We start from the raw sequence: 113,585 nt of genomic DNA, 5'->3' as shown, positions 1-113,585 counted from the left end.
CGGGCCTGCCGAACGGCGTCTTCAACGTCGTGCAAGGCGGCAAGAACGCGGTCGACGCGCTCATCGATCATCCCGACGTGCAGGCGGTCAGCTTCGTTGGCTCGACGCCGATCGCGCACTACGTACACCAGCGCGCATCGCAAAACGGCAAGCGCGCACAGGCACTCGGCGGTGCGAAGAACCATATGGTCGTGATGCCCGACGCGAACCTCGAGCAAGCGGTCGACGGACTGATCGGCGCCGCCTATGGCTCGGCCGGCGAGCGCTGCATGGCGATCAGCGTCGCCGTGCTGGTCGGCGACATCGGCGATCGCATCGTCGCGAAGCTCGCGGAGCGCGCGAAAACGCTCGTCATCGGCGACGGCATGTCGCCGGAAGTCGAAATGGGCCCGATCGTCACGGGCGACGCGCTGAAGCGGATCGAAAGCTACATCGACATCGGCGTGCAGGAAGGCGCGAAGCTCGTCGTCGACGGTCGCGGCCTGAAAGTCCCTGGCCGAGAGGAAGGCTTCTTCACCGGCGGCACGCTGTTCGACAACGTGACGACCGATATGCGCATCTACAAGGAAGAAATCTTCGGGCCGGTACTCGCGTGCGTGCGCGTGAAGGATTTTGCCGAAGCCGTGAATCTGATCAATGCGCATGAGTTCGGCAACGGCGTCGCGTGCTACACGAGCGACGGCGGCATCGCGCGCGAATTTGCACGCCGCATCCAGGTCGGCATGGTCGGCATCAACGTGCCGATCCCCGTGCCGATGGCATGGCACGGGTTCGGCGGCTGGAAGAAGAGCCTGTTCGGCGACATGCACGCATACGGCGAAGAAGGCGTGCGCTTCTATACGAAGCAAAAGTCGATCATGCAGCGCTGGTCGTCGAGCATCGGCAAGGGGGCAGAATTCGCGATGCCGACCGCGAAGTAAGCGTAGTGGATGGGCTGGTTTCTCGGGTTGGCAATGTGAGCATCCATGAGAGCCGGCCCTGGTCGTCGTCGTAAGTAGCGCCCAGTCGCGAGAGTTTGGGTTGGGTGCGGGGTCCGGAAGGGTGTCGTGCTTTTTTGTGTGTGGCCCGTCGCGGTAGATCGCGGCGGACTGCTGCAAACGAGCGTCGAGCAGACAGCGGCGCGACGGGTAGCACGACGCCGAGCGCCTTCAGGCGCCCTTCGATATCTCTTTGCACATTCGCGTCGAACGGACGCCGCGCGGGCCTTCGCACGCGCGCCGCCCCGCCGATGCCGGCTCGTCTTACAGCGCCCGCACGATCCCACCGTCGACGCGAATGTTCTGCCCGGTGATATAGCCCGCGCCTTCGGATAGCAGGAACGTCACGGTCTGCGCGATCTCCTGCGTCTTGCCGAACCGGCCGACCGGAATGCGCGCAACGATTTCGGGCGTCTCCGGCCAGCTGTCGATGAAGCCCGGCAGCACCGAGTTGATCCGGATGTTGTCCTTCGCATAGCGATCCGCGTACAGGCGCGTGAAGGAGCTGAGCGCCGCGCGCAGCGCGGACGACACCGGCATTGCCTGCTCGGGCGCATCGGCCGCGAAGCTCGAAATATTGACCACCGCACCGCCGCCCTGCTTCAGGAAAACCGGCGTCACACGCCGCAGCACGCGCACGACGTTGAGCACGATCAGATCGAGCCCTTCGTGCCACTTGTCGTCCTTCACGGAAAGCAAGTCGCCCTTCGGCGGATGCCCGGTGTTGTTGACGACGGCGTCGATGCGGCCGTACTTTGCGAGTGTCTCGTTCACGAAGCGCTCGATGTCGGCGTCTTCGGTGACGGACCCTGCGATGCCGAAACCACCGAGTTCCTTCGCCAGTTCGACGGCACTGCCGGACGGCGACATCAGCGCGACGCGGTAGCCGTTGCCGGCAAGATCCCGCGCGATTGCAGCGCCCATGCCCTTGCCCGCCGCCGTCACTAAAGCCACTTTCTCTACAGTCATGCTGTTCTCCTGGATAGGTCGGCGGTACGCCGTGTTCGGTCTCGACATCGAGCTATTGCAGCACTCTAGGTCTCTATAATGCAAATGTCGAACGATGATTTCTCCAGTCACCCTGTAGAATTTCTACTGCATGAAGGCTCTTTTGCGTACCCGCCGGTTCCCGCCGCTCAATGCGCTTCGCGCGTTCGAAGCGTCGGCGCGCCACCTCAATTTCCGGCTGGCCGCCGATGAACTCGGCGTAACGCAGGGCGCGGTCGCGCAACAGGTCAGGCATCTGGAAGTCGCCGTGGACGTCCAGCTCTTTCGGCGCTTGCCGCGCGGGCTCGCGCTGACGCGCGACGGGCTCGAGTATTTCTCGTCGGTCCAGCGCGCGCTGCAGATCATCTCCGACGCAACGGAAGCGCTGGGCGAGCGCGCGACGATTCTCACGGTGAGCACGACGCCGTCGTTCGCGTCGAAGTGGCTGATTCCGCGGCTGTCGGACTTCAGCCGGCTGCATCCCGACATCGAGGTGCGCGTGATCGCCGACGAACGGCTCGCGACGTTCAAGGCCGATGGCGTCGACATCGCGATTCGACTGTGCAAGCCGCCGTTCCCGCCTGGTTTGACCGGCGAATTGCTGTTTCCGCTCGATATCTTCGCCGTCGGCAGTCCCAAGCTGCTCGATGGCAATCCGCCGATCCGCAAGCCTGCCGACTTGTCGAAGCACGTGCTGCTGCACGACGCCCACGATCTGTGGCCCGAATTCATCCGCAAACTCGGCGGAAAAGTGAAAGCCGACCCGACCAAAGGGCCGCGATTCAGTCAGACCCTGCTCGCCATCGACGCGGCAGTCGCGGGGCAAGGCATCGCGCTGACCAGCGAGCCGCTCGTCGAGCGCGATATCGCGGATGGCCGGCTGCGGCGTGTTTTCGACTTTTCCTTTCCGATGACGCTCGGGTTCCATGTCGTCTTTCCGCAAGCGAACGCGCATTCGGAAGCGCTCGAGGCCATGCGCGACTGGTTGTTTACGCAGTACGGAAACGCGCACTGATACGGCGTTTCAACACGTGGCGCTCGAGATCGCCCACCGCGAAGCCGACGTGAATCGCTGAGCGTACTCCCCCGGAACGAAAGCACGCCGCCGTGCGCGCACCGCAGCACCACGCGCCGATTCCGCGCGATTCTGCAGAGGACCTTTCCTGTGCAGCGCCTTAATCGCCCGTCGCACGATCTCCAATAATGGCCGCTCGATCCGTCAGCGAAGCGTGCCGACGCGGCCCGTCGGCGCTCGACGCCTGAGCCACGATAAAAAATCCTATGCATTCCTATAAAACGAACCGACACGCCGGCGCTGCCGCGACGCACGCCGTCCGCCGCGGCCGCCTCGCATCGGGCAAGACTGCGGGGACGGTCATCGCCGCCTGCATCGCCCCGTTCATGCCCGGCATCGCACATGCACAAAGCAGCGTCACGCTATACGGCCTGATCGACACGTCGATCACTTATTCGACCGACCAGCGCACGCAAGGCGCCGGCTCGCCGGGCAGCGGCAGCGTCGCGATGACGAGCGGCGCATTGAACGCATCGCGCTGGGGGTTGCGCGGCCGTGAGGATCTCGGCGGCGGCACGGCCGCCGTCTTCGCGCTCGAAAGCGGCTTCTCGGGGACGACCGGCAAGCTGTCGCAGAAAGGCGTCGACCTGTTCGGCCGTCAGGCGTGGATCGGCGTCAGCTCGCGCACGGCCGGCACGCTGACGTTCGGCCGCCAGTACGACGAGATCCTCGAGTTCGTGACGCCGCTCGGCGCGGCGGGCCCCGGCTGGGGCGGCAATCTCGCGGTGCACCCGTACGACAACGACGACTCGAACCGCAACCTGCGCATCAACAACGCGGTGAAGTACACGAGCCCGACCTATCGCGGGCTGACGTTCGGCGCGATGTTCGGGTTGTCGAACAAGGCCGGAGAGTTTTCGAACAACGCCGTCTGGAGCGCCGGGCTCGGCTATGCCAACGGGCCGGTGAAATTCGGCGCCGGCTACCTGAAGATCAGCCGCGATCGCAACGCGCCGAACCCGGACGGCGCGCTCAGCACGGTCGACGGATCCGCGACGATCACGGGCGGCAACCAGCAGATCTGGTCGGTGGCCGGACGCTATGCGTTCGGCCCGCACTCGGTCGGTGCCGCATGGTCGCACTCGACGACCGACGGCGTGACCGGCGTGCTGCAGGGCGGCGGCATCACGGCGCTGAAGGGCGAATCGCTCGTGTTCGACAACTTCACGGTCGACGGCCGCTTCATCGTCACACGGGCGTTCAGCGTGGCCGCCGCGTACACGTACACGATGGGCCGTTTCGACAGCCGCACGGGCCAGACGCGCCCGAAATGGAACCATGTCGTCGCGCAGGCCGACTACGCGTTCTCGAAACGCACGGATGCGTATCTGGAAGGCGTCTATCAAAGCGTGAGCGGCGGCGACGGCAATCCGGCGTTCAACGCGACCGTCTGGACGATGACGCCGTCCGCCAACAGCAACCAGCTCGTCGTCGCGCTGGGGTTGCGGCACAAGTTCTGACGGCAGCGCCGCTTCGTGTGCAGGGCCGCGTTTCAAGCGTCGCTTCCTGCGCGAATCAGCAGGAGAAGCTGGTCACGTTGTGACATTTTTCCTAATCTGATTGCAGCGGCGCCGTCGTTCGGCGTTCCGGCCACGACAATCTTTCATATGGCGCATCGCCGGCTTACGAAAGCGCTCGCATCGCTGACGAAACGCCGGCACTTTCGCGCCGGTCGCGACCGGATACATGACGTGGCCGCTTGCACCCACGACGCTTTCCACGCAGTCAACCGCAGGAGATACACAATGCGCACAACAAACCGAGTTGCGGTCCTGGCAATCCTCGCGCTGCTGGCGGGTTGCCACCACGCGGCGAAAACGCCCGAGAACGCCGGGATGACACCCGCACCGGCGAGCGAGGCGGTCGCTACGGTGTCGGCCGACGATCTCGACAATCCGAACAGCCCCCTCGCGAAGCGCAGCGTCTATTTCGATTTCGACAACTACTCGGTGAAGCCGGAATACGAGTCGCTGCTCCACGCGCATGCGGACTACCTGCGCAGCCATCCGGCGCGCCATGTACTGATCCAGGGCAACACCGACGAACGCGGCACGTCCGAATACAACCTCGCGCTCGGCCAACGCCGTTCGCAAGCGGTGATGAGCGCGCTCGAAACGCTGGGCGTGCCGGGCTCGCAGCTCGAGGCCGTGAGCCTCGGCAAGGAAAAGCCGGTCGCGCTCGGTCACGACGAGGCATCGTGGGCGCAGAACCGCCGCGCCGATCTCGTCTATCGTTGATCGGATGCCGCCGCCACGGCGGCGTCGTCGCAACGCATCACCCGCAACGCGGTCACATAGATCACGCGATCGCTGCACACGAATGCGAGCAGCGCGAGCAGACCGGCGCCGCACATCCGCCACGCCGCTCCATGCGGATCGCTATGCGCGGCCGTCGCACGCCGGCGCCCCGCTGTCCGCCCGCGGCGCGCGCTCGAGCCGCCGGTGCAGCCAGTGCGACATCACCGCCGACGTGACGAACGCATCGAGTATGGCGACGCCGTCGATGCCGCCGATCTCGTCGAGGCCCAGCAAGAAGGCCTTCAGCAGCGTATAGCCGGTCATCGCGCTCGTGCCGACGATCACCCCGAGCAGCACGAACCAGCGTCGCCGGATGCGCGTGCCGATCGCCGCCATGATGCCGCCCGCAACGATCGCCGGCAGCACATAGCCGAACAGGAACGACGCGAAGAAGATCATCGGCACCATGCCTGCGCAGAGCTTCAGCGTGTCCCATCGCGGGCCGTTGATCACCGACCACGCAACCAGCATCACGAGCGGCCATACGAGCGCGGCGACCAGCGGCGCACCGACGCCGAACGACACGCAGCCGAACACGACACGCGTGGATGGACGCGACGACTTGCGCGGCGGGCGCTCGAGGGTGGCACTCATGGTTGTTGTAGTCGGAATCGGAATGGCGGCGTGCTGGAGTGTACCAAGCCGGCGCGACACGCTTCCAATCCGGCCCCGCGCGGGCCGCACGCGACGATAGGCAAAAAGCATGGAATAAACCGGCCGCCCGGAACGTCTCGTCATCGCGCAATCGCACGGCTCGATCGACCCCGCTCGTCATGCGGCGCGCGCACTGCAAGGAGATTGAAATGAAATCGGCGAGATTGGCCGCGGTGGTGATCGCGGCGCTGGCGCTGCTGCTGTCGGCGGGATGTACGTCGTCGGACGGTGGCGCTTCGCAGGGGTCCGGCATGAGCCGGTACGGCGGCGGCGGATCGGGCGGCGGCGGCGGCGGCGGCGGTGGCGGAGGGGGCGGCGGCTACTGAAGCGCCGCCCCAGCCCGAACGGAGCGCTGCGCGCCGGCACGGCCGGAAACCGGCCGCATCGCGCGCGACGCCCCGCCCTTCGTTACGGCTTAACGCATTGCCTTCACGTCGGCCGGCGTGACGTTCGCGGGCTGGCCGCCCCACGTCGCGCGCAGGTAGTTCGCGAGCTGCGCGAGTTCGTCGTCGCTCAGCGTGTGCGCGAAACCCGGCATCGGCTGCAGGTTCTCGAAGCCGGCGAACTTCTGCTCGTCGATGCCGTCGAGCATCGCGACCAGCAGGTTGCGCGAGTCGGCCTGACGCAGCGTCGAATTGCCGTTCATCGGCACCGCGACGTGCGGCTTGCCTTCGCCGTTGAAGCCATGACAGCCCGCGCACACCGCCAGATACACCGAGCGGCCGGCCGCGAGCTGCTGCGCGTCGGCCGACACGGGCTTCACCGGCTGCGGCGCCGGCGGCGTATCGCCGAGCAGGTACACGGACAGCGCGCGCAGGTCGCGCTGCGTCAGGTATTGCGTGCTCAGGTGCACGACCGGATACATCTCGCCGAACGCCGAGCCTTGCGGCGCGATGCCGACACCGAAGAACGTCTGCAGGTCGGTGCCCGTCCAGCCGCGCGCGGCGAGGCCGGCCGGCGTGATGTCGGGCGCGGCCACGCGGCCGAGCGCGGCGCCCGCGAACGGCTTCGCGCCGTCGAGCTGGCCCGTGAACGCGCGCGGCGTATGGCATTCGGCGCAGTGGCCGAGCGCACCCGCGAGATAGCGGCCGCGCTGCCAGTCGGCGGATTGGCCGCTCGACGCGTCGGGCAGGCTGTCCTTCAGGAACACCATGTCCCAGAACACCATGCCGAAGCGCAGGTTGTACGGGAACTTCAGCTCGTGCTTGCGGTTTTCCTGCGCGACCGGCTTCACCGTCTGCAGGTACGCGTACATCGCGTCGGCGTCGGCGCGCGTGAGCTGCCGGTACGACGTGTACGGCATCGACGGATACAGCCGCTTGCCCGGCGCCTTGCCGTCGTGCAGCGCGGCGTAGAACTCGTCCGCGCTCCAGTTGCCGATCCCGCGATCCTTGTCGGGCGTGATGTTCGAGCCGTAGAACGTGCCGAACGGCGATTCGAGCGGTGCGCCGCCGGCGAACGGCGCGCCGTCCTTCGCGGTGTGGCACGCCGCGCAGTCGGCGGCCTTCACGAGATAGCGGCCGCGCGCGACCTGGTCGGCTCCGGGCGCGCCGGACGCCGCGCTGGAGACCGGCGCGTCATGGCCGCCGCACGCGGCGAGCAGCAGCGCGCAGGCGGCCGCGATCGCGGGCAGGCCCGCGGCCCGCGCGACACGATGGACGAATGTGCGTTTCATGCGGCGTCCTTCACGAGTCCCGGCGTCGTCAAAATCACGTCCTTCACGGCTTCGTAATAGCGGACGTAGCCCGTGCAGCGGCAGATGTGCGCGTTCAGCGCGTCGGTGATCGTGTGCTCGACGTCGGCCTTCGCGATCGGCGCGCGCTTCAGGCGTTCGATCAGCACGGTCGCCGCATTGACGAAGCCCGGCGTGCAATAGCCGCACTGGAAGCTGAAATGCTCGAGGAACTTCTGCTGGATCGGCGACAGCTCGACCACTTCGCCCGCTTCGTTGCGCTTCGCGTGGCCTTCGATCGTGCGGATCGAGCGGCCGTGGAAGAAGTGCGCGCCGGTGATGCACGTGCGCATTTCCTCGCTGGTGCCGTCCGGCTTGTCGACGATCACGACGCACGCGTGGCAGATGCCCTGCCCGCAGCCGAGCCGCGAACCGGTGAGGCCCGCGTATTCGTGCAGGAACTCGATCATCATCAGCCCCTCGGGCACCTGCATCGGTCCGACGGCCTTGCCGTTGATGTTCACCGACAGCGGCTTCTGCTGGAACCGCACGAGCGGACGCTCGACGGGCGCCGAAGCCGCAGTGGCTGCTGCGGGTGCGGCTCCGGCGGGCGCCGAAGCCGGGGCGGCCGAAGCGGCGTTCGGCCCGGAAGCGCCGGTCGCAGCCGCGCCGGCGCTCGCGGCCGAAGCCGCGGTTTGGGCGGTCGTCATGCGAGCACCTCCTGAATCTTTTGCGGGGTCACCGGCAAATCGGTGAAACGATGGCCGATCGCGTGCGCGATGCCGTTTACGATCGCGCCGACGACGGGAATCATCACCACTTCGGCGACGCCCTTCGGCGGATCGGTCTCGGACAGCGGCGGCAGGATGTCGCCCGTCTGCGACCACACGGCGACGTCGGTCGCGCGCGGCAGCTGGTAACGGTTGAAGTTCCACGTGCCGTTGCCGGGGCCGTCTTCGTAAAGCGGCAGATACTCGTGCAGCGCATGGCCGATGCCCATCGCGAGGCCGCCCTGCAACTGGCCCGACACGAGCTGCGGCGAGATCTGGTTGCCGCACTCCATGATCGAGTGATGCGTGAGCAGCTCGACCTTGCCGGTCGATTCGTGCACGGCCAGCTCGACGAGCGTGCCGACCGCCGTGTAGTACGTGACGGCCGCGTTGTTGCGGCTCGTCGGCGGAATGAACACGCGCTTGCGGTCCAGCACGCGGTAGCCGTTCGCGGTCGGCGCGAGCGTGCCGCGCAGCGCGGTCGCGCCGGCCGGCGCGGCGGTGCCCGGGATCGGGCCGTCGTCGCCGGTCTTCGGCGCGCCGACGCGCAGCGACAGCCCGTCGATCGGCAGACGATCGACCGCGCCGCCCACTTCGAACTCGGCGTCGGTCCACTGCCAGCGGTTGAACACGTGCACGACGGCACCGGTCGGCAGGCCGAGCGCGTGCGCCTGCTTCGCGAGCTGCTCGAACGTCAGCGGCTCCAGACCGTCGGCCGTCAGCTTGCCGTCGACCCAGCGCGCGTCCTCGATGCGGATCGCGTACGGCGCGGCCTGGCCGCCGCCGAGGCCGCGGCTCCAGATCGACATCGCAGCCGGCCACAGGCCGTAGCGGAACACCGCCCGTGCGGCTTCGCGCGTGCTGTGCGTGAAGTAGTACGCGGAGTTCGTCGCGCTCGACGGCGACGCATAGCCCGGCGACCAGCGCGGATTCGCGCTGAGGCGATCCTGGTCGGCCTGCGACATCAGGTACGGATCGCCGCTCGTCTCGACCGGCAGGTCCGGCCATTCGGTCACGGCCACGCGTACTTCGCTTGCCGGACGGCCGAGCCACTTCGCGACCGCGACGGCCTGCGACGTCGACATCCCGGTGCCGATTTCGGCAGCCGTGTGATGCAGCGACACGTTGCCGTTCGCGTCGAATTCGACCTTCGCGAACGACGCTTCCGCGCCCGTGCCGAAGTCCTTCTGCACGCACGCGAAACCGACGCCGTAGCGCTTGCCGGGGTTCGATGCTTCGAACTCGGTCTTGCGCGCAACACGGTGCGTCCACAACGGATGCTGCTTCGCGCGCTCCAGCACTTCCGCGACGCGCAGCGCGCCGGCGGGAATCGCACCCTGCGTGTTCTTCATCCCCGAACGCAGCGCGTTGCGCAGCCGGAAATCGATCGGATCGATGTTCAGTTGCGCGGCGATTTCGTCGACCGCCATTTCGGTCGCGGCCATGCTCTGCAGCGTGCCGTAGCCGCGCGCGGAGCCGGCGTCGATCGCACGCGACGCGATCGCGACGGCCGCGAGGTCGCTCTTCGGGAAGTAGTAGATCGATTGCGCGGCCGTCGCGCCGACCATCGCCACCGACGGCGAGAAATTCGAGCGCCCGCCGCCGTTCGCCTCGAAGTCGCCCTTGAACGACTGCAGCAGGCCCGTGTTGCGGTCGACCGCGATCCGGTAGTGCATCTTGAACGCGTGACGCTTAAGGGACGTCTGGAACTGCTCGTAGCGGTCGTTCGCGAAACGCACCGGGCGGCCATCCGCGTACAGCGCGCACACGAGGCCGTAGAACGGCACGTTGCAGTGATCCTTCGAGCCGTAGCCGACCGTGTAGCACGGATGCACGAACAGCTGCTTCACCGGGAAGCGGCACTTCGCGACCATCGCGGCCGCGTTCTCCGCCACTTCGAGCGGCGACTGGGTCGGCACGACGAGGTGCAGCGACTGCGTCGCGGCGTCGTACCAGCAGTTCGCGTTGTCGGGTTCGAGCGCGGCCGTATCGACCGACTGCGTGTTGTACTCGCGGTCGAACACGAGCCAGTCGGCCGACGGATGATCGAGTTCCGCGGCGATCTGGCCGGCGAGGAACATCCCCTGCTCGTCGAGCTTGCCGTGCTCCTTGCCGTCCGGCCAGACCGGCAGGTGCTTGCGCATCATGCTAGGGAAGATCGGCGCGTCCTTCAGGCTCGAATACACATCGTCGTCGTAGGCCGTCTTGCCGCCCACCCGTACGTAACGGAACGTGCCCCATGGATCGCGCTCGAGCGGGCCCGTGACCGCGCCGTAGCGGATCACGTCGTCGCGGAACTTGAGCGTGTTCTTCGCGAAACGGAAGCGCGCGAAGTCGTGGTAGATGAGGATCGCGACCGCGTGGCCGAGATACGCGGGCGTCTTGCCGGCGGGCAACAGCATGTCGTCGCCGTAGAACGTCGGGAACGCGACGCCGTCGCGCGCGAGATCGTCGGCCGTGACCACGCGGTCCGGCTTGAGCTCGTCGCCGAGCAGCGACAGGTCGAAGCCTTCGTACGTGCGGTCGGCCTGCGTGACGCGCAGGATCAGCGCATGCGACTGCTGCTGCGGCCAGTGCGGCATGTCGGCGGCGCGCACGTCACGGGCGAACACTTTCGAGCCCGTGACCTTCGCGATGCCGTCGATGCGGAATTGAGGGATGCCGGTGACGCTATCCCATTTGACAGGGGTGAGGAGTTTTTCTTCGAAGAGCGCCGCGAACGCGCGGCTGCCGATGGGCGCGACGTACACCGCGACGCCCGCCAGCACGCTGGCTTTCAGAAAACCCCGCCGTGACAGGCCGTGGTTTTTCATTGGGGGGAACCTCCTGATACGGCTCGGACGGCGATCGGGTGTCGCGACGTTCGGAGCGGCGCGCATTCTGGCATTCTTTTGGATATATCGCCTATAGTATTTTTCGCATGAAATACTTATTGAATTTCTTATAACCGGATCAGGACAGGGCTGCGGCGCCCGGCCACAGAGTGAAATTCGTTGCGCGATTGCGTCGTGCCGGATGGGTCGCATCGACGTCGGGGGCATTGCGGACCATCGGCGCTCACGCGCCGCGACGCACGGGCAAGCCCGTCTGCGGCCGGCGACCCGATATCGTCCCGTCCGCAACGATCGTGCCTTCGCGTCGGCGAATGCGCAAGCGTCCCGCGGGCGTGGTTTACGACTACTCGGCCATGCTTGACCCATGTTTCATGATAATGTCGTGCGCATCCGCTGCGCCGGTCATCCCGCCACGTGCGGTGCGGGGCCGCCGGCCGTGAGTCGACATCGTGTCGAGGTCAAAAAGCCATGGCAGTCAGGGCACGCATCCTGAACTCCGTTCTCGCAACACCTCCCTGCGGCAACCACCGCGTGACGGCCGCGCTGCGCCCGTCGATGCTCGTGACGCTGTTCGAAGACATCCGGCCAATGGCGCTGTCCGGCCTCGCCAGCGGGTTCGTCGCGGCCATCGCACTGATCCGTCTGCAGCAGCTCTGGTGTCTCGTGTGGCTCGTCGTCGACATCGGCCTGCTCACCACGCGGCTTGCGATCGCGCGCGCGTACGTGGTGCGCCGCGATGCCGGTGACGATCGCGCCGAGTACTGGGCGCAGCGCTATGCGCCCGTGTCGCTCGCCGCCTGTTTCGTGCTCGGTCTCGGCGTGATGGGGTGCGTGGCGGCGCCCGACGCAGAAATCGGCACGCTGTCGGTGATGGTCGCCGGCGGCGTGTTCGGCGGGATCGCGTCGCGCAATGCGGCGCTGCCGCGGCTCGCGATGACGCAGGTGACGCTCGGCGTGGTGCCGATCGGCATCGGCGCGCTGCTGGTCACGCGGCCCGGCGCGTGGCTGCTGCTGCCGCCGCTCGTGATCTATCTCGCGGCGATGCGCACGGTCGTCCAGCGCCATTACCGCGTGCTCGTTGCGCTGATCGCCGCGCGCCAGCGCAACGCCGAACTCGTCGCCCGCTTCGACGCCGCGCTCACCTACATGCCGCACGGACTGTGCATGATCGACGGCGATAGCCGCGTGATCGTCGCCAACCGGCGCACCGCGCAGCTGTTCGGCTCGCCGCGCGACATCATGCTCGACATGCCGCTGCCCGACGTCGTCGTGGCGCTCGGCACGCATGCCGTGACCGATCCGCGCGATCCCGGCCTCCGCGCGCAGTGCGCGCGCTGGCTGGCGCGCGACGAGCCCGTGCCGTTCGACATCGCGCTGGCCGACGGCCGCCAGCTCGAACTGACGCGCCACCGCGTGCCGGACGGCAACACGGTGATCATCGTCGAGGACGTCACCACGCGCCGCCAGACCGAGCAGCACATCCGGCACCTCGCGCGGCACGATGCGCTGACGGGGCTGCCGAACCGCCACGAGCTGCACGCCGAGCTCAAGCGGATGCTCACGCATCGGCCGCGCGGGCCGAGCTCCGTGCTGGCCGTCATGTATCTCGACCTCGACGGCTTCAAGGCGATCAACGACCGCTTCGGCCACCACGCCGGCGACGACGTGCTCACGCAGGTCGCCGAGCGGCTCGGCAAGATGCTGCCGCCGGGCGACCTGGCGGCGCGCGTCGGCGGCGACGAATTCATCATCGCGCTCGGCGACACGTCGACCCACGCGTGTTCGCTGCTCGCCGCGCGGATCATCCGGCAGATCTCGGCGCCGTACGCGCTGGCGAGCGGCGACACGGTGAGCCTCGGAATCAGCATCGGCATCGCGCTCGACGACGGGCACGGATCGCCCGACGACCTGATCCGCCAGGCCGACAGCGCGCTGTACGACGCGAAGTCGGCCGGCAAGGGGATCTACCGGTTCTATTCGGCCGGCAGCCGGCGCGTCGCGCCTGCAGAGGCGAGCTGAGCGCGCGCGTCGGCGCCGCTGCATCGCCGGGCCTTTCCCCGATTCAATTCCGAAACGCGTTGCGCTTTGCGCGGCTAGACGGTTGCGCGCACCTGTGTCGCTGCGGCCTCCCATGTCACGTAACGTGTTCCGTAACATCGTCGCGCGCCGCACGTCACGTTCGCCGCGGAAGCCCGCACGATCGACGCGGCAGACGGTATTTCATGGTTGGCATTTTTATTGCTCCTTGCCCTCCAGACAGGATGTCGGGGAGCCCGCACATGAATACCGTCGAAGTCCTCAGCGGCACCGAGCGCATCGATCAACCGGACGCGATCGACGGCGCATCGCTGATCCGTCGGCTCGTTTCCCGCCGCCCGGCCGCCGCCTGCGAGACCGTTCGCGAAGCCGCGTGCGTCGACAACCCGCCGCTGACGCTGTACGGTGCGTATCGTCAGGGCGTCGCCGACTACGCCGCGCATCGCGCGAATCCGTATCGCGGCGGCAGCCGCTTCTGGGTGCTGTGGGAAGAAGGCCGTATCGAAGCTGAAACGTCGGGCCGCTGAAGCGGCAACACGCGTCGGCCCCGTGCCGGCAACCGGTTGACGCGAACCCGCGCGTAACTCACGCGCAGCGCGTGCGCCGGCAGGCGTTTCAGCGCTGCAACATCGCACGTGGCTGCCCGTGCCGCATGCCGCGCGCTCACACGCGGGCCGGCCGGCATCCGGTGCGCGCCGGGCGCCGCGCGATGCGCTTTTCCCGATAAGATGGCGGCTTCCGTTCTTCGAACGACGCTGCCATGACTGCTTCCTCGCCACACCGAAATCCCATCCACTGCGAAATCGACCTCGATGCACCGGGCAAGCATGCGGGCTATCTGCGCCTGCCGCATTCCGTGCATCGTTCCGCCTACGGCTGGCTGCCGATCCCGATCGCGTCGATCCGCAACGGCGACGGCCCGGTCGCGCTCGTGATGGCCGGCAATCACGGCGACGAATACGAAGGCCAGATCATCGTGTCGCAGCTGATGCGCGAGATCGACCCGCAGATGGTCAGCGGGCAACTGATCCTGCTGCCGATGGCCAACTTCCCCGCGGCCGACGCGGGCTTGCGCGTGTCGCCGCTCGACGAAGGCAACCTGAACCGCAGCTTCCCCGGCGACCCGACCGGCACGCCGACGCAGATGATCGCGCATTACATCGAACATGCGCTGCTGTCGCGCGCGCAGTATCTGGTCGACCTGCATTCCGGCGGCAGCTCGCTGCTGTACCAGGGCGGCAACATGCTCGCGATCGACCCGCTCGACAATGGAGAAGCGGAGAAGCTCAACGGGCTGCTCGTCGCGTTCGGGCTGCCGAATGCGCTGCTGCATGCGCCGAATCCGGTGCATTCGGCGTCGGCTGCGCGCCGGCAAGGCGCGATCTCGATCGTGACCGAACTGGGCGGCGCAGGCATGGCCGATCCGTCGCTGATCCGGCTCGGGCGTCACGGGCTGCTGCACTACCTCGGGTATATCGGCCTGCTGCACGGTACGCTCGTACCCGACGCGCCGCCGACCGTCACGCGCTTCCTGCGCGTCGACGGCGATCGACACTTCGTCTACGCGTACGAACGCGGGCTGTATGAACCGCTCGTCGAACTCGGCGATCAGGTGAAGGCCGGACAGCCTGCCGCGTGGGTGCACTTTCCCGATACGCCGCTGCGGGAGCCGATGCTGCATCGCTTCAAGGGCGACGGCGAAGTGGTGTGCAAGCGGGTGCCCGCGCAGGTGCGGCGTGGGGATTGTCTGTTTCAACTGGCGGAGGCGTCGACGCCGCCGCGTGTGATCGAGTGAGGAACGCAGCGGACTCGTTCAGGCACCCGCGCCGTCGCCCGGCGAAGGATAGCGACAACGCTGCGCAACCATCGTACGCCGGCGGCAGTGGGTATTGCCGACACGCCGACCGTCAGTCGGATGACGCCGGCAACTCATTGCCCTGCACAGCACCGCATTGATGGCAATGCGGAAAGAGCCACATCGCAGCAGCGATATCCCCCTTGCTCCGGACAGTGATCGCGAACGACCAGTTCTGGCGGCCAACCGTCCCCGTCGGCTAGAATGACGCGCTTTGCCCATCCTCCCATGTGGTTCAAGAACCTTCAGCTTCACCGTCTTCCGGCACCTTGGGCCGTCACCCCTGACCAGATGGAAAAATGGCTGGCGCCTCACGCGTTCCAGCCGGGCAGCAGCGTCGAGATGCAGCGCGCCGGATGGGCGTCGCCGCGTGACGACGGCGCGCTGGTGTATTCGAACAACCGGCAGATGCTGCTGCTGTTTCGTGCCGAAAAGAAGCTGCTCCCGGCGTCGGTCGTCAATCAGGTCACCAAGGCGCGTGCGCTTGAAATCGAGGAGCAGCAAGGCTTCAAGGCAGGCCGGAAACAACTGCGCGAACTCAAGGAACAGGTTACCGACGAACTGCTGCCGCGCGCGTTCAGCATCCGCCGCGATACCCGCGTGTGGATCGATACGGCGAACGGCTGGCTCGTCATCGATGCGGCGGCACAAGCGCTTGCCGACGACGTTCGCAGCCTGCTCGTCAAATCGATCGACCCATTGCCGCTCGCCGGCGTTCATGTCGCGCGTTCGCCGGTCGCCGCGATGACGGACTGGCTGCTGTCCGGCGACGCGCCGGGCGGATTCACGGTCGACCAGGACGCCGAGTTGCGCTCGAGCGGCGAAGGCGGCGCCACGGTGCGATACGTCGGCCACGCGCTCGAAGCCAACGACATGCGCCGCCACATCGAAGCCGGCAAACAATGCATGCGCCTCGCGATGACCTGGGATGACCGGATCTCGTTCGTGCTGACACCGTCGCTCACGATCAAGCGTGTCACGCCGCTCGACGTGATCAAGGAGGCGGCGGATCCCACCGCGCAGAATGACGATGAACGATTCGACTCGGACTTCACGTTGATGACGGGCGAATTGGCGCGGATGCTGACCAGTCTCGTCGATATTCTGGGTGGCGATCAGCACGACTCGATTCAGCAAGCCGCAGCGGCCTGAACGCCGTCGTCGATCATCGCCACGCGACGGCCGGGCTTCGCGCCGACGCGACAATGCGAAGGCGACCGTCGCCGCTGTGGCGGCGGTTCGCGCGGGCGCACGCCCCCTGCCAACCCGCGACGTTCAAACGCGTATCCGCGCAGGTGCGGCGTGGGGATCGCCTGTTTCAGCTGCGGAGGCGTCGACGCCGGCAACGGTCATCGGGTAACGGGTCTGCACATCGGCCGCTCGTGCGACTACTCCGGGTCGCCACACCACCAGTCGGCGCTCTTCGTAGACTTTCGATGAAATCGCGATCGTTTTCCGACTCGTTGCCGTCCTTCCGCCAATCGCGTGCACGGCCCGGTCTCGGCTCGCAACGTCCATCCGTTAGTCAGCAACCGTTCTGCGCCCCGGATTCCGACGTCTATCATGTATGCAGCATGTTCGCGCTTGACGGCTCGGCAAGCGTGATGGACAGGAGATGCATCGATGATCGAATCGGCCGATGTGATCGTCATTGGCTCCGGCGGGTTGGGAGCGGCGACAGCCTTCCACCTGGCGAAGAAAGGCGCGCTGCGGGTCGCGTTGCTCGAGCGGCTCGAAATCGGCTCACAGACCTCGCCGCGCGCTGCCGGCATGGTGAGTTGCCTGCGCAAGAGCGACTTGATGATCGAACTGATCAAGCAGGCGGCTGACAGGATCAGGGAATTCTCCGCGGACACCGGCCAGCCGCTGGACTGGGTGCACTCGGGCAGCCTCAAAGTCGCGCGGCGACCGGTGGACGTCGACGTCATTCAGGAAGACCTGCTGCGCGGGCGGCGCCATGGCCTCGACGTAGAGGAAATCTCCGTTGACGATGCACATCGGCTCAACCCGTTTCTTCAAACAACGGGAGTCGCTGCGGTGCTGCGCATCGGCGACGACATGTATTTCAACCCCGCTCAACTGGCCGTCGGCTTCGCTCGCGCAGCGCAGGAAAACGGCGCCGTGCTACTGCCGAATACTGCGGTGACGCGCGTGCTGATCGAGGACGGCGCGGTGGCCGGGGTCGACAGCACGCGCGGCCGCATACGAGCCCCGGTCGTCGTCGATGCAGCCGGCGCCTGGTCGCGACAAGTGGCCGAAGCCGGCGGAATTCGGGTGCCTCTCGTGACCACTGCGCAGCAATTGTTCGTCACCGAGCCCGTGCCCGATGCGCGGGCCGCATTACCGATGGTCCGAATCATGGATGCTGCGGTGTATATGCGACCTTGCGACGGAGGATTTCTCTGGGGCGTCTACGAGGAGAATCCGCGATTCTTCGACATGAATGGCTTCGACGCCAACTTCGACGTCAAGGATCTGTCGCTCGACGCCGAGATTCTCTGGCACTACGCTCGGGACGTCGAGGCCCAACTTCCGATCCTTTTGCAGGCGGGAGTGCGCGAGCATCGCGGCGGGCTGCCGACCATGACGGCCGATGGTCAGCACATTGTCGGCCCCGCGCCCGCCGTTCGCGGGTTTTACTTCGCGAGCGGCTGCAATGTTGCGGGGCTTTCCATCGCCCCGGCGCTGGGAGAGATGCTCGCCGCGTGGATCGTCGACGGTGCCCCGCCGATCGATCTGACGCCGCTATCGATCGCCAGATTCGGCGCCGGCCCATGGCCGGACGACGAGTTGATCAGGCAAGCCGCGTGGCAGTATCGTCATTTCTACGGTGCACGGTGACCGATACGCCGTTCCGGCAACCGATGCTGCATCGCTCCAAGGGCGACGGCGAAGTGGTGTGCAAGCGTGTACCCGCGCAGGTGCGGCGCGGGGATTGTCTGTTTCAACTGGCGGAGGCGTCGACGCCGCCGCGCGTCATCGGCCAATAGGCCAAATCCGGATCCATCTCTGTCTTGTGCTGTCTGCCGTTAAAGGCGGACGGCACGCGCGCGCCATTAACCAACTTGACAAATTAACCCTTTTGGTTATGATCGCAGATGGAAAAGAATACGCCTCACTGCAAGCTGTCCCGGGTCAAGGCGCTCATCGAAACCGGCAACGTCCGGTTGACGACGAGTGCGGTGTTCGGGGCCCGGCAACTGGGTTTCACGGAAGCGGAGGCGATCGGCGTCGTGATGTCGCTGGATACCGCGGATTTCCACAAGAGCATGACGACCTACGCCGACCACACGATCTGGCAGGACGTCTATTGGCGTCGCACCGTGAATGGCGACGTGTATCTGAAACTGACCGTGATCGACGATGTGCTGATCGTGTCGTTCAAGGAGCGATGACAATGAAGTGTCCTGCGTGCGGTGCCGCGAAACTGGTCCGTGATACACGAGACATCCCTTACACGTACAAGGGTCGCTCGACCGTCGTTCCCGATATAACCGGCGACTTCTGTCCGGCCTGCGGCGAGTCGGTGCTTGATATCGACGAAGCAACCCGGCTCGGTGAAGCGACAAGCGAGTTCAACAAGCAAGTGAACTCGACCATTGTCGACCCCAGGTTCATCGCAAAGGTGCGCAAGAAGTTGATGCTGGATCAACGCGAGGCGGCCGAGATATTCGGCGGCGGCGTCAATGCGTTCTCACGCTACGAAACCGGCAAGACGAATCCTCCCGTTGCCCTTGTGAAGCTGCTCAAGATTCTGGATCGTCATCCGGATCTACTCGACGAGGTGCGCGCAGCCTAGGGCCTGTTCACGCTAATAACGGGCTTGCGCCGGCCCCACGAATGAATTTTCCAAACAGGGGAACGTGCCTTTCGGCATCACGCATGCGTGGAACAGGACATTCGACGCATGCGCACGTTCATCATCCCCACCGCACTCCCCCTGCAAGCCTTCTGACGCCGCTCACGAAATCCTTATCGAAATTGCTTCGTTCGCCTTTGCCGGCCGCGCCGCTAACGTGTTCGAAACGGCGGCGGCACGCCCGATGTCTCGCAGGATGTCCAGCGGCCGCCGTCATCACGACAACCGCGTCGCGATAACGGAACAGACCGGCCGGGCCGTGTGCTCGGCCCCCGACAGGAACGTCCGCATCGCGCGCCCTTCGCGATGCCCATGGCCACGAACGACCGCATCATCGACACGACGCCGCTCGACGTCCGCGCGCAGCCGCTGATCGACGCGCTGATCGACGAATACGCGACCCGCTATCACGCATACCGCCCGGACAGCCGCGCGTCCGCGCGCGACGAGCTGGCCCGCTATCCGGCCGAGCTGTTCGCGCCGCCCGAAGGCGCGTTCGTGCTGTTGCTGCGCGACGGCGAGACGATCGGCGGCGGTGCGTTCAAGCGCTACGACGCGCAGACCGCCGAACTCAAACGCATCTGGACCCGCACGGACCTGCGCCGCCAGGGGCTCGCACGCGTGATCGTCGATGCGCTCGAGTTGCGCGCCGCGCAGCAGGGCTATCGGCGCGTGTACCTGACCACCGGCTTTCGCCAGCCCGAAGCGTGGGCGCTGTACGACCGCACCGGCTATACGCGGCTGTTCGATTCGTCGATCGACCCGGAAGCGTATCTCCACCTGCGCTTCGGCAAGGATCTCGCCGATCCGTCCCGCACGTCGACGCTGGCCGACCTGTGGGCGCCGCTGCCCGAAGCAGCGCTGCCACGCTGAACGCACCCGCGTCATCCCGCTTCCCGCCCTACAACAGACAACAACAGACAACAACAGGACGCATTCATGCCACGAACCGTACCTTTCACGCCGCGCGCAGCCCGCACGCTGGCCGCCGCGCTGATCGGCCTGACCGCGCTCGCCGCGGCCGCCGCCACGTTCGACCTGAGTCCCGAGCAACTGACGCGCCCGCGCGGCAAGCCCGATGCGGCCGTCGAGCGCGCGGTGCCGGCGTCGTTCAAGTTCGCCGAAGCCGGCACGCTGACGATCGGCATCGCGCCGAACCTGCCGCCGATCAGCACGTATGCGACCGACGCGCGCACCGTGGTCGGCTTCGACGCGGACGTCGGCCAGCTCGTGTCCGACAGCCTCGGCCGCAAGCTGAAGATCGTACCGCTCGCATGGGCCGACTGGCCGCTCGCGCTCGCGTCGGGGAAAGTCGACGCGGTGATCTCGAACGTGACCGTCACGGAGGAACGCAAGCAGAAGTTCGATTTCTCGAGCTACCGCAGGGATCTGGTCGGCTTCTACGTGCGCAACGACAGCAAGATCCAGTCGATCCGCGAGCCGAAGGACGTCGCGGGGCTGCGCATCGTGACCGACGCCGGCACCAACCAGGAAAAGATCCTGCTCGCATGGGACCGCGAGAACGTCGCGCACGGGCTGAAGCCCGTGCAGATCCAGTACTACGACGACCAGGCGATGCGCATCGTCGCCGTGCAGTCGGGCCGCGCGGACGCGGTGTTCAGCGTGAACTCGGTGCTCGCGTACCAGAGCGCGCAGCAAGGCAAGACGCGGCTGGTCGGCGCGATCAGCGGCGGCTGGCCGCGCACGGCCGACATCGCGATCGCGACGCGCCGCGGCAGCGGACTCGCCGAGCCGCTGACCGTCGCGCTGAACGCGCAGATCAAGAGCGGCCGCTACCAGCAGGTGCTCGACCGCTGGAACCTCGCGTCCGAAGCGATCGACCAGTCGCGCACGAACCCGCCGGGCTTGCCGAAGAGCTGAGCGCCGCCCCTTTCCGCTTGCTCACGAACGTCGAACACCATGTCTTATTCGCTTTCATTGCTGGACAAGAGCCCGATCGCCGACGGCGCGAACGCCGCGGACGCGCTGCGCTTCACGACGACGCTCGCGCGGCGCGCCGAACAGCTCGGCTACGAACGCTTCTGGGTCGCCGAGCATCACGGCGCGCCGGGCTTCGCGAGTTCCGCGCCCGAGATCGTCGTCGCGCATCTGCTCGCGCACACGTCGCGCATCCGCGTTGGCTCGGGCGGCGTGATGCTGCAGCACTACAGCCCGTTCAAGGTGGCCGAGTCGTTCAAGCTGCTCGCGGCGCTCGGGCCCGGCCGCGTCGATCTGGGCATCGGCAAGGCGCCCGGCGGATTGCCGCTGACCACGCGCGCGCTGCAGTGGTTTCACGACAAGGCGAAAAAGCCCGACTTCGCGGGCCAGCTCGCGGAGCTCGACGCATTCCTCGGCTGGGGCGTCGCCGAAGATCATCCGCTCGCCGGCGCGGTCGCGCTGCCGGTGCCGCCGCACGCGCCCGAACGCATCCTGCTCGGCGGCTCGCCCGACAGCGGCGCGCTCGCCGCGCGCCACGGCTGGCGCTTCTGCTACGCAGGGCATTTCAACGGCGACGACGCGAACCTCGAACGCTCGCTGGCCGCGTACCGCGACGCAGGCGGCACGCGCCCGCTCGTCGCGCTGTACGCGATTGCCGCGCCGACCCGCGACGAGGCCGAGCAGCTGATCGGGCCGCTGAAGATCTTCAAGCTGCAGCTCGCCGGCGGCCAGAGCTTCAACCTCGGCAGCGCGCAGGCCGCCGCCGAATTCGCACGGCAAAGCGGCGCGTCCGACTACCGGATCGACGAGCTGCGCCCGACGGTGCTGGCCGATACGCCCGAGCGCGTGCACCGCGCGCTCGATGCGCTGAGCCGGCGGCTCGACGTCGACGCATTCGTGATCGACTCGCCGGTGACCGACTATGCGGCGCGGCTCGCGTCGGCCGAATGGCTCGGCGGCGCGCTGTCGATCACGCCCGTGCAGGCGGCCCTCGCGGCCGACCGTTCCCTTTCCCCCGACCAGAACGCGTAACGCTCCCATGACGACCCGACGATCGATTCCCTTCGGCCTGATGCTGCAAGGCGCAGGCAGCCACATGAACGCGTGGCGGCACCCGAGCAACCCGCCGGACGCGAGCATCAACCTCGACTTCGCGATCGGCATCGCGCGCAAGGCGGAAGCCGCCGGCATCGCGTTCGCGTTCGTCGCGGACGGCCTCTACATCAACGAGAAGTCGATCCCGCACTTCCTGAACCGCTTCGAGCCGCTGACCGTGCTGTCGGCGCTCGCGGTCGCGACGAAGAAGATCGGCCTCGCCGGCACGATCTCGACGTCGTACAGCGAGCCGTTTACGGTCGCGCGCCAGCTCGCGTCGCTCGACACGATCAGCGGCGGGCGCGCGGGCTGGAACGTCGTGACGACGCCGCTCGAAGGCACCGCGAAGAATTTCGGCAAGGCGCATCCCGATCACGCGCTGCGCTACGAGATCGCCGACGAATACCTCGACGTCGTGCAGGGGCTGTGGGACAGCTGGGACGACGACGCATTCGTGCGCGATCGCGCATCGGGCCGCTTCTTCGATCGCGACAAGCTGCATACGCTCGACCACCACGGCCGCTTCTTCCAGGTCGCGGGCCCGCTGAACATCCAGCGTTCGCCGCAGGGGCAGCCGGTGATCTTCCAGGCCGGCTCGTCCGACACGGGCGTCGGGCTCGCGGGCAAGTACGCGGACGCGGTGTTCACGCATTCGCCGTCGCTCGACGAAACGGCCGCGTTCACGCGGCGCGTGAAGCAAAGCGCAATCGAGCACGGGCGGCAGCCCGGCGACGTGAAGATCTTCCCCGGCATCGGGCCGATCGTCGGCCGCACGGCAGCCGAAGCGGAGGACAAATACCAGGCGATCCGCGACCTGCTGACGATCGACGAAGCGCTCGCGTATCTCGGCCGCTACTTCGATCACCACGATTTCACGCAGTACGCGCTGGATGCGCCGTTCCCTGAGCTCGGCGACCTCGGCCGCAACAGCTTCCGCTCGACCACCGACCGGATCAAGGCCGACGCCAGGCGCCAGAACCTGACGCTGCGCGAAACGGCGCTCGCCGTCGCGACGCCGCGCCCGAACTTCATCGGCACGGCCGAGCACGTCGCCGACGAGCTGATCCGCTGGCACGACGCGGGCGCCGGCGACGGCTTCATCCTCGGCTTCGCGGTGCAGGCCCAGGGCGTCGACGATTTCATCGACCTGGTGATCCCGGTGCTCGAGGCGCGCGGCCGCTACAGCCGCGACCTGCCGGGCAGCACGCTGCGCGATCACCTCGGCCTGCCGCGCAAGGCGAGCCGTCATGCGGCGTCGAACGCAGCGCCTACTGCAACGCCTGACGCAGCGCAAAAACAGGACGACGCGGCCGAAGCGCACGCTTGATGCCGCCGCGCCGCGTTGCGCGGCGCGCTCCCGACCGACTCGAGGACCTTCCCCGACATGAGCGACACGACCCACCTCGGCGGCGCGCTGCCGCCGCTCTCTTCCCCCGGCACACGCAACGGCGGCACGCACCTGCGCATCGTGCCGGCCCGCCACCGGTCCCGCACGGCCGGCACGGTGTTCGCGCTCGTGCTGATCGCGCTCGCGCTGTATTCGATCCTCGGCAACCCGCAATGGGGCTGGCCGGTGTTCGCCGAATGGTTCCTGTCGCCGCCGGTGCTCTCCGGGCTCGCGCGCACGCTGCTGCTGACGCTGCTCGGCGCGGTGTTCGGCTTCGCGCTCGGCGCGCTCGTCGCGCTGGCCCGGCTGTCGCGCTCGCGCCTGCTCGCCGCGAGCGCGTGGACCTTCGTATGGCTGTTCCGGTCGATTCCGCTGATCGTGCTGCTGCTGATCCTGAACAACCTCGGCTATCTGTACGAGCACGTGCGGCTCGGCGTGCCGTTCACCCGCATCGTGTGGTTCGACACGCCGACCACCGACCTGATCAGCCCGTTTTTCGCGGCCGTGCTCGGCCTCACGCTGAACCACGCGGCGTTTTCCGCGGAAGTGATCCGCGGCGGCATTCTCGCGGTCGACCAGGGGCAGCTCGAAGCCGCGGCCGCGCTCGGCCTGCCGCGCGGCCGCCAGACCTCGCGGATCGTGCTGCCGCAGGCGATGCGCGCGATCCTGCCGACCGCGTTCAACGACCTGATCTCGCTCGCGAAGGGCACGTCGATGGTCTACGTGCTCGCGATGCCGGAGCTGTTCTACACGGTGCAGGTGATCTATCGCCGCAACCTCGACGTGATCCCGCTGCTGATGGTCGCGACCGTCTGGTATCTGATCATCCTGACGGTACTGTCGGCGATCCAGGTGCAGGTCGAGCGCCACTATGCGCGCGGCGCGCTGCGCAATCCGCCGCCGTCGGCACTGACGTTCGTGCTCGCGCGCGTCAGCGCGCTGTGGCGGCGCGCGGCGGCTGCCGTGCCGGCTCACGGCGAGGCCGGCGCCGCATCGGTGGCGCCGCTGTCGGCGCGTCCCGGCGGCGAAGTCGCCGTGCACAACGTGTCGAAGCAGTTCGGCATGCAGCGCGTGCTCGACAACGTGTCGTTCGTCGCGCCGCGCGGCAGCGTGACGGTGATCGTCGGGCCGTCCGGCTCCGGCAAGTCGACGCTGCTGCGCACGATCAACCACCTCGAACGCGTCGACGACGGCTTCATCGACATCGACGGCGAGCTGATCGGCTATCGCCGCAACGGCGACGTGCTGCACGAACTGCATGAACGCGACGTGCTGAAGCGGCGCACGGCGGTCGGCATGGTGTTCCAGAACTTCAACCTGTTCCCGCACCTGACGGTGCTCGAGAACCTGATCGAGGCGCCGATGGCGGTTGCCGGCGTCGCGCGCGATGCCGCCGAGCGGACCGCGCGCACGCTGCTCGCGCGCGTCGGGCTCGCGGACAAGGCCGATGCATATCCGCGCCAGTTGTCCGGCGGCCAGCAGCAGCGCGTTGCGATCGCGCGGGCGCTCGCGTTGCGGCCGAAGGTGCTGCTGTTCGACGAACCGACGTCGGCGCTCGATCCGGAGCTCGTGAACGAAGTGCTCGACGTGATCAAGGAACTCGCGCGCTCGGGCACCACGCTCGTGATCGTCACGCACGAGATCGGCTTCGCACGCGAAGTCGCCGACAACGTGCTGTTCATGGAGCGCGGCCGCATCGTCGAGTCGGGGCCGCCCGCCGTCGTGCTCGACGCACCGGTTCATGCGCGCACGCGCGCGTTCCTGTCGCGGGTGCTGTGATGCACGCCGCTCACGCATTGAGAGACACCGCACGATGATCGACCGACGCCACTTCATGACCGCCGCGCTGGCCGCGGCTGCCGGCCTGCGCTGGCATGCGGCGGATGCCGCCGCAGCCACGGCGGACCTCGATCCGCGCCAGACCGGCCGGATCCGCGCAGCGCGCGACGACGCGGCGATTCGCGCGGCGAGCGGCTACCGCTGGGTGCGCGACGGCGCGTTCACGGTCGCGATCGCGCCGCATGCGCCGCCCGTCTCGACCTATGCGACCGACGCGCGTACCGTGGTCGGCGCCGATCCCGACTATGCGCAACTCGTCGCCGATACCCTCGGCCGCACGCTCGTGCTGCTGCCGATCGCATGGGCAGACTGGCCGCTGGGCCTCACGTCGGGCAAGTACGACGCGGTGATCTCGAACGTCGGCGTGACCGAGAAGCGCAAGGAGAAATACGACTTCACGACCTACCGGCTCGGGCTGCATGGGTTCTACGTCCGCACGGCCAGCCCGATCGCGAGGATCGACGGCCCGCAGGACATCGCCGGCCTGCGCATCATCACGGGCGCCGGCACGAGCCAGGAGCACATCCTGCTCGAATGGAGCCGCCGCAACGTCGCGCAAGGGCTGAAGGCCACCGAACTGCTCTATTTCGACGACGATGCGGCGTCGCGCGTCGCGCTGCTGTCTGGCCGCGCCGATGCCGAGCTGAACCCGAACGCGTCGCTCGCGTACCAGGCCGCGCGCGACGGCAAGATCCGGCGGGTCGGCGTCGTCAATGCGGGCTGGCCGGCAAACGCGGATGTCGCGATCGCGACGCGGCGCGGCAGCGGGCTCGCGCCGGCGCTCACGCTCGCGACCAACACGCTGATCGGCAACGGCCGCTACGGCCAGGCGCTCGCGCGCTGGGGGTTGCAGAGCGAGGCGATCGCGCGCGCGGAAACGAATCCGCCGGGCTTGCCGTCGTTCTGATACGACGGGCCCGGTCATTGCCGGGGCGACGCCCGAAACGACATCGCCCCGGCATTGCGCAACGGAAATGCCGGGGCGAATCGCGGTCGCGGCCGTGTTTGTCTACGCGGTCACTGCCGCATCGTGCCGGTCGAGTTCGGCGACGTGCGCGTGAATCGCCGGAATCAGCGTGCGCCCGTAATCGAGCGCATCGTCGAGCGGATCGAAACCGCGAATCAGGAACGTCGACACGCCGAGCCGGTAGTACGCGCCGAGCGCCCGCGCGACCTGTTCGGGCGTGCCGACGAGCGCGGTCGAGTTCCAGCGCGCGCCCGTCAGGTTCGCGACGCCCATCCATAACCGTTCGTCGAGCACGTCGCCCTGCGCGGCGGCGGCCATCAATCGTTGCGAACCCGCATTCTGCGGCGCATGGCCGTCGATCGGCTGGCCGTTCGCGAGCCGGGCTGCGCGCACACGCTCGCGGATCGCGTCGGCCTTCTCCCATGCCGCGGCTTCGGTGTCCGCGACGATCGGCCGGAACGACACGCTGATGCGCGGCGCGCGTCCGAACGGCGCCGCGGCGGCCCGCACGCGCGCGATCTGCTCGCGTATCGACGCGAGCGGTTCGCCCCACGTCATGTAGACGTCCGCGTGCTGCCCGGCGACGGCCAGCGCGGCCGGCGACGACCCGCCGAAATAGATCGGCACGTGCGGACGCTGCTCGCTTTTCACGAGCGGCGACGCGCCGCGGATCCGGTAGAACTCGCCGTCGTGATCGACCGGCGCGTCGGCGAGCCAGATGCGTTTCAGCACGTCGAGATATTCGCCGGTACGACGGTAGCGCGCGTCGTGCGGCACGAAATCGCCGTCGTGCTGCAGGTCGGCGTCGTCGCCGCCCGATACGACGTTCAGCGCGAGCCGCCCGCCGCTGAACACGTCGAGCGTCGCGATCTGCCGCGCGGCGGCCGACGGCACGATCACGCCCGGCCGGTGCGCGAGCAGGATGCGGATGCGTTCGGTCGCAGCCGCCGCGAACGACGCGACGACGAAGCCGTCCGCCGCGTTGCTGAAATGGCCGACCAGGATCTGGTCGAAGCCGGCCGTTTCGTGCGCGCGCGAAGCGCCGCACGTAGTCGGGCTGGACGGCGGCGCCGCCCGGTACGTCGACCTCCGCGCCGGGTGTCGCGGTGATCATGCCGATAATGTCGACGGGCATGTCGGGGTGTCCTTCTGGTTGCCGAACGGAAATGGCCGGGAAAATCGCCGGGATCGCGAACCCGCCGTGGGCCGCCTGCCGGCGCGGCACGGCGGCACGGTCACTGCGCGGCGGCCGTCTTTTGCGCCGGCACTGCGAACGCGCCCGCATACGAGCGGTCGAGCAGCTTCGACGTGTCGTAGGCGGTCGGGATCACGCCGGCCTTGTGCAGGAAATCGGCCGTGTTCTGCGCATCCTTCGCGGCCGTCTCGTCGACCGGCCCCACGCGCTGGTGCGCGTTATTGAGCCAGCGGTACGCCACATCCGGTTCGAGCTTCGCGCGCTTCGCCCACAGGTCCGCGTACTCGCGCGGATGGCTGTCGACCCACTGGCGCGCGGCCACCACGCGCTTCAGGAAATCCGTGATTTCCGCGCGCCTGCCCGTCGCCGCCTGCTCGTTCGCGGCGACGAAGCTCAGTGCGGGCATCAGCCCCTGCGCGGTGGTCACCGGTCGCGCGCCTTGCCGCAGCGCGAGCGTGCTGACGAACGGCTCCCACAGCGACACGGCGTCGACCGAGCCGTTCGCGAGCGCGTTGGTCGCGTCGATCGGCATGAGGTACGCGTACTTGACGGCATCCGCGCGCAGGCCCGCGTGTTCGAGCGCGCGCAGCACGAGCTGCTGGCTCCACGCGCCGCGCCAGACCGCGATGGTCTTGCCCTGCAGGTCGGCCACGGTGCGCACCGGCGAGTTCTTCGGCACGAGGATCGCGACGCCATCGAGGCTCTGCCGCGACACCGCGACGACCTTCACCGGCGCGCCGCGCGCGGCCAGCGTGAGCAGCGCGGAATCGCCGAGAAAGCCGATGTCGATCGCGTTGCCGTTCAGGCTCTCGGCGACGGGTGCGGCGGCCTGGAAGTGCTTCCACTCGATCGTGTAAGGCAGGTCCTTCAGCACGCCGGACGCCTCCATCGACGCCTGGATGTTGAAGTAGTTCTGTTCACCGACGCGCAGCGTGACGGTGTCTTTCGCGAGGCCCGGCTGCGCGGCAAGCGCGAGCAGGAGCGCCGTGACGATTCGGCTCAGCAACGTGATCTCCCCGGAGGTTGGCGGGCTGCCGCACGATGGCGGCGCCCGGTTGTCCGCCATGCGCGACGGCCGGCGGACGGGATGGAACCGGTGAAGATACGTCGATCTTCATCATGAGACAAACGCAATATTCTGATATGCAAAGATGCAAAGCTTTTATGAAGCACGGCGCGTCGCGGCGGCCGTGCGCAGCGCTTCGCGACGGGTCGTTCGAATGATTCCTCGACAGATATTTCGTGCGCGAAATAAATCCCGGCCTATATTTCGCATACGAAATAACTCGCCGAACGAGGGCCGTCATGACATCCGAACCCATCGGGTTTGCCGCCGCCGACGGCTATCCGCTGCGCGGCACCCTCTGGTTGCCCGACGCGGCACCGCGTGCGCTGGTGCTGATTCATCCGGCCACGGCCGTGCCGGAACGGTTGTACGCGGGCTTCGCGCGCTTCCTGACCGCGCGCGGGTTCGCCGCGCTGACCTACAACTATCGCGGCATCGGCGCGTCGCGTCCCGCGCGCCTCAGCGCGTTGCAGGCCCGGATGCGCGACTGGGTCGAGCTCGACGTCGGCGCGGCGATCGCGTGGGCGCGCGACGCATACGACGGGCTGCCGCTGCTGGCGGTCGGGCATAGCGTCGGCGGCCACGCGATCGGATTGTCGGCCGGCACCGCGCACCTGCGTGCGGCGGTGATGGTCGCCGCGCACGCGGGCAGCACACGGCTGATCTCGCGCGCGGCGGAACGCCTGAAGGTGCGGCTGATCCTGCGCGTGCTCGGCCCGCTCGCGTGCGCGCTGCTCGGCTACGTGCCCGGCAAGCGGCTCGGGCTCGGCGAGGATCTGCCGGCCGGCGTGTTCCGCGAATGGAGCCGCTGGACCACGCTGCCACGCTACTTCTTCGACGATCCGACGCTGGGCGCCGCCGAGCGTTTCGGGAAACAGCAGTTGCCGATCCTCGCGCTGGGCTTCGACGACGACCCGTGGGCGAACCCGCGCGCGATCGACCTACTGGTAAGCTACCTGACCCGGGCGGCCGTCGAACGCCGCCAGATCGATCCGCATGCGGCCGGCAGCGGACCGGTCGGGCACATGGGTTTCTTCCGCAGCCGGCCCGGCACGGTGCTGTGGCCCGCTGTCGCCGACTGGCTCGCGCAGGCGCTCGATGCGTCACGCGATGCGGGTCGCCCGTCCCTTTCCATTGCTGGTGGGAACCGAGCTTGAGCGAAGATCGACGACTGTTTTTACTGTTGAACATCGGCCAGCGGCGCGTGCAGCGCTGGGTCGACCGCAAGGCCGAGACCGATACGCGAGCGAGCGCCGCGCAGGCCGGCGTGCTGTTCTGTCTCGCGAAGCAGGACGGCGCGCTGATCGGCGAAGTCGGCGCGGCGCTGCAACTGGCGCCGTCCGCGATGACGGGGCTCGCGGATCGGATGGCGAAAGCCGGCTTGCTCGCGCGTCACGCCGACTCGGACGACGGGCGCGCGACACGCCTGTTCCTGACCGACGCAGGTCACGCGGCGCTCAAGCGCGCGCGCGTGCTGCTGCGCGAGCTCAACGGCAAGCTGTGCGACGGGTTTTCCGACGAGGAACTCGACGTCGTCGCGCGCTGGCTGCACGCGTTGCAGGACCGGTTTCCCGTGGAGCGCTGAGCAGCGCATCACGTGCTCGCGACCGGTGCGTGCCGACATCAATCGCAAGCGATTGCGATTCGCGTTTCCGATTCGATTTCGATGCGGCCGCAACGGCAAATCTTGCATGCCGGACACCGGCTTCCGGCAACGATTTCCGGCTACGTCCTGTTACAAAAAACCGCCTGTTGCGCGGCATTCCAATCGTCTACATTGCAACCACTTCGACACATTCGTCGCATGCCCTGACTGGCTTCCCCGTCGGGTCGACATCGCAGACACACCCGACAAGCATTGAAAACGAAGAGGAGTCTTAACCGAAGCGCTGGCGGCATCCAGCGCACGCGGATTGCGATGACTGAAGCGGCATGCTGAATGACACGCAGCGACGTGCGCGGCATGCTGTGCCGCGCCGCGGCTCGCGTTGCCTCGTCATGCCCCGCCATCGCATTCGCACCTCACCGAGGAGTCGTCCATGCGACGCATGATCGTGTCCCATCCGCTTGTCACCCGCCTGTCCGCCGCGATGGCGCTTGCCGCCGCCGCTGCCGCGCACGCCGACCCCGTCGTCGTGTCCGGCCCGAGCCCGTTCGCCGCGTGCACCATCGGCGGCCCCGGCACCAACTACGTGAATGCAGAAGTCGAACCGTGGCTCGCGGTCAACCCGGCGAACCCGAACAACATGATCGGCGTGTGGCAGCAGGACCGCTGGTCGAACGGCGGCGCCCACGGGCTCGTCGCCGGCTATACGTTCGATGCGGGCGCAACCTGGGCGCGTACGCCGCAGCCGTTCAGCGCATGTGCGCCGGGCGGGCTCAAGTACGAGCGCGCGTCCGATCCGTGGGTATCGTTCGGGCCGGACGGCACCGCGTACTCGGTGTCGATCTCGTTCAACCAGTCGAACAACAGCAACGCGGTCGGCGCGTCGGTGTCGACCGACGGCGGACAGACGTGGAGCAGCCCGGCCGTGCTGATCGCGAACGACGAACCGACGACCCAGTTCTTCAACGACAAGGAATCGGTGACGGCCAACCCCGTGAAGGCCGGCACCGCGTATGCGGTATGGGACCGCCTCGAACTGCCGAACGGCAACCCGTACGCGAACCTGCACACGCAGGCGTACCGCGGGCCGACGCTGTTCTCGAAGACGACCGACGGCGGCAAGACGTGGAGCGCCGCGAAGGTCATCGTCGCCGTGCCGTCGCGCCAGCAGACGATCGGCAACCAGATCGTCGTCGATCCGAAAAGCGGCACGCTGTACGATTTCTTCGACCTGATCCAGCCGCCGTTCAGCAAGGCGGCCGGCAAGGTCGCGTTCATCAAGTCGACCGACGACGGCGCGACGTGGACCAAGCCGCAGATCATCGCGGGGCTGCAGACCGTCGGCGTCACGGATCCGAACACCGGCGAACCCGTGCGCACCGGCGACATCATTCCCGAGCCGGCGATCGACCCGGCATCGGGGCAACTCTACGTCGTGTGGCAGGACAGCCGCTTCAACGGCGGCACGTACGACGAGATCGCGATATCGACGTCGAAGGACGGCGGCGCGACCTGGAGCGCGCCGCAACAGGTGAACACGCCGACCGGGCGCCCCGCGTTCAATCCGTCGGTGCGCGTCGACAACACGGGTGCGGTGATGGTCACGTACTACGACTTCCGCGACCTGCAGGCGGGCAACACGACGACGCTGCCGACCGGCTTCTGGCGCAAGATCTCGCACGACGGCGGCGCCACGTTCGCCGACGAGCGGCGCGTCGGCGGCCCGTTCGACATGAAGCTCGCGCCCAACGCCGAAGGGTTCTTCATCGGCGACTACCAAGGGCTCGACGTGCTCCCGTCGTCGTCGTTCCATCCGTTCTTCGTCCAGACCAACGCGGGCAACCTGACGAACCGCACCGACGTGTTCTTCGCGCCGTGATGCGCAGATGAGTGTCGCGCCGCCGCGGCGCATTCGATCGCGGCGGCGTGCCCGGCCGCACGGCGCACTCAGTTCGCCGGTGCCGGCTCCGGGAAGAACTGCCGATACCAGTCGCGCAACTGGAACAGCGGACCGTCGCCGTCGCACAACAGCGGTGCCGCGCGATAGATCTTTCTCCTCCACAGCACGACATCCTGGTCGAACGCGTCGTGCGCGAAGCGCGCGTATTCCTGCGCGATCGCATCGGTGTCGGGCAGCGCCGGATCGCGCTGGATCTTGATCCCGTAGCAGACGTCCACGTGTTCGGTATCGATTGGCGTGTGGATGTTCACCTGCTTGCTCGCGTAGGTTCCCTCCATCGAGACGTGCATCACGGCAGGACCGTAGTAGGTCGCCTCGGTCGTGAGCCGCTTGCCGAGCGTCGGATGCCCGCCGATCGTCGAGCGTTGCGACGCGATATGGCCGTCGAAATGCACGGCGATGTCCTCGATCGGCGAGCCGTGCACGTACGTGAAATGCGGCGCATCGACGAGGTTCTCGATGATCTCCTTGCCCTGCGTGCGCACCCGCCAGCGCTTGAAGTACCAGCGCGTCCAGCCGTCGGCGCCGTTCATCGCGGGGTCGACGGGCAGTTCCCAGGTGGGTGGTCCGCCGGCCGGATCGAACCACATGTGGACGATCTGGTTGATCTCGCGCACCGGATGCGCGGCCAGCGCACCCTCCTTGGCCTTGATCGGAATGCGTTTCGCGTACGGCACGTCGACGCATGCGCCGGTTTGCGAGAAGCGCCATTCGTGGAACGGACAGACGATCGTGTCTCCCTGACACCGGCCGTCGCCGAGATGTGCGCCGAGGTGCGGACAGAACGCATCGAGGACCGATACCTGCCCGCTTTCGCCGCGAAACGCGACGTATTCCCGGCCGAAGTAGCTCAGCGACTTGACCTCGCCCGGCCTGATCTCGTCAGAAAAAAGGACTGCGAACCAACCTTTCGGGTATTTACCGGAGAAGTAATCCGATGTCATGCGTGTCTCCTGTCTATTTACTTGCCAGTCGTGGCAACTTCTTGCTGCGGTTTCGCCGCTCCGCGCGCTTCGTCGAACGAGCGGACGATCTGGACCGGATCCTGCCGGTCGAGATCGAACCCGTGTTCCTCGAGTACCCACTGGCGCGTATCGTCGCGGCGCCGGGTCACGTAGACGTGCTTGTCGGCGATCGACGGCGCAACGTCGCTGCGGTCGACATAAAACTGCTGATACCAGTCGCGCAGCTGATAGACGGGGCCGTCGCCGTCGCACAGGACGGGATTGTCGACGCGGGTCTTCTGGTCCCAGATGCGCAGGTCCTGGAAGAAGGTTTCCTGCCCGTTCGCGATGTACGCAGCAATCAGTTTCTGGTTCTCGGAAAACGACAGTTCGGGTACCGCGCGGACCTTCATCCCGAAGTGCATCATGAACTTGTCCTGGTGGATCGGCACGCTGCCGATCATCATGATGCATTCCAGCCGATGTCCCCACATTTCGGCATCCATGTCGGCGATCACGTACGACGGGCCGTAGTAGTAAGCGGTGCTGCGCAGGCTGTCGCCGGTTCCGATCAGCTGATTGCCCCCCGTCAGCATCTGGCAATAGGTATGGCCTTCGGCGACGTTGATGAAGCTGCTCACGGGGGAACCGTGAACCGGCTCGAAATGATAAACGTCGGACAGGTTGTCGATCAGCTCGCGGCAGTTGGTATTCGCAGGCCGGCTGATGACGACCCAGTCCGACCAGCCGGTCTCGTGACAGCAACGATGCGGTGGGATCCGCTGTTCGTCGATCGGCGGCTTTTCCTCGTGATCGTGCCACACGAACAGCAGTTCGTTTTCGATCATCGTGTCCCATTCGCGAATACGCGCTTTCATCGGAATGCGCGACGCATACGGAATATGCTGGCATTGATTGCCGTCGCCCCACTGCCACGAGTGAAACGGGCATTCGAGATTGTTGCCCTTCACCGTTCCGAGCGCGAGATTGGCGCCCATGTGCGGGCACACGCCGTCGAATACCCGGATTTTTCCGTCTTCGCCGCGATACGCGACCAGCCGCGTTCCGAACGCTTCGAGACTCGTGATTTCTCCCATCCGAATATCGCGTTCCAGTCCGAAGCAATGCCAACCGCGCGCGTATCGGGTGGGCATCCGGGAAATGATTTTCGCGTAATGCTGCATTCAAGGCTCCTGCATGTTGATCGAAGGTTCAATGACTATTCAGTCGCATAGTTCGCTACACTTCGGCCAAGTGTAGAGAACGCCGAACAACCAGAAAATGAGTTTATTTGCACCCCCGCCATGCAAAATCACACACATACCGCAGTCAAATGGGATGACCTTCGATATTTCCTCGCTGTCGCTGAATCGGGCTCCTATCTGGCTGCCGGAAAAGTGCTGGGCGTAGACAGAACCACGGTGAGCCGGCGTGTGGATGTACTGGAGAAATCGGTGGGTTCGCAGCTGTTCGTGCTCGACGACGGCGGCTTCCAGCTGACGGCCGCCGGGCGCGCGGTCCTCTCGGTCGCGTCACGGATGCAAGCCGAAGCGAGCGTGCTGTCCACCCTCCGGGAACGCACGCACGGCGGGATCGAAGGCACCGTCCGGCTCGCGGTTTCCGCATCGCTCGGCGACGCATTCATTGCCGACATCGTCGCGTTTCATCAACGCAATCCGTTCGTCAATCTCGACGTGAGCAACGTCGGCGATCCGCTGGCGGTCGTGACGGAGCGCAGCGCCGATCTCGGCATCTGCGTGTCGCGCGAAGCGCCGGCACGGCTCGACAGCGTGGCGCTCGGGGAAGTCGAGGTCGCGGTCTACGGGCCGGCCGGTCGGCGCGATCCGGAGATGACGGGCACCTGGGTCGGCTGGGGCGGAGACATCCCGAAGCCGTTCGCGGACTGGCTGCGCGAATACGCGCCGCACGACGCGCGCGTCAGCACGAAGGTCAATTCATGGGATGCGCTCAGGAGCGCGGTCCTGTCCGGCGGCGGCGTTGCGCCGCTGTGGTGCGTGCTCGCGGACCGCGAACCGGGCCTCGCTCGCGTGTTTCCCGACGCGAAGAAGCATTACCTGACGCTCTGGCTGGTGTCGCACGAAAGTGCAAAGCGCAACGCAGCCCAGCAGGCAGCCTGGCTCTTTCTCACCGAACAGCTCAGGCGCGCATTGCGCCCCGAGGATGGACCGGCGGCGCGCGCATGACGGGCCACGCATTCGTTTCTTCCGTCCCATTCGCCGGACTGTTTCGGGTGCGCGTGAGGCCGCGAAGCATCGCGTGCCCGTCGTCGCAACCGGCCCCTGTCGCGTCGCGCTGACTTCGCGTCGCGCACTACCCCACCGCTCCATCCACCGTTTCGATCACCCGGCGGAAATCCCGCGTTCCGGTCGGCCAGGCTTTTAATTTGAAATGATATAACATATCATTTCGCGTCCTCGTCCGCCTCAAAACGTTCCATCAGGGTGGCCGGGCCATGCCGAGTCATGTCCCAACGGGTCACTGCGCGCCAGTGATGCAACAATATATCGTATCCAGCCGTGATCCGTATGTCTCGTTTTCCGATCCGACTCCAACCGATTTATCGACCATGCGCGACCTCCCTTGTCTACCGCTTCGCCCGCTTTCGCCCGTTCCGTTGATGCTGTTCGCCGCCATCGCGCACGCGCAAACCGATACGACCACCCCGGCGAATCCGCCGGCGGCCACGACGCTCGCCCCGATCTTCGTGACCGCGAACCCGCTCGGCGACACCGAACTGGTCGCGCCGACCACGCAACTGTCCGGCGACGCGCTCACGCGCCGCCAGGCCGATTCGCTCGGCGAAACGCTCAACGGGCTGCCCGGCGTGTCGACCACCACCTACGGGCCGATGGTCGGCCGTCCGATCATCCGCGGGATGGACGGCGACCGGATCCGGCTGCTGCAGAACGGCGTCGCGGCCTACGACGCGTCGTCGCTGTCGTACGACCATGCGGTGCCGCAGGATCCGCTGTCGATCGAGCGCGTCGAGATCGTGCGCGGCCCGGCCGCGCTGCTGTACGGCGGCAACGCGGTCGGCGGCGTCGTCAACACCATCGACAACCGGATTCCGCGCGAAGCGATCGAAGGCGTGACGGGTGCGCTCGACGCGCGCTACGGCGGCGCGAATTCGGTTCGTGGCGGCGCCGCGCAGGTCGAAGGCGGCAACGGCCGCTTCGCATTCCACGTCGACGCGTTCGATCGCGAGGCGAGCAAGCTGCGGATTCCCGGCTATGCGCGCAGCAGCCAGCAACGCGCGCTCGACGGCCCCGACACGCCGCAACCCGAAGGCAGCGTGCCGAACAGCGACGGCCGCGTGCACGGTGGCGCGGTCGGTGCGTCGTACACGTGGACGGACGGCTTCGCGGGGCTGTCGTACAGCGGCTACGAATCGAACTACGGCTCCGTCGCCGAGGACGACGTGCGGCTGCGCATGCGTCAGGAACGCCTCGCGTTCGCGTCCGAGGTGCGCAACCTGAGCGGACCGTTCACGAAGCTGAAATTCGACTTCGCGTACACCGACTACCGGCACAAGGAAGTCGACAACGGCGAGACGGCGACCACCTTCCGCAATCGCGGGTACGAGGCGCGCATCGAAGCGCGGCACCGCAAGCTCGGCCCGTTCGAAGGCGCGATCGGCGTGCAGTTCGGCCAGAACACGTTTTCCGCACTCGGCGACGAATTGCTCGTGCCGTCCACGCGCACCAACAGCGTCGCGCTGTTCGGCCTCGAGGAGTGGCAGGTCGTCCCAGCGCTGAAACTGAGCGTCGGCGGCCGCTTCGAGCACGTGAAGGTCGAGCCCGATCCGGCCGGCGTCGAGAAATTCGCGGGCGCGCAGCCGCGCGACTTCAACGCGGGCAGCCTGTCGGCGGGCGCGCTGTTCTCGCTGACGCCGGTTTGGTCCGTCGCGGCGAACGTCGCGTACACCGAACGCGCGCCGACCTTCTACGAGCTGTATTCGAACGGCCCGCACGATGCGACCGGGCAGTTCCTGATCGGCAATCCGAACGCGTCGAAGGAAAAGGCCGTGTCGACCGACCTGTCGCTGCGCTATGCGAGCGGGCCGAACCGCGGCAGCGTCGGCGTGTTCTACAACCGCTTCTCGAACTACCTGACCGAGTACAACACCGGCCGCGTGGTGGACGGCGACGACGAGCCCGTCGCGCCCGGCACCGATGGCGCGCTGAACGAAGCGATCTATCGCGGCGTGCGCGCCGAGTTCTACGGCATCGAGCTGGACGGCAAGTGGCGTGCATTCGCGCGGCGCGGCCACACGGTCGATCTCGAACTGACGGCCGACTACACGCACGCGCGCAACGTCGACACCGGCCAGCCGCTGCCGCGCATCGCGCCGCTGCGCGCGACGCTCGCGGCCGACTACGGATATGGTCCGTTCGGCGCACGCGCGCAGGTCACGCATGCGTGGTCGCAGCACCGCGTGCCCGACAACGACTTCTCGACGGACGGCTACACGTCGCTCGGCGTGATGCTGACCTACAAGTTCCGCGTGCGCGCGACGCACTGGCTCGCGTACCTGCGAGGCGACAACCTGACGAACCAGGACATCCGCTACGCGACCTCGGTCGTGCGCGGCTTCGCGCCGGAAGGCGGCCGCAGCGTGATGGCCGGCCTGCGCACGACGTTCTGATCTCCGAACCCTGCGGCGCTTGCCGCGGGCCTGTCCGGCGCCCGGGAAACCGGGCGCCGGTTGTCGTTTACCGGCATCTCTCGTTGCGCTGCCGCGTATCGCCCCCTGCTGGTTCCCGAACCCGATTCAGCACCCGCAATGCGAATCGGATGCATTGCCGATATCGATTATTGGAGGGTTTGCTTTAAACGAATTGGGATTAAACGCAAACGATAAAACCGGCGTCGAATTCCACGTATGAACGGATTATCCCGCCGGTGATTCCGAATACCTGATCGACACCAGGAATGTCCGTCCGACACGGCTTTGGGCGCGCTTAAAAAATCGCCATCAGGGTTTTCGACGGGTAAAGAAATATCCGGAATGCCCGTTAATGATGGCACGAGCCTGTATCGGTCGAACAATAAATTCCCATCGCCAACCACTCGCACAGAGGCACATCGTGAAAATCGCCAGAATCAGCATCAAGGCAAAACTGCTTGGCGGCTTCGGTTTGCTTGCCGCAGTCGTCGTGATCGTGTCCGGCATGGCGCTCAAGGCGCTGTCCGATACCAACGACGAGTTTTCCCGGTACATGAACGGCATCAACGCGCGCGCGAACGTGTCGGCGCGCATCCGAACGGCAGTGGACCGGCGCGCGATCGCCGCGCGCAACCTGGTGCTCGTGAGCAAGCCATCGGACATCGCGCTCGAACTGGCGGAAGTGCAACAGGCGCACAAGGACGTGCAGGACAATCTCGCGAAACTGAAGGACATGGTCGCGAATGCGACCGACACGACCGATCGCGCGCGCGAGCTGGTCGGCGAAATCGTGCGGGTCGAAACCAGCTACGGGCCCGTCGCGCTGAACATCGTCGGGCTCGCGCAGGCCGGCAAGAAGGACGACGCGACAGCAGAAATCGACGCGCACTGCCGTCCGTTGCTCGCGCAACTGGTTCAAGCGACCGATGCGTACGCAACCTATACGCGCGAACGCGAAGTCGCGATCGCGCAGGCATTCTCGGATCGCTACACGACCGGGCGCAACCTGCTGTCGGCGATCTGCCTGATCGCGATCGCGGTCGCGGTGGGCGGCGGCCTGTGGATGACGCGCAAGATCACCGCGGCGATCGGCGTGGCCGTCGACGTCGCCCGCACGGTGGCCGACGGCGATCTCGGCAGCCGCATCAACGTGAGCGGCAACGACGAGACGCGCGATCTGCTCGAAGCGCTGCATACGATGAACACGCGGCTGATCGGCATCGTCGGCCACGTGCGCGATTCGTCGAACAGCATCGCGCACGCCGTCGGCGAGATCGCGTCGGGCAACCTCGACCTGAGTCAGCGCACCGAGGAACAGGCCGCATCGCTGCAGGAAACCGCCGCGACGATGGAGGAATTCACGTCGACGGTGCGCCTGAACGCCGAGAACGCGCAGCAGGCAAGCTCGCTCGCCGCGAATGCGTCGGACGTCGCGCAGCGCGGCAGCGCGGTGGTCGGCCGCGTCGTCGATACGATGACGGAGATCGGCCACAGCTCGTCGAAGATCGCGGACATCACCGGCATCATCGAAGGCATCGCGTTCCAGACCAACATCCTCGCGCTGAACGCGGCCGTCGAAGCGGCGCGTGCCGGCGAGCAGGGCCGCGGCTTCGCGGTCGTCGCGAGCGAGGTGCGCAGTCTCGCGCAACGCTCGTCGACCGCCGCGAAGGAAATCAAGGAGCTGATCACCGCGTCGGTGCGCACGATCCAGGACGGTTCGGCGCTCGCGGGCGAAGCCGGCAAGACGATGTCGGACGTAACGCAGGCCGTCGCGCGCGTAACCGACATCATGGGCGAGATCGCCGCGGCATCGGCCGAGCAGAGCCGCGGCATCGAGCAGGTGAACCTCACGATCACGCAGATGGACGAAACCACGCAACAGAACGCGGCGCTCGTCGAGCAGGCCGCGGCCGCGTCGAAATCGCTCGAGGCGCAAGGCCGCGAGTTGTCGGACACGGTGTCCGTGTTCCGGATGCCGGCCGGCGAACACGCGACGTCCGCGCACGCACGCGCGCATGCGGCAGGCGATGCGTCGCACTGGCGGGCCGTTACCGCGTAACGGCGGACACGATGGCGCGGCCGCTGGGGACGACGCCCGGCCGCGCCATCGCACCATCGTGCTCGCGTGAACCGTCGCGGGATGCGAATGAAACGGAACACCGCGAACACCGAACCGCACATCACGTGCATGCACTGCCCAAGCATTCGCGCACTCTTCGCTTCCGCCCGCAATTTGAATTCGAATCAGCGTCACGCGTTCAACCGCATCGACGCTATCCCGCTGCGATGCACGAGCACTGAATCGAACGGACCACGCATCACGCACCACGCGCACGCACTGTCCAAGCATCCGCGCGCACCCCGCTCCCGCCCGGCACATTGCAGCCGATCGGCACGACGCGTTCGACCCAATCGACGCCATGCCGATACGATTGCGCTCGCCACGACATGTGCGCGAGCACAATAATTCACATCGCCTACAACGCCCTTCCCCCTCTCCGCCTCCTATGCCCACACTGCGTTTGCAGCCCTGCGCAATTTTCGGTCCCGGCCTGAAAACGCGATAGGCACGCGAAACGCAGCGCGTCGCGCATCACTTCTGCAGGTCCATTGATCCCGATCATGCACTTTTAAATCAGCCCAATGACGAGTATGCTTAAAACAGCACTTCACGTTCGAACGGCGAATCGCGCGCCCTGATTCCCGTCCGATCGCATCGCGGCCCCATTGCGTTCTGCGTCGATGGCGGCGTCCGCTTCGCGCCCTGGCCGCATGAATTCCCCAACCGTCGCAGGAGAACTGGTGAGCCGACTCGTCGTCGTATCCAATCGCATCGCAGATCCCCGTAAAGCCGCGGCCGGCGGGCTCGCCGTCGCCGTGAAGGACAGCCTGCAGGAATCAGGCGGCGTCTGGTTCGGCTGGAGCGGCAAGCTACGTGGCGAAGGCGAACATCCCGCGCATGGCGACGACGTGCAGATCCAGAACGTCGGCGGCGTTCAGCTCGCGACGATCGATCTCGATCCGCAGCATTACGACGCGTATTACCTCGGCTACTCGAACAACGTGCTGTGGCCGGTGTTCCACTACCGGCTCGACCTCGCACAGTTCGATCGCCGCTTCGCCGACGGCTACCGGCGCGTGAACCAGTTGTTCGCGCGCAAGCTGAGCACGCTGCTGCGCCCCGACGATACCGTGTGGGTCCACGACTATCAGCTGATTCCGCTCGCGGCCGAACTGCGTGCGACGGGTTGCCGAAACCCGATCGGCTTCTTCCTGCACATCCCGATGCCGCCGCCGCCGATCATGGCCGCGATTCCGGAACACGAATGGCTGATGCGTTCGCTGTTCGCGTACGACCTCGTCGGTTTCCAGACCGAATGTGATCTGCTGCACTTCGAGCACTACGTCGAAGCCGAAGCAGGCGCCGCGCGCCTGCCCGACGGCCGCCTGCGCGCGTTCGGCCGCACGCTGTCGGCCGGTGCGTTTCCGATCGGCATCGACGTCGACGAATTCGCGGCGCTCGCGGAGAATCGCGACGGCATCGACATGTTCGAGCGGATGCGCGACGAATACTCGCGGCGCCAGCTGCTCGTCGGCGTCGACCGGCTCGACTACACGAAGGGGCTGCCGCAGCGCGTACATGCGTTCCGCCAGTTGCTCGAACAGTATCCGGAGAACCGCGATCGCGCGACGCTGATCCAGATCGCCGCGCCGAGTCGCGAGGATCTCGGTGCGTACGACGATCTGCGCCGCGAGATGGACAGCCTGTGCGGCGCGATCAACGGCGACTACGGCGAGCTCGAATGGATGCCGATGCGCTACATCCACCGCACGGTCGCGCGCAAGCGCTTGCCGGGCCTCTATCGCGCGAGCCGCGTCGCGCTCGTCACGCCGCTGCGCGACGGGATGAACCTGGTCGCGAAGGAGTTTCTCGCCGCGCAGGACGAAACCGATCCGGGCGTGCTCGTGCTGTCGCGTTTCGCGGGCGCGGCCGAACAACTGAAGCCGGCGCTGCTCGTCAATCCGTACGACACGCAAGGCACCGCGCAGGCGATCCAGCGCGCGCTGACGATGCCGCTCGAAGAGCGGCGCCGGCGTCATGACGCGCTGATGGCGATCGTGCGCAAGACCGACGTGCGCTGGTGGCGCACGCACTTTCTCGACGCGCTCACCGAAGCCGCCGAAGTCGCCGCCGCGACCGAGTCCTGACGCGTCCCATCCTGCCGCACGCTCACACGCCGGTCGTCTCGCGATCGAGCACCACGCCATTCACGTCCTGCACCGTCACCGCGATCGGGATGCCGTCGCGCATGCTTTCGGTCACCACGCAATACGCATCGAAGTGATCGAGCGCGCGCGCCGCCACCGCGAGATCGGCCCACGTCCTGCCGACCGACAACGTGACGGACATCGCGCCGACGCGCACGCGCCCCGCGTCGCTCTGCACCATGTCGACGTCGATATGCGCGCTGACCGGCTGCGGATCGACGCGCTGTTTTTGCAATGCGAACAACAGGCTCGCCGCGAGGCAACTCGCCACCGCTGCCGCGAGCAACCGGACCGGATTCGGTCCGCGCCCTTCGCCGAACGGCGGCGGCTCGTCGGTGAGCACCGGCGACAGATCGGTGCCGGCAAACGTGACTTCGAAACTGAAACGCGCGTGCTGCGCGACATCGACCGATACGTGCGCCTCGCTCATGGCGACTCCGTGGCTGGCAAGAGAAAGGGAAAGGAAGACCGGCACATGCGCATCGCGTCGCCGACGTGACGTGATCGTCACTGAGTGCGCGCCGCGTCGAGTGCGATCCGTGCTTCAGCGTTCAGGTTCGCGCGGCGTCCCGTACGCGACGAAATCGCGCTCGACCGCCGTCGCCTGCTCCGTTGCGTTCGTGCCTGCGGTCAGCGTGCAGTCGGCAGCAGACGGTGCGGTGGGCCCGGAAGTTTCAATACGCCCGTCGATCAGCGCCTGCAACGTGTCGCGTTCGAGCACCTCGCATTCGAGCAAGCGCCGCGCGATGCGCTCCAGCACATCACGACGCTCGGCGAGCGTCGCCGCGACCCGCGCATGCGCGTCGGTCAACAGCGTATGCACTTCGTCATCGATCATCCGCGCGGTGTGCTCGCTGCACCGGCCGTCGCCCGCATGCCATCCGCCCGGTATGCCGGAGCGCGCTTCGCCGTCGTCGAACGTCGCGAGCCCGATCTTCTCGCTCATCCCGTACTGCATGACCATGTGGCGCGCCATCGCGGTCGCACGTTCGAGATCGTTCTGCGCGCCCGTCGACACGTCGCCGAACACGAGTTCTTCCGCCACACGCCCGCCGAGCAGCGCATCGATGCGATCGAGCAGTTCGCTGCGGCGCAGGACGTAGCGATCCTCGGTCGGCACCTGCTGCGTGTAGCCGAGCGCCGCGACGCCGCGCGGAATGATCGACACCTTCTTCACCGGATCGCAATGCGCGCGGCTCTCCGCGACGAGCGCATGACCGGCCTCGTGATACGCGATCGTCAGCTTCTCCTGCGCGTTCATCACGCGGCTCTTGCGCTCGAGGCCGGTGAGCGCGCGATCGATCGCCTCGTCGAAATCGTCCATCCCGATTGCCGGCTTGCCGAGTTCGGCCGCATGCAGCGCGGCTTCGTTCACGACGTTCGCGAGATCGGCGCCGACGAAGCCCGGCGTACGCGACGCGAGTTCGCCGAGATCGACGTCGGCCGCGAGCTTCACGCGCTTCACATGCACGCCAAGGATCTGGCGGCGGCCGTTCACGTCGGGCCGGTCGATCGCGATGTGACGATCGAAGCGGCCCGGGCGCAACAAAGCCGGATCGAGAATCTCCGGCCGGTTGGTCGCGGCCATGATGATCACGCCGGAGCCGGCCTGGAAGCCGTCCATCTCGACGAGCAGCTGGTTGAGCGTCTGCTCGCGCTCGTCGTTGCCCGACATCGGGCCGACGCCGCGCACCTTGCCGAGCGCATCGAGCTCGTCGACGAACACGATGCACGGCGCCTTCTGCTGCGCCTGCTCGAACAGGTCGCGCACGCGCGCCGCGCCCACGCCGACGAACATCTCGACGAATGCGGAGCCGCTGATGGAGAAGAACGGCACGGCCGCTTCACCGGCCACAGCGCGTGCGAGCAGCGTCTTGCCGGTGCCCGGCGCGCCGACCACGAGCACGCCCTTCGGGATCTTGCCGCCGAGCCGCTGATAGCGATCGGGGTTGCGCAGGAACGCGACGAGCTGCTGCAACTCGGCCTTCGCTTCGTCGATGCCGGCGATGTCGTCGAACGTGATGCCGGTTTCCTTCTGCACGTACACGCGTGCGCGGCTCTTGCCCATTCCGGTGAAGTCCTGCAACCCGCCGCGCTTGCGCAGCATCAGGTTCCAGATGAACACGAACGCGACGAGCGGCACCAGCCACGATGCGAGCGACGTGATCCAGCCGGTGTCGGACGCGCCGTGATAGCGAATGCCGGCGCTGGCCAGCGCATCGATCAGTTGCGGGTCGGTCACGCGATTGGTCAGGAAGTGCGACGGCGTGCCGGCCGACTTCGCGGCCTCGACCTCGGACGCCGGCAGCATCGCGCCGGCCTGCGGCATCTTCAACGTGCCCGAGATCGCGGTCGGGCCGATCTCGAGATCGTCGACGAGCCGCGCCGCGACGAGCCGGTGGAAATCGCTGTACGCGATCACCGTCGACGCCGGACGCAGCATCAGCAACTGCGCGGCGAACAGCACGAAGAAGCCGGCCGCAATCAGCAATCCTGCGTAATCGAGTTTCCTGTCCATCGCATCGGGCCGGCTGCGTGCACCGTACGGCGCGCTGACGCGTGCTCGCGTGCATGGCCGGCACGCGGCATCGGCAGCCACGTGCGCACGGCATGCATCCGCGCCATCGTCGCCTCGTTTCGTCGCATGAATGACACCGCGGCGGCACCGTCGGCCGACGCCGCCGGGCGACCTCCTCCAGGGCAACGCCATTTCGCGTCGCCTCTCGTTCAAGTCTAGTTCGCGCGCGCGCGTCGCGCAGTATCCGACAAACACCTTTCATCGGCGCGGCCGGCCGCGTTATAGTCGCATTCGTGACATTTTTGTGACACCGCATGGCGTGGCGCAATCGCCGTGCGGCTGTTGCGTCCCGTGTCGCGTCGCGGCAGGCTGTGCGACGCTGCCGCACATCGAACGACCACCGACCTTCGAGGAGCACACGACGTGAACGACACCCCCGATCGCCCCGACGACCTTCCCGTGGATCCCGAGCGCCGCCGCGTACTCGGCGGCCTCGCCGCGCTGGGCGCAGGCGTCGCGCTCAGCGGCTGCGAGACCACGCCGGGCAGCGCGCCGCGTTCCGCCGCCGACCTGCGGCTCGACGAAGCGCTGCGCCGGCAGGTGCGCCACATCGTCGTGATCTTCGCGGAGAACCGCAGTTTCGCGAATCTGTACGGCGATTTCCCGGGCGTGCGCTATCCGCTGAGCGACGTGCAGCCCGCGCATGCGCAGCAGCTCGATCGCGACGGCAAGACGCCGCTGCCGGTGCTGCCGAAGATCTGGGGCGGGCTCGTGCCGCAGGCGCAGGAAGTGGGCGGCAAGCGCTACGCGATCGCCGAACGCGACATCGTGAACCTGCCGAACGCGCCGTTCCGGCTCGCCGACCCGCAAGGCAAGCCGCTGCCGAACGGCGTGATCACGCGCGACCTGTGGCACCGCTTCTACCAGAACCAGATGCAGATCGCGGGCGGCCGCAACAACCAGTTCGCCGCGTGGGCCGATTCGGGCGGCCTCGTGATGGGCCACTACCGCAATTCCGCCGACACGCTGCGGCTGTGGAATCTCGCGCGGCAATACACGCTGTGCGACAACTTCTTCATGGCGGCCTTCGGCGGTTCGTGGCTCAACCACATGTTCCTGATTTCCGCGCAACCGCCGATCTATCCGGACGCGCACAAGCACCCGCATGCGGCGAAGCTGCTGTCGAAGGTCGACGGCGACGATCGGGCCGGCACGCGCCTGACGCTCGCCGCCGATTCGCCGGCATCCGCGCTCGACGGTCCGCCGAAGTTCGCGGGCGACGGCCCGCTGACGCCCGACGGCTACGGCGTCAACACGATGGCGCCGCCGTACCAGCCGAGCTACGTGCCGCCGCCCGACCCGGGCAACGCCGCGTATGCGGACCCGTCCGATCACCGCGTGATCCCGCCGCAGGTTCATGCGACGATCGGCGATCGGCTGTCGGAAAAGAACGTCGACTGGGCGTGGTACAGCGGCGCGTGGCAGTACGCGCTCGACCATCGCGACACGGGCACCGTGCCCGATTTCCAGTACCACCACCAGCCGTTCAACTACTTCGCGAACTTCGCGCCGGGCACCGACGCGCGCCGCCGGCACCTGCGCGACGCGGGCCTCGGCGACGCGCCGTCGACCAACCACTTCATCGCCGACATCGACGCGGGCCGGCTGCCGGCCGTCGCGTTCTACAAGCCGCAGGGCAACCTCAACATGCATGCGGGGTACGCGGACGTCGAATCGGGCGATCGGCACATCGCGAACGTGATCGAGCACATCCGGCGCGGCCCGCAGTGGGCGAACACGGTGATCGTGATGACGCACGACGAGAACGGCGGCTGGTGGGATCACGTCGCGCCGCCGGTCGGCGATCGCTGGGGCCCGGGCTCGCGGATTCCGGCGCTGGTGATCTCGCCGTTCGCGAAGAAGGGCCACGTCGATCACACGCTGTACGACACGAACTCGATCCTGCGCTTCATCAGCCGCGTGCACGGGCTCGCGCCGCTCGACGGTGTCGCCGCACGCGACAACGCGTTCGCGTCGCGCAACGCCACGCCGCCGGGCGATTTGACCAACGCGCTCGATCTCGCGTGACGATCGGCGGACGTCTGCGCGACGTCCGCATCGAACGACGACGCCCCGGTGCAATGCAGTTGCGCGGGGCGTCGTTTTTTCGGATGAACGCTGCGCTATGCCGCGCTGCGCAACGTGTCGGTCGCGCCCTGCGCCGCATGGCGGCCGGCCTGCCGGCCGAAGAACGTCGCGTCGGCCAGCGACAGCCCCGAGCTGTATCCGGCGCCCCAGCGCGGCAGCCCGCAGCTCGTGCGGCCGGCCGCATAGAGGCCCGGCACGGGGGTGCGCGTCGCGTCGAGCACCTGCCCGGTCGGCAGCGTATCGAGCCCCCCCAGCGTGAAATGCGGGTAGAACGCGTAGTCGATCCGGCAATCGAGCGCGACGAACGGCGGCTCGATCAGCGGCTTCAGCCATTTCTTCGCCTTGTGGAACAGCGGATCGACACCTTCGGCCGCATGACGGTTGTACACGTCGACGGTCGCCGTCAGCGTGCCGGCCGGCATCTGCAGGTCGCGCTCGACTTCTTCCCAGGTCTCGCCGGCCGCCGCGATGCCGATCCGCGCGATTGCCGGCGGCTCCTGGTAGGTCGCCTGATCGACCAGCAGGTAGATCCGGTCGTCGGCCTGATGGAACGCGTGATGACCGGTGCGACCGTGATAGCCGTCCTCGTTGATGAAACGCTGGCCGCACGCGTTCACGAAGATTCCGTAAATCAGCGATTCCGGCGCGTAGAACGGCAGGCTGACGAAGCCCTGGTCCATGTGGATCGCCGCGCCGCCCGCGCTCTGGCCGAGCAGGATGCCCGAACCGTCGTCGCCGGGGCTGCCGATCGGTTCGTCCGAGCGCAGCAGCTGCGGTGCGTGCCGGCGCACCATGTCGCGGTTCATCGCAAAGCCGCCGGCGCACAGGATCACTGCGCGGCGGGCACGCACGAAGGCCGTCTCGCCATACGCACGCAGCACGACGCCGCGCACCGCGCCGGCATCGTCGACGATCAGCGCAAGCGCGCGGCTGTCGTAGCGCGTCGCGACGCCGAGCGCCTGCACGCGCTCGGCCAGCACGCGCATCAGCATCTGCCCGCCGCCCCAGCCGGGCCATTGCGGCGTGTGGCCGCGCGGGCACGGCTTCGCGGCGTCGCTGAACGGCCACGCTTCCTCGCTGCCCGACCAGATCAGGCAGTCGTCGGTTTCCGGTTCGACGATCCGCTCGGGGACGAACGTGTTCTTGTACGTGAGGCCCTGCGCGACCAGCCAGTCGTGGTGCGCGAGGCTTTCATTCGCATAGACGCGCACCTTCGCTTCGTCGGCGTCGCGGCCGCCCGCGAGCATCAGGTAGCGGTACAGGTCCTCGGTTTCGTCGACGAAGCCGGCCTGACGCTGCGCCGGCGTGCCGCCGCTGCCGCCGAGGTAGATCTCGCCGCCGGACAGCGCGCTCGTGCCGCCGTAGCTCGATGCGCGTTCGACGATCAGCGTGTCGGCGCCGGCGCTCGCGGCTTCGATCGCCGCGCATGCGCCGGCTGCGCCGAAGCCGACGATCACGACGTCGTGTTCGGCGTCCCAGCGATGCACGTCGCGGGCGTTCAGGGGGCGGGTCAGGGAGTATTCGGATGACATGGGCGTGGATAGGCGTGAACGAAATGCGTGAAAGGCGATGGTGATGGTCGGGGCGGCGGCTCGCCCGGATACGAACGTCACCGCGCCGTGGAGGCCGGCACGGGCGTGCTGCGCCGTGAACGTGGGCCACCGCGTGACATCGCGCGGCGGCCGGGAATCGAATGACGAGAGACTGGATCGGCAATGCAACTCGGCCGATGCGCAGCGAAGGCGCGATGGCCTTCGCGCAAGCGGTTCGTACGCCGCCGCACCCGTATCGCGGCGGCATCCTTCCGACACGGCGCGCGGCCGCGCCGGCGTCACATGCCGCGCAATGCGGCGAAACCGAAGTGCGACGGATCGATCGGCACGCAACCGATCGGCAGGCCGTTCTGGTCGACCGAGCGGCACTGCAGGATGCCGGCCGCATACGGCGGCGACGGAACGTGATCGGCACCGTATCGCGCCATCGCCATCGCAGCGAACATGCCCATCGCCAGTACGCACAGCTTGCGAGTCGTGAGTCTCATGATCGTCGTCTCCTTCCGTTGACCGCTCCCGCGGTTCGAATCCGGCTCGGTGGCAACAGCACCGGATGACTGCACGGTAGCCAGCGCCGCGCCGACGGCCATCGTCCATTTCGACTAGGGGCAAACGCGAGGCACGCACCCGACACGCTTCCGCATCGCAACATCGCGCGTGGTAGCGCGCCGAGACGAAGGGAAAGAAATATCGGCGAGTGCCTTGCCGGAGCAGCGCCCTCGTCCTCCGACGAATGTCGAATCACGCGCACTGCATCGCACCATCGGACGATGCACGGTCGTCGCTCCCGGTGTTTTCCCCGACCCGCACCCTGCTCCGTATGGATGATGAGGATCGACCGGTCCGATGCGAACCTGCGCATCGACGTCGCAATGCCGCCGCGTCCGCATGCGCGGCGTGGCCGACGCTTTCCGTTCATCCACGGGAGTACCGCATGACCGATTCGAATCCCCGCCACGCGCTGTACGAACTCGCGTGCCGTTACGCGCAAGCCGTCGACCGGCGCGACTGGCCGCGCCTCGCCGCGCTCTTCACCGCCGACGCGCAGCTCGACGGCCCCGGTTTCCGCTTCGACGACCGCGACGCGATCGTCGCCGGCATGCGCGTAATCGAGCGCTACGACGCGACCCAGCATCACGTGCACAACCAGCTCGTCACGCTCGACGGCGGCGAGGCCGACGTCGAGACGTACGGCGTCGCATGCCACGTCTACGTGCGCGACGGCGTGAAGCGCAAGCTTGACTGGGGGCTCCGCTATCGCGACCGCTGCGTGTTCGACGGCGCGGCGTGGCGTTTCGCCGCGCGCACGCTGCACGTCGACTGGTCGCAAGACCTGCCGCTGGAGGGCTGAACGATGCGCGCATCACTCTCCCTCACCGGCCGCACCGCGCTCGTCACGGGCGGCGCGGGCGGCATCGGCGCGGCCTGCGCGCACGCGCTCGTCGCCGACGGCGCAGCCGTCGTATTGATGGGCCGCCGCCGCGACGCGCTCGAACGCGCGCAGCGGCAACTGACCGATGCGGTGCCCGGCAGCCGCGTCGCGATCCATGCGGGCGACGCGTGCGACGAAGCCGATCTGCAGACAGCGCTCGACGTCGCGTGGGCGCTCGACGGCCGTCTCGACATCGTCGTGCCGACGGTCGGCGGTGCCGGTTTCCGGCCGCTGCTGATGCACGACGCCGCGAGCTTTGGCGCGGAAATCGACCTCAACCTGCAGAGCGCATTCGTCGCGATCCGGCATGCCGCGCCGCGGCTCGCCGACAGCGGCGGCGGCGCGATCGTCTGCATCTCGTCGACCGCCGCGCACATCAATTTCCGCTGGCTGTCCGCGTACTGCACCGCGAAGGCCGCCCTCGAAGCGCTGGTGCGCGGCGCGGCCGAGGAACTGGCCGGCGCGAGGATCCGCGTGAACGCCGTCCGCCCGGGCCTCACGCGCTCGGAAGCGACCGCGCCGATGTTCGACAACCAGCCGCTCGTCGACAGCTTCCTCGAACAGATTCCGCTCGGCACGCTCGGCGAACCCGAAGCGATCGCGCATGCGGTGCGTTATCTCGCGGGCCCCGAATCGGGCTGGGTCACGGGACAGAGCTTCGCGGTCGATGGCGGCCATGAACTGCGCACCAACCCGCGCGTCGACGACACGATCGCGCAGCTCTACGGCGCGGCCGCACTCGACGCGGTCAAGGCCGGTCGCGCACCGGGCGTCGCATGAGCGGCCGCCTTCCTTCAACGTCACGGGAATTCGACAGGACATGAATCGAGTCGCAAACAAGGTCGCGCTGATCACCGGCGCGGCAAGCGGCGTCGGCCGCGCGGATGCGCTGCTGCTCGCCGCCGAAGGCGCGCGCGTGGTGCTCACCGACATCGACGAGGACGCGGGCCTCGCACTCGCGCGCGAAATCGGCGACGCGGCGCTGTTCGTGCGCCACGACATCGCCGACGAAGACGGCTGGCGGCACGCGATCGCGGCGACGCTCGAACGTTTCGGCCGCCTCGACGTGCTCGTCAACAACGCGGCGATCTGCCCGGTCGGCTCGATCGAGGATACGAGCCTCGACACGTGGCGCCGCGTGATGCGCACCAACGCGGACGGCTATTTCCTCGGCTGCCAGTACGCGATCGGCGCGATGAAAGGCAACGACACGCCGGGCTCGATCGTGATGATGTCGTCGGTCGCCGCGCTCGGCGGGCTGCCGATGATGTGCGCGTACACCGGCTCGAAAGGCGCGGTGACGGCGCTCGCGCGCAGCGTGGCCGTGCACTGCAAGCGCAGCGGCTACCGGATCCGCTGCAACTCGATTCATCCGGACGGGATCTGGACGCCGATGACGCAGGCGCTGATGCCCGGCCTCGACCCGGCCGAGCTCGGCATCGGCCACGATCCGATGGCGCGCATGTGCGATCCGCAGGACGTCGCGAATCTCGTGCTGTTCCTCGCGTCCGACGAATCGCGTTTCGTGAACGGCGCGGAGCTGCGGATCGACAACGCGCAACTCGTGTCGTCGCTGTGACGCGGCGCGCCGCTTTTCCGATTCCCGGAGGGTTCCGATGATTTCATTCACCGGCAAGGCCGTGCTGGTCACCGGCGGCGGCGCAGGCATCGGCCGCGCATGTGCGGAGGCCTTCGGCGCGGCGGGCGCGCGCGTCGCGGTCGCCGAGATCGATCCGGCCCGCGCGCAGGACGTGCGCCACGCGCTCGAAGCCGCGGGCGTCGATGCGCTGGTCGGCACCGTCGACGTGACGCGTCGCGACGAGGTCGACGCGTGGGTCACCGGCACGACGCTGCACGTGGACGGCGGCGCCCTCGCCGCGGCCGGCTGGTATCGCGACCCGAACGGCTTCTGGACCAACATGCCGGTCGTCACCGGCAACGGCTTCAATTTCTGAGCGGCATCCGTTCATTTGATACGGCGCACCTGCGCCGTCACCGGAGACACCATGAAAATCCTGATCATCGGCGGCACCGGCCTCATCGGCGGCCACGCCGCGCTGCACCTGCACGCGCAGGGCAACCACGTGACGCTCGCCGCGCGCAAACCGCCCGCGCCGGGCAGCGCGCTCGCGCCATTCGACGTGCTGCTGCGCGACTACGTGGCCGGCAACTTCACGCGCGACGATCTCGCGCCGTTCGACGCGATCGTGTTCGCGGCCGGCAACGACATTCGTCACCTGCCGCCGGGCACCGACGAAGCCGCGCACTGGGAGCGCGCGAACGTCGAGGCAGTGCCGCGCTTCTTCGCGCTGGCGCGCGAGGCCGGCGTGAAGCGCGCGGTGCTGGTCGGCAGCTTCTATCCGCAGGTCGCACCGGCGCTGGTCGACAGCGTGCCGTACGTGCGCTCGCGCCATCTCGCCGACGAACGCGTGCGCGCGCTCGCAACGCCATCGTTCGCGGTGTGCAGCGTCAATGCGCCGTTCGTGGTCGGGTCGGTGCCCGGGCTGCGCAACGAGATGTTCGCCGCGTACACGGGCTATGCGCAGGGCAAGCTCGCCGGGTTGCCGGTATACGGGCCGGCCGGCGGCAGCAACTTCATCTCGACGCAATCGCTGTCGGAAGCGATCTGGGGCGCGCTGCAGCGCGGCGAAGCCGGCAAGGCCTATCTCGTCGGCGACGAGAACCTGAGCTTCGCCGATTACTTCGCGGCGTTCTTCCGCGCGGCCGGCAATCCGCAGACGATACCGTCGCTCGACCAGGAACATCCGCTGCTGCCGGATCTCGCGATCTATACGGGGCGCGGCAACGTCGTGTCGTACGAGCCCGATCCGGCCGATAGCGCGCTGCTGCGCTACCGGCGCGGCGACGTGCAGCGCGCGGTGAACGAAGTCGTCGCGCATTACGGCGCGTAAGCGTCCAACGCAACGCATCCGCCACGAAAGCGCCGCGTAAACGGCGACGTCCCGCCGCCGGCAATGCCTGCCGGCGGCGGGACGTTCGATCCATTACTCCGCTGCGTCGCGGCGGATCGTCAACCGCCGATGCGCTGTTCGATCTTGTGCATCGTGTCGGTCAGCTCGGCGGGCAGCCGCAGCTTCAGCGTGTCGAACAGTTCCGCGTGCAGCTTCAGCTCGTCGCGCCATTCGTCCGCGTTCATCGACGTCACCGAATCGAACTGCTCGCGCGTGAAGTCGAGCCCGTCCCAATGCAGGTCGTCATAGGCCGGCGACACGCCGAACGCGTGCTCGCCGCCGCCGCCGTTGCCTTCGAGACGATCGAGCATCCACTTCAGCACGCGCATGTTCTCGCCGAAACCCGGCCACACGAACTTGCCGTCCGCATCCTTGCGGAACCAGTTCACGCAGTAGATCTTCGGCAGCGTCGCGCCCGCGGCTTCGAGCTGCTTGCCGAGCTTCAGCCAGTGCGCGAAATAGTCGCTGACGTTGTAGCCGCAGAACGGCAGCATCGCGAACGGGTCGCGGCGCACGACGCCTTGCTGGCCGACGGCCGCGGCGGTCGTCTCCGAGCCCATCGTCGCGGCCATGTACACGCCTTCGACCCAGTCGCGCGCTTCGGTCACGAGCGGCACGGTCGTCGAGCGGCGGCCGCCGAAGATGAACGCGTCGATCGGCACGCCGGCCGGGTTTTCCCAGTCGTCGTCGATCGACGGGCATTGCGACGCCGGCGCGGTGAAGCGCGAGTTCGGATGCGCGGCCTTGCGGCCGGTTTCCTTGCCGATTTCAGGCGTCCACGGGTTGCCCTGCCAGTCGGTCAGCTTCGCGGGCGGCGTGTCGGTCAGCCCTTCCCACCACACGTCGCCGTCTTCCGTCAGCGCGACGTTCGTGAAGATCACGTTTTCCTTCAGCGTCGAGATCGCGTTCGGGTTGGTCTTCACGCCGGTGCCCGGCGCGACGCCGAAGAAGCCGGCTTCCGGGTTGATCGCGTACAGGCGGCCGTCGCGGCCCGGCTTCAGCCACGCGATGTCGTCGCCGATCGTCGTGACCTTCCAGCCGTCGAAGCCCTGCGGCGGAATCAGCATCGCGAAGTTGGTCTTGCCGCACGCGGACGGGAACGCCGCCGCGACGTGATACTTCTTGCCGGCCGGCGACGTCACGCCGAGGATCAGCATGTGTTCGGCGAGCCAGCCCTGGTCGCGGCCCATCGTCGACGCGATGCGCAGCGCGAAGCACTTCTTGCCGAGCAGCGCGTTGCCGCCGTAGCCCGAGCCGAAGCTCCAGATCTCGCGCGTATCGGGGAAGTGCACGATGTACTTCACCGGATTGCACGGCCACGGCACGTCCTTCTGCCCCGCTTCGAGCGGATGGCCGACGCTGTGCACGCACGGCACGAAATCGCCGTCGTCGCCGAGCACGTCGTACACGTCGCGGCCCATGCGCGTCATGATCCGCATGTTGACGGCCACGTACGGGCTGTCGGACAGCTCGACGCCGACGTGTGCGATCGGCGAGCCGAGCGGGCCCATCGAGAACGGCACGACGTACAGCGTGCGGCCGCGCATCGAGCCGCGGAACAGCCCGTTCAGCGTCTCGCGCATTTCTTCCGGCGCGATCCAGTTGTTGGTCGGACCGACGTCGTCGGGCGACTCCGTGCAGATGAAGGTGCGATCCTCGACGCGCGCGACGTCCGACGGATCGGATTGCGCGAGATACGAGTTCGGGCGCTTCGCCGGGTTCAGCCGGGTCAGCGTGCCCTGGTCGACCATCGCCTGGCAGAGCGCGTCGTTTTCTTCCTGCGAGCCGTCACACCACACGACGCGGTCGGGTTCGGTGAGCGCCGCGATGCGCGACACCCAGTCGATCAGCTTGCGGTGTTTGACGAATGCCGGGGGAGCGATCAGCGGGCCGTGTGTTGCTTCGGCCATGGTGTTTTGCGACATGGGGATGTCTCCAGATTATTGGGCGGGGATGGGGGATGCGGGACGTGCCCGCGAGATGAGAAATGCGATCGGAGCGCAGCGTGCGGCGACGCGCAAGGCGGAACACGCGAGCGGAGCGCGTATCGATGCCGCGATGCGGGCGAGAGAATGTGGTGTCTCTTGTGAGAATGCGAACACGAGTTTCGCCATACAAGCAACCTGCCGTACAACTCCATGCCGGCCAGCATACCATCGCCGTTATTGGGCGGGCGTTGCGTTGCAACAAGAAACAACTGTGACGGCGTGCCGGCATGGCGCTTGCCGGCAGCTTCTTTTTACCGCGTGTACGCGGTCGATTTGGGGACGAAACCGCTGGAACGTCCGTCCGGCAAGGGTTTCGCGACGACGGAAAAAACGGGCCGACGCATTCGCGCGCACGCACGCGAACCCGTTTGGCCCGAATTCGCGTTTTCGCTACTCAGGCAAACCCTGAATTAGGTTGCGTACACAAACATCCGTCGCGAACGCGTTGTGTGCGCTACCGCTCAAAACGGCGCGCCCGGCAATCCGGGGTAATACGCGCCGGCGGCCATCCCGCCGTCGACGGACAGTTCGGCGCCGTTGCAGTAAGACGCTTCGTCGCTCGCGAGAAACAGCGTCGCGCGCGCGATTTCGCCGGGCAGGCCGACGCGCTGCAGCGGCACGTGCGCGTAATGCTTGTTGACCTCGTCGAGCGGCGCGCCGGTCGGATTCGACATCGCGGTGTTCACGCCGCCCGGATGAATCGAATTCACGCGCACGCCCTGATGCCCCAGTTCGAGCGCCGCGACCTTCGTCAACCCGCGCACGCCCCACTTGCTCGACACGTACGCGGCGAGCGCGTTCACGCCGCGCAGCCCGTCCACCGACGAGATGTTGACGATCGACCCGCTCTTCTGCGCGATCATCCGCGGTGCGACCGTGTGGATGCCGACGAACGTGCCGACGAGATTGATCGACACCGCGCGCTCGAAATCGCGTTTCGACAATTCGGTGATCGCGCCGAACATCAGCACCGCCGCGTTGTTGACGAGCACGTCGATGCGGCCGAACTGCTCGACGGTCGCATCGGCCACGCGTTGCCAGCTCGCTTCGTCGGCCACGTCGAGCCGCATGAAGCGCGCGGCATCGCCGAGTTCGCGCGCGAGCGCTTCGCCTTCCGCATCGAGCACGTCGCCGATCACGACGCGTGCGCCTTCTTCGACGAACAGCCGGCACGTCGCCGCACCCATGCCGCGTGCGCCGCCCGTGACGATCGCTACCTTCCCTTCCAGTCGACCCATGTCGTCCTCTGCCTGATTCTTCCGATTCCCGATTACCGTTTGCCGGCTGCGGCGCGCTCCCATGCGCACGCAGGCGGCCCCATGCGACGCGAGGCGGCCACGCCGCGCTCGCCGTCAGCCCCAGTACGCCTGCCCGCCGTCGAGCGGCAACGTCGCGCCCGTCAGATACGCGGCGTCGCGGCTCGCGAGAAACACGATCGCGCGCCCGATGTCCTGCTCGCAGTCGCCGACGCGACCGAGCGGGATCGTGCGGAAGAACGCGGCGGCTTCGTCGGGGTTCGCATCGACCCAGCCCTTCAGCCCCGGCGACAGCGCGTGCGGCGCGACCGCATTCACGCGGATGCCGTCGACGCCCCATTCGCAGGCGGCCGCCCGCGTGAGCGCGCGAATCGCTTCCTTGGTCGCCGCATACGCGCCGTAACCCGACGCATCCCAGCGCACCGCGGCCGACGACGCGAAATTGACGATCACGCCGTCGCCCTTCAGATGCGGATGGCACGCGCGCATCATCCGCAGCGTCGCGATCGGCCCCGACTCGAGGCCCGCGAGAAAATCCGCGTCGCTCACGTCGAGCAGGCGGCCGAGCGGCACGACCTGCGCGTTGTTGATGAGGATCTGCACGCCGCGAAAACGCTCGACGACCGCGTCGACGCACTGCGCGATCTGTTCGGCATCCATCACGTCGCAGACGAACGGCTCGGCCACACCGCCGCGCGCGCGAATCGCGTCGCACGTCGCGACCAGCTTGTCGCGCGTGCGGCCGACCACGGCCACCGCCGCGCCTTCGCCCGCGAGCGCCAGCGCGACGCCTTGTCCGACACCCTGCCCCGCGCCCGTCACGAGCGCGACCTTGCCTTCGAGCATGCCCATGCGCGCTCCTTACGCGACGATCGCCGGATGCGCCTGCACGGGGCCGCCGAGCAGGTCGCGATACGACGGCGGCCGCTTGCCGTCGAGATCCGCGATGCCGTACTGCAGCGCGGCTTCCGCGCCGACCAGCACGTGCCCGGACAGCGCCATGCGTTGCGGATCGGCATGAATCGCGTGGATCACGCGGCCGGTGAATTCCGGGCTTTCGGCGACCAGGGAAAATTCCTTGTACAGATCGGGATGCTCGTCCCACACGCGCGTCGTGCGCTCGGTGCGCAGCGGGCCCATCCAGATCGACACCGCGGCGACGTCGTACGGCTTCAGGTCGACCGCCATGTCCTTCGCGAACTTGTCGACGCCGGACTTCTGCGCGCCGTATGCCGCGCCGTGCATGTAGCAGCTCGCGCCGAACGACGACGTGAACGCGATCAGCCCGCTGCGGCGCTTCGCCATCAGCGGCGCCGCATGCCAGCTCGCCACGTATGCCGAGCGCAGCCCGACGTCGAGGATGTTCACGAGGTCGAGCGACTTCTCCCAGAACGGCCCCGGCAGGATCAGCTGATCGTGCAGATAGGTCGCGTTGTTGACGAGGATGTCGAGCCGCCCGCTGTCGCGTTCGACACGCTCGAACAGCGCCTGCACCTGCGCGTCGTCCGCGTGGTCGCACGCGACCGCGATTCCGCGACCGCCGAGCGCATCGATCTCGCGCGCGGTCTCGTGGATCGTGCCGGGCAGCGGCGCATCACCTTCGTTCTGCGAGCGGCCCGTCACATAGACGGTCATGCCGGCCGCGCCGAGTGCGCGCGCGATGCCCTTGCCCGCGCCGCGCGACGCACCCGTCACGACGGCGACCGGCGCCTCGTGGTTCTGTGTCATGTTCGATGTCTCCTGGGAAATGGTCTCAACCGACGCGAGCGGTGCGCGTCGTCACATCGCGGGCGGCTGCGCGCCGGCGAACAGTACGCGCGGCGCATCGCCGTCGTAGCGGGCGGACAGCGTCGACGTGACGACGCAGCGCGTGGCCGCGATCTTCCATTCGCCGTCGACCTTCCGGTATTCGTCGTCGTAGGTCGCGCCGAGCTGCGTGAGCGTGCGCGCGTTCGTATCGAGCATCTGGTAATGCAGCCCCCACGTGCCGCGTGCATGCGTGTCGTCGAGCACGGTGATGTCGGGGTTCACGCCGTGGTGCATCTCGACGATGTGCGGATGGCAGCCGAGCCGCTCGAACACGTCGACGAGCGCGTCGCGATGCTCGAACGTGCCGATCCGGCCGTAGTCGATGTGCACGGTGCCGGGCGCGAAACAGTCGCGCATGCCCTGCGGATCCTTCCGGTCGCAGCACGTGAAGTAGCGGGCCTTCAGGCGGCGGATCGCATCGGCGTCCTCGAGCCTGCGTACGCGCACTTCCATTCGTTCGATCGGGATCATGCCGTCTCCTTGGTCTCGTGTGCGCGGATCGAAGCCGCGTCGACGCCACGTTACAGGCGCACGAGATCGCGGCCATCACCTGTTTGGATGAATCCGGCGGTTTGCATCGGCGGGCGCCGACAGCGCCGTCGCGGCGTTCGTCCGAACAGACGATGTGACGCGGGCGGCTTCGTTCCTACCATCGAACGACACCACCACGAGATACGGCGATGGACGACACGACCCGCACGCTGTTCGAATACGAGCAGATCCGCCAGCTGAAGTACCGGTATTTCCGCGCGATCGACACGCACGACTGGTCGCTGCTCGAACAATGCGTGACCGACGACTGCGAAGTAAGGCTGCAAGGCGGCCGCTATGCATACGACGGCCGCGACGCGTTCGTGTCGAGCCTGCGCGCGCTGATCGGCAAGCCGACCTTCCTGACGATGCATCACGGCCATCACCCCGAGCTCACGCTGGTCTCAGCCGAACACGCGTGCGGCGTGTGGTTTCTCGAGGATCACGCGATCAATCTCGAGGACAACTATCTGGTGCACGGCACCGCGTTCTACGACGACCAGTACGTGAAGCGCGACGGCATGTGGCGCATTCACGCGACGCGCCACGAGCGGCTGTTCGAAACCGTCACGTCGCCGATTCCGCCGTCGTTCACGCTGACCGCGAACCGGTTCGCGCCGGGCGCGCGCGACGCGGCCGCTTCAGTGGCTTCGGCCGTTTCGGCCGGTTCCACCGTCAACGCTTCCTGAAACCCGGCGGCAGCGCCGCCAATCCCGTCATTCCCTCTGGAGCCGGAGCAATGGAGAAAGTCATTTACGTATTGTGGCGCGACGCGCAGGTCGCGCCCGATCAGTGGAGCCGCAGCGTGCGCGCGCAGCTCGCGGACAAGCTGTTGTCGCTCGGCGCGCACGGCGTGCAGGCGAACGTCGCCGATGCCGACGTCGCGCCGGCCGCCGCGCTGAAGCAGACCAATACGCACCCGGGCATCGACGGCATCGTCGCGGTATGGCTCGACAGCGCGAACCCGATGTTCCGCCAGCCGTTCGACGACGCGGTGCGCGCGGTCGTCCCGCACATGGCCGCGTATCTCGTCACCGAATCGCAGCCGATTCCGAACACGCGTTTTCCGGCGCGGCCGGGCGAACGCACGAGCGGATTTTCGCAGCTCGCATTTCTGAAGCGCCCGCCGCGGCTCACGCACGAAGCGTGGCTCGACGTGTGGCACGGTCATCACACGCGCGTCGCGATCGATACGCAGGACAACTTCCTGTACGTGCAGAACGTGGTCGTGCGTGCGCTCACGCATGCGGCGCCCGGCTACGACGCGATCGTCGAGGAGTGCTTCCCGGCCGCGGCGATGACCGATCCGCACGCGTTCTTCGATGCGGTCGGCGACGAGGAGAAATTCCAGCGCAACGTGGCGGAGATGATGGACAGCTGCGGACGCTTCATCGATTTCGACAAGATCGACGTGGTGCCGACGAGCCAGTACGTCGTGAAGGCGGTGCGCGGATAACACGCGAAGATCGCGCGCACAAAAAAACGCCAATCCCGAAGGATTGGCGTTGTGCTTCTGGGCGGACGATGATCAGAACTGGTTCATCGTGTTGTCCTTGCCCGCCGCCTTCAGCGCTGCTTCGCCGCTGAAGTATTCCTTGTGGTCGTCGCCGATATCCGAGCCGGACATGTTCTGGTGCTTGACGCACGCGATGCCCTGACGGATTTCCTTGCGCTGCACGCCGGCCACGTAGCCGAGCATGCCCTGGTCGCCGAAGTATTCCTTGGCCAGGTTGTCGGTCGACAGCGCAGCCGTGTGGTACGTCGGCAGCGTGATCAGGTGGTGGAAGATGCCGGCTTCACGCGATGCATCGGCCTGGAACGTGCGGATCTTCTCGTCGGCGATCTTCGCCAGTTCCGTCTCGTCGTACTCGACGCTCATCAGGCGAGCGCGGTCGTATGCCGACACGTCCTTGCCTTCGGCCTGCATCGCGTCGTACGCCTGCTGACGGAAGTTCAGCGTCCAGTTGAACGACGGGCTGTTGTTGTACACGAGCTTCGCGTTCGGGATCACCTTGCGGATTTCGCTGACCATGCCGCCGATCTGCGCGATGTGCGGTTTTTCGGTTTCGATCCACAGCAGGTCGGCGCCGTTCTGCAGCGACGTGATGCAGTCCAGCACGCAACGCGCTTCACCCGTGCCCGGGCGGAACTGGAACAGGTTGCTCGGCAGGCGCTTCGGACGCAGCAGCTTGCCGTCGCGCTTGATCACGACGTCACCGTTGCCGAGCTGGTCGGCCGACAGCTCTTCGCAGTCGAGGAACGAATTGTATTGATCGCCCAGGTCGCCCGGCGTGTTCGTCACGGCGATCTGCTTGGTCAGGCCGGCGCCGAGCGAGTCGGTACGCGCAACGATGATGCCGTCGTCCACGCCCAGCTCGAGGAACGCGTAGCGGATCGCGCGGATCTTCGCGAGGAAATCTTCGTGCGGCACCGTGACCTTGCCGTCCTGGTGGCCGCACTGCTTCTCGTCGGACACCTGGTTCTCGATCTGGATGCAGCATGCGCCTGCTTCGATGAACTGCTTGGCCAGCAGGTACGTTGCTTCCGCGTTGCCGAAGCCGGCGTCGATGTCGGCGATGATCGGCACGACGTGCGTCACGTGGTTGTCGATCTTTTCCTGGATCGCGGCCTTGGCAGCGGCGTCCGTCGCGGCATCGAGCTCGCGGAACAGGCCGCCGAGCTCGCGGGCGTCAGCCTGGCGCAGGAACGTGTACAGCTCGCGGATCAGCGCGCTGACCGAGGTCTTTTCGTGCATCGACTGGTCCGGCAGCGGGCCGAATTCCGAGCGCAGCGCGGCGACCATCCAGCCCGACAGATACAGGTAGCGGCGTTCGGTGCTGTTGAAGTGCTTCTTGATCGAGATCATCTTCTGCTGGCCGATGAAGCCGTGCCAGCAGCCCAGCGACTGCGTGTACTTGGCCGGGTCGGCGTCGTACGCGGCCATGTCGGCGCGCATGATCTTCGCGGTGTATCTGGCGATGTCGAGGCCCGTCTTGAACTTGTTCTGGGCGCGCATGCGGGCAGCGGATTCCGGATTGATGGCATTCCACGCGCTGCCTTGCTTCTCCTTCAAACCAGCCACTGCCTTGATGTCGTCTTGATATTGGGACATGTCTATCTCCTGGGAACGAAGCGCATTTGAGTAAAGGGTTCAGCCTGCCCGCCCCGTGTGACGAAGCGAACTGCATGGACTCAATGGTAATGCCGCCCGGCGCGCTGTCGATCAACTCTTATATAAGACATAAGATATAAATTTCGCTGATTTTTCAATGAGATAAGCGACCCGTTTTGCGATGCAAAACAGGTTTTCAAGCCGCGGGAAGGCGGCGCGACGGAAATTCGCCGCGCATTTCGCGATACGGAATGGCCTTTCGGCAATTGGTGGGACGACAAACATCGCGATCCGTGCTTCGGGCTTTTGCCAGCCGTATGACAAAACATCTATACTTGGACGATCCATCGACGGCGCAGTACGATGCGCCGCCTTCGCGTGCCGCAATCCGCGCCCTCCTGCCCACGACGACATGAGCGACTACCCCGTTTTCGATGCCCTGTGCGACCTGCTGAATACGTCCGACGCGCGCTTCCGCGTGCTCGAGCATCCGGCCGAAGGCAAATCCGACGTGATCGCCGCGATTCGCGGCACACGTCCCGAACAGGGCGCGAAGGCGATGCTCTGCACGTTCAAGGACGGCGGCGACGGCGCCGCGCTCGCGGTGATCCCCGGTCATCTGAAGATCGATTTCCGGAAAGTCGCCGACGCGCTCGGCCGCCGCAAGGCGACGCTCGCGCCGCCCGAGCTGGCGGCCGCCGTCACGCGCTGCGTGATGGGCGCCGTGCCGCCGTTCGTGTTCGATGCGAACGTGACGCTCGTCGTCGATCCCGCGCTGATCGAACGCAACGACGAGATCGCGTTCAACGCAGGCCGTCTCGACCGTTCCGTCGTGCTCGATGCGTCCGACTACGTGCGCATCGCCCGCCCGCTGCTGGCCGACATCACGCGGCCGGAAACCATCGACGCGACCGACGCACCGTCGCTGCAGGCGAGCGCATGAGCACGCCCCGCAACACGCCGCAGGCGGAACAGGCGTCGCTGATCGAACAGGTGCAGCGCATCGCCGAAGGGCTCGGCGCGATGTTCGCGCCGTTCACCGAGGTCGTCGTGCACGACCTGCGCACGCCCGAGCACGCGATTCTCGCGATCCACAACAACCTGTCCGGCCGCGCGGTCGGCGATCCGGCGACCGAACTCGGCCTCGCGCGCATCGCCGACGACGACTTCCCGCAGGTACTCGCGAACTACGCGAACCGTTTCGCCGACGGCCGCACCGCGAAGAGCACGTCGATCGGGATCAAGGATTCGAGCGGCCGCTACGTGGCCGCGCTATGCCTGAATGCCGACGTCACGCTGTTCCGCGGCTTCCAGGGGATGCTGAGCCAGTTCTGCAGCACGGAGGGCGAACCGGTCGCCGAAACGCTCGACCCGGCCGGCGCGGACGCGATCCGGCAGCGCATCGACGCGTTCGCGACGCGCCTCGCGACCACGCCGCGCGAACTGAAGACCGACCAGCGCCGCGAGCTGATGCAGATGCTGAAGACCGACGGCTTCCTCGAGGTGCGCCGCGCGATGGAAATCGTGTCGCAGCATCTCGGCGTATCGCGGGCCACCGTATACAACGATGCGAAATGACGCGATGCGCATGCGCGCGCCGCTGACCTGTTGACCTGTTGACCGCCCCTTCCGACGAGCGACCCATGAACACTCCGACCCTCCCCACCTACGACGACGTCGCGGCCGCCGCGGCGCGGCTCGAAGGCCACGCGCACCGCACGCCCGTGATGACGTCGCGCACGATCGACGAAGCGCTCGGCGCGCAGGTGTTCTTCAAGTGCGAGAACCTGCAGCGCATGGGTGCGTTCAAGTTCCGCGGCGCGTTCAACGCGCTGTCGCGCTTCGACGCGACGCAGCGCCGCAACGGCGTCGTCGCCTTCTCGTCGGGCAACCATGCGCAGGCGATTGCGCTGTCGGCGCGCATTCTGGGCATTCCGGCGACGATCGTGATGCCGCACGACGCGCCGGCCGCGAAGGTGGCCGCCACGCGCGGCTACGGCGGCAACGTGGTGACCTACGATCGCTACACCGAGGACCGCGAGCAGATCGGCCGCGATCTCGCTGAAAAGCACGGGCTCACGCTGATTCCGCCCTACGACCACGCGGACGTGATCGCGGGCCAGGGCACGGCGGCGAAGGAACTATTCGACGAGGTCGGGCCGCTCGACGCCGTGTTCACGCCGCTCGGCGGCGGCGGCCTGCTGTCGGGCACCGCGCTCGCGACGCGCGCGCTGTCGCCGCACGCGAAGCTGTACGGCGTCGAGCCGGAAGCCGGCAACGACGGCCAGCAGTCGTTCCGCTCGGGGTCGATCGTCCATATCGACACGCCGCGCACGATCGCCGACGGCGCGCAGACGCAGCACCTGGGTAACCTGACGTTCCCGATCCTGCGGCGCGACGTCGACGACATCCTGACCGCGACCGATGCGGAACTGGTCGACTGCATGCGCTTTTTCGCGACCCGTATGAAGATTGTCGTCGAGCCGACCGGCTGCCTGTCGTTCGCGGCCGCACGCCGGATGAAGGACCAGTTGCAAGGCAAACGCGTGGGCATCGTGATCAGCGGCGGCAACGTCGATCTCGAGAATTTCTGCGCGCTGGCAGGCGCGGCCGCATGACCGCCGCGGCGCGCGGATGACACGATGAAGCGCTCGTCATCCGTGCGCCGTCACTCCTTCACGTCGCGTTAAGTTTCGCGACCTAGACTCATTGCGTGGTCCCGCAGTCAGTCGTGAAGAAGGAGTCACCATGAACACGCACGCGATCGTCGCTGCCGCCCTCGCGGCCGCATCCCTCTCGGCGTTCGCTCAACCGGGCGTGACGTCATCCGGTTTTCCCGCTGTGTCGCCGCGCGACGTCGTCGCGCGGCCCGTCCACCGCTCGCCCGCCGCGCTGCCGCACGCCGGCTTCGTGCTCGCGAAGATCGATCAGAACAATACGCCGCCCGATCGCGGTAGCGATCCTTCCGGCCGCGCACGCGGCGGCACGCATATGTAACGCGGCACGAGCCGGCCGCGCCGGTCGGCCGGACCGCCCGCGTCATGCCATCACAACGACGGCAGCGACGGATCGCGGGCGGCGAGGATGTCGTCGGTGCGCCGCTGCAGCGCGCCGTCGATCGTCTCCGGCTGCGGAATCAGCCAGTAGCGCCCGTCGCGAATGCCGTCGAACACCCGCGCCGCGAACGCGTCGGGCGTGAGGCCGTGCGCGTTCAGCATCGAGCGCATCGTATCGACGAAGCCTTGCACTTCCGGCCGGTCGTGCGCGGCGCCGAACGGGTCGTTGAAGATGCCGCTCTGCACCGGCCCCGGCGCGAGCAGCGACACGCCGACCGGCGCGCCGAGCATCTTCAGTTCGCCGTACAGCGATTCGGTCAGCGCGACTACCGCGAACTTCGTCGCCGAGTAAGGCGACATCAGCGGGCTCGGCAGGAAGCCGCCCACCGACGCCGTATTCACGATGCGCGCCGGCACGTTGCGCGCCAGCATGCGCGGCACGAAGCTGCGGATCCCGTTCATCACGCCGTGCACGTTGATCGCGAAGCTGCGCTCGAACCGTTCCGGCGTGATTTCCCAGCTGAAGCCGGTCGCCATCACGCCCGCGTTGTTGAACAGCAGGTCGACGCCGCCGAAGCGCTGCCATGCGGCGTCGGCCAGCGCGTCGACGGCCTGCGGCCGGCTGACGTCGGTCGGCACGCACAGCACGTCGGTGTCGAGCGTCGCGGCAAACGCGTCGAGCTTCGCCGGGTCGAGGTCGGCCAGTACGACACGCATGCCGAGCGCGGCCGCGTGGCGCGCGAGCCCGCTGCCGATGCCGCTGGCCGCGCCGGTGATCACGGCGGTACCGCCGTCGAAGCGAATCGAAGTCGTCATGTCAGCGTCCTGTCGGGTCGATGTGCGGATGGGCATACGCGGGAATCACGGGCGGCGGCAACGGCGTGCGGCCGTCGAGCGAACGCACCGCGAGCCCCTGCGACAGCGGGAAATGCAGGCTGTGCGTGACGAGGCCCGTGCGCTCGCGCGCCGGCAGGCTGCACAGCGCCAGCGCGGTTTCCGCGAGATACGCGACATCTTCGGTCGGATAGCCTTCCGGGATATAGCGCGCCGCGCCCGGCGTGCGGATCGCGGTGCTCGGCGCGACCAGGTTCACCGCGATGCCGTCGGCTTCGAGTTCGGCCGCGAGCCCCTGCGTGAAGCGCGACAGCGCGGCCTTGACCGCCGCATAGACGGTCGCGCCGCCCGCGCGCGCGAACGCGTCGAACGGCCGCAGCGGCGCGAGCGCGGTGACCGACCCGACGTTGACGATCCATCCGGCGCCGCGTGCGCGCATCAGCGGAATCGCGGCCTGGGCCAGCGCGAACGGGATGCGCAGATAGTGTTCGACCGTCGTGTCGAACATCGCCATCGGCATCGCGTCGACGCATGCGTAGTCGGCCACGCCCGCGTTGTTCACGAGGATGTCGAGGCCGCCGGCCGCGTCGGCCGCGCGTGCGACGAGCGCGTCGCGCTCGGCCGGGTTCGACAGATCGGCAGCCAGCGCGATCGCGCGGCCGCCTGCCTGTTCGATCAGCGCGACCGTTTCGGCGAGCGTGCCGGCAGTCGTTGCCGATTGCGTGAGGCTGCGCGCCGTCACGACGACGGTCGCGCCCTCGGACGCGAGGCGCTGCGCGATCGCGCGGCCGATGCCGCGGCTCGCGCCCGTCACGAGTGCGCACTTGCCCGCGAGTTGTGCGGTTCGGGTGTCGGTCATGGTGTCTCCGGTGAAGGGGGTATTCGGTGCGACGCGGAAGGTTTCAGCCCGCGATATCCGCAACGTGCAGCACGAACTTGGTTTTCGCGTCGCCCGTTTGAACGAGATCGAGCGCCCGCGCGGCCTGTTCGAGCGGAAAACTGTCGAAGCGCGGCACGCGCAACGCACGCGTGCCGAGCCGTTCGGCGATCAGGCCGAGCGTCGCGCCGCTCGGCATCCGGCTGTAGGTCAGCGCGGTGCGCAGGCCGCGCGTGCCGGCCTCGGCCGCCGTCGCGGCGAGCCGCTCCGCCTCGCCGGCCGCGAGCGTCATGATGCTGACGAGCGTGCCGCCCGGCGCAAGCAGATCGAGCGCGGCGGGCAGCGTGTCGCCGCCGACCGCGTCCAGCACGAGATCGACGCCGCCCGGCGCCCACGCGCGCACGGCCGCGGCGATGTCCTCCGCGCGATAGTCGATGCTCAGCGCCGCGCCGAGCGATTCGACGGTCGCGCGATTGCGCGCCGAGCATGTCGCCGCGACGCGCGCGCCCGCCTGGGCGGCAAGCTGGATCGCGAACGTGCCGACCGCGCCCGCGCCGCCATGCACGAGCACCGTCTGCCCGGCACGCAGCCCGCCGTCGTCGAACAGGCCGGCCCACGCGGCCAGCGCGGGCGTCGGGGTGGCGGCTGCTGCCGCGAAGCCGACCGCGTCGGGCAGGCGCACGACCGAGTCGTGGCGCACCGCGACGTATTCCGCATAGGCGCCCCAGCGCCCGGCGCCGACGTCGGTCTGCGCGAACACACGCATCCCCGGTGCGAAGCCTTCGACGCCCTCGCCGACCGCTTCGACCACGCCGGCCGCATCGAAGCCGATCACGAACGGGAACGCGATCTGCATGAACGCGCCGAGATAGCCTTCACGGCATTTCCAGTCGGCGGGATTGACGCCCGCGTACGCGACGCGGATCAGCACGTCGCCGGGGCCCGGCTGCGGTGCGGGAACGTCGGCCAGTCGCAGCGCGTCGGCATGGCCGACGCGGTCGATCAGCAAGGCTCGCATGGGGGTGTCTCCTGTCCTGTATTGATGTTCGATATGTCGTATGGATCGGGATCGCCCGCTGCGCGTCATGCCGCCGTGTCGGCCAGCAGGCTCGACGCGAGCGGACAGAACGCGTGCGAGATCGCATCGACGCTCCAGTCGGGGCTTTCGGCGTCGAACCGGCGATCGACCCAGCCCCAGTGGTACGGATGCAGCAGGTATTCGCCGAGCAGATCGTCGACGCGCGCGAATTCCTGTTGCCACACGTGCGTCCATGCGCGCGGCGCGGCGATCCGGCTCAGCCGCCAGTTGCGAATGCCGGGCATGAACGCGGGCATGCGCAGCAACTCGTGCTCGAGTGCGGCAACCTGCGTGTCGTCGGCCTGTGGCCGCACGCGCAGCATCAGCGTGCGCCACACGCCGCCGCGCAGCGCCGGTTCGCGCAGGCCGCCGCCGATCGGCTGGCACGCGGCGCCGTCGATCCGCACGACACCCGGCAGCGCGGCCAGCGCGGTGAAATCCGTTGCGTGGCCCGCTGTGCTTTCGTCGCGCAGCACGTCGAGCGTGTAGTCGCCCGCGCCGCAGCATCCGTCGAGATTGCGCTCGAGCGTCACGCGGGTAGCGCCGGGCAGCGCGTGCGCCGCATCACGTAGCGCCCGTCCGGTTGCGCCGGCATCGGCGGTCGCCGAAACGAATACCTGGGCCGTGTCATGCCGCATGGTCGGCCTCCGTCAGCGCGGGCAGCTGCGGCAGCGTCGGCAGCGGCGCGTCGGCGTCCGTCATCACATGGCGGCGGCGGGCGTCGCACAGCGCGTCGACGGCCATCCAGAACGCGACCACGCCGGCATCGGTGAGCGCGCGCATCCGGTAGTACGCGCGCGCATCGGCAACCTGCCATGTCAGCCACAGCGTGCTCGGCTGCCCCGGCACCGCGACGGGCGGCGACACCCAGCGGCCGGCGGCCGCCAGCCCGCGCGCCGCATGGCCCGGCAAATAGCGGTCGCGCAGCAGCGCAAGCACGTCGGGAATGCGCTCGGGCGCGAGCGTGATTTCGTCTACGATCTGGATCATTCGCGTGTCGTCTCGGGTGGTTCTGGCGGGATGCGATGCCGGCCGCCTACGCCGTTCCGGCGAGGCCGGCAGCGATCGGCGTGGATAGCATTGTTGCGTGGCGACGGCGCGTGGACCCCTACCGGCGCAATCACCGGCCCCTGTCGTCGCGATCAGAACGGGAGACACATGAAACAGCGCGCACTGCCGGCCAGCGGCCGCGTGCTGCCGGGCCTCGGCGCACGGCTGCTCGACGAACTGACGCGCAGCGGCGCGCCGCCGGCGCGACCGCACGCAATGCCGGCCGCCGTGGTTGCCGCGACCACGCCCGGCGGCTTCGTCGCGCTGTACCGCGACGCGATCGAGCGGCTCGAGGCGCAGGTCGCGCGCGGCGACGGCCATCCGCCGATGCGCAAGCAGGAAGTCGACCTGATGTGCCGTTGCCTGCTCAGCTGCGCGACGCTCGCCGATGCGATCCGTTGCGCGGCCGAGTTCTGCGAGATGCTGACGCCGCGTGCCGGCGTGCTGTCGCTAGCGGTGCGCGACGGCCGCGCGACGTTCCGGATGGATTCGCTGCGTCGTACGCGCAGCCCGGCCGCGTGTCTCGTCGACCTGACCGGCCTGTTCTGCTATCTGCAGCTGTTCGGCTGGCTCATCGGGCAGCCGCTGCGGCCGCACGAAGTGTGGCTCGGCCATCCGCGCCGCGACGATGCGATGCCGCTGCTCGGACTGTTCAATGCGCCAGTCGACGTCGGCCGCAAAACCTACGGTTTCGCGTTCGACGCGGCGCGGCTCGATGCGCGCGTGATCCGGCAGCCGGGCGAACTCGACGCGTTTCTCGTCGACTTTCCGTTTCGTCTGATCGATGCGGCGCCCGCCGTCGTGTCATGGGCGCAGCAGGTGCGCGGCTTTCTCGACGCGGCGCTCGCACGCGAGCAGGCGCTGCCGGCGCTCGCGGAACTGGCCGCGTGGCTCGGCGTCAGCGACGCCACGTTGCGGCGGCGGCTGGCGGCCGAAGGCAGCGGCTATCACGTGTTGCGCGAGCAGTGTCTCGCCGACGTCGCGCGACGCTGCCTGCGCGAGTCTGACTGGCCGATCGCGCGGATCGCCGCGCACCTCGGCTTCGGCGGCGAGGAAGCATTCCGCCGGGCATTCGTGCGGTGGACGGGTGTCGCGCCGAGCCGGTTCCGGCGCACTTGCGTGGCCGCCGACGGGTCGTTTCATCAGACGTGAAGCGCGCTCCGAGCGCCGTACAAGAAAGGCTGCAGAAAGAATCCGGCGCAGAGTGACGTTTTTTCGCATCCCGTTCGCACCGGCAATTGACGCGCCGGAGCGCTCGCCATTACGCTTGCGCGCTGATGGTTCCCGGAGACGGGATCAAAAGGGAACGCAGCAGAGGCAACGCCTCGAATCTGCGGCTGCCCCCGCAACTGTAAGCGGCGAATCCGCGCTACCGCATGCCACTGGGAAACCGGGAAGGCCGGCGCGAATCACGACCCGCGAGCCAGGAGACCTGCCATCGACCCGAGGTCCAAGCAGCCGCACCGGGCGGGGTGTCCCGATGCGCCCAGGCACCGCCTTTGGCGGCGCTCGTTGCATGGACGGCCCGACCTCAGGACCCATCCGATGTCCCCGCTTTCCGAACCCGCTTCCACGCCGGAAGCATCGCGCCGACCTGCCGCCGGCATGCGCGGCGTGTCCGCGCACATATGCGGCGTCGCGATACGCGACGACCGGCCACGCTGTCCGATCGCACGATAAACCGACAAGAACGCACGCGGCACTCGCTGCGCCACGCTGACGCTCGCTGTACGCAACACCCTCACGCTCGCTGCCTCATGAACCTTCGCCACCTCCTTGCCACGTCCGCCGCCACGGCGCTGCTCTCCCCGCTCGCCCACGCCGCCGGCGACACGGCGATCGCACCGCCGCCGCAGGCGACCGACAGCGCCGACCTGCCGACGATCAGCGTGACCGATACGCGCCACCTGCCCGAGTCGTTCGACCAGCGCTACGCGACGACGCAGGTGCTCACGCGCACCGACCTCGACCGGCTGTCGCCGAGCGATCCGAGCATCACGCAGGCGCTCGCGACGCTGCCCGGCGTCACCGTCTCGCAGACCGGCGGCCCGGGCGCGTCCGCGTCGGTCAGCATCCGCGGCTCGTCGGCCAGTCAGGTCGCGGTGTTCATCGACGGGATCCGGATCGGCTCGCCGACTACCGGCATCGCGCCGTGGGCGGACCTGCCGACCGACGCGTTCGAGCGCGTCGAAGTGATTTCGGGGCCGGCTGCCGCATCGTTCGGCGCGAACGCGATGGGTGGCGTCGTGCAGCTGTTCACGCGCCGCGCCGCCAACCAGCCGAACCAGACCACCGTGTCGTTCGGCGGCGGCTCGAACAAGACGTTCGACACGCAGTTGCGCACGTCGGGCACGGTGCCGTCCACCGGCCCGCTCGCGGCGCTCGGCGGCCTCACCTACTCGCTCGGGCTGCACGACTACAACACGGCCGGCATCGACGCGACGCGGCCCGTGTTGCCGTACCACGAGGACGGCCGCAACCCGTATCACGCGCAGGACCTCGATGCGCGCGTCGGCTACGCGCGCGACAACTGGTCGATCTCGACGTTCGCGCTGTATCACCGCTCCGACCTGTCCTACGACAACGCCGGCTATGCGAATCGCCAGCTCGATCATCAGCTGACGACCGGCATCGCGTTCCATCTCGACATCACGCCCGACACGCAGTTCGACCAGTCGTTCGGTTATGCGAACGACCGCCAGTTCCTGTATGCGAGCGCCCCGACCATCCCGACCGACCAGATCAACTCGCAGCGCATCACGTCGTCGACGTCGCTGACGCATCAGGAGCACGGGTTCCGCCTGTTCGGGCTGCCCTTGTCGGGCGAGACGAAGCTCGCGTACGACTTCACGCGCGAACAGGCATTCCTGCCGATCGACGTTCCGGACGGCGTACCGACGCGCAACGATTCGGCGTTCTCGCTGCATCAGTCGGCGACGCTCGGCAGCGTGACGATGTTCGTCGCGGGCCGCCATGAAATCATCGCCGGCCAAGCGGTGAACACCGGCAACGCGGCGCTGTCGTGGGCGATCACGCCGGTGTACACGGCGCGCGTGTCGTACGGCAACGCGTTCCGCCTGCCGAGCTTCAACGACCTGTACTACCCCGGCTACGGCAATCCGGACCTGAGGCCGGAGCGCAGCGATTCGATCGAGGCCGCGCTCGACGCGAACACGTCGTACGGCACGTTCACCGCCGCGATCTACGACACGCGCGTGAACAACCTGATCGCGTACAACCCCGCGACGTTCTCGCCGATCAACATCGGCCGCACGCATATCCGCGGCATCGACCTGTCGTACAAGGGGACGATCGGCCGCTACACGCCCGTGAGCGTCGCGATCGGCCTGCTGGATCCGCAGGACGAAACCCACGACAGCTGGCTCAACCGCCGGCCGCGCCAGACGGTCAGCGTGAACGTCGATCACACGTGGGACGAGCTGCACCTGCACGCGCTGAGCACGGGCGCGTCGCTGAACTACGGCGGCACGACGTTCGACGATCCGGCCAACACGACCTACCTGCCGTCGTACCTGACGGTGAACCTGCGCGCGTCGTACCGGATCAACTCGCACCTGACCGTGTCGGCGACGCTGTCGAACCTGTTCGACCGCCAGTACATGACCGCGTACGGCTACAACACGCTCGGCCGCACCGCGTTCGGCAAGGTCAGCTATATGTTCTGACGCCCGGCCGCCCGCGCGTCGGCGCGCGCGGGCGCGGGCGCGGATCCGTCCGCATCGAGCGAATGCGTTCGTAGCGCACCGCAGTTCCTCTTCACGACCAGACGACGCCGCGCACGCCCGCTATCAGCTGAATCGCGCCGAACCCTGCGATCACGACGGCCGACACACGCGACAGCCCGTGCATGAACGCGCCGGACATCTTCGTGCGCAGCGCGGCGGTCGCACCGCTCAGGCACAGCCACCACGCGGCAGACCCCGCGAACACACCGGCGACCATCGGCGCGACGGTCATCCATATCGCACCGTCCGGCGCCGCCGACAGCGGCCCCAGCGCCGCGAAAATCCCGATGAACGACACGATCGTCATCGGGTTCGACAGCGTCAGGCCGAAGGTCGTCAGGAAGTCGCGCAGCACGGTCGTACGCGCTCCGTCGCGCTGCACGGCCGCCGCGGCCGGCGCCTGGCGCGCGATGGACCACCCCAGCCACACGAGGAACGCGCCGCCGCCGATCTTCAGCGCGACGGTCAGCATCGGGAGCGCGGTGGCGATGCCCGCGACGCCCAGCGCGCCGAGCAGCCCGTAGATCGCATCCGCGCAGGCCGCGCCGATGCCGGTGGCGAACCCCGCCTGAAATCCACGGGTCAGGCTGCGCTGGATGCACAGCATGCCGATCGGGCCGACCGGCACCGCGATCGACAATCCGATCACGACGGACTTGATGAACAGCATGGCCGGCTCCTTGCGTCAGGCAGTGGGGATGTATCGGCATCGTAGGGAAAATCCGATCGCCGCTGAAGAAGGTTTTTAAGGAAAAATGGCTGTTTCACCTTAAATACTCCACCGCAATGGACGATCTCGACTGGAAGGTACTCGCGCTGCTGCAGGCCGACGGCCGCATCAGCTACACGGAGCTGGCACGCCAGGTTCACCTGTCGGTGCCGGCGGTGACCGAACGCGTGAAGCGCCTCGAATCGGCCGGCGTGATCGACGGCTACACGGCGCGGGTCGATCCGGCCGCGGCCGGCTACCCGGTGAGCGCGCTGATCGGCATCACGGTACAGCAGCCCGCGAAGGCAAAATTCCTGAAGCTGCTGGAGACGATTCCCGAAGTGGTCGAGTGCCATCACGTGACCGGCGCGGATTCCTACGTGCTGCGGCTCGTGGCCACGCGCATGGCGCACCTCGAACAGCTGATCGAACGCATCAACCTGTACGGCGAAACCCGCACGTCGATCGTGATGTCGACGCCGCTGCCGGCCCGCGGGCTTGCGCGCCCGGCTGCGGCGATCAAAGGGAGCCGGGAGTGACAGGACACCCGCGCTGCGCGATGCTGTGCAATGCATAACTTGCACAAACCGGACAACCCGCCATGTCAGTCATCGGACTCGATCACTACAACCTGCGCGCCGATCGGGCGACGCTCGATACGCTGCGCGACTTCTACGTGAACGTCGTGGGCCTCGAACCCGGCTATCGGCCGCCGTTCCAGAGCGACGGCTACTGGCTCTACGCGGGGGCGCAGGCGATTCTCCACCTGTCGGAAGCGCGACCCGGTGAGGTGCGGCCGGCGCACGCGGTCAATACGTTCGACCATATGGCGTTTTCCTGCGCGAACACCGCGGAGATGGAACGGCGCCTCGCCGACGCGCAGGTCCGGTACTCGCGCACCTATGTGCCGCTCACGCGCCAGCTTCAGATCTTTTTCAGCGATCCGGCGGGCAATGGCGTCGAGTTGAACTTCGCGCAACCTGACGATATTGCCGGCAACGATGCGGGTTAGCGCGGCAGACGCCGCGTTCGCCCTCTGCGAACCGACCGTGCGTTCAATCGGACCGCTCCACCGTCGAACGCGGCTTCATCCGCCCCGGCGAATAGCCGTAGAACTGCCGGAACGCATGCGCATACGCGCCTTCGCTGGAATAGCCGACGGCGACCGCGACATCGATCAGCCGAGCGCCGCCGCGATGCATTTCGAGCGCCTTCGTCATGCGTGAATGGGTACGCCATTGCTGAAACGACATGCCGGTCGTCCTGACGAAGGCCCGCTGAAGCGTCTTTTCGCTGGCGCCGACCTGACGGGCCCAGTCGCCCAGCATGCGCGCATCCGCCGGATCGGTTTCCAGCGCGCGGCAGATGACGGCAATGCGCGGATCGTCGGGAATCGGCATGCCGGCCGCAACGCGCGGCGCGCGGCGGATCTCTTCGACGATGACCCGTGTTTTCCAGAACCGCAGATCCGACGATGCGTCGGCGTCGTCCCACCGCTCCGCGTCGAGGATCAGCTCCTTCAGCAGCGGACTCACGTGCGACACCGAGAAGGTCGGCTCTGCATACAGGGCCGCACCGATATAAACGCTGTGGTAACGATACGGGCGACCCATCAGAACCGAATGCGGCACGTCGGGCGGAATCCACGCGGCCTGGCCGGGACCGAGCCGGACGAGGTGGCGCTCCGTTTCCAGCAACGCCGCGCCGCGCTCCGGATAGAGCAACTGACCGCAACCATGCACATGGCGCGGCGATTCGGCGGTCGTGCCTTCGCGCACGATCGACACCAGTTGCTCGCCGTCCGCCAACGCGCGCAACCGCAGGGCCGGAACGGCCGTCACGGATCTCGTCTGTCGCATTCGAATCGAAAACTGACTGTTTCCATGCAGTGCGGGAAAAAAGCCGGCAGTACATTGGCACCGGGCCGGCACATCGCGAGCGCCAACGACGTTCGCCGGCCCTTCCGGCCTGGAGCCGAGGATAGCACCGGCTGCGCGATCGAATGAACCCGCTGCCATCGTCGCCGGGACGCGAATCGTCGGCGGCCCTTCCAACCGCAGTCGCGCTCAGACACAGCAGACGAACATGACGACACGATCCATCCAAACCGCTTCGCACTGGGGCGTCTACAACGTGCTTACCGACGGCAACGGCGCGATCACGGGCATGACGCCGTTTGATGCCGACCGCCATCCCGCGACCTTCGTCGGCGGGCTGCCGGAAATCGTACGCGGGCCGCTGCGCATCGACCGGCCCTATGTGCGCGCCGGCTACCTGCGCTCGCGCAACCGCGACCGCCGCGGCGGCGACACCTTCGTGCCGGTGAGTTGGGACGACGCGCTGCGCCTCGTCGCCGACGAGCTTGCGCGGGTCAAGGCCCAGCACGGCAACGAAGCGATTTATGGCGGCTCCTACGGCTGGGCCAGCGCCGGGCGCTTCCATCACGGGCCGAGCGTGCTGAAGCGGCTCCTCGGCCTGCACGGCGGCTACGTCGACAAACGCGGCAATCACAGCTTCGGCGCGGCACTCGGCGTGATGCCGTACATCCTCGGGCGCGCCGATATCACGAACCTCGTGCCGTCCTGGCCGGACGTGATCGAATCGACCGAACTGATGGTCATGTTCGGCGGCGCCGCGATGAAGAACACGCAGCTCGACGCGGGCGGCGCCGTGATCCACGACAACGTCGACTGGTACGCGCGGGCCGGCGAACAGGGGCCGCCGTTCATCGTGATCAGTCCGTCGCGCGCCGACGTGCCCGCGGGGCCCCGCGCGGAATGGATCCCGATCCGGCCGCATACCGATACGGCGTTGATGCTGGCCATCGCGCACACGCTCGTCGACGAAGGACTGCACGACACCGGCTTCCTGTCCCGCTACTGCGAGGGGTTCGAACCGTTCGAAGCGTATCTGCTCGGCCGCGACGGCGGTACGCCGCGCAGCGCCGAATGGGCAGCGGAGATCACCGGTATCCCGACCTCGCGCATCCGGGAACTCGCGCGGTCGATGGCGGCGCATCGGACCCTGATCAACCTGAGCTGGTCGATCCAGCGTGCCGACCACGGCGAGCAACCGGTGTGGATGCTGGTGACGCTGGCCGCGATGCTGGGCCAGATCGGCCTGCCCGGCGGTGGCTTCAGCCTCGGCTTCGGCGCGGTCAACGGCATGCAGGCGCCGCGCGTTGACGGGATGCCGAGGCCGACGCTGCCGCTCGGGCCCAATCCCGTGAAAACCTACGTGCCGGTCGGGCGCGTGGCCGACATGCTGCTGCATCCTGGCCAGCAGATCCGGTGTTTCGGCGAGACGATCACGTTTCCGGATATCCGGCTCGTCTATTCGATCGGCGGCAATCCATTCCACCACAATGCGAACCTGAATCGCTTTCTGCGCGCGTGGCAGCAACCGGAGACCGTGATCGTGCACGAACCGTGGTGGAATCCGGCGGCACGGCACGCGGACATCGTGCTGCCCGCGACGACCACGATGGAACGCAACGACATCCTCGCGCACGAGCATGCGCCGTACTGGCTCGCCATGCGACAGGTGATCGAACCCGTCGGCCTCGCGCGGAACGACTTCGACATCCTGGCCGACGTGGCCGACGCGCTCGGCTTCCGGTCGGCTTACGACGAAGGGCGCGACGAATCGCGCTGGCTGCGTCACATGTACGACGTCGCCAGAAACACCGCACGGAAGAACGGCTTCGCGGTTCCCGACTTCGCGACGTTCTGGGCCGACGGCCAGTACCGGTTTCCGCAGCCCGACGCGCGCACCGTGTTGCTGGAAGCATTCCGCCGCGATCCGGTCGGCCACGCGCTGGCGACCGCGTCCGGGAAGATCGAGATCCATTCGCGCGTGATCGAGCAGTTCGGCTACGACGATTGCCCGGCGCATCCGGTGTGGCTCGAACCGCAGGAATGGCTGGGCGCCGCCGACGCTGCGCGCCATCCGCTGCATCTGCTGTCCAACCAGCCGGCGACCCGGCTGCACAGTCAGCTCGACCCGGCGTCGGTCAGCCGGGCAAGCAAGGTCGCCGCGCGCGAGCCGCTCTACATGCATCCAGCCGATGCGGCGTCCCGCGGTCTGCGCAACGGGCACGTCGTGCGCGTGTTCAACGATCGCGGCGCGTTCCTCGCGGGTGTCGTGCTCGCCGACTTCCTCGTGCCGGGTGTCGTGCAGATCGCCACCGGCGCGTGGTACGACCCGCTGCACGGCGGGCAGCCGGGAACGCTCGAAAAACATGGCAATCCCAATGTCGTCACCCTCGACAAGGGGACGTCGGAACTGACGCAGGGATCCGTCGCGCAAACGGCGCTGGTGGAAGTCGAGCGCTTTGCGAACCCGCCCCCCGTCACGGCATTCGAGCCGCCCGCGATCGCCGGAGCGGGCGCCGGCTGACGGGATCGTGCAGGTCGGCGAGTATCACGGCCGCTTCACGAGCTTCACGATCGTCAGCGTGCCGTTCACGCGCTCGACCCGGACCTTGACCTTGTCGCCCACATGCAGCGGCTCGATCATCGCCGGGTCGCCGGCCTTGAACGTCATCGTCATCGGCGCCATCCCGACGTTCTGCAGCGCGCCGTGCTTCAGCGTCACCATCCCGTGCGCGGCGTCGATGCGCTTTACTTCGGCATCGGTCAGTGCGGCATCCGGCGCCGACATCTTCATGTCGCCCATGTTCATGTCCGGCATGCTGCCGGCGCGGCAGGCCGGCATCGCAACGACCGTCAATGCAGCGGCGGCAGCGGCGGCAGCGGCGGCAACGCATTGGATCTTCATCGGCGATCTCCCGGCTAAGCGGCGGATACGTTCGTATTTATCGGGGCCGGCGCCGGCAGTTGCACCGACCTCGCAGCACGACCGCTCCGGTTACACGAGCAGCGTCGCGACGGCCCATGCGATCAGCACGACACCCAGCGCGCGGCCGATACGTTCGCCGCCCGGCAGCACCTTTTCGGCGAGCACGATCAGCGACAGCGCGACGATCCACACGACGTTCATCACGCCGCCGACGAACAGCAGCACCATCAATAGCCAGCAACACCCGACGCAAAACGCGCCGTGGCGCACGCCGAGCAGGAAACTGCCGATCATTCCGGGGCGCCAGTATTTGGTGAGAAAACGCACCGGCGACCGGCATTGCCGCAGGCATGCCTGTTTCAGCGGCGAGAACTGATAGATGCCGGCCAGCGCGAGGACGAGTGCAGACAGCACGGCGCTCTTCGACCACAGCATCATCCCGGAGATCAGGCCGGCCGGCTGCAGCAGCATCTGCAGCACGGCCGCGCCGACCGAAAACGCGAGCCACGCGGCCAGATAGCCGGCCAGCAGACACGCCGACGTGAGCGTCGAAGCGGCTCCGGCCGCACCGTGATGCCGCAGCACGCGCCGGTACAGCAGCACGAGCGGCGCGGCGCCGGGCGTCATCATCGCGATCATCATCACCCACCACATCAGGATCACGGTCGGCAGCGACGGATCCATCGCGCCCATGTCGTCGGCGAGCCGATGCGGAAACAGCGCGACCGCCGTCATGTCCAGCGCAGACATGCCCGTCCCGGCGCCGGTCCACAGATAGGCCCAGCACGCGCCGACGAGCGCGGCCATGCCGAGCAGCGTGACGACGCGCTCGCGCCCGAGGAAACCGCCCACGAGGTTCATGCCATCGCGCGATGCCGGACCACCCCGTGATTGTTCAGGTGCAGCCGTGCGAACTGCGCATAGGTGCGCTCGAGATCGAGCTCGATGTGGCCATGCGAGTGGCTGGTGCCCGAGCCGATCTCGGCCAGCTCGTATTCGAAACCGTGCGGCAGGTCGATCCGTGCGCGATGTTCGGCACCCGTAATCGGATTGCGGATCGGTTCGCCGACGAGGTCGAACACGCCGTCGACGCTGATCCGGCCGCGCCGCGCATCGACATCGACGTCGAACTCGATCTTCGCAAAGATCGGGTCGTAGGCCTGTTCGAGCGTCGATGCGAACACCGAGAACATCGTCGCGAACGGATCGGTATCCTGACCGGTCATGATCTTCAGCACGGCCTCGCATTGCGCGGGGCTCGCCCCGTCGTCGACGATGGGCTGGCAACGGCCGCGGCCTTCGTGAATCGCACCCGGCCACTGGAACACGACCGCGATCCGGACGCCGTCGAGCACCACGTCGCCGTAGTGACCGCTGTCGATCGAAATCGCACCCATCGCCTCGCAGTGGCCGTGCGTCGGCAGCGAATTGAACTGGCAGGGACAACCGTATGAGCAATTGCAGTTGATCAGCTCGGTTCCCTGAATCTCCCACGGCGTCATGGCTTCACCTCGCGCGATCGGTGGCACGTAACGCTTCGAATCTAGTGCACTGCACTGGCGAAAGCAAAGTACGCGCGATGCGCGTCGGCACGCGCTTGAAAGAGACGCCGCGTCGCGTCCGACAGCCGCGCAGCGGCGCATGGATCGCGGCGTCACGCGCGGTCCGCGATGCGGCGCGCGCAGCGAAATGAAGCGTCCGGCGAATGGCGTTCGGGCCACGCTCTGCAACGGCCGCCCGCACGGCCGCGACGTCGAGAATGCGGCATCCCGGACCGTCCTCGTCCATACTATGTCGCAATCGGCGACGGCCCGATCGTCGATGCTGCCCCGGATGCCCTTGATGCGCGTTCAAAGTGCGTTGCTCTTCCTCGTCGGCACCCTGCTTACCGCAGGCGGCTACGGCGCGACCTTTCTGCTGTCGATGCGCTTCCACGCGATCGGCGGTAGCGACCTCGATACCGGCGCCGCGTTCGCCGCGGCGACGGTCGGTACGTTCGCCGGCTTGTCGTTCGTCGGCTGGTTCTCGCAACAGATCGGCACGGCACGGATCGCCGCGCTGTCGTCGCTGTGCATCGGTGCCGGCATCATCGGCTTCGCACTCGTCGGGCGCGCGCCGTACGCCGACCTGCCGTCCGGCTTCCTGGTCGGCTTCGGTTGGGGCGCGTTTCACCTGGCCACGCCGATGTCGCTCGCCGAGCGGACCAGCGGTGCGGAACGCGGCACCTGGTTCTTTCGATCGGCGACGTTCCAGATGACGGGAATCGGCGCGGCTCCGGCGTTTGCCGCGTATGCGATGCGGTCGCTGCACTGGTCGATCGAGGACACGCTTTACGCGGTCGGCGCGCTGTGCGTGCTCGCGTCGCTGATGCTGGAAGCGTTCGGCCGCTTGTCACCGCGGCCGCCCGCCGGCATGCCCGGCGGCCGCTGGGTGCGCGAGCTGCGCGCCATCTCGCGCACGCGGGCGGCCGCGCCGATCGCGATGGTCGCGCTCGGCACCTGCGTGTTCTCCGGCCTGATGACGTTTCAGATGTCGTTCATGCAAGGCACGCAAGCGCGTGCCGGCACATTCTTCAGTCTTTACACGGTGACGGTGATCAGCGCGCGCTGGCTGCTCGGAAGATGGGTCAGGATGGCGCGCCCCGAAACTGCGACCAAAGGCCTGCTCGTGATGATGCTGCTCGGGGCGCTCGCGATGCTCGGCGCGACCGCACATGCATCGCTGCAGTCCGTCGCGGCCGTTCTCCTCGGCGCCGGCTACGGTCTCATGTACCCGGTCATCCAGGCGCAAGCGGTCAACGATTGCCCCGACACGCAACGGCACGGCGTGCTGACGTGGTTCGTCGCATCGTATTTCATCGGCGCGTTCGGGTTCCCTTCCATCGGCGCGTGGGTGATGGTGCATGCCGGCCGGGGCGCATTGCTGATGCTGATCGCCACGTGCGGGCTGGCGGCGCTGTCGCTCGCGATCCGGCACGATCGGCCGGCGCCGGTGCGCACGCAATAGCGCCGCCGCGACACCCATCGCGGCAACGGCCGCCAGTCAGAAGCGCCCGACGTCGACCACCGCCTGTGCGAACGCTTGCGGCGCCTCCTGCGGCGGATTGTGGCCGATGCCGCCCGTGATCGTGCGATGTTCGTAGTTGCCGGTGAACTTCGCCCGATAGACCGCCGGCGGCACGGGAAACGCGCCGTTTCGCAAGGCATCGCGCTTCGTCAAAGGATATCGAGGATGAAAAACGTGAAAATCAGCGGCCACGGCACGACCGTGAGCGCACGGGGCGGGGGCTGCGTCAGGCGAACGCTATTCGACCGGCATGACGGCGACCGTCGGGCATTGACGGCGGCACACCCGCCGCCGCGCGCGGCGCATCCGTGATCCTCGCCGAGGTCGTCGCGCGGTCAACCCGGCTTCTTCGGCGCACGTACGACGGCGAACCACGCCATCACGGCGCCCGCGACCCACGCGCAGGTCAGCAGCAGATCGAAGTCCATCATCCCTTCGAAATTCGCGGTGTTCTCGAAGCTGCAATGTTGCCTGCCGCGGAATTCGATGCACCCGCTGATGATCCACTGGACGTGCATGAACACGTGATAGAACGCGAGAGTCGATGCGATGATGGCGACGCGCAGGCGTATCGGTGTTTTCATTCGGCGTCGAAGGCGGAGGACTGGGCTGACGTCGATCTTATGACAACGACGCCGCATCAGGCAATCGATCGAGCCCGAACCATCGGGCCCGCATGCACGACGGCGCCACGCCATCGGCAAAAACCCGGAGAAAAACCATGACCGACGCTCATACCATCGCGCTTGTCGTCGATCCCGCGTGCGCAGAACGCATTCGCGAGATTGCCGCCGGCGTCCGCCACACGTGGGTCGTCACGAGCGACGCAAACGATGCGGTCATCGAGCAGATCTGGCACGAATCGCGCACGGCGCGCATGCCCGGCAATGCAGGCGGTGTCACGAAGTTCGGCCGCTACGGCGACGATCCGGAAAGCTGGAGCGAGAACATGCTCGACGCGATCGAAGAGCACCATGGCGGCGATTCGCCACCGCCGTGCTACACGGCACTCGACGTGCATGGCACCGCGCTTTCGGCTCGGCTTCGCGCGGCGCTCGACGCACGCGGGTTTGCCGAATTCATGCCGACGCGCGACGGCTTTCGCGCCGTCAAGCGCGCGTCGTCTTCAGGATGACACGCGGCGCCTGCACGTCGTCGATCTCCACGAGCGTCTTCAGGCAATCCGCCGCGAGCCGTTGATAGATCCGCGTACCGTTCGCCTTCGCGGCGATCTCCGCGTCGCTCAGCCGCCGCACCACGCGCCCCGGCACACCCGCGAGCAGCACGCCCGCCGGCACGTCGTAGCCGGCCTTCACGAATGCGCACGCCGCAACGATCGTCGTCGCACCGATCGTCGCGCCGTCCATCACGACCGCGTTCATCCCGATCATCGTGTCCGGTTCGAGCATCGCGCCGTGCACGATCGCGCCGTGACCGACATGGCTGTTCACGCCGAGCCGGCACGTCTCGCCGATGCCGACGTGCAGCACGCAGCCGTCCTGCACGTTGCTGCCCGCCTCGACGACGATCGCACCGAAATCGCCGCGCAGGCTCGCATGCGGGCCGATGTAGCAGCCCGCGCCGATCGTCACGTCGCCGATCACGGCCGCGCTCGGATGCACGTACGCGGACGGATCGACGCGCGGCCGCTTCCCGTTGAATTCGAACAGCGGCATCGTCAGAGCACCGCGGCCGCTTCCGGCACGAGCGTGAACAGGTCGCCGACCACGCCGTAGTCGGCCACGCTGAAGATCGGCGCGTCCGGATCCTTGTTGATCGCGACGATCACCTTCGAATCCTTCATGCCGGCCAGGTGCTGGATCGCGCCTGAAATACCGACCGCGATGTAAAGCTCCGGCGCGACGATCTTGCCGGTCTGGCCGACCTGATAATCGTTCGGCACGTAGCCGGCGTCGACCGCGGCGCGCGATGCGCCGAGCGCTGCCGACAGCTTGTCCGCCAGCGGCGCCAACACCTTCGTATAGTTTTCGCCGCTGCCGAGACCGCGGCCGCCCGACACGATGATGTTCGCGCTGGTGAGTTCCGGGCGATCGAGCTTCGTCACCTCCCGGCCGATGAACTGCGACACGCGCGCATCGGCTGCCGCTTCGATCTTCTCGACTAAAGCGCTGCCGCCTTCCGCTGCAACCGGATCGAAACCCGTCGCACGCACCGTGATCACCTTGACCGGATCGTTCGACTGCACCGTCGCGATCGCATTGCCCGCGTAAATCGGCCGCTCGAACGTGTCGGCCGACACGACCGCCGTGATTTCGGAGATCTGCGCGACATCCAGCTTCGCGGCGATGCGCGGGGCGATGTTCTTGCCGTAGGCCGTCGCCGGCACGACGACGTGCGAGTAGTTTGCCGCGATGGTCAGCACCGTCGCTTCGACGTTTTCCGCGAGACCGTTCGCGAGCTGCGGCGCATCCGCGAGCAGCACCTTGCCGACACCCGCGATCTTCGCCGCCGCATCGGCTGCCGCCTGCGCGTCGTGGCCGGCAACCAGCACGTGAATGTCACCGCCGACGAATTTGCCCACTTCGACCGCCGCCGCCACCGCGTTCAACGTCGCGGCCTTGATCGGCGATGCGCCGCCTGCCGATGCCGCATCGTGCTCGGCAATTACCAGAATCGTCATGTCCTTGCACTCCCCTGTTACAGCACCTTGGCTTCGGTCTTCAGCTTGTCGACCAGCGTCTTCACGTCCGGCACCTTCACGCCGGCCGCACGCTTCGGCGGCTCGTTCACCTCGAGCACTTTCAGACGCGGCGTCACGTCCACGCCGAGCGCGTCGGGCTTGACGATTTCGAGCGGCTTCTTCTTCGCCTTCATGATGTTCGGCAGCGTCACGTAGCGCGGCTCGTTCAGGCGCAGATCGGTCGTCACGACGGCGGGCAATTGCAGCGACAGCGTTTCCGCGCCGCCGTCGACTTCACGCGCGACCGTCGCACGGCCGTCGGCGATCGTGACCTTCGACGCGAACGTCGCTTGCGGCAGGCCCGCCAGCGCGGCCAGCATCTGCCCGGTCTGGTTCGAATCGTCGTCGATCGCCTGCTTGCCGAGGATCACCAGCTGCGGCTCTTCCTTGTCGACCAGCGCCTTCAGCACCTTCGCGACGCCGAGCGGCTCGACGCTGTCGTTCGACTCGACGAGGATCGCGCGATCCGCGCCGATCGCGAGCGCCGTGCGCAGCGTTTCCTGCGCTTGTGCGACACCGACCGACACGGCCACCACCTCCGTCACGACGCCGGCCTCCTTCAGCCGCACGGCCTCTTCCACCGCGATTTCGTCGAACGGGTTCATCGACATCTTCACGTTCGCGATGTCGACGCCCGTGCGGTCGGACTTCACGCCGACCTTCACGTTCGCGTCGACCACGCGCTTCACTGCCACGAGCACTTTCAACTGCGTGTCTCCTGTTTCGTTGCAACGGCCGCGCCGCGTCAGCGCGCGGTATACCCGCCGTCGATCACCAGTTCCGCGCCCGTCACGTAGCGGCCTGCCGGCGACACGAGGTACAGGATGCCGGCCGCGATGTCGCGCGGGCTGCCGATCTTCGCCATCGGCACGTGGGTCTGCATGTATTCGAACGCGCGGTCGGGATCCTGGCCCATCTGGCGGAACGCGTCCTCGAGCATCGGCGTGCGGATGTAGCCGGGATGCACCGAGTTCGCGCGGATGTTCTTCGTCGCGTACAGCATCGCGTCGACCTTCGCCATCATCCGCACTGCCGCTTTCGACGCGTGATATGCGGGCACGTCGGGGCCGCCGACGATCCCGTACATCGACGACAGGTTCACGATCGAGCCGCCGCCGGCCGCTTCGATGTGCGGAATCGCCGCGCGCGTGCACAGGAACACGCCGTTGACGTTCACGTCCTGCACGCGCTGCCATTGCGCGAGCGTGAGCTCGTGCGTCGGCACGTTGTGCCCTTCGATGCCCGCGTTGTTCACGAGCACGTCGAGGCGGCCGAAGCGCGCGACGATCTCGCCGAACACGCGCGACACGTCGGCCTCGTGCGTGACGTCGAGCGACCAGAACGCGGCCTGCCCGCCCTGTGCGCGGATCTCGTCGACGAGCGTTTCCGCCGGTTGCGACAGCACGTCGAGGATCGCGACGCTCGCGCCAGCCGCAGCCAGCGTGCGTGCCGTTTCGGCGCCGATGCCGCGCGCGCCGCCCGTGATCGCGGCGACCTTGCCGCGCAGGTCGAACAGTTCTTCGATGAGTTTCATCATGTCTCCGTGGATTCGGACGAGCCGGCCGCGTGCGGGCCGGCCTTCAGGGGTGTCTCGCGTTATCGAACGATTTTCGTCGCGAGGAAATCGACGCATTCCCGATTGAAATAGGCCGCGTGCTCCACCATCACCCAGTGGCCGCAGCGGTTCATCAGCACGACGCGCGCGTCGCTGCAGCGTTCGACGAACTTCATTGCGCCGCCGACCGGATTGAAGCGGTCGTCCGTGCCCCAGAAGCCGAGCACCGGACAGCGCAGGTCGGCGAGCGCGCCGGTCAGGTTCGGCACGCTCATCGTCGACAGCACTTCGGTCGGCTGCTCGACGCATACCTTCATCCGCTCTGCGACGAGCGCGTCGGTGACGATCGCCGGGTCGTGCACGAGCAGCGTCAGCAGTTCGCGCATGGTGTCGTCATTCATCTGGCGATTGGTGAAGAGCTTCACCATCCGCTGGATCCCTTCCATCCGGAAGTACGTGTCGCGATCCTCGACGCCGCCCGGCGCCATCATGATCAGCCCGCTCACGTCATCGGGATGATCGAGTGCGTATTTCAGCGCGATCGCGCCGCCGAGCGAGTTGCCGAGCAGCACGGCCGGCCCGATGCCGAGCGCGGTGAGCTGCGCGTGCAGCGCGCCGACGAAGAAATCCAGCGTATAGGCGACGTCGGACGGCTTCGACGACTGCCCGTAGCCCGGCAGGTCGACGACGATCGCGCGATGGCCGGCGGCCGCGAACGCGGCGTAGTTGTGCTTGAAATTGCTGAAACCGCTGGCGCCCGGGCCGCTGCCGTGGATGAACACGACCGGGCGGCCTTCGCCCGCCTCGAAATGATGCAGGCGCAGGCCGCCCGGTACGTCGGTGAAGATGCCGGGCGGCGGCGTCGTGGGGGTCGTCATCGCGGGTTGTCTCCTTCGTCGGTCGATGGATGCTTGCCACGATGATTGCGCCGCCGGCGCCGGCCGGCATCATCCTTTCAGACTACGAAGCCGCGCGCGCTTCTTCCTATCATCGGCCCACCGAAACGGAGGCAGACGATGAACGGATTCGACTACAGCGGCAAGACGGTGCTCGTGACGGGCGGCACCAAGGGCATCGGGCGGCGCATCGCCGAACGGTTTCTGATGGCGGGCGCGCGCGTGTTCGTGTGCGGTCGCAGCGCACCCGACACCGCGCCGTCGGCCAGCGGCCGCACGGCGACCTTCGTCGCCGCCGACCTGCGCGACATCGAGCAGATCGACGCGATGCTCGCGACGATCCGCGCGGCGGCCGGCGGCCTCGACGTGCTCGTCAACAACGCGGGCGGCTCGCCGTTCGCGCTCGCGGCCGATGCGTCGCCGCGCTTCACCGAATCGATCGTGCGGCTGAACCTGATCGCGCCGCTGCAGCTCGCGCAGCGCGTGAACGCGATCATGCAGCCGCAGCCGCAGGGCGGCGTACTGCTGTTCATCGCGAGCGTGAGCGCGTCGCGGCCGTCGCCCGGCACGGCGGCCTATGGCGCCGCGAAGGCCGGCCTCGTCAACGCGGTCACGTCGCTCGCCGTCGAATGGGCGCCGCGCGTGCGCGTGTGCGCGATCAGCCCGAGTCTCGTGCAGACGGAATCCGCGACCGAAGGCCACTACGGCGACGACGATGCGCTCGATGCGATCCGCGCGACGATTCCGGCCGGACGGCTCGCGACGCCCGACGACGTCGCGTCGGCGTGCCTGTTTCTCGCGTCGCCCGATGCGGCGTACGCATCCGGCGCGAACCTGCGGCTCGACGGCGGCGGCGAGCGGCCCGCGTTTCTATCGGCGGCGCAGACGGACGCGCGATGACACGCGCAGCGCGAGCGGCACCGGCGACGTCACGCGAATCGTTTCCAGTCCTAGGGAAGTCATCTAGTTCATTTTGACGATTCCCTGCTACCGCGATCTCCCTACTCTGCCTCTCACGACAACCACAGTCGACCGTCGTCGATACCCCCAGAGGAGACATCATGCATCAACGGATTTCGCGCCGTACCGACAAGCGGGCCCCCGCCGCGCTGTCGACGCTGGCCGCCGCGCTGCTGACGTGCGCCGTTCCCGGCGCACACGCCGGCAGCACGATCGAGCTCGGCGCCGACACGACGCTGGACTACACGTTCACGCTCAGCTACGGGCTCGGCATGCGCACGCGTGCGCCGAGCGGCAATCTGCTGACGCCTGCGAACATCAACGGCGACGACGGCGACCGCAACTTCGCGAAGAACAAGCTGATCGAGAACCAGGTCAGCCTGCTCGGCGAAGTGAACCTGAAGCACGACGACTGGGGCGTGTTCGTCCGCGCGAACACGTTCTACGATCAGGCCTATCACCGCCCGAACTACAACGACGCACCGGGCACCGTGAACCACTCGGGTCAGTACAACAACTTCACGAGCGACGCGCGCTACTGGTCGGGCGGCCACACGACGCTGCTCGCCGCGTATGCGTACAACACGTTCCGCATCGGCGCGACGAGCCTGAACGTGAAGGTCGGCGACCAGGTGGTCGCATGGGGCGAGAGCCTGTTCTTCCCGAACATCGCGGGCGCACAGGGGCCGTCCGACGCGACCAAGTCGTACATGGCGGGCGCCGAGGTGAAGGACATCCTGCTGCCGGTGCCGCAGATCTCGACGCAATGGCAGATCACGCCGAACTTCAGCGTGCTCGGCTACTACCAGTTCTCGTTCCAGCAGAACAAGCTGACCGCACCGGGCACGTACTGGAGCTACTCCGACGTCACGGGCCCCGGCGCGCAATTCATCATCGGCCCGGGCGGAATGATCATTCCGCGCGGCCCCGACGAGAAGCCGAGCGCGCGCAACCAGTGGGGGATCGGCGCGCGCTTGCGCGTGCTGGGCGACACCGAGCTGGGCCTGTACTACCTGCACTACAACGACATGAACCCGAGCGTCGTCACGACCTACTTCCCGACGCTCCAGTACCAGCAAACCTACTTCAACAACATCAAGCTGACCGGCGCGAGCTTCTCGACGCAGGTCGGCCCGGTGAACGTCGCGGGCGAAGTGTCGTACCGCCAGGGCGCGGCCGTGCTGGTCAATACGCCGACGGGCCCGCAGTCGACGCGCGCGAACGTGCTGCAGACCAACCTGTCCGGCATCTATTCGATCGGGCCGAGCTTCCTCGCGAACTCGCAGTCGCTGATCGGCGAACTGACGTACGTGCATGCGGGCAGCATCTCCGAACTCGACGGCTCGACGACGCTCGCCAACTCGCGCAACGCGCTCGCGATGGAGATCGCGTGGACGCTCAGCTACAAGAACGTGTTCAACGGCTGGGACCTCGACGTGCCGCTGACCTACACGCACGACCTGACAGGCACGTCGCCGCTCGCAGGCGCGCTCGGCTCGCTGACGGGCCAGGGCGATCACCGCGTGACGGCCGGCGTGACCTTCACGCGGCTGAGCAACCTGCAGCTGTCGCTCGTCTACGCCAAGTTCCTCGGTTCGCCCAACCCGGTCACGCGTCCGCTGTCGGATCGCGACTACGTGCTCGCCACGGCGACCTACCACTTCTGAGCGGCCCGGCCGCTCGTCACTCAGCAAGAAGAGGATTTGTCATGAAACGAACTCGTCTCCCCCTCCTGCGCGCGACCGTGATGGCCGCGTGCGCGCTCGTTGCGACCGCGTCGTTCCCGAAGGTCACGCCGGAGGACCTGAAGGCGCTCGACGGCCCGCTCACGCCGATGGGCGCGGTGCGCGCCGCGAGCAAGGACAGCGGCGTGCCGGAGTGGTCGGGCAAGTGGCTCGGCACGCCGCCCGACGTGCAGTACAAGCGCGGCGGCCGCTACCCCGATCCGTTCGCGAACGAGAAGCCGATCGCGACGATCACCGCGGAGAACATGGCCCAGTATGCCGAGCACCTGACCGATGGCCAGAAGGCAATGTTCAAGCGCTATCCGGCCACGTTCAAGATCATCGTCTACCCGAGCCATCGCGACTTCCGCTACGCGGATTCGGTCTACAAGGACATCCGCACGTACGCACCGGATTCGACGATGACGTCCGATGCGAACGGGCTGACCAACGCGCCGCCGCAGGTGCCCTATCCGATTCCGAAGACGGCCGCCGAGCTGCTGTGGAACCAGCGCTTCTCGTCGGCGATCGGCACCGAGCAGGCGACCTACGATCAGGCGGTCGTGTACTCCGACGGCAACATCGCGTGGGGCAAGGTGCGCTACGACATCTACTCGCCGCGCAACGTCGGCAAGTACGACGTGAAGAACGACCTGAACAATCGCACGTACTACCGCAACGCGACGGAGCTGCCGCTGTCCGACCGCGGCTCGCTGATCGTCGGCTTCCAGAACTGGGACAAGGCCGGCGCCGACAACGCGTCGCGCACGTGGATGTACAACCCCGGCACGCGGCGCGTGCGCCAGGCGCCGGAATACGGCTACGACCAGCCGCAGGGCCCGGGCGGGTTCCGCACCGTCGACGACGATCGCCTGTACAACGGCCCCGGCGACCGCTACGACTGGAAGATCGTCGGCAAGCGCGAAGTCTACGTGCCGTACGACAACTACAAGGCGATGGACAGCTCGGTCAAGTATGCGGACCTGCTGACCAAGGGCCACGAGAATCCGGCGTACATCCGCTACGAGCTGCATCGCGTGTGGGTATTGCAGGCAACGCTGAAGAGCGGCTATCGCCACCAGTACGCGAAGCGCGTGCTGTACATCGACGAGGATTCGTGGATGACGCTGCTCGCCGACAATTACGACGCGCGCGGCCAGCTGTGGCGCACCAACGTCGCGACGACGCTGTACGCGTATGACGCGAAGACGTTCTACCCGGGCGCCGTGTTCTTCCACGACCTGATCTCCGGCGCGTACATGGCCGACCGCCTGACCAACGAAGGCTCGATGCCGAAGCTGGACAACAGCCCGCAGTTCTCCGAAGCGTACTTCTCGCCGGACGCGATCCGCAGTTCGGGCAACTAAGCGAGCGGCGCGGCACGCCCGCGCCACGACGCGCCGGAGCCTCGCTCCGGCGCACGACGCCGCCCGGTACGGCGGCCTTTTCCATTCGAGGGCCCACCCATGTCCAACCGCTTGCACGCGACGCTCGGCGACGAGCTGTACGCCGCGTGGCATTCCCGCGCGCCGGTCGCGCCGCTGTCGGCGCGGCCGCGCCGGCTGTCCCTCGACGATGCGTACCGGATCCAGCAACGCTTCATCGAACGCCGCGTCGAGCGCGGCGAATCGGTGGTCGGCAAGAAGATCGGCGTGACGAGCCAGGCCGTGCAGGACATGCTGAACGTGCGCCAGCCCGATTTCGGCATCCTGCTGTCCGGCATGCACTACGCGGCCGGCGAGGCCATCTCGACCGAGTCGCTGATTGCGCCGCGCGCCGAAGGCGAGATCGCGTTCATCCTGTCGCGCGACCTGCGCGGCCCCGGCATCGACCGCACCGACGTGATCGCCGCGACCGAGGCCGTCGCGCCCTGCTTCGAGATCGTCGACTCACGCATCCGCGACTGGGCGATCCGCATCGAGGACACCGTCGCCGACAACGCGTCGTGCGGCGTCTACGTGCTCGGCGACGCGCGCGTCGACCCGCGCACGCTCGACCTCGCCGCATGCGAGATGACGATCGACAAGAACGGCGAGCGCGTCGCGCAAGGCCGCGGCGAGGCCGCGCTCGGCCATCCCGCCGACGCGGTCGCGTGGCTCGCGAACACGCTCGCCGCCTACGACGTGCCGCTGCTGGCCGGTGAGATCGTGCTGTCCGGCTCGCTCGCGAAACTGATTCCGGTCACGGCCGGCGACGCGCTGTCGATGCACATCGCCGGCATCGGCGCTTGCGACGTCCGCTTTATCTAAAGGAACCAAGCTGATGAAGAAAATCAAATGCGCACTGATCGGGCCCGGCAACATCGGCACCGACCTGCTGTACAAGCTGCGCCGCTCGGCGGTGCTCGAACCCGTGTGGATGGTCGGCGTCGATCCGGCGTCCGACGGCCTCGCACGCGCCCGCGAATTCGGGCTGAAGACCACCGACCAGGGTGTCGACGGGCTGCTGCCGCACGTGGCCGACGACGAGATCCGCATCGCATTCGACGCGACGTCGGCCTACGTGCACCGCGACAACTCCGACAAGCTGACCGCGCTCGGCGTGAAGATGATCGACCTGACGCCCGCGGCAATCGGGCCGTACTGCGTGCCGCCGGTGAACCTCGACGCGCATCTCGACAGCGCGCAGACGAACGTGAACATGGTGACCTGCGGCGGCCAGGCGACGATCCCGATGGTGTACGCGGTGTCGCGCGTGCAGCCGGTCGCGTACGGCGAGATCGTCGCGACGGTATCGTCGCGCTCGGTCGGCCCCGGCACGCGCAAGAACATCGACGAATTCACGCGCACGACGTCCGGCGCGATCGAACAGGTCGGCGGCGCGCGCAAGGGCAAGGCGATCATCGTGATCAACCCGGCCGAGCCGCCGCTGATCATGCGCGACACCATCCACTGCCTGACCGACGGCCCGCCCGATGTCGCCGCGATCACCGCGTCGGTGCATGCGATGGTCAAGGAAGTGCAGCGCTACGTGCCCGGCTATACGCTGAAGAACGGCCCGGTGTTCGACGGCAATCGCGTGTCGGTCTTCATGGAAGTCGAGGGGCTCGGCGACTACCTGCCGAAGTATGCGGGCAACCTCGACATCATGACCGCCGCCGCGGCCGCCACGGCCGAGCGTTTCGCCGAACAGATGCTGGCCGCGACGGCCGCCACCGCTTGAGTCGAGGAGTCACACGATGTCACTTGCAGGCAAGAAGATCACCGTCCACGACATGTCGTTGCGCGACGGCATGCACCCGAAGCGTCACCAGATCACGCTCGAGCAGATGCGCAGCATCGCGCGCGGGCTCGATGCAGCCGGCGTGCCGCTGATCGAGGTCACGCACGGCGACGGGCTCGGCGGCGCATCGGTCAACTACGGTTTTCCGGCGCACACCGACGAGGCGTACCTGAGCGCCGTGATTCCGGAACTGAAGCAGGCGAAGGTGTCGGCGCTGCTGCTGCCCGGCATCGGCACCGTCGAGCATCTGCGCATGGCGCACGAACTCGGCGTCGGCACGATCCGCGTCGCGACGCACTGCACCGAGGCCGACGTGTCGGAACAGCACATCGGCCTCGCGCGCACGCTCGGGCTCGATACCGTCGGCTTCCTGATGATGGCGCACATGTCGTCGCCGGAGCAGCTCGTCGTGCAGGCGAAGCTGATGGAGTCCTACGGCGCGAACTGCATCTACATCACCGATTCGGCCGGCCACATGCTGCCCGAGGACGTGACCGCGCGGATCGGCCACGTGCGTGCCGCGCTGAAGCCGGAGACGGAACTCGGCTTCCACGGCCACCACAACCTCGCGATGGGCGTTGCGAACTCGGTCGCGGCGGTCGCGGCCGGCGCGAACCGGATCGACGCGGCCGCAGCCGGCCTGGGCGCGGGCGCGGGCAATACGCCGATGGAAGTGTTCGTCGCTGTGTGCGACCGGATGGGTATCGAGACCGGCGTCGACGTGTTCGCGATTTCCGACGTGGCCGAGGATCTCGTCGTGCCGATCATGGACGCGCCGATCCGCCTCGATCGCGATGCGCTGACGCTCGGCTATGCGGGCGTCTACTCGTCGTTCCTGCTGTTCGCGAAGCGGGCGGAAGCGAAGTACGGGATTCCGGCGCGCGACATTCTCGTCGAACTGGGCCGGCAGCGGCTCGTCGGCGGGCAGGAGGACATGATCGAGGATGCGGCGCTGACGATGTCGCGCGCGCGGGCGGTAGCGGCGTAACGGAGGTCGCTCCCCTGTCCTGCCCCATCGCGGCATTTACGCGGGACGGGGCAGTCCGGCCCGCGCCCCGCGCGGCGGTCGCCCGCTTTGCCTTCCGTTCGGCGTACGCGCTGTCAATCCGGTCGATACGCATCGCCGCCGACGGCGGCAAAGAACGAAACCGTACTGGCCATCCTGGCCGCGCGAACGCGCGTGACCTCGAGCCGGGCCAGGTCGTATGCATACTCGTCGTGCAGCACACGAAGCCGATCCGAACTGCCGTTCTCGAACTGGCGCCGGGTCATCTCGAGAACGGTGCGTTGCCGTTGCGCGACCGCGCTACGGGCCTGCAGCGCGGTCGTATCGCGATCGATTTCGGTCAGCGCATCGGCGACGCTCTGCAACGCGCCCAGCACGATCTTCCGGTAGTCCTCGAACGTGGCGTCGTAAGCCGCGATCGCCGCATCCCGCGCCGCACGCAGCTCGCCACCATGAAAAACCGGTGCGCTGAGCTGGGCGCCGATATTCCAGATCGTCGTGCCGCCGGCGAGCAACTGGCCGAGCACCAGCGGCGACGACCCGATGCTCGCACCCAGCTCGATCCGCGGGTAAAGGTTCGCCGTCGCGACACCGGCCAGCTCGCCGGCAACATGCAGGCTCGCCTCCGCCGCGAGGATGTCGGGCCGTTGCCGCACGAGTTCCGACGGAACGATCGACGGCAGGTTTTGCGGCAACTGCAAATCGCTCGAACGAAACCGCGGCAGCGACTCGGGCGACGGCACGCCCGCGTAGACCGCGAGTTGAAACCGGATTTGCAGCAGTTCCGCGTGCAATGCCGCCCGTTCCGCTTCGATTCGATCGACGTCCGAATCGCCGTCGATCGTTTCCCGATACGCGACGCTGCCGATTTCATGCCGTTCGCGCAGCATCTGCCGAACCGCTTGCCAGTTCCGCAACACGGCGTCGTTCAATTCGATTTCGTCGCGCAGCCGCCCTTCCCGGACCACCGCAGCAATGATATTGCTGGCCAGTGTCAGGCGTGCGGCGTCGGCCTGGTGCTTTCTCAGCGCCGCTTCATACCGTTTCGCTTCGACCCGATGGCGCTGCGCGCCGAACAAGTCGAAGTCGTATCGAACGTTCACGTTCGTGTTGTACAGCATGAACGGGGATGGATTCGGAATCATCGGCAGGCCGGCGGCCGCGGTATTCAACTGCTCCCTTTTGGCCGACGCGCCGACGTCGACCTGCGGATAGCGACTGGCACCGTGTTGTCCCGCGAGATACTTCGTCGCTTCGAGCAACCGCGACTCCGCGCTTCGTATTGACGGACTCTCCTGCATCGCCTGCTCGACGAGTGCATCCAGCGCCGGCGAGCCAAAGCGCCGCCACCAGCGCGGATCGCGTTCGCCGTGCACGCCCGCGTCATCGCGATCGGTCGACCCGACGCTCACTCCCATGAAGGTGGAGGGCAATGCCAGCTCGCTCGCGGATCGCGGGACAAACGCGGGATGGCTGCATCCCTGCACCGCGACGATGACAACCGCGATCGGCAGGACCGCCATCGCGCGGCAAGCACGGCGGCCGACAGGTATTCGTTGTGCCATCGTCGTTCAATCGAGCGTGGTTCGGTAAGCGAGCAGGCCGACCGTCATTGCAACGAGCGCGAAAACGGTCATCGTCGCGGCATCGGGCCATACTTCGTTCCATCCGCTCCCCTTCAGCAGGACACCGCGAATGGCCCGGTTGAAATAGGTCAATGGCAATCCGTTGCCGAGCAGCCGCGCCCAGCTCGGCATCCCTGCAAACGGAAACATGAAGCCGGAGAGCAGCACGCTCGGCAGGAAATAGAAGAACGTCATCTGCATCGCCTGCAGCTGATTCCGTGCGACCGACGAGATGGCGATGCCGACCATCAGGTTCGCGACGATCAGCAACGACGCGAGGCAGTAGACCGTCACCGGATTGCCTTCAAACGGCACCCTGAACACGAAGCGTGCCGCCAGCAGGATGATCGTGCACTGCAGGAGGCCGATCAGGATGTACGGCACGATCTTTCCGCAGATCACCTCGATCGACGTGGCCGGCGACGCGAGAATGTTCTCGATCGTTCCGCGTTCGCGTTCACGCGTGATGGCGAGGCTCGTCATCATGACCATCGTCATCGACAGGATGACGCCCATCAAGCCGGGAATGATGTTGTACTGCGTAATGCCGGCCGGGTTGTAGATCCGGTGCACGTGCGCCGAGAATGCTTGCGGTGGCGCGCTGGTCGCCAACGCTCCCGTCAAATCCTTGTTCAACACCGTCTGCGTCATCGTATTGAACGCGGCGATCGCGTTTCCCGTTGCCGCGGGATCGGTCGCATCCGCCTCGACCAGAATTTGCGGATGCTCGTTGCGCACCAGCCGTCGCGAGAAGTCGTACGGTACGCTGACCACGAACTGCACGGTGCCCTTTTGCAGCGCGTCACGGGCCGCCCGTTCGGAAAACTGGCCGCCCCGGATATCGAAATAGCCCGTATTGCGCATTCCGGCGACGAGCGATCGCGAAAATTCGCTCGTATCGTCGGCGAGCACGATTGTCGGAAGATGCTTCGGATCGCTATTGATCGCGAAGCCGAACAGCGCCAGCTGCACGATCGGCAACACGGCGATCATCCCGAGCGTCACGCGATCGCGGCGGATCTGCAGGAATTCCTTCGTCACCATGCTCCACCAGCGGGAAATTGAGAATCCGGTCATGATCAGCCAGGCTCCCCGGGTGCGTCCTTCATCAAATGCAGGAATACGTGTTCGATATTCGTCGCGATTCTGTGAAGCTCGACACCATCGCCACAGAGCGCCGCGAGACTCGCTGCAAGCGCGGCCTCGTCGCGTCCCGATACGTGCAGCGCACGACCGAACGCAATCACCTGCTCGACGCCGGGCCGGCCCTTGAGCCGGTCGTTCAGCCGGACGAGGTCGGCCGCGGACACCGACCAGGTATGGAGCGCGTGCCGCCGCACGAGCTCACTGGCCTCGCCGTGTGCCAGCAGCGTGCCGTACGAGATGTAGGCCAGCTTGTGGCAACGCTCGGCCTCGTCCATATAGTGTGTGCTGACGAGCACCGAAATGCCGCGGGCCGCCAGACGGTGCAGTTCCTCCCAGAACACCCTGCGCACGCCCGGGTCGACGCCGGCCGTCGGTTCGTCGAGCAGCAGCAGTTCGGGCGATTGCAGCAGCGCAGCGGCAAGCGCCACCCGCTGCTTCCAGCCACCCGACAACGAGCCGGTCAGCTGGTTCGCGCGCGACTCCAGGCCCATCTCGGCGAGGATCCGCGCGACGCGTTCCTTTCGCGCGTCGATCGCATACAGTCGCGCGACGAAGTCGAGGTTCTCCCGCACCGTCAGGTCTTCCCAGTACGAGAAACGCTGCGTCATGTAGCCGACTCGTCGCTTGATCTCCCGGCATTGCGTCAGGATGTCGAAGCCGAGGCAGGTTCCGCTGCCGGAATCCGGCGTCAGCAGTCCACACATCATGCGCAACGAGGTCGTCTTGCCGCTCCCGTTGGGGCCGAGAAAGCCGAATATCTCGCCGCGGCCGACCTGCAGGCTCAGGTTCTTGACGACGTGCCGTGCGCCGAAATGCTTGTTCAGATCGCGTACATCGATCAGCGGCATCGCATCATTCATGGCCGCACCTCGATCGGCAGGCCGGGATGCAACCCGCGCGCGGCAACGCTATCGGGCCGCGCCTCGACGAGAAACACCAGCTTCGAGCGTGCGTCGTTGCTGTAGATGACGGGCGGCGTATATTCGGCGTCCGACGCGATATGGCTGATCGTCGCCGTGTAGCCGCGTTCGCAGCCGTCGCACGTGATCCTGACGACATGACCGACGCGTAGACTGGCCAGCGCGGCCTCAGGCACGAAAAAGCGCAGCTTCGTATTGCGATCGACCAGAATCTTGACCACCGGCTTGCCGGCGACGACCCACTCGCCCGGCGTGAAGAACGTATCGACGACGACACCGTTGCCGGGGGCCTCCACCGGCAGTTGCCGGTATTGCGTCTGCAGCCGTTCGTATTCGGCCTGCTGTGCGTCGGCGGTCTGTCGTTGCGCATGCAGTTGACCGTCGCGTGCCGGCAAGCGCGCCGTCCTGAGCTGACTCGCGAGCTCGCTGACGCGTGCCTTGTCCACCCGGGCTGCCGCACGTTCGCGTTCGAGCTGATCGCGCGAGATCGCCTGTATCGCATAGTCGGCTTCTGCGCGGGCGAGCCGTTGCGTTGAAAGGGCGGCGCTCGCCCGCGCCTGTTCGAGCTGTGCCTTCACCGTGTCGATTTCAGACGAACGCTTGCCCTGCCGCAGGTCGCCGAGTACGTTCAGCGACGATTGCCACTGGTGATACTGACGCTTGATTGCCTGTTCCAGGTCAGGCGCGCCGATCTCAAAGACCGCCGCGCCCGCTTCGACACGATCGCCGCGCGCCGCGCGCAATGTCTTCAGGTTTCCCGAGTATGGCGCCGACAGATAGGAAAACTGCCCTTCGACATAGCCGTGATACGTTTCCGGCGACTTGGTGCAGCCTGCGGCGAACAAGCACGCGCAAACGAAGCCGTACCCGACCCATCGGGGCATGAGCGTGATGCATTCCATAGTGAAAGGACTGAATGTGGCGCGGTTGTATGGCGCGGCTCGCCGTTCCTCGCCATTTTCTTTGCGCGCGATTTGAATGGACAAGACAGATCCATCCAGAATGGAACGGTCGATTGAATCAGACGTGATAAACCGCAAACCCGAATACGATTTGACCAGGGAAAATCCGCAAGGCGGAGCGAATCGCCATCGTCACTCGGGACGTGCGATGCAGGGAAAGGAAACTCCGGACGAAGCAAAACTTCCTGGATTGGCGACGGATTCTATTTTGCAGGAGGCAATGCGTCAATATATGAAGAGACGCCTTTTATTTTAATTTTGAGATTGAGGCGATAATTTTCAGATTGAAACAAAAATAAGCACTAGGACAAGTACTAAATAAAAATCATGAGCCTCATAAACCCCATGGCACGCTTCAAAATCCTTGCGACACGCGGGAATGCTCATGGGAATTCCGCATTGCCGACAGTCGTCTGAATATGCTGCTCCGTGTAGGCCGGAATCAGCCCGTTGCCGAGGGTCGCGTTGATCGACGCGATCGCGACGACCGCCGAGCCGCGCCGCGCGCGCAGGTCCGGCAGCATCGCGTGCACGAGCAGCGCCAGCGCACGCAGGTTCACGTCGAGCACGGCGTCCCAGCGTGCTTCGGTCAGTGCGTCGATGCCGGTCTGGTCGACCACGCCCGCCGCATGCACGAGACCGCCGAGCGTCGGCAACGCACCGCGCGTCGCGGCCAGCGCGTCGTTCATCCGGCCGCCGTCGCGCAGGTCCACGCCGACGCCGAAGGTCGGCACCCCGTAGCGCTCGGCCAGCCGGCCGGCCACGTCGCGCGCCTTGTCGGCCTGGATGTCCCAGATCGCGACCGGGCGGCTCACCGCCGCGAGCGCTTCCGCGCATGCGTGGCCGATGCCCGATGCGCCGCCCGTCACGATCACGCCGGTGGACGGTGCAGTTGGCGGGGGGCCGGAGCAGCCGTCAGCGCGCAGCACGCGCGGCAGTCGGCGTGGGGACGGGTTGTCGCCACACGAGTATCGGCGTGAATCGCATGCGTGAATGGCGGCCGGTCGTTTGCGGTTTGCGGTTTGCGGTTTGCGGTTTGCGGTTTGCGGTTTGCGGTTTGCGGTTTGCGGTTTGCCGGTTTGCCGGTTTGCCGGTTTGCCGGTTTGCCGGCAACCGTCAACGATCACACGCCATCCACACCCCACGTCAGCGATGCTTCCCGTGATGCCTGCGCCGCCGATGCACGTCTCGCGCCTGCAACAGCGTCGGCATCAGTTCCTCGATGTACTGCCGCGCCTGCCCGCGTGTGACGACTTCGCTGAAGCGCTGATGGGCCCGCTCGTGACCGACCAGCGCCGCATGCGCCTTCTTCAGGATGTGCAGGTACGCAACCAGGCTCGTGCCGTCGCGCACGGGCAGCGCATCGCGCGGATCCATCGCCCGAGTCGTGTTCATGACCCGATCCTCGCCGGGCAGTCGGTACGGCAGGTGGCGGTGACGAGCGGCAGCAGATCGTTCGCGAGGCGGTCGCGATCGGTCAGCGGCGGCAGGCCGAACAGCCTTCCGAGCGTCGCGACCACCGAGCTGTGATCGTACGGCGTGTGATCGACCTTCCCGGCGGCGACCCACGGCGACACGATGATCGCCGGCACGCGCACGCCGTACACGTCGAATCCGAAGCCGCTCGCGTTCAGCGTCGCGGCCGCGCCGTCGTTCGGCGGCGGCGCCGCGCCGGGCCTGACCGAATCGTAGAAGCCGCCGTGCTCGTCGTAGACGATCACGAGCAGGCTGCTGTCCCAGATCGGCGAATTGCGGATCGCGTCGTACACGCGCGCGACGAGCTGGTCGCCGCCGCGCAAGCCGTCCATCGGATGATGCGAGCTGCCGTTTTCATAGGTGCCGTGCACGATGTCGCCGTAGCCCGGCTCGATGAGCGTGTAGCGCGCGGTATAGCCGGCCGCGAGATCGGCTTCGAAATGCGCGAGATCGTCGACGTCGAAGAAGCTCACGCCCTTCAGCGACGCGACCTGCGGCACGTGGCCGAGCGGGTCGCCGGACTGGTCCTGGTAGATGCGCCAGTTGTCGTCGCCGAGCGCATCGAAGATCGAGCCGTTCGGATAGCGGAAGCCGTCGAACGCATCCCATCCGGCCATTTCTTCCCTGGTCGGCGAATGGTCGAGCCCGGCCGACGACGCGCCATGCAGGAAGAAGCGGTTCGGCCAGGTCGGCCCCGGCACCGACGCGTGCCAGCGGTCGCACAGCACGAACGCGTTCGCAAGCGCATACAGCGACGGCGCATGCGCGCGGATATCGGCGCCTTGCATGATCGTGCCCGCGCTGCCGGCTGGCGGCGGCGTGCCTTCGGAATGCGACGTCGCGTAGTTCGACACGAAGCCCGAGTTGTCGATGGCCGGATACGGCTGCCCTTTCACGAACGGCACGCCGGCGCCGCACAGCTGCTCGACCACGTCGGTGAATTCATGGCACGGATCGGTCGGCATCTGGTCGGGCGCGCCGCCGCCGAACGGATGCACGGTGCCGCCGTACGCATTGCTGTCGGCCGGCGACGCGGCCGTGATGCCGTCGATGCCCGACAGCGCGAACAGATGGTCGAACGACCGGTTCTCGAGCATCAGCACGAACACGTGCCGGATGCGGTCCTGAACCGCCGGTGCGGCGGGAGCGGAAGAAGATGCGGGGGCTGCGTCTGCACTCATGGCGCCTCCTGGCGTCGCGCGACGGATGTCCGGCTGGCACGATCGTCGGCCCGCTGAAAGCAACTGAACGGCGCGAAAACCAGCCGCGCGGGCCGCGAATTGCCGACGAGTGTACGACCGCGCCGGCTCGCGCGTAAAGCACGACCGGCTCGGCAATCATGGTAACTACACGGCGCTGCTGCCGAATCTGGACGATACGGTTTTCACGTACGTGTTCGCCGACCTGCGCGGCTTGCGACGTTTTCACGTGGTCGGTCATTCGATGACGGGCATGGCGACGCAACGCATCTCGGCCGACGCGCCATCGCGCAGCCTGGCACCCAAACGCACGGCTGCTGAAAATTCCGAATTGCGGGCACTACCCGATGCAGGAATGTCCGCCGTATTTCGCGACGATCGTGGAGGATTTCCTGCGGGACGCGGCCGCTCGAGCGTTGCACACGCACGGCGACCGGAGAAGATGACCTTGGCCGCCGCGGCATGACGACGCCGCCGGCGACCGACGAACGGTGCGAATCGCGCCGTCCATCCGGTGTGTCCGGCCGCATGACGGGGCCGGACAGGTGGCGATCGGAGCCGCGTTGCGCGCCCGATCGTTATTGCTTAGCGACGCGGTTGCCCGGTGCGCGCCGGACGCGGCGAGTTCGCGTCCTTGTGACGGAAGTTGATGCGGCCCTTCGTCAGGTCGTACACCGACAGCTCGAGCGTCACACGGTCACCCGCGAGAATGCGGATGTGGTTCTTGCGCATGCGGCCCGACGCATACGCGCCGACCACGACGCCGTTTTCCAGCGTGACACGGTATTTGCTGTCCGGCAGCACTTCGTCGACGATTCCGTCCAGTTCCAGCAGTTCTTCTTTTGCCAAACCAATTCCTCCAGACAAGGTGAATGACCGCGGCCGCGGCGAACTCACCGGCGCCGGGCCCGCAACGGGGTCGGCGGCCGGCAGGATGCCGGATATCAATTCGTTCAGACGGGCGACAGGCCCGCCTTGCAATCGGAGCCCGGCGCGTTGCGGCGTTCGGGCGGTCAGTGGCGGCGGCGCGATGAGCACCGCGCATAGATCGGGACCGCGCCGCGTACGACATGGCGACGGTCTACTCGGGTTGCAGCATGAGCCGCTGGCGATGCGGCGAGCGCGTCGCGAGGGCGTTGAATCGCACGTCGTACGGACCTGCGATGGATGAAAGAAGCACACGGCCGATGCATCGTGAATACCGCGATGCATCGGTCGTGTGCGTCGGAACGCGCAGCACACAGGCCAGGGCCGGTGCCCGCGCGACATCCGTCCGGCATCGGCCGCCGATCGGCGGCCGATGCCGACACGGCTTACTGCGGCGTGATGTTCGACGCTTGCAGACCCTTCGGGCCACGCTTCACTTCGTAGCTGACCTTCTGGCCTTCGGCCAGGGTCTTGAAACCCGTGCCACGGATTTCAGAGAAATGGGCGAACAGATCGTCGCCGCCGTTGTCCGGGGAGATGAAACCAAAGCCCTTGGTTTCGTTGAACCACTTGACGGTACCGGTATCCACAAATACTTCCTTAATACGAATGAATGAACTTGCGCCCATGACGGGCACAGAAAGAATCAAAGAGGGAGAGACCAACGACTGCCGCACATCGTGCGGCCAATGATGAGCAATCGAGCTTCTTGACAACTTCGGTCTAGGACACTACGCCGTACCGGCCGACTCGTCAAGCCCTTTCGGTGCGACCTTCGCGCACGGTATCGCGCAGCGCCTTGCGCGGCGGGCGTCGGCGGCAATCTGGGGGCGTAACGTTACGCCCCCTTTTTTGCGCCGCCGACGTTACTGCGGCTCGAACACGTGATGCAGCGGCGGCGGCGTCTGGCCGTCGCGAATCGTCATCTCGAACGCCTTGCGCGCGACGCTCGACGGCCGCACGTCGGCCGCGTCGAGATAGAACTGCGAATACCAGTCGCGCATCTGGTACAGCGGCCCGTCGCCTTCGCACAGCAGCGGATTGTCGATCCGCGTCTTGCTGTGCCAGATGTCGACGTCCTCGTAGAACGCGCGCTGCGCCTCCTTCACGTACGCGTTCGCGATCTCCATGTTCTGCTCGTCGCTGAGCCCGGCCACCTTCTTCACGATCACGCCGTAGCGCAGCTCGAAGCTGTTCATGTCGATCGGCACGTGGCAGTTCAGCAGCACCGAATGGATCGGCTGGCCGTTGCTCTGCCCGGTCATCTGCGTGATGTGCACGGCCGGCCCGAAATAGGTCGACAGCGCGGTCAGGCTGTCGCCGCCGAGCTTCTCGCTGCGGCCGACCATCAGCTGCGTCGCCTTGTGATCCTCGAACAGGTTCGCGAAATAGTCGATCGGCGCGTGGTGCACGGTCGCGAAATGCGCGACATCGGAGATGTTGTCGACCAGTTCGCGGCAGTTGGCGTGGATCACCATCTTGTCGACGACCCAGTCCGACCATTCGTCCGAGAAGCACACGTCCAGGCGCGGAATCGCGACTTCCGGCGGCGGCGCATTGCCCTCGGGGTCGTTCCACACGAACAGCAGGTTGTTCTCCTCGCAGGTCGGCCACGCGCCGATGCGTGCCTTCGGCGGAATCCGCTTGCAGTACGGGATCGACGCGCACTGCCCTGCGCCGTTCCACTCCCAGCCGTGGAACGGGCAGACCAGGTGGTCGCCCTGCACCGTGCCGAGGCTCAGGTCGGCGCCCATGTGCGGGCAATACGCGTCGACGACGTTGACCTTGCCGGTCGAATCGGCGAACGCGGCCAGCTTGCGGCCGAAGATGTTCAGCGTATGCGGCTTGCCGTCCTGGTAGTCGCGGGCGAGGCCGAGGCAGTGCCAGCCGCGCGCGTAGCGCTGTGCGAGCGGCTGGGCTTCGATCTTGTAAGGGCGTGCGGACATTTCGGTTGACTCCTTGTGGGGGGACGCGCGGCGGCCCGCCGCGCACCGGGGTAACGGGGATGGCGTCGCTCAGCGCACCGGATTGCCGGATTCGAGCGCGCGCGTCGGCTTGCGCGCGGACGTCGGCGCGGGCTGCTGCGACGTCGGCTGCGGCGTGGACTGCGGCTGCGGCACGCGGCGCTCGGCACGCTCGACGCCGAGCCATGCGGCGAGCGCCGGCAGCAGGAACACCGCGCCGAACAGGTTCACGAGGAACATGAACGCGAGCAGCACGCCCATGTCGACCTGGAACTTCAGCGCGGAGAACGCCCACGTGCCGACGCCGATGAACATCGTGACGGCCGTGAACAGCGCCGCGGTGCCGCGCTGGCGCATCGCATCGGCGAATGCGTCGGGCAGCGTCGCGCCGTCACGCAGGTCGTGCTGCAGACGCTCGTACAGGTAGATCCCGTAGTCGACGCCGACCCCGACGCCGAGCGTGATCACCGGCAGCGTCGCGACCTTCAGCCCGATGCCGAGCCGCGCCATCACCGCGTTGCAGAGAATCGACACCAGCGTGAGCGGCACGATGATGCACAGCACCGCGCGCCACGAGCGGAACGTGAGCGCGCAGAGCAGCGCGATCGCACCGAAGATCGACAGCAGCATCGCGATCTCCGCGTCGCCGACCGCCTCGTTGGTCGCGGCCATCACGCCGACGTTGCCGCCGGCGAGCCGGAACGCGACGTTCGGCGTCGGGTTCTCGGCCGCATAGCGCTTGATCTCGTCGACGATGTGCGCGATGGTCGTGCCTTCGTGGTTCTTCGTGTAGATCAGCACCTGGATCGCCTTGCAGTTCGCGGTGTTCATCCCGTTGTCCGGGTCGAACGCGTTGGAACCCTGCGTGAGCCCGTCGCTCGAGCGCGGCAGCGCGGCCCAGCGCGGATTGCCTTCGTTGAACGCGGCGATGAACACCTTGCCCTGCGACGCGACGCTCGTCACCGACTGCACGCCGGCCACGCCGCGCATGTTCATCTCGAACTTCTCGATCGCGCTCATCACCGGGTAATGCAGGCACGCGTCGTCGAACGCGGTCGTCTCGACGATCACCGACAGCACGTCGACGCCGATGTTGTACTGATGCGTGATCGCCGCGTTGTCGACGTTGTAGCGCGAGTTCGCGCGCAGCTCCGGCGCGCCCGTGCCGATGTCGCCGATCTCCAGCTTGCGCGATTCGAGCGTGCCGTATGCGAGCAGCGCGACCGCCACCGCGAACACGCCGAGCGCCGGCGCCGGCCGCGCGAACAGCGCGAAGCGCGACCACATCGCGCTGCCGCCGGCCGCCGCCGTGCGCTGCGCGCGAGCGAGCGTGCCGCGCTCCAGGCGCGTGTACGACAGCAGGATCGGCAGGAACACCTTGTTGGTGACGATCATCAGCAGCACGCCGAGGCACGCGGTGATGCCGAGCTCGCGCACGATGTCGATCTTGATCCGCATGATCACCATGAAACCGAGCGCATTGGTCAGCAGCGCGACGGTGCCCGGCACGAACAGCTTGCGGAATGCGTCGCGCGCGGCTTCGACCGACGACGCGCCGCGCACCAGCGCCTGCTTCCACGCGTTGGTCATCTGCACCGCGTGCGACACGCCGATCGAGAAGATCAGGAACGGCACCAGGATCGACATCGGATCGATGCCGAGCCCGAGCAACGGCAGCGCGCCGAGCAGCCAGACGACCGGCAGCAGCGCGACGACGAGCGCGAGCACGGTGGTCTTGATCGAGCGCGTATAGGCGAACAGCAGCGCGGCCGTCACGAGGAACGCGAGCGCGAAGAACGCCATCACGCCGGCGATCCCCGCCTCGACGTCGCCGACCAGCTTCGCGAAGCCGATGATGTTCACGTCGATGCCCTGCTTCGCATACTTCGCGCGAATCTCCTCGAGCTGGCGCGCGACCGCGCTGTAGTCGAGCCGCTTGCCGGTCGCGGGATCGGTCTCGCGCAGCTCCGCGCGGATCAGCGCCGACTTCAGGTCGTTGCCGACGAGGCGCCCGATCTGCCCGGAACGCGCGACGTTGCGGCGCACCTTCGCGAGATCGTCCGGGTTCGCGCTCGAGAACTGGCCGGGCACGACCACGTCGCCGCGAAAGCCGGCCTCGGTCACCTCCGTGTAGTGCACGTTCGGCGTGAACAGCGAGAACACGCGCGAGCGGTTCACGCCGGGGATGAAGAACACGTCGTCGGTCGCATGGCGCAGCGCGTCCATGAACGTCTGGTTGTAGATGTCGCCGTCGCCCTTCCAGCGCAGGCTGACGAGGATCGTGTTGGCGCCGGGGAACGCGCCCGCGTAGCGCTCGAACACCTGCATGTACGGATGCTGCATCGGGATCATCTTGTTGAAGCCCGGATCGAGCTTCAGCCGCGTCGCGGACAGTCCGAGCGCGAGCGTCGCCGCGACGCACAGCAGCATCAGCAGCCGGCGCTGCCGGATGATCGTGTCGGCGCAGCGCTCGACGAACGCGGCAAGGCGCGTGGCAGGCGCGGCTTCAGTGGGGCGTGACAGGTCGTTCATGGATGTCTCGAATCTGGGCTGACGATGCGGTCGATGCGGACCGGCGAAGCGATGCGAACGGATGCATCAGGAGGCGGGCGGCCGCTCGAGCCGCCGCGTCCGTGCATCAGGACGGCGACGCGGCGAGCGGCGCGACGCCGGCCTCGCCGCCGAGCAGCAGCGCGCCGTGGCCCATGTCGAGCACGGCCGCGAGGCTCTGCACGCCGCCGAGCTTGCGCACGTCGAAGGTCAGGCCGCCGTCGCGCGAAGCGACGATCGCGCCGCCCTGCCCGACCAGCACGAGCTCGCCGTCGGAGAGCTGGGTCGCGCCGAAGTACGACACCGGGATATGGCTGTCGACGTGCGTCCAGGTCGCGCCGGCATCGGTGCTGCGCAGCACGTTGCCGCGCATCCCGTAAGCGACCCAGGCGCCGTTCGCGAGCATCAGCGCGCCGAACAGCGAACCGGCATACGGCGACGGCAGCTTGTCCCAGGTCGCGCCGTTGTCGGTCGAGCGCAGCAGCGTGCCGCTCTCGCCTGCGATCAGCAGGTTGCCGTGGCCGTCGCCGACGATCGCGTTCAGGTGGCGGTCGCCCGCCGGCGTCTTCACCGGCTGCCACGTGAGCCCGGCATCGTCCGAGCGCAGCAGCTGGCCGAAGCTGCCGGCCGCGAACAGCGGGCCGCCCGCGGTGCCCCATGTGGACAGCAGCGGATCGGAATGCTCGCGATCCATGTGGACGTCGCGCCAGTGCAGGCCCGCGTCGTCGCTGCGCATGATCCGCCCGTCATGGCCGACCGCGATCCCGAGCGTCGGCGTCACGAAGCTCACCTGCGTGAGCGTCGAGCCCTGGTCGGGCGTGACCGACGCCGGACGCCACCGGCGGCCCGCATCGTCGCTGAGCAGGATCACGCCGCGCTCGCCGACCGCGACGATGCGCGTGCCGGCCCGCGCGAGCCCGTTGATCTGCAGCCGGTCCGCGTGAATCGCGGTAGCCGGGAACGCCGGCAGCGGCCGCGGCGAAAACGCGAACACCGCGGCGCCGAGCACGAGCGCCGACATCGCGAGCCCTGGCAAAGTACGTTTCATCGGTTGTCTCCTGTCTCTGCGCCGGCCCGGGCCCGCGCCGACGCGCTCGCCCTGCCCGCTGCAAGTCTCCGGGCCGTCGGTCGTTGCCGCGGCCTCGGAAGTCCCGAATGGATGGCGGCCGAACCGGGTGTTCGGCCCGGCCGCCGTCACGACGATCGTTATGCGCCGATCTCGAACAGCGCGGCAGCACCCATCCCGCCGCCGATGCACATCGTCACGACCGCATGCCGCACGCCGCGGCGCGCGCCTTCGAGCAGCGCGTGAATCGTCATCCGCGTGCCGGACATCCCGAACGGATGGCCCAGCGCGATCGCGCCGCCGTCGACGTTCAACCGCTCGTCGGGAATGCCGAGCGTGTCGCGGCAATACAGCGCCTGGCACGCGAATGCCTCGTTCAGCTCCCACAGCCCGATGTCGCGTACGGTCATGCCGAAGCGTTCCAGAAGCTTCGGGATCGCGAACACCGGGCCGATGCCCATCTCGTCCGGCTCGCAGCCGGCCACTGCGAGGCCGCGGAACGTGCCGAGCGGCGCGAGGCCGCGGCGCACCGCCTCGGTGCGCGACATCACGACCACGGCCGCCGCGCCGTCCGACAGTTGCGACGCGTTGCCGGCCGTCACGAACTCGCCCTGCTCGACGACCTTGCCGCCGCTCCACGACGGCTTGAGCCCCGCGAGCCGTTCGGCCGTCGTATCCGCGCGCACGCCTTCGTCGCGCGCCGCGTGCACGTTTTCGTGACCGGTCGCGTTGCCTTCCTTGTCGAACAGCGCGCGACGCACGTCGAGCGGCGCGATTTCCGCGTCGAAGCGGCCGGCCGCCTGCGCATCGGCCGTCCGCTGGTGGCTCTGCAGCGCGAATTCATCCTGCGCGGCACGCGAGATCCCGTAGCGGCGCGACACGATCTCGGCCGTTTCCATCATCGCGATGTACGCGGCCGGCTGGTGGTCGAGCACGGCCTGCGAACGCGCGCGATACGCATTCTTGTGCTTGTTCTGCGTGAGCGAGATCGATTCGACGCCACCCGCGACGACGATCCGCGCATCGCCCGCGCCGATGCTGCGCGCGGCGCTCGCGATCGACATCAGGCCCGACGAGCACATCCGGTCGATCGCCATGCCGGGCACCGATGCCGGCAGCCCGGCTGCCGCGGCCGACAGGCGGCCGATGTTGTAGCCCTGCGTGCCCTGCTGCGCGGCGCAGCCGATCACCACGTCGTCGACGTCGGCGGGCGCGACACCTGCGCGTTCGAGCGCGGAGCGCACGACGTGGCCGCCCAGCGCGGGCGCCTCGGTGTCGTTGAACATGCCGCGAAACGCCTTGCCGATCGGCGTGCGTGCGACGGAAACGATGACTGCGTCTTCCATGAGCTGGCTCTCTGAAGCTGAAACGGAAACTAGAAGTAGTAGCGGCTGATCGTGTCGGCCACGCACCCGGGCTTGGCCTCGCCTTCGATCTCGACGGTCACGCGAACCCACGCCTGCACGCCACCGTCCAGCGGCTCGACGCGCAGCAGCTCGCCGACGCCGCGCACGCGTGCGCCGACCTTCACCGGCGCCGGGAAGCGGATCTTGTCGCAGCCGTAGTTCACGCCGAGCCGCGCGCCGTCGATGCGCACGATCTGCGGCAGGAAATGGTTGACGAGCGACAGCGTCAGGTAGCCGTGCGCGATGCACGCACCGAACGGGCCGTCCTTCGCGCGCACCGGATCGACGTGCACCCACTGGTGATCGCCCGTCGCGTCGGCGAAGCCGTCGATGCGGATCTGGTCGATCGCGAGCCATGCGCTCGCGCCGAGCGTGTCGCCGACGGCCGCCGCGAGTTCGCCGGGATGCGCGAACACGCGGGGCGTCGCGCGCACGGGGTCGAAGGTCGTCGCCATCATGCGTGCTGGCTGCTGACCGACAGCACTTCGCCCGTCATGTACGACGCGTAATCGCTTGCAAGAAACACCATCACGTTCGCGACCTCCCAGACTTCGGCGGCGCGCCCGAAGGCTTCGCGCGACGCCAGTTGATTCAGCAAGTCGGCCGGGGCCGACTTCTTCAGAAAATCGTGCATCGCGATGCTCGGCGCGACCGCGTTGATGCGCACGCCGTACGGCGACGCTTCGAGCGCCGCGCAGCGCGTGAGCGCCATCACGCCCGCCTTCGCCGCCGCGTAGTGCGCCTGTTCCGCCTGCGCACGCCAGCCGAGCACCGATGCGTTGTTGACGATCGCGCCACGGCCACGGGCCTGCATGTGCGGCAGCATCGCGCGCGTCATCCGGAACGTCCCGGTAAGGCTAATGTCGATCACCCGCGACCATTCGGCATCGTCCATTTCGACGATGCGTCTGGCTCCGCCGAGCCCCGCGTTGTTGATCAATACGTCGACGCCGTCGAGCTTGTGCTGCGCGTCGGCGACGAGCGCCTGCACGTCGTCTTCCACCGCGACGTTGCACAGGCGCCCGTAGATCTGCTGCAGCCCGGTTTCCGCGCGCAGCGTTTCCACCGCCTGCTCGAGACGCTTCTCGTGGATGTCGGAGACGAACAGCGCGCGGCAGCCTTCCTCCGCGCAACGGCGCGCGGCCGCGAAGCCGATGCCGGCGCCGGCGGCGGCCGTGATCAGCACCGATTTGCCGGCGAGCAACTGGTGGCCCGGCACGTACGCCGGTGCTTTCTGGATCTGGTGTTCGGTCATGCTGTGCCTCGCGGTTCTCTGGGCATGCCGAGCCCGCGCTCGGCCATGATGTTCAGCTGGATTTCGTTGGTGCCGGCGTAGATCGTGTCCGCACGGGAGAACAGGAATACGCGCTGCAGATGGGTGAGCTTTTCGTCGGCCGGGTCGATCACGTTCGCGCGCGGCCCGAGTGCGTCCATCGCGAGCTGGCCGAGGTCGCGGTGCCAGTTCGACCAGAAGTACTTGTAGATCAGGGCCTCGCGGCGCAGCGGTGCGGTGGCGCCGCCGTTTGCGTCGTCCGCGCCCGACAGCATCCGCAGCGCGTTGTAGCGCATCACGCGCAGCCCGGCCCACGCGCGGCCGATTCGCTGGCGCAGCACCGGGTCGCGGTCGGCGCCCGATTCCCGCGCGGCATCGATCACCCATTCGAGTTCGCGCACGAACTGCATCTGCTGGCCGAGCGTCGACATCCCGCGCTCGAAACCGAGCAGCGTCATCGCGATCCGCCAGCCGTCGCCCGGTGCGCCGACGAGGTCACGTGCTTGCGCGCGCGCGCCGTCGAAGAACACTTCGTTGAATTCGGCACCGCCGTTGAGCTGCTTGATCGGGCGAATCTCGATGCCCGGCTGGTCGAGCGGCAGCAGCAGGAACGACAGCCCCTTGTTGCCTTTCGACGCCGGATCGGTGCGCGCGAGCACGAAGATCCAGTCGGAATCGTGCGCGAGCGACGTCCATACTTTCTGGCCGAATACGCGCCACCTGCCGTCGGCGTCCTGCTCGGCACGCGTGCGTACGTTCGCGAGATCGGAACCGGCGCCCGGCTCCGAGTAGCCCTGGCACCAGAACTGCGTGCCGGCGAGGATCCCCGGCAGGAAGCGCTCGCGCTGGTCGTCGGTGCCGCACGCGACGAGCGTCGGCCCGAGCAGCCCTTCGCCGATATGGCCCATTCGGCCGGGGCCGCCGGCGCGTGCGTACTCCTCGTGGAAGATCACCTGCTCGGCGACCGTGAAGCCGCGGCCGCCCGCATCGGTCGGCCAGCCGAGGCCGGTCCAGCCGCCGTCGGCGAGTTCCCGCTCCCACGCCTTGCGCAGGTCGGGAAACGCTTCCTCGTCGCCAGGGCCGCCGCGGTATTTCAGGCACGCGAATTCGCCGGTCAGGTGCGACTGCACCCAGTCGGCGACTTCGTGCCGCAATTGCTGTTCGCGCGTTTCGCTGTTCATTGGAGGGCTCCCGTGCGCGCGGCGGACGGACGTATGGCGATCGCAGCCGACGGCGACGTGAGCACCGCGTCGTGCTGCGACGTGCCGCCGTCGATCGCATGCCGTGCGATCCATTCGAGCAGTTGCGGCGTGCTGCCGAACTGCGCGCCCGACGCCTGCGCACGCTTGAAATAGAGATGTGGGTCGTATTCCCACGTGAAGCCGACGCCGCCGTGCAGCTGGATCGCCTCCTGCGCGCAGAATGCGTACGCGTCGTTGGCGGCGGCCTTCGCGGCCGCGACGTCGGCGCGCAGTGCGGCGCCGGGCGCGCCGACGCCGGCTTCCGCGTCCCACGCGTGCGCCGCGCCGAGCACGGCCGAGCGCGCGGATTCGATCAGCACCATCATCTGCGCGCAGCGATGCTTGACCGCCTGGAACGATGCGATCGAACGGCCGAACTGCACGCGCTGGCCGGTGTAGTCGAGCGTCAGGTCGAGGCACTGCTGTGCGCCGCCGAGCTGTTCGGCGGCCAGCGCGAGCGCCGCGAACCATGCAGTGCGGTCGAGCAGCTGTGCGGCAACGGCGCCGCTCGCGAGCAGCGCGTCGCGGCTCACGCGGGTTTCGTCGAACGTGATCCGCGCGATCGGCCGCGTCGCGTCGAGCGTGTCGAGCGGCGCGACGCTCAGGGCAGCCACCGTCGCGACGTCGATCGCGAACAGCCCGATCGCCTGCCCTTCGTTCGCGATCCGCGCCGGAATCAGCAGCAGGTCGGCGCGCGCGCCGTCGAGCACCTGTTCGATCGTGCCGGACAGTGTGTAGCCACCCGCCGCCTCCTCCGCGACGATAGGCAAGTGCCACGAACCGGCCGGCAACTCGAATGGCAATGCCAGCGTCGCGCTGCACACGCCTTCGGCAATCTTCGTGAGCCAGCCGGTGGCGGCGGCCGTATCGGCGCAGCCTGCCAGCGCAGTTGCGGCCAGGCACGCGGTCGAAAAGTACGGCACGCACGCGACGCGTCGACCAAGCTGCTCCATCAGCAGCGTCTGCTCGAGCGCGCCGAGCCCCATCCCGCCCGCCGCATCGGGCAGCGACAGCGCATTCCAGCCGAGCTCGCCTGCCAGCGCTGCCCACAGCCCGTCGTCGCGGCCGGCCGATTGCTCGATCGCGCGGCGCACGTCGGCGGACGCGCTGCGTTCGGCGAGCACGTCGGCCGCCGCGTCGCGGATCATCGCCTGTTCGTCGGTGAGCGCCAGATCCATTCGTCAGCTCCCGTACACGCGCTGCGCGGGCCGTGCGTCGGCGAGCAAGCGCGCGACCGCCGGGCCGACCTCGGCCGGCGCCCAGCGCGCGCCGCGATCGACGCTCGGCCCGGTGCGCCAGCCTTCGGCGACCGCGATCATCCCGCCCGCGACCTCGAACACCTGGCCCGTCACGTCGGCCGACAGCGCGCTGCCGAGCCACACCACCAGCGGCGCGACGTTGGCCGGATCGAAATAGTCGAAGCCACCGTCCGTGGGCTTCTTCATCATGTCGGCGAACACGCCTTCGGTCATCGACGTGCGCGCGGCCGGCGCGAGCGCGTTCACGCGCACGCCGTAGCGCTGCAGCTCGACCGCCTGCATCAGCGTGAGCGCCGCGATGCCGGCCTTCGCCGCACCGTAGTTCGACTGGCCGATCGAGCCTTGCAGCCCGGCGCCGGAGCTCGTGTTGACGATCCGCGCATCGACCGGCTTGCCGGCCTTCGCCGCGTCGCGCCACGCGCGCGCCAGCACGTTCGACAGGCAGAAGTGGCCGCGCAGATGCACGCGCATCACGTCGTCCCAGTCGGCCTCGGTCATGCTGGTGAACATCTTGTCGCGGCAGATGCCCGCGTTGTTGACGAGCACGTGCACGTCGCCGAACGCTTCGCGTGCGGCATCGACGATCCGCTGCGCGGTGTCGAGCTGCGTGATGTCGTCCGCATTCGCGAGCGCGCGGCCGCCGCGCTGCGCGATCTCGTCGCACACGGCTTGCGCCGCGTCGTGCCGGATGTCGTTGACGACGACCGCCGCGCCTTCGGCCGCGAACGCGAGCGCGTATTCGCGCCCGAGCCCGCCGCCCGCGCCGGTGATGATGACGGTGCGTCCGTTACAGATTCCCATGCTTGCCTCGTGGATCCTGAAATCGTGAAAGTGACGTGCTCACAGGCGCTCGATGATCGTGACGTTCGCGAGACCGCCGCCTTCGCACATCGTCTGCAGTCCGTAGCGGCCACCGGTGCGCTCCAGTTCGTGCAGCAGCGTCGTCATCAGCCGCGCGCCGGTCGCGCCGAGCGGGTGACCCAGCGCGATCGCGCCGCCGTTCGGGTTGGTCTTTTCGTGCGGGAAGCGCGTGTCGGCGAGCCACGCCTGCGCGACCGAAGCAAATGCCTCGTTCAACTCGACGACGTCGATCTGCGACCAGTCGAGCCCGCTCTTCTTCAGCGCGGCCCTGGTCGCGGGGATCGGCGCGGTGAGCATCCACAGCGGATCGTCGCCGAGCACGCTCAGGTGGTGAATACGTGCGCGCGGCGTGAGTCCGTAGCGCTCGAGCGCGTCCTCCGACACGATCAGCAGCGAGGCGGCCGCATCGCAGGTCTGGCTCGCGACGGCGGCCGTCAGCGAGCCGCCCGGCGCGAGCGGCTCCAGCGTCGCCATCTTTTCCAGCGACGTATCGGGGCGCGGCGTCTCGTCGTGGCACACGCCTTCGAGCGGCACGATTTCCCGCTTGAAATGGCCGGCCTCGATCGCCGCGACCGCGCGACGGTGGCTCTCCAGCGCATAGCGCTCCATCACGTCGCGCGACAGGTTCCAGTGATCGGCGATCCGCTGCGCGGCGGCGAACTGCGACACCGGCGCGTCGCCGAAGCGCGCGCGCCAGCCGGCGCTGCCCGAGAACGGATCGGTGAAGCCGAGCGGCGCCGCGCAGGTCATCGCCGACGAGATCGGGATCTGCGTCATCGTCTGCACGCCGCCCGCGACGACCACGTCCTGCACGCCGCTCATCACCGCCTGCGCGGCGAAGTGCACGGCCTGCTGCGACGAGCCGCACTGGCGGTCGACCGTCACGCCCGGCACCGTGAGCGGCAGCCCCGCGGCGAGCCAGCAGGTGCGCGCGATGTTGCCGGCGAGCGGGCCGATCGTGTCGACGCAGCCGAACACCACGTCGTCATACTCGCCGGCCGGAATCGCGTTGCGTTCGACGAGCGTCTTCAGCACGAAGCCGCCGAGGTCCGCCGCATGCACATGCGCGAGCCCGCCCTTGCGGCGGCCGGTCGGCGTGCGCAGCGCGTCGACGATATAGGCTTGTTTCATCAGTTGGTTT

At 67.5% G+C, this 113,585-nt stretch carries 107 protein-coding genes, 3 pseudogenes and 1 riboswitch (2 of these 111 cut by a window edge); of the genes and pseudogenes, 53 read left to right on the top strand and 57 right to left on the bottom strand.

Going from position 1 to position 113,585, the window contains the following annotated elements; genetic code table 11:
• Positions 1-920, top strand: the 3' portion of a protein-coding gene (locus O1Q03_RS01450; protein ID WP_269501260.1) for a CoA-acylating methylmalonate-semialdehyde dehydrogenase. The gene continues 601 nt to the left of window position 1, outside the view; 920 of the gene's 1,521 nt are visible here — the last part of the coding sequence; its start codon lies beyond the left edge, outside the window; the stop codon is at positions 918-920.
• 321 nt (positions 921-1,241) lie between these two features.
• Here O1Q03_RS01450 and O1Q03_RS01445 read toward each other — a convergent pair whose 3' ends face one another.
• Complete coding sequence (locus O1Q03_RS01445; protein WP_269501259.1) at positions 1,242-1,946, bottom strand: SDR family oxidoreductase; 705 nt, start codon at positions 1,944-1,946, stop codon at positions 1,242-1,244.
• A gap of 130 nt (positions 1,947-2,076) precedes the next feature.
• Here O1Q03_RS01445 and gcvA point away from each other — a divergent pair, with 130 nt between their 5' ends.
• The 3 genes from gcvA to pal all read left to right on the top strand — a co-directional run bounded on the left by gcvA (position 2,077) and on the right by pal (position 5,276).
• Positions 2,077-2,979, top strand: a complete 903-nt coding sequence (gene gcvA / locus O1Q03_RS01440; RefSeq protein ID WP_269501258.1) for a transcriptional regulator GcvA — start codon at positions 2,077-2,079, stop codon at positions 2,977-2,979.
• A gap of 266 nt (positions 2,980-3,245) precedes the next feature.
• Positions 3,246-4,499, top strand: a complete 1,254-nt coding sequence (locus O1Q03_RS01435; RefSeq protein ID WP_269501257.1) for a porin — start codon at positions 3,246-3,248, stop codon at positions 4,497-4,499.
• Between the two features lie 285 nt (positions 4,500-4,784).
• On the top strand, positions 4,785-5,276 hold the full coding sequence (gene pal, locus O1Q03_RS01430) for a peptidoglycan-associated lipoprotein Pal (protein ID WP_269501256.1): 492 nt from the start codon (positions 4,785-4,787) through the stop codon (positions 5,274-5,276).
• Positions 5,277-5,417: 141 nt separating this feature from the next.
• Here pal and O1Q03_RS01425 read toward each other — a convergent pair whose 3' ends face one another.
• Entirely contained in the window at positions 5,418-5,930 is a 513-nt protein-coding gene (locus O1Q03_RS01425) for a hypothetical protein (protein WP_269501255.1), read from the bottom strand.
• A gap of 209 nt (positions 5,931-6,139) precedes the next feature.
• On the opposite strand from O1Q03_RS01425, the gene O1Q03_RS01420 reads away from it, so the two are divergent.
• Positions 6,140-6,316, top strand: a complete 177-nt coding sequence (locus tag O1Q03_RS01420; RefSeq protein WP_269501254.1) for a hypothetical protein — start codon at positions 6,140-6,142, stop codon at positions 6,314-6,316.
• Between the two features lie 89 nt (positions 6,317-6,405).
• On the opposite strand, the gene O1Q03_RS01415 is transcribed toward O1Q03_RS01420, so the two are convergent.
• Genes O1Q03_RS01415 through O1Q03_RS01405 form a run of 3 tightly spaced genes read right to left on the bottom strand, consistent with a single transcriptional unit; the run spans position 6,406 to position 11,245 of the window.
• The gene (locus O1Q03_RS01415) at positions 6,406-7,665 is read right to left on the bottom strand and encodes a cytochrome c (protein WP_269501253.1); all 1,260 of its coding nucleotides are present in this window, start codon (positions 7,663-7,665) and stop codon (positions 6,406-6,408) included.
• Positions 7,662-8,372: a (2Fe-2S)-binding protein gene (locus tag O1Q03_RS01410; protein WP_269501252.1), complete on the bottom strand. Its 711-nt coding sequence runs from the start codon at positions 8,370-8,372 to the stop codon at positions 7,662-7,664. Before O1Q03_RS01410 ends, O1Q03_RS01415 begins: the two co-directional genes overlap by 4 nt.
• Positions 8,369-11,245 carry a xanthine dehydrogenase family protein molybdopterin-binding subunit gene (locus O1Q03_RS01405; protein WP_269501251.1) on the bottom strand — a complete coding sequence of 959 codons (2,877 nt, stop codon included), beginning with the start codon at positions 11,243-11,245 and terminating at the stop codon, positions 8,369-8,371. The genes O1Q03_RS01410 and O1Q03_RS01405 overlap by 4 nt, the downstream gene beginning before the upstream one ends.
• A gap of 489 nt (positions 11,246-11,734) precedes the next feature.
• Between O1Q03_RS01405 and O1Q03_RS01400 the strand changes: the two genes are divergently transcribed.
• The 14 genes and pseudogenes from O1Q03_RS01400 (at position 11,735) to O1Q03_RS01335 (ending at position 26,183) form a co-directional block, all read left to right on the top strand.
• Positions 11,735-13,285, top strand: a complete 1,551-nt coding sequence (locus O1Q03_RS01400) for a sensor domain-containing diguanylate cyclase (protein WP_269501250.1) — start codon at positions 11,735-11,737, stop codon at positions 13,283-13,285.
• A 260-nt stretch (positions 13,286-13,545) separates the two neighbouring features.
• On the top strand, positions 13,546-13,830 hold the full coding sequence (locus O1Q03_RS01395; protein WP_269501249.1) for a hypothetical protein: 285 nt from the start codon (positions 13,546-13,548) through the stop codon (positions 13,828-13,830).
• Between the two features lie 233 nt (positions 13,831-14,063).
• Positions 14,064-15,098, top strand: coding sequence for a succinylglutamate desuccinylase/aspartoacylase family protein (locus O1Q03_RS01390; protein ID WP_269501248.1), 1,035 nt, complete (start codon positions 14,064-14,066; stop codon positions 15,096-15,098).
• 288 nt (positions 15,099-15,386) lie between these two features.
• Positions 15,387-16,310, top strand: coding sequence for a recombination-associated protein RdgC (locus tag O1Q03_RS01385; RefSeq protein ID WP_269501247.1), 924 nt, complete (start codon positions 15,387-15,389; stop codon positions 16,308-16,310).
• 471 nt (positions 16,311-16,781) lie between these two features.
• Complete coding sequence (locus tag O1Q03_RS01380; protein ID WP_269501246.1) at positions 16,782-17,999, top strand: NAD(P)/FAD-dependent oxidoreductase; 1,218 nt, start codon at positions 16,782-16,784, stop codon at positions 17,997-17,999.
• Positions 18,000-18,001: 2 nt separating this feature from the next.
• Positions 18,002-18,148 (top strand): annotated as a pseudogene (locus tag O1Q03_RS01375) (deacylase); the annotation flags it as partial.
• 108 nt (positions 18,149-18,256) lie between these two features.
• On the top strand, positions 18,257-18,553 hold the full coding sequence (locus O1Q03_RS01370) for a type II toxin-antitoxin system MqsR family toxin (RefSeq protein WP_269501244.1): 297 nt from the start codon (positions 18,257-18,259) through the stop codon (positions 18,551-18,553).
• Between the two features lie 2 nt (positions 18,554-18,555).
• Positions 18,556-18,957 carry a type II toxin-antitoxin system MqsA family antitoxin gene (locus O1Q03_RS01365; protein ID WP_269501242.1) on the top strand — a complete coding sequence of 134 codons (402 nt, stop codon included), beginning with the start codon at positions 18,556-18,558 and terminating at the stop codon, positions 18,955-18,957.
• A gap of 372 nt (positions 18,958-19,329) precedes the next feature.
• On the top strand, positions 19,330-19,890 hold the full coding sequence (locus tag O1Q03_RS01360) for a GNAT family N-acetyltransferase (protein ID WP_269501241.1): 561 nt from the start codon (positions 19,330-19,332) through the stop codon (positions 19,888-19,890).
• A 66-nt stretch (positions 19,891-19,956) separates the two neighbouring features.
• Entirely contained in the window at positions 19,957-20,898 is a 942-nt protein-coding gene (locus O1Q03_RS01355) for an ABC transporter substrate-binding protein (protein WP_269501240.1), read from the top strand.
• Between the two features lie 39 nt (positions 20,899-20,937).
• A complete protein-coding gene (locus O1Q03_RS01350) occupies positions 20,938-21,987 on the top strand; it encodes an LLM class flavin-dependent oxidoreductase (protein WP_269501239.1) in 1,050 nt (349 codons plus the stop codon).
• Between the two features lie 7 nt (positions 21,988-21,994).
• Complete coding sequence (locus O1Q03_RS01345) at positions 21,995-23,377, top strand: LLM class flavin-dependent oxidoreductase (protein WP_269501237.1); 1,383 nt, start codon at positions 21,995-21,997, stop codon at positions 23,375-23,377.
• A gap of 57 nt (positions 23,378-23,434) precedes the next feature.
• Complete coding sequence (locus O1Q03_RS01340; RefSeq protein ID WP_269501236.1) at positions 23,435-25,216, top strand: amino acid ABC transporter permease/ATP-binding protein; 1,782 nt, start codon at positions 23,435-23,437, stop codon at positions 25,214-25,216.
• Positions 25,217-25,250: 34 nt separating this feature from the next.
• Positions 25,251-26,183 carry an ABC transporter substrate-binding protein gene (locus tag O1Q03_RS01335; protein WP_269501235.1) on the top strand — a complete coding sequence of 311 codons (933 nt, stop codon included), beginning with the start codon at positions 25,251-25,253 and terminating at the stop codon, positions 26,181-26,183.
• Positions 26,184-26,285: 102 nt separating this feature from the next.
• Here the strand turns inward: O1Q03_RS01335 and O1Q03_RS01330 are convergent.
• Positions 26,286-27,378 (bottom strand): annotated as a pseudogene (locus O1Q03_RS01330) (LLM class flavin-dependent oxidoreductase).
• A gap of 100 nt (positions 27,379-27,478) precedes the next feature.
• On the bottom strand, positions 27,479-28,444 hold the full coding sequence (locus tag O1Q03_RS01325) for an ABC transporter substrate-binding protein (protein ID WP_269501234.1): 966 nt from the start codon (positions 28,442-28,444) through the stop codon (positions 27,479-27,481).
• A gap of 299 nt (positions 28,445-28,743) precedes the next feature.
• Here O1Q03_RS01325 and O1Q03_RS01320 point away from each other — a divergent pair, with 299 nt between their 5' ends.
• From O1Q03_RS01320 to O1Q03_RS01310, 3 genes are all read left to right on the top strand, one after another.
• Positions 28,744-29,661 (top strand): alpha/beta hydrolase family protein, encoded by a 918-nt coding sequence (locus O1Q03_RS01320; protein WP_269501233.1) that lies wholly within the window; start codon positions 28,744-28,746, stop codon positions 29,659-29,661.
• On the top strand, positions 29,658-30,089 hold the full coding sequence (locus O1Q03_RS01315) for a MarR family winged helix-turn-helix transcriptional regulator (RefSeq protein WP_269501232.1): 432 nt from the start codon (positions 29,658-29,660) through the stop codon (positions 30,087-30,089). Before O1Q03_RS01320 ends, O1Q03_RS01315 begins: the two co-directional genes overlap by 4 nt.
• A 454-nt stretch (positions 30,090-30,543) precedes the next feature.
• A complete protein-coding gene (locus tag O1Q03_RS01310) occupies positions 30,544-31,989 on the top strand; it encodes a sialidase family protein (protein WP_269501231.1) in 1,446 nt (481 codons plus the stop codon).
• A gap of 68 nt (positions 31,990-32,057) precedes the next feature.
• Here O1Q03_RS01310 and O1Q03_RS01305 read toward each other — a convergent pair whose 3' ends face one another.
• A complete protein-coding gene (locus O1Q03_RS01305) occupies positions 32,058-33,014 on the bottom strand; it encodes a Rieske 2Fe-2S domain-containing protein (RefSeq protein WP_269501229.1) in 957 nt (318 codons plus the stop codon).
• A 17-nt stretch (positions 33,015-33,031) separates the two neighbouring features.
• Positions 33,032-34,168 (bottom strand): Rieske 2Fe-2S domain-containing protein, encoded by a 1,137-nt coding sequence (locus O1Q03_RS01300; protein ID WP_269501524.1) that lies wholly within the window; start codon positions 34,166-34,168, stop codon positions 33,032-33,034.
• Between the two features lie 150 nt (positions 34,169-34,318).
• Here O1Q03_RS01300 and O1Q03_RS01295 point away from each other — a divergent pair, with 150 nt between their 5' ends.
• The 4 genes from O1Q03_RS01295 (at position 34,319) to otsA (ending at position 41,910) form a co-directional block, all read left to right on the top strand.
• Positions 34,319-35,218, top strand: a complete 900-nt coding sequence (locus O1Q03_RS01295) for a LysR family transcriptional regulator (RefSeq protein WP_269501227.1) — start codon at positions 34,319-34,321, stop codon at positions 35,216-35,218.
• Between the two features lie 434 nt (positions 35,219-35,652).
• Complete coding sequence (locus O1Q03_RS01290) at positions 35,653-37,680, top strand: TonB-dependent receptor (protein ID WP_269501225.1); 2,028 nt, start codon at positions 35,653-35,655, stop codon at positions 37,678-37,680.
• 442 nt (positions 37,681-38,122) lie between these two features.
• On the top strand, positions 38,123-39,760 hold the full coding sequence (locus O1Q03_RS01285; RefSeq protein WP_269501224.1) for a methyl-accepting chemotaxis protein: 1,638 nt from the start codon (positions 38,123-38,125) through the stop codon (positions 39,758-39,760).
• Positions 39,761-40,503: 743 nt separating this feature from the next.
• Complete coding sequence (gene otsA / locus O1Q03_RS01280) at positions 40,504-41,910, top strand: alpha,alpha-trehalose-phosphate synthase (UDP-forming) (protein WP_269501223.1); 1,407 nt, start codon at positions 40,504-40,506, stop codon at positions 41,908-41,910.
• Between the two features lie 22 nt (positions 41,911-41,932).
• On the opposite strand, the gene O1Q03_RS01275 is transcribed toward otsA, so the two are convergent.
• Together O1Q03_RS01275 and ftsH are read right to left on the bottom strand one after the other, a co-directional pair.
• Entirely contained in the window at positions 41,933-42,400 is a 468-nt protein-coding gene (locus O1Q03_RS01275; protein ID WP_269501222.1) for an OsmC family protein, read from the bottom strand.
• 114 nt (positions 42,401-42,514) lie between these two features.
• A complete protein-coding gene (gene ftsH / locus O1Q03_RS01270; protein ID WP_269501221.1) occupies positions 42,515-44,488 on the bottom strand; it encodes an ATP-dependent zinc metalloprotease FtsH in 1,974 nt (657 codons plus the stop codon).
• Positions 44,489-44,911: 423 nt separating this feature from the next.
• On the opposite strand from ftsH, the gene O1Q03_RS01265 reads away from it, so the two are divergent.
• On the top strand, positions 44,912-46,576 hold the full coding sequence (locus O1Q03_RS01265) for an acid phosphatase (protein WP_269501220.1): 1,665 nt from the start codon (positions 44,912-44,914) through the stop codon (positions 46,574-46,576).
• A gap of 95 nt (positions 46,577-46,671) precedes the next feature.
• Here the strand turns inward: O1Q03_RS01265 and O1Q03_RS01260 are convergent, their stop codons facing one another.
• Both O1Q03_RS01260 and O1Q03_RS01255 read right to left on the bottom strand, forming a co-directional pair.
• The gene (locus tag O1Q03_RS01260) at positions 46,672-48,168 is read right to left on the bottom strand and encodes an FAD-dependent oxidoreductase (protein ID WP_269501219.1); all 1,497 of its coding nucleotides are present in this window, start codon (positions 48,166-48,168) and stop codon (positions 46,672-46,674) included.
• 299 nt (positions 48,169-48,467) lie between these two features.
• Positions 48,468-48,677: a hypothetical protein gene (locus O1Q03_RS01255; protein WP_269501218.1), complete on the bottom strand. Its 210-nt coding sequence runs from the start codon at positions 48,675-48,677 to the stop codon at positions 48,468-48,470.
• Positions 48,678-49,123: 446 nt separating this feature from the next.
• On the opposite strand from O1Q03_RS01255, the gene O1Q03_RS01250 reads away from it, so the two are divergent.
• From O1Q03_RS01250 to O1Q03_RS01230, 5 genes are read left to right on the top strand one after another with little or no spacing between them, the layout of a single operon-like run.
• Positions 49,124-49,540, top strand: a complete 417-nt coding sequence (locus O1Q03_RS01250) for a nuclear transport factor 2 family protein (protein WP_269501217.1) — start codon at positions 49,124-49,126, stop codon at positions 49,538-49,540.
• A 3-nt stretch (positions 49,541-49,543) separates the two neighbouring features.
• On the top strand, positions 49,544-50,401 hold the full coding sequence (locus O1Q03_RS01245; protein ID WP_269501216.1) for an SDR family NAD(P)-dependent oxidoreductase: 858 nt from the start codon (positions 49,544-49,546) through the stop codon (positions 50,399-50,401).
• A gap of 40 nt (positions 50,402-50,441) precedes the next feature.
• Positions 50,442-51,200, top strand: a complete 759-nt coding sequence (locus O1Q03_RS01240) for an SDR family oxidoreductase (protein ID WP_269501215.1) — start codon at positions 50,442-50,444, stop codon at positions 51,198-51,200.
• Between the two features lie 37 nt (positions 51,201-51,237).
• Complete coding sequence (locus tag O1Q03_RS01235; protein ID WP_269501213.1) at positions 51,238-51,576, top strand: SDR family NAD(P)-dependent oxidoreductase; 339 nt, start codon at positions 51,238-51,240, stop codon at positions 51,574-51,576.
• Positions 51,577-51,627: 51 nt separating this feature from the next.
• Positions 51,628-52,533, top strand: a complete 906-nt coding sequence (locus O1Q03_RS01230) for an NAD-dependent epimerase/dehydratase family protein (protein ID WP_269501211.1) — start codon at positions 51,628-51,630, stop codon at positions 52,531-52,533.
• Positions 52,534-52,652: 119 nt separating this feature from the next.
• Here O1Q03_RS01230 and O1Q03_RS01225 read toward each other — a convergent pair whose 3' ends face one another.
• The 5 genes from O1Q03_RS01225 to O1Q03_RS01205 form a co-directional block, all read right to left on the bottom strand.
• Positions 52,653-54,518 (bottom strand): phosphoenolpyruvate carboxykinase (GTP), encoded by a 1,866-nt coding sequence (locus O1Q03_RS01225; protein ID WP_269501210.1) that lies wholly within the window; start codon positions 54,516-54,518, stop codon positions 52,653-52,655.
• 524 nt (positions 54,519-55,042) lie between these two features.
• Positions 55,043-55,819, bottom strand: a complete 777-nt coding sequence (locus O1Q03_RS01220) for a glucose 1-dehydrogenase (RefSeq protein ID WP_269501208.1) — start codon at positions 55,817-55,819, stop codon at positions 55,043-55,045.
• A gap of 114 nt (positions 55,820-55,933) precedes the next feature.
• On the bottom strand, positions 55,934-56,689 hold the full coding sequence (locus tag O1Q03_RS01215; protein ID WP_269501207.1) for an SDR family NAD(P)-dependent oxidoreductase: 756 nt from the start codon (positions 56,687-56,689) through the stop codon (positions 55,934-55,936).
• 9 nt (positions 56,690-56,698) lie between these two features.
• Positions 56,699-57,565 carry an SDR family NAD(P)-dependent oxidoreductase gene (locus O1Q03_RS01210; RefSeq protein WP_269501206.1) on the bottom strand — a complete coding sequence of 289 codons (867 nt, stop codon included), beginning with the start codon at positions 57,563-57,565 and terminating at the stop codon, positions 56,699-56,701.
• A 51-nt stretch (positions 57,566-57,616) separates the two neighbouring features.
• The gene (locus tag O1Q03_RS01205) at positions 57,617-58,117 is read right to left on the bottom strand and encodes a nuclear transport factor 2 family protein (protein WP_269501205.1); all 501 of its coding nucleotides are present in this window, start codon (positions 58,115-58,117) and stop codon (positions 57,617-57,619) included.
• A 209-nt stretch (positions 58,118-58,326) separates the two neighbouring features.
• Between O1Q03_RS01205 and O1Q03_RS01200 the strand changes: the two genes are divergently transcribed.
• A complete protein-coding gene (locus O1Q03_RS01200; RefSeq protein WP_269501204.1) occupies positions 58,327-58,866 on the top strand; it encodes a nuclear transport factor 2 family protein in 540 nt (179 codons plus the stop codon).
• Positions 58,867-58,916: 50 nt separating this feature from the next.
• Complete coding sequence (locus O1Q03_RS01195; protein ID WP_098552016.1) at positions 58,917-59,633, top strand: EthD domain-containing protein; 717 nt, start codon at positions 58,917-58,919, stop codon at positions 59,631-59,633.
• 72 nt (positions 59,634-59,705) lie between these two features.
• Here O1Q03_RS01195 and O1Q03_RS01190 read toward each other — a convergent pair whose 3' ends face one another.
• Both O1Q03_RS01190 and O1Q03_RS01185 read right to left on the bottom strand, forming a co-directional pair.
• Positions 59,706-61,289, bottom strand: coding sequence for an isocitrate lyase (locus O1Q03_RS01190; RefSeq protein ID WP_269501203.1), 1,584 nt, complete (start codon positions 61,287-61,289; stop codon positions 59,706-59,708).
• Positions 61,290-61,400: 111 nt separating this feature from the next.
• Positions 61,401-61,676, bottom strand: a complete 276-nt coding sequence (locus O1Q03_RS01185; protein WP_269501202.1) for a hypothetical protein — start codon at positions 61,674-61,676, stop codon at positions 61,401-61,403.
• Positions 61,677-61,701: 25 nt separating this feature from the next.
• Here O1Q03_RS01185 and O1Q03_RS01180 point away from each other — a divergent pair, with 25 nt between their 5' ends.
• From O1Q03_RS01180 to O1Q03_RS01165, 4 genes are all read left to right on the top strand, one after another.
• Positions 61,702-62,232: a YbaK/prolyl-tRNA synthetase associated domain-containing protein gene (locus tag O1Q03_RS01180; protein ID WP_269501201.1), complete on the top strand. Its 531-nt coding sequence runs from the start codon at positions 61,702-61,704 to the stop codon at positions 62,230-62,232.
• Complete coding sequence (locus tag O1Q03_RS01175; protein WP_269501200.1) at positions 62,229-62,867, top strand: helix-turn-helix transcriptional regulator; 639 nt, start codon at positions 62,229-62,231, stop codon at positions 62,865-62,867. Before O1Q03_RS01180 ends, O1Q03_RS01175 begins: the two co-directional genes overlap by 4 nt.
• A gap of 65 nt (positions 62,868-62,932) precedes the next feature.
• Positions 62,933-63,907 (top strand): threo-3-hydroxy-L-aspartate ammonia-lyase, encoded by a 975-nt coding sequence (locus O1Q03_RS01170; protein WP_269501199.1) that lies wholly within the window; start codon positions 62,933-62,935, stop codon positions 63,905-63,907.
• Between the two features lie 130 nt (positions 63,908-64,037).
• Positions 64,038-64,286 carry a hypothetical protein gene (locus O1Q03_RS01165; RefSeq protein WP_269501198.1) on the top strand — a complete coding sequence of 83 codons (249 nt, stop codon included), beginning with the start codon at positions 64,038-64,040 and terminating at the stop codon, positions 64,284-64,286.
• A gap of 50 nt (positions 64,287-64,336) precedes the next feature.
• Here O1Q03_RS01165 and O1Q03_RS01160 read toward each other — a convergent pair whose 3' ends face one another.
• From O1Q03_RS01160 to O1Q03_RS01140, 5 genes are all read right to left on the bottom strand, one after another.
• Complete coding sequence (locus O1Q03_RS01160; protein WP_269501196.1) at positions 64,337-65,161, bottom strand: SDR family NAD(P)-dependent oxidoreductase; 825 nt, start codon at positions 65,159-65,161, stop codon at positions 64,337-64,339.
• A gap of 1 nt (position 65,162) precedes the next feature.
• Positions 65,163-66,038, bottom strand: coding sequence for an SDR family NAD(P)-dependent oxidoreductase (locus O1Q03_RS01155; protein ID WP_332112490.1), 876 nt, complete (start codon positions 66,036-66,038; stop codon positions 65,163-65,165).
• 43 nt (positions 66,039-66,081) lie between these two features.
• A complete protein-coding gene (locus O1Q03_RS01150) occupies positions 66,082-67,074 on the bottom strand; it encodes an NADP-dependent oxidoreductase (protein ID WP_269501195.1) in 993 nt (330 codons plus the stop codon).
• A 65-nt stretch (positions 67,075-67,139) separates the two neighbouring features.
• Complete coding sequence (locus O1Q03_RS01145; protein ID WP_269501194.1) at positions 67,140-67,772, bottom strand: Dabb family protein; 633 nt, start codon at positions 67,770-67,772, stop codon at positions 67,140-67,142.
• Positions 67,762-68,124, bottom strand: coding sequence for a hypothetical protein (locus tag O1Q03_RS01140; RefSeq protein WP_269501193.1), 363 nt, complete (start codon positions 68,122-68,124; stop codon positions 67,762-67,764). Before O1Q03_RS01140 ends, O1Q03_RS01145 begins: the two co-directional genes overlap by 11 nt.
• A gap of 168 nt (positions 68,125-68,292) precedes the next feature.
• On the opposite strand from O1Q03_RS01140, the gene O1Q03_RS01135 reads away from it, so the two are divergent.
• Positions 68,293-69,336 carry a helix-turn-helix transcriptional regulator gene (locus O1Q03_RS01135; RefSeq protein WP_269501190.1) on the top strand — a complete coding sequence of 348 codons (1,044 nt, stop codon included), beginning with the start codon at positions 68,293-68,295 and terminating at the stop codon, positions 69,334-69,336.
• A 109-nt stretch (positions 69,337-69,445) separates the two neighbouring features.
• Positions 69,446-69,638, top strand: a riboswitch (cobalamin riboswitch).
• 303 nt (positions 69,639-69,941) lie between these two features.
• On the top strand, positions 69,942-71,870 hold the full coding sequence (locus O1Q03_RS01130; protein WP_269501188.1) for a TonB-dependent receptor domain-containing protein: 1,929 nt from the start codon (positions 69,942-69,944) through the stop codon (positions 71,868-71,870).
• A 91-nt stretch (positions 71,871-71,961) separates the two neighbouring features.
• Here O1Q03_RS01130 and O1Q03_RS01125 read toward each other — a convergent pair whose 3' ends face one another.
• Entirely contained in the window at positions 71,962-72,600 is a 639-nt protein-coding gene (locus tag O1Q03_RS01125) for a LysE family translocator (protein WP_269501187.1), read from the bottom strand.
• 116 nt (positions 72,601-72,716) lie between these two features.
• On the opposite strand from O1Q03_RS01125, the gene O1Q03_RS01120 reads away from it, so the two are divergent.
• Positions 72,717-73,178 carry an Lrp/AsnC family transcriptional regulator gene (locus O1Q03_RS01120; RefSeq protein ID WP_269501186.1) on the top strand — a complete coding sequence of 154 codons (462 nt, stop codon included), beginning with the start codon at positions 72,717-72,719 and terminating at the stop codon, positions 73,176-73,178.
• Between the two features lie 62 nt (positions 73,179-73,240).
• Entirely contained in the window at positions 73,241-73,651 is a 411-nt protein-coding gene (locus tag O1Q03_RS01115; protein ID WP_269501185.1) for a VOC family protein, read from the top strand.
• A 43-nt stretch (positions 73,652-73,694) separates the two neighbouring features.
• Here O1Q03_RS01115 and O1Q03_RS01110 read toward each other — a convergent pair whose 3' ends face one another.
• Complete coding sequence (locus tag O1Q03_RS01110; RefSeq protein WP_269501184.1) at positions 73,695-74,480, bottom strand: AraC family transcriptional regulator; 786 nt, start codon at positions 74,478-74,480, stop codon at positions 73,695-73,697.
• A gap of 244 nt (positions 74,481-74,724) precedes the next feature.
• Between O1Q03_RS01110 and O1Q03_RS01105 the strand changes: the two genes are divergently transcribed.
• On the top strand, positions 74,725-77,037 hold the full coding sequence (locus tag O1Q03_RS01105) for a molybdopterin-dependent oxidoreductase (protein ID WP_269501183.1): 2,313 nt from the start codon (positions 74,725-74,727) through the stop codon (positions 77,035-77,037).
• A 24-nt stretch (positions 77,038-77,061) separates the two neighbouring features.
• Here O1Q03_RS01105 and O1Q03_RS01100 read toward each other — a convergent pair whose 3' ends face one another.
• The 3 genes from O1Q03_RS01100 to O1Q03_RS01090 form a co-directional block, all read right to left on the bottom strand.
• On the bottom strand, positions 77,062-77,418 hold the full coding sequence (locus O1Q03_RS01100) for a copper-binding protein (protein WP_269501182.1): 357 nt from the start codon (positions 77,416-77,418) through the stop codon (positions 77,062-77,064).
• A 90-nt stretch (positions 77,419-77,508) separates the two neighbouring features.
• Complete coding sequence (locus O1Q03_RS01095; RefSeq protein ID WP_269501180.1) at positions 77,509-78,300, bottom strand: DUF2182 domain-containing protein; 792 nt, start codon at positions 78,298-78,300, stop codon at positions 77,509-77,511.
• Positions 78,297-78,941, bottom strand: a complete 645-nt coding sequence (locus O1Q03_RS01090) for a DUF1326 domain-containing protein (RefSeq protein ID WP_269501178.1) — start codon at positions 78,939-78,941, stop codon at positions 78,297-78,299. The genes O1Q03_RS01095 and O1Q03_RS01090 overlap by 4 nt, the downstream gene beginning before the upstream one ends.
• 340 nt (positions 78,942-79,281) lie before the next feature.
• Between O1Q03_RS01090 and O1Q03_RS01085 the strand changes: the two genes are divergently transcribed.
• A complete protein-coding gene (locus O1Q03_RS01085; protein ID WP_269501522.1) occupies positions 79,282-80,445 on the top strand; it encodes an MFS transporter in 1,164 nt (387 codons plus the stop codon).
• Between the two features lie 36 nt (positions 80,446-80,481).
• Here O1Q03_RS01085 and O1Q03_RS01080 read toward each other — a convergent pair.
• Together O1Q03_RS01080 and O1Q03_RS01075 are read right to left on the bottom strand one after the other, a co-directional pair.
• Positions 80,482-80,634 (bottom strand): annotated as a pseudogene (locus O1Q03_RS01080) (alpha/beta hydrolase); the annotation flags it as partial.
• Between the two features lie 206 nt (positions 80,635-80,840).
• Positions 80,841-81,089 carry a hypothetical protein gene (locus O1Q03_RS01075; protein ID WP_269501176.1) on the bottom strand — a complete coding sequence of 83 codons (249 nt, stop codon included), beginning with the start codon at positions 81,087-81,089 and terminating at the stop codon, positions 80,841-80,843.
• Positions 81,090-81,226: 137 nt separating this feature from the next.
• Here O1Q03_RS01075 and O1Q03_RS01070 point away from each other — a divergent pair, with 137 nt between their 5' ends.
• Positions 81,227-81,640, top strand: coding sequence for a hypothetical protein (locus tag O1Q03_RS01070; protein WP_269501175.1), 414 nt, complete (start codon positions 81,227-81,229; stop codon positions 81,638-81,640).
• Here the strand turns inward: O1Q03_RS01070 and O1Q03_RS01065 are convergent.
• From O1Q03_RS01065 to O1Q03_RS01045, 5 genes are all read right to left on the bottom strand, one after another.
• Entirely contained in the window at positions 81,615-82,181 is a 567-nt protein-coding gene (locus O1Q03_RS01065) for an acyltransferase (RefSeq protein WP_269501174.1), read from the bottom strand. The two genes, O1Q03_RS01070 and O1Q03_RS01065, sit on opposite strands and share 26 nt — an antisense overlap.
• A 2-nt stretch (positions 82,182-82,183) precedes the next feature.
• Positions 82,184-83,146 (bottom strand): electron transfer flavoprotein subunit alpha/FixB family protein, encoded by a 963-nt coding sequence (locus O1Q03_RS01060; protein WP_269501173.1) that lies wholly within the window; start codon positions 83,144-83,146, stop codon positions 82,184-82,186.
• 17 nt (positions 83,147-83,163) lie between these two features.
• On the bottom strand, positions 83,164-83,913 hold the full coding sequence (locus O1Q03_RS01055) for an electron transfer flavoprotein subunit beta/FixA family protein (protein WP_269501171.1): 750 nt from the start codon (positions 83,911-83,913) through the stop codon (positions 83,164-83,166).
• 38 nt (positions 83,914-83,951) lie between these two features.
• Positions 83,952-84,740, bottom strand: a complete 789-nt coding sequence (locus O1Q03_RS01050; RefSeq protein WP_269501170.1) for an SDR family NAD(P)-dependent oxidoreductase — start codon at positions 84,738-84,740, stop codon at positions 83,952-83,954.
• A 62-nt stretch (positions 84,741-84,802) separates the two neighbouring features.
• Positions 84,803-85,639, bottom strand: a complete 837-nt coding sequence (locus O1Q03_RS01045; protein WP_269501168.1) for an alpha/beta fold hydrolase — start codon at positions 85,637-85,639, stop codon at positions 84,803-84,805.
• A gap of 138 nt (positions 85,640-85,777) precedes the next feature.
• Between O1Q03_RS01045 and O1Q03_RS01040 the strand changes: the two genes are divergently transcribed.
• The 6 genes from O1Q03_RS01040 (at position 85,778) to dmpG (ending at position 92,551) form a co-directional block, all read left to right on the top strand.
• On the top strand, positions 85,778-86,557 hold the full coding sequence (locus O1Q03_RS01040) for an SDR family oxidoreductase (protein WP_269501167.1): 780 nt from the start codon (positions 85,778-85,780) through the stop codon (positions 86,555-86,557).
• 161 nt (positions 86,558-86,718) lie between these two features.
• Positions 86,719-88,284 (top strand): DUF1302 domain-containing protein, encoded by a 1,566-nt coding sequence (locus O1Q03_RS01035; protein WP_269501166.1) that lies wholly within the window; start codon positions 86,719-86,721, stop codon positions 88,282-88,284.
• Between the two features lie 41 nt (positions 88,285-88,325).
• A complete protein-coding gene (locus tag O1Q03_RS01030; protein WP_269501165.1) occupies positions 88,326-89,708 on the top strand; it encodes a DUF1329 domain-containing protein in 1,383 nt (460 codons plus the stop codon).
• Between the two features lie 99 nt (positions 89,709-89,807).
• Positions 89,808-90,590, top strand: a complete 783-nt coding sequence (dmpE, locus tag O1Q03_RS01025) for a 2-oxopent-4-enoate hydratase (RefSeq protein WP_269501164.1) — start codon at positions 89,808-89,810, stop codon at positions 90,588-90,590.
• 13 nt (positions 90,591-90,603) lie between these two features.
• A complete protein-coding gene (locus O1Q03_RS01020) occupies positions 90,604-91,503 on the top strand; it encodes an acetaldehyde dehydrogenase (acetylating) (protein ID WP_269501163.1) in 900 nt (299 codons plus the stop codon).
• A 16-nt stretch (positions 91,504-91,519) separates the two neighbouring features.
• The gene (dmpG, locus tag O1Q03_RS01015) at positions 91,520-92,551 is read left to right on the top strand and encodes a 4-hydroxy-2-oxovalerate aldolase (protein ID WP_269501162.1); all 1,032 of its coding nucleotides are present in this window, start codon (positions 91,520-91,522) and stop codon (positions 92,549-92,551) included.
• A 113-nt stretch (positions 92,552-92,664) separates the two neighbouring features.
• Here the strand turns inward: dmpG and O1Q03_RS01010 are convergent, their stop codons facing one another.
• From O1Q03_RS01010 to O1Q03_RS00995, 4 genes are read right to left on the bottom strand one after another with little or no spacing between them, the layout of a single operon-like run.
• The gene (locus O1Q03_RS01010) at positions 92,665-94,092 is read right to left on the bottom strand and encodes an efflux transporter outer membrane subunit (protein WP_269501521.1); all 1,428 of its coding nucleotides are present in this window, start codon (positions 94,090-94,092) and stop codon (positions 92,665-92,667) included.
• Positions 94,093-94,140: 48 nt separating this feature from the next.
• Positions 94,141-95,271 carry an ABC transporter permease gene (locus O1Q03_RS01005; protein ID WP_269501161.1) on the bottom strand — a complete coding sequence of 377 codons (1,131 nt, stop codon included), beginning with the start codon at positions 95,269-95,271 and terminating at the stop codon, positions 94,141-94,143.
• A gap of 2 nt (positions 95,272-95,273) precedes the next feature.
• Positions 95,274-96,200 (bottom strand): ABC transporter ATP-binding protein, encoded by a 927-nt coding sequence (locus tag O1Q03_RS01000; protein WP_269501160.1) that lies wholly within the window; start codon positions 96,198-96,200, stop codon positions 95,274-95,276.
• Positions 96,197-97,144 carry an HlyD family secretion protein gene (locus O1Q03_RS00995; RefSeq protein WP_269501159.1) on the bottom strand — a complete coding sequence of 316 codons (948 nt, stop codon included), beginning with the start codon at positions 97,142-97,144 and terminating at the stop codon, positions 96,197-96,199. The genes O1Q03_RS01000 and O1Q03_RS00995 overlap by 4 nt, the downstream gene beginning before the upstream one ends.
• A gap of 94 nt (positions 97,145-97,238) precedes the next feature.
• Between O1Q03_RS00995 and O1Q03_RS00990 the strand changes: the two genes are divergently transcribed.
• Positions 97,239-97,478 carry a hypothetical protein gene (locus O1Q03_RS00990; RefSeq protein WP_269501158.1) on the top strand — a complete coding sequence of 80 codons (240 nt, stop codon included), beginning with the start codon at positions 97,239-97,241 and terminating at the stop codon, positions 97,476-97,478.
• Between the two features lie 127 nt (positions 97,479-97,605).
• Here O1Q03_RS00990 and O1Q03_RS00985 read toward each other — a convergent pair whose 3' ends face one another.
• The 3 genes from O1Q03_RS00985 to O1Q03_RS00975 form a co-directional block, all read right to left on the bottom strand.
• Entirely contained in the window at positions 97,606-98,151 is a 546-nt protein-coding gene (locus tag O1Q03_RS00985; RefSeq protein WP_269501157.1) for an SDR family NAD(P)-dependent oxidoreductase, read from the bottom strand.
• Positions 98,152-98,368: 217 nt separating this feature from the next.
• Entirely contained in the window at positions 98,369-98,617 is a 249-nt protein-coding gene (locus O1Q03_RS00980) for a hypothetical protein (RefSeq protein WP_269501156.1), read from the bottom strand.
• A complete protein-coding gene (locus O1Q03_RS00975) occupies positions 98,614-99,879 on the bottom strand; it encodes an alkaline phosphatase family protein (RefSeq protein WP_269501155.1) in 1,266 nt (421 codons plus the stop codon). Before O1Q03_RS00975 ends, O1Q03_RS00980 begins: the two co-directional genes overlap by 4 nt.
• A gap of 109 nt (positions 99,880-99,988) precedes the next feature.
• On the opposite strand from O1Q03_RS00975, the gene O1Q03_RS00970 reads away from it, so the two are divergent.
• The gene (locus O1Q03_RS00970) at positions 99,989-100,363 is read left to right on the top strand and encodes a hypothetical protein (RefSeq protein ID WP_269501154.1); all 375 of its coding nucleotides are present in this window, start codon (positions 99,989-99,991) and stop codon (positions 100,361-100,363) included.
• Positions 100,364-100,482: 119 nt separating this feature from the next.
• Here O1Q03_RS00970 and infA read toward each other — a convergent pair whose 3' ends face one another.
• The 13 genes from infA to O1Q03_RS00905 all read right to left on the bottom strand — a co-directional run.
• The gene (infA, locus tag O1Q03_RS00965) at positions 100,483-100,746 is read right to left on the bottom strand and encodes a translation initiation factor IF-1 (protein WP_269501153.1); all 264 of its coding nucleotides are present in this window, start codon (positions 100,744-100,746) and stop codon (positions 100,483-100,485) included.
• Positions 100,747-101,210: 464 nt separating this feature from the next.
• Positions 101,211-101,414 (bottom strand): cold-shock protein, encoded by a 204-nt coding sequence (locus O1Q03_RS00960; RefSeq protein WP_006751843.1) that lies wholly within the window; start codon positions 101,412-101,414, stop codon positions 101,211-101,213.
• 276 nt (positions 101,415-101,690) lie between these two features.
• A complete protein-coding gene (locus tag O1Q03_RS00955) occupies positions 101,691-102,770 on the bottom strand; it encodes a Rieske 2Fe-2S domain-containing protein (RefSeq protein WP_269501148.1) in 1,080 nt (359 codons plus the stop codon).
• A gap of 69 nt (positions 102,771-102,839) precedes the next feature.
• Positions 102,840-105,320 carry an efflux RND transporter permease subunit gene (locus O1Q03_RS00950; RefSeq protein ID WP_269501147.1) on the bottom strand — a complete coding sequence of 827 codons (2,481 nt, stop codon included), beginning with the start codon at positions 105,318-105,320 and terminating at the stop codon, positions 102,840-102,842.
• Positions 105,321-105,426: 106 nt separating this feature from the next.
• The gene (locus O1Q03_RS00945) at positions 105,427-106,386 is read right to left on the bottom strand and encodes a WD40/YVTN/BNR-like repeat-containing protein (protein WP_269501146.1); all 960 of its coding nucleotides are present in this window, start codon (positions 106,384-106,386) and stop codon (positions 105,427-105,429) included.
• A 158-nt stretch (positions 106,387-106,544) separates the two neighbouring features.
• Positions 106,545-107,750 carry an acetyl-CoA C-acyltransferase gene (locus tag O1Q03_RS00940; RefSeq protein ID WP_269501145.1) on the bottom strand — a complete coding sequence of 402 codons (1,206 nt, stop codon included), beginning with the start codon at positions 107,748-107,750 and terminating at the stop codon, positions 106,545-106,547.
• Between the two features lie 29 nt (positions 107,751-107,779).
• Complete coding sequence (locus O1Q03_RS00935; protein WP_269501520.1) at positions 107,780-108,265, bottom strand: MaoC family dehydratase; 486 nt, start codon at positions 108,263-108,265, stop codon at positions 107,780-107,782.
• Positions 108,265-109,065 carry an SDR family oxidoreductase gene (locus O1Q03_RS00930; RefSeq protein ID WP_269501144.1) on the bottom strand — a complete coding sequence of 267 codons (801 nt, stop codon included), beginning with the start codon at positions 109,063-109,065 and terminating at the stop codon, positions 108,265-108,267. Before O1Q03_RS00930 ends, O1Q03_RS00935 begins: the two co-directional genes overlap by 1 nt.
• Positions 109,062-110,264 carry an acyl-CoA dehydrogenase family protein gene (locus O1Q03_RS00925; RefSeq protein WP_269501143.1) on the bottom strand — a complete coding sequence of 401 codons (1,203 nt, stop codon included), beginning with the start codon at positions 110,262-110,264 and terminating at the stop codon, positions 109,062-109,064. The genes O1Q03_RS00930 and O1Q03_RS00925 overlap by 4 nt, the downstream gene beginning before the upstream one ends.
• A complete protein-coding gene (locus tag O1Q03_RS00920) occupies positions 110,261-111,502 on the bottom strand; it encodes an acyl-CoA dehydrogenase family protein (protein WP_269501142.1) in 1,242 nt (413 codons plus the stop codon). The genes O1Q03_RS00925 and O1Q03_RS00920 overlap by 4 nt, the downstream gene beginning before the upstream one ends.
• A 3-nt stretch (positions 111,503-111,505) precedes the next feature.
• Positions 111,506-112,384 (bottom strand): SDR family oxidoreductase, encoded by an 879-nt coding sequence (locus tag O1Q03_RS00915; protein ID WP_269501141.1) that lies wholly within the window; start codon positions 112,382-112,384, stop codon positions 111,506-111,508.
• A 39-nt stretch (positions 112,385-112,423) separates the two neighbouring features.
• Positions 112,424-113,575 carry an acetyl-CoA C-acetyltransferase gene (locus O1Q03_RS00910; RefSeq protein ID WP_269501139.1) on the bottom strand — a complete coding sequence of 384 codons (1,152 nt, stop codon included), beginning with the start codon at positions 113,573-113,575 and terminating at the stop codon, positions 112,424-112,426.
• On the bottom strand, positions 113,575-113,585 hold the 3' portion of the coding sequence (locus O1Q03_RS00905; RefSeq protein WP_269501138.1) for an acyl-CoA dehydrogenase family protein. It continues 1,057 nt past the right edge of the window; only the last 11 of its 1,068 coding nucleotides appear in the window; the start codon falls outside the window, past its right edge; it ends in the stop codon at positions 113,575-113,577. Before O1Q03_RS00905 ends, O1Q03_RS00910 begins: the two co-directional genes overlap by 1 nt.

The organism is Burkholderia sp. IMCC1007 (assembly GCF_027257875.1).
Taxonomy (GTDB): domain Bacteria; phylum Pseudomonadota; class Gammaproteobacteria; order Burkholderiales; family Burkholderiaceae; genus Burkholderia.
Note: the sequence above shows the minus strand (reverse complement) of the source record. Positions and strands in the feature narration are given on the sequence as shown.

Bases quoted from the DNA above. Each gene is read 5' to 3' on its own strand.
- O1Q03_RS01445 (WP_269501259.1), bottom strand. From the start codon at position 1,946: ATGACTGTAGAGAAAGTGGCTTTAGTGACGGCGGCGGGCAAGGGCATG.
- gcvA (WP_269501258.1), top strand. From the start codon at position 2,077: ATGAAGGCTCTTTTGCGTACCCGCCGGTTCCCGCCGCTCAATGCGCTT.
- O1Q03_RS01435 (WP_269501257.1), top strand. From the start codon at position 3,246: ATGCATTCCTATAAAACGAACCGACACGCCGGCGCTGCCGCGACGCAC.
- pal (WP_269501256.1), top strand. From the start codon at position 4,785: ATGCGCACAACAAACCGAGTTGCGGTCCTGGCAATCCTCGCGCTGCTG.
- O1Q03_RS01425 (WP_269501255.1), bottom strand. From the start codon at position 5,930: ATGAGTGCCACCCTCGAGCGCCCGCCGCGCAAGTCGTCGCGTCCATCC.
- O1Q03_RS01420 (WP_269501254.1), top strand. From the start codon at position 6,140: ATGAAATCGGCGAGATTGGCCGCGGTGGTGATCGCGGCGCTGGCGCTG.
- O1Q03_RS01415 (WP_269501253.1), bottom strand. From the start codon at position 7,665: ATGAAACGCACATTCGTCCATCGTGTCGCGCGGGCCGCGGGCCTGCCC.
- O1Q03_RS01410 (WP_269501252.1), bottom strand. From the start codon at position 8,372: ATGACGACCGCCCAAACCGCGGCTTCGGCCGCGAGCGCCGGCGCGGCT.
- O1Q03_RS01405 (WP_269501251.1), bottom strand. From the start codon at position 11,245: ATGAAAAACCACGGCCTGTCACGGCGGGGTTTTCTGAAAGCCAGCGTG.
- O1Q03_RS01400 (WP_269501250.1), top strand. From the start codon at position 11,735: ATGGCAGTCAGGGCACGCATCCTGAACTCCGTTCTCGCAACACCTCCC.
- O1Q03_RS01395 (WP_269501249.1), top strand. From the start codon at position 13,546: ATGAATACCGTCGAAGTCCTCAGCGGCACCGAGCGCATCGATCAACCG.
- O1Q03_RS01390 (WP_269501248.1), top strand. From the start codon at position 14,064: ATGACTGCTTCCTCGCCACACCGAAATCCCATCCACTGCGAAATCGAC.
- O1Q03_RS01385 (WP_269501247.1), top strand. From the start codon at position 15,387: ATGTGGTTCAAGAACCTTCAGCTTCACCGTCTTCCGGCACCTTGGGCC.
- O1Q03_RS01380 (WP_269501246.1), top strand. From the start codon at position 16,782: ATGATCGAATCGGCCGATGTGATCGTCATTGGCTCCGGCGGGTTGGGA.
- O1Q03_RS01370 (WP_269501244.1), top strand. From the start codon at position 18,257: ATGGAAAAGAATACGCCTCACTGCAAGCTGTCCCGGGTCAAGGCGCTC.
- O1Q03_RS01365 (WP_269501242.1), top strand. From the start codon at position 18,556: ATGAAGTGTCCTGCGTGCGGTGCCGCGAAACTGGTCCGTGATACACGA.
- O1Q03_RS01360 (WP_269501241.1), top strand. From the start codon at position 19,330: ATGGCCACGAACGACCGCATCATCGACACGACGCCGCTCGACGTCCGC.
- O1Q03_RS01355 (WP_269501240.1), top strand. From the start codon at position 19,957: ATGCCACGAACCGTACCTTTCACGCCGCGCGCAGCCCGCACGCTGGCC.
- O1Q03_RS01350 (WP_269501239.1), top strand. From the start codon at position 20,938: ATGTCTTATTCGCTTTCATTGCTGGACAAGAGCCCGATCGCCGACGGC.
- O1Q03_RS01345 (WP_269501237.1), top strand. From the start codon at position 21,995: ATGACGACCCGACGATCGATTCCCTTCGGCCTGATGCTGCAAGGCGCA.
- O1Q03_RS01340 (WP_269501236.1), top strand. From the start codon at position 23,435: ATGAGCGACACGACCCACCTCGGCGGCGCGCTGCCGCCGCTCTCTTCC.
- O1Q03_RS01335 (WP_269501235.1), top strand. From the start codon at position 25,251: ATGATCGACCGACGCCACTTCATGACCGCCGCGCTGGCCGCGGCTGCC.
- O1Q03_RS01320 (WP_269501233.1), top strand. From the start codon at position 28,744: ATGACATCCGAACCCATCGGGTTTGCCGCCGCCGACGGCTATCCGCTG.
- O1Q03_RS01310 (WP_269501231.1), top strand. From the start codon at position 30,544: ATGCGACGCATGATCGTGTCCCATCCGCTTGTCACCCGCCTGTCCGCC.
- O1Q03_RS01305 (WP_269501229.1), bottom strand. From the start codon at position 33,014: ATGACATCGGATTACTTCTCCGGTAAATACCCGAAAGGTTGGTTCGCA.
- O1Q03_RS01300 (WP_269501524.1), bottom strand. From the start codon at position 34,168: ATGCCCACCCGATACGCGCGCGGTTGGCATTGCTTCGGACTGGAACGC.
- O1Q03_RS01295 (WP_269501227.1), top strand. From the start codon at position 34,319: ATGCAAAATCACACACATACCGCAGTCAAATGGGATGACCTTCGATAT.
- O1Q03_RS01290 (WP_269501225.1), top strand. From the start codon at position 35,653: ATGCTGTTCGCCGCCATCGCGCACGCGCAAACCGATACGACCACCCCG.
- O1Q03_RS01275 (WP_269501222.1), bottom strand. From the start codon at position 42,400: ATGAGCGAGGCGCACGTATCGGTCGATGTCGCGCAGCACGCGCGTTTC.
- ftsH (WP_269501221.1), bottom strand. From the start codon at position 44,488: ATGGACAGGAAACTCGATTACGCAGGATTGCTGATTGCGGCCGGCTTC.
- O1Q03_RS01260 (WP_269501219.1), bottom strand. From the start codon at position 48,168: ATGTCATCCGAATACTCCCTGACCCGCCCCCTGAACGCCCGCGACGTG.
- O1Q03_RS01255 (WP_269501218.1), bottom strand. From the start codon at position 48,677: ATGAGACTCACGACTCGCAAGCTGTGCGTACTGGCGATGGGCATGTTC.
- O1Q03_RS01250 (WP_269501217.1), top strand. From the start codon at position 49,124: ATGACCGATTCGAATCCCCGCCACGCGCTGTACGAACTCGCGTGCCGT.
- O1Q03_RS01245 (WP_269501216.1), top strand. From the start codon at position 49,544: ATGCGCGCATCACTCTCCCTCACCGGCCGCACCGCGCTCGTCACGGGC.
- O1Q03_RS01240 (WP_269501215.1), top strand. From the start codon at position 50,442: ATGAATCGAGTCGCAAACAAGGTCGCGCTGATCACCGGCGCGGCAAGC.
- O1Q03_RS01235 (WP_269501213.1), top strand. From the start codon at position 51,238: ATGATTTCATTCACCGGCAAGGCCGTGCTGGTCACCGGCGGCGGCGCA.
- O1Q03_RS01230 (WP_269501211.1), top strand. From the start codon at position 51,628: ATGAAAATCCTGATCATCGGCGGCACCGGCCTCATCGGCGGCCACGCC.
- O1Q03_RS01225 (WP_269501210.1), bottom strand. From the start codon at position 54,518: ATGTCGCAAAACACCATGGCCGAAGCAACACACGGCCCGCTGATCGCT.
- O1Q03_RS01220 (WP_269501208.1), bottom strand. From the start codon at position 55,819: ATGGGTCGACTGGAAGGGAAGGTAGCGATCGTCACGGGCGGCGCACGC.
- O1Q03_RS01215 (WP_269501207.1), bottom strand. From the start codon at position 56,689: ATGGGCATGCTCGAAGGCAAGGTCGCGCTCGTGACGGGCGCGGGGCAG.
- O1Q03_RS01210 (WP_269501206.1), bottom strand. From the start codon at position 57,565: ATGACACAGAACCACGAGGCGCCGGTCGCCGTCGTGACGGGTGCGTCG.
- O1Q03_RS01205 (WP_269501205.1), bottom strand. From the start codon at position 58,117: ATGATCCCGATCGAACGAATGGAAGTGCGCGTACGCAGGCTCGAGGAC.
- O1Q03_RS01200 (WP_269501204.1), top strand. From the start codon at position 58,327: ATGGACGACACGACCCGCACGCTGTTCGAATACGAGCAGATCCGCCAG.
- O1Q03_RS01195 (WP_098552016.1), top strand. From the start codon at position 58,917: ATGGAGAAAGTCATTTACGTATTGTGGCGCGACGCGCAGGTCGCGCCC.
- O1Q03_RS01190 (WP_269501203.1), bottom strand. From the start codon at position 61,289: ATGTCCCAATATCAAGACGACATCAAGGCAGTGGCTGGTTTGAAGGAG.
- O1Q03_RS01180 (WP_269501201.1), top strand. From the start codon at position 61,702: ATGAGCGACTACCCCGTTTTCGATGCCCTGTGCGACCTGCTGAATACG.
- O1Q03_RS01175 (WP_269501200.1), top strand. From the start codon at position 62,229: ATGAGCACGCCCCGCAACACGCCGCAGGCGGAACAGGCGTCGCTGATC.
- O1Q03_RS01170 (WP_269501199.1), top strand. From the start codon at position 62,933: ATGAACACTCCGACCCTCCCCACCTACGACGACGTCGCGGCCGCCGCG.
- O1Q03_RS01165 (WP_269501198.1), top strand. From the start codon at position 64,038: ATGAACACGCACGCGATCGTCGCTGCCGCCCTCGCGGCCGCATCCCTC.
- O1Q03_RS01160 (WP_269501196.1), bottom strand. From the start codon at position 65,161: ATGACGACTTCGATTCGCTTCGACGGCGGTACCGCCGTGATCACCGGC.
- O1Q03_RS01155 (WP_332112490.1), bottom strand. From the start codon at position 66,038: ATGACCGACACCCGAACCGCACAACTCGCGGGCAAGTGCGCACTCGTG.
- O1Q03_RS01150 (WP_269501195.1), bottom strand. From the start codon at position 67,074: ATGCGAGCCTTGCTGATCGACCGCGTCGGCCATGCCGACGCGCTGCGA.
- O1Q03_RS01145 (WP_269501194.1), bottom strand. From the start codon at position 67,772: ATGCGGCATGACACGGCCCAGGTATTCGTTTCGGCGACCGCCGATGCC.
- O1Q03_RS01140 (WP_269501193.1), bottom strand. From the start codon at position 68,124: ATGATCCAGATCGTAGACGAAATCACGCTCGCGCCCGAGCGCATTCCC.
- O1Q03_RS01135 (WP_269501190.1), top strand. From the start codon at position 68,293: ATGAAACAGCGCGCACTGCCGGCCAGCGGCCGCGTGCTGCCGGGCCTC.
- O1Q03_RS01130 (WP_269501188.1), top strand. From the start codon at position 69,942: ATGAACCTTCGCCACCTCCTTGCCACGTCCGCCGCCACGGCGCTGCTC.
- O1Q03_RS01125 (WP_269501187.1), bottom strand. From the start codon at position 72,600: ATGCTGTTCATCAAGTCCGTCGTGATCGGATTGTCGATCGCGGTGCCG.
- O1Q03_RS01120 (WP_269501186.1), top strand. From the start codon at position 72,717: ATGGACGATCTCGACTGGAAGGTACTCGCGCTGCTGCAGGCCGACGGC.
- O1Q03_RS01115 (WP_269501185.1), top strand. From the start codon at position 73,241: ATGTCAGTCATCGGACTCGATCACTACAACCTGCGCGCCGATCGGGCG.
- O1Q03_RS01105 (WP_269501183.1), top strand. From the start codon at position 74,725: ATGACGACACGATCCATCCAAACCGCTTCGCACTGGGGCGTCTACAAC.
- O1Q03_RS01100 (WP_269501182.1), bottom strand. From the start codon at position 77,418: ATGAAGATCCAATGCGTTGCCGCCGCTGCCGCCGCTGCCGCCGCTGCA.
- O1Q03_RS01095 (WP_269501180.1), bottom strand. From the start codon at position 78,300: ATGAACCTCGTGGGCGGTTTCCTCGGGCGCGAGCGCGTCGTCACGCTG.
- O1Q03_RS01090 (WP_269501178.1), bottom strand. From the start codon at position 78,941: ATGACGCCGTGGGAGATTCAGGGAACCGAGCTGATCAACTGCAATTGC.
- O1Q03_RS01085 (WP_269501522.1), top strand. From the start codon at position 79,282: ATGCGCGTTCAAAGTGCGTTGCTCTTCCTCGTCGGCACCCTGCTTACC.
- O1Q03_RS01075 (WP_269501176.1), bottom strand. From the start codon at position 81,089: ATGAAAACACCGATACGCCTGCGCGTCGCCATCATCGCATCGACTCTC.
- O1Q03_RS01070 (WP_269501175.1), top strand. From the start codon at position 81,227: ATGACCGACGCTCATACCATCGCGCTTGTCGTCGATCCCGCGTGCGCA.
- O1Q03_RS01065 (WP_269501174.1), bottom strand. From the start codon at position 82,181: ATGCCGCTGTTCGAATTCAACGGGAAGCGGCCGCGCGTCGATCCGTCC.
- O1Q03_RS01060 (WP_269501173.1), bottom strand. From the start codon at position 83,146: ATGACGATTCTGGTAATTGCCGAGCACGATGCGGCATCGGCAGGCGGC.
- O1Q03_RS01050 (WP_269501170.1), bottom strand. From the start codon at position 84,740: ATGAAACTCATCGAAGAACTGTTCGACCTGCGCGGCAAGGTCGCCGCG.
- O1Q03_RS01045 (WP_269501168.1), bottom strand. From the start codon at position 85,639: ATGACGACCCCCACGACGCCGCCGCCCGGCATCTTCACCGACGTACCG.
- O1Q03_RS01040 (WP_269501167.1), top strand. From the start codon at position 85,778: ATGAACGGATTCGACTACAGCGGCAAGACGGTGCTCGTGACGGGCGGC.
- O1Q03_RS01035 (WP_269501166.1), top strand. From the start codon at position 86,719: ATGCATCAACGGATTTCGCGCCGTACCGACAAGCGGGCCCCCGCCGCG.
- O1Q03_RS01030 (WP_269501165.1), top strand. From the start codon at position 88,326: ATGAAACGAACTCGTCTCCCCCTCCTGCGCGCGACCGTGATGGCCGCG.
- dmpE (WP_269501164.1), top strand. From the start codon at position 89,808: ATGTCCAACCGCTTGCACGCGACGCTCGGCGACGAGCTGTACGCCGCG.
- O1Q03_RS01020 (WP_269501163.1), top strand. From the start codon at position 90,604: ATGAAGAAAATCAAATGCGCACTGATCGGGCCCGGCAACATCGGCACC.
- dmpG (WP_269501162.1), top strand. From the start codon at position 91,520: ATGTCACTTGCAGGCAAGAAGATCACCGTCCACGACATGTCGTTGCGC.
- O1Q03_RS01010 (WP_269501521.1), bottom strand. From the start codon at position 94,092: ATGGCGGTCCTGCCGATCGCGGTTGTCATCGTCGCGGTGCAGGGATGC.
- O1Q03_RS01005 (WP_269501161.1), bottom strand. From the start codon at position 95,271: ATGACCGGATTCTCAATTTCCCGCTGGTGGAGCATGGTGACGAAGGAA.
- O1Q03_RS01000 (WP_269501160.1), bottom strand. From the start codon at position 96,200: ATGAATGATGCGATGCCGCTGATCGATGTACGCGATCTGAACAAGCAT.
- O1Q03_RS00995 (WP_269501159.1), bottom strand. From the start codon at position 97,144: ATGCCCCGATGGGTCGGGTACGGCTTCGTTTGCGCGTGCTTGTTCGCC.
- O1Q03_RS00990 (WP_269501158.1), top strand. From the start codon at position 97,239: ATGGACAAGACAGATCCATCCAGAATGGAACGGTCGATTGAATCAGAC.
- O1Q03_RS00980 (WP_269501156.1), bottom strand. From the start codon at position 98,617: ATGAACACGACTCGGGCGATGGATCCGCGCGATGCGCTGCCCGTGCGC.
- O1Q03_RS00975 (WP_269501155.1), bottom strand. From the start codon at position 99,879: ATGAGTGCAGACGCAGCCCCCGCATCTTCTTCCGCTCCCGCCGCACCG.
- O1Q03_RS00955 (WP_269501148.1), bottom strand. From the start codon at position 102,770: ATGTCCGCACGCCCTTACAAGATCGAAGCCCAGCCGCTCGCACAGCGC.
- O1Q03_RS00950 (WP_269501147.1), bottom strand. From the start codon at position 105,320: ATGAACGACCTGTCACGCCCCACTGAAGCCGCGCCTGCCACGCGCCTT.
- O1Q03_RS00945 (WP_269501146.1), bottom strand. From the start codon at position 106,386: ATGAAACGTACTTTGCCAGGGCTCGCGATGTCGGCGCTCGTGCTCGGC.
- O1Q03_RS00940 (WP_269501145.1), bottom strand. From the start codon at position 107,750: ATGGAAGACGCAGTCATCGTTTCCGTCGCACGCACGCCGATCGGCAAG.
- O1Q03_RS00935 (WP_269501520.1), bottom strand. From the start codon at position 108,265: ATGGCGACGACCTTCGACCCCGTGCGCGCGACGCCCCGCGTGTTCGCG.
- O1Q03_RS00930 (WP_269501144.1), bottom strand. From the start codon at position 109,065: ATGACCGAACACCAGATCCAGAAAGCACCGGCGTACGTGCCGGGCCAC.
- O1Q03_RS00925 (WP_269501143.1), bottom strand. From the start codon at position 110,264: ATGAACAGCGAAACGCGCGAACAGCAATTGCGGCACGAAGTCGCCGAC.
- O1Q03_RS00920 (WP_269501142.1), bottom strand. From the start codon at position 111,502: ATGGATCTGGCGCTCACCGACGAACAGGCGATGATCCGCGACGCGGCG.
- O1Q03_RS00915 (WP_269501141.1), bottom strand. From the start codon at position 112,384: ATGGGAATCTGTAACGGACGCACCGTCATCATCACCGGCGCGGGCGGC.
- O1Q03_RS00910 (WP_269501139.1), bottom strand. From the start codon at position 113,575: ATGAAACAAGCCTATATCGTCGACGCGCTGCGCACGCCGACCGGCCGC.